Genomic DNA, 84,962 nt, shown 5'->3' with positions numbered 1-84,962 from the left:
GCCAGACCTGCCAAGCACGCCTCATTCCCTCCTCGCGAACACACCCTGGCGCGGGGTGGAGCAGCCCGGTAGCTCGTCAGGCTCATAACCTGAAGGTCACAGGTTCAAATCCTGTCCCCGCAACCACATACATCGAACAACCCCGCGAGGCTTCGAGCCTCGCGGGGTTGTTGGCGTTCGGGGCCTCGCACACCCTGCCTCCCCTGCCTGAGAGCCGATACGAGGCAGTGCCGAGCAGGGCGAGCGGGCAAAGGACCGCGAAGCTCTCGTGATCAAGGCAAGGCGCTGTAAATCCGGCGGTCGTGCAGGGACAGAACGTGCTCTTACCTGGGGAGATCTCGCCTCGCGCCTGAAAGGGCGACGGTGTCGAGCCGGAGCACCGCCCAAAAACCCGCAGCGAGACCCTGGTCAGCCAAGCCCCATAACCGTCCACAGAAACGGGGCAATCCCATTCCGAGACTTCCGCCAGCGCCTCCAGTTGGCCGGAAAACCGACCAAGGCGGCACTCACGGCGACTGCCCGCGAACTGCTTGTCACGCTGAACGCCATGCTCGCCAGCGGTACCGATTACCCTAGCCGCCGCGATCTGATTACAGTTGCCGGGGAACCCGGGGCGGTTCACCCCTCTTCCTGACCCGCCTTTGCCGCCGTTCCGAGCCAGGCCCTGAACGCCTCCAGGGGCGGGTGGCTGGCCCGCTGCGAGGGCCAGGCGAGATAATAGCGTCCCGCGTTCTCGATCCGGGCCGGCAACGCCGCCACAAGGTCGCCGCGCGCCAGTTCGGGCTGGATCAGGAATTCCGGCAGCAGGGCGACCCCGAGCCCCGAGATCGCGACCTGCGCTACGGTCGCGAACTGGTCGAACAGCATCCCCCGGACGCCTTCCGGATTGACGCCCTGAGCGGTGAACCAGCGCTCCCAGGCATCGGGGCGCGAGACGAGGTGGAGCAGGGGGGCCCGCAACAGGTCGCTCGCCTGCGCGAAGGCGTAGCGCTCCGCCAGGTCGCGGCTGCAGGCGGGAACCACGGTTTCGCTCATCAGCGGCTCGAACTCCGCCCCCGGCCAGTCCGGCGATCCGAAATGGATGGCGGCGTCGACCTGCTCGAACCGGAAGTCGAAGGGCGCCAGGCGCGTCGTCAGGTTGACGGTGATGCCGGGATGCTCGGCGAAGAAGGCCGGCAGCCGCGGGGCCAGCCAGCGGGTGCCGAAGGTCGGCAGGATCGCCAGGTTCAGGGTGCCGCCCTTCGGATTGGCGCGAAAGCCCAGGGTCGCCGTGGAGATCCGCCGCAGGGCCTCGCGCACCTCCTGCGCGTAGGTCTCGCCCGCCAGCGTCAGGCGCACGGTCTGCCGGTCGCGCAGGAAGAGGTCCGATCCCAGCATCTCCTCGAGCGCCCGGATCTGCCGGCTGACCGCGCTCTGGGTCAGGCTCAATTCGCGTGCGGCCAGCGTGAAGCTCTGGTGCCGGGAGGCGGCCTCGAAGGCGCAGAGCAATGACATCGAGGGGAGGAAGCGCCGCGTGAAGGCCATGCGAGAGACCGTGTCCGAACCGGATGCTCCGACGAGAGCAAATTCCCGGAAGTCATCACTCTATTCGCGAGCGCGGCACGGGCAACCGCGTCAGGACCGGACACAAGGGCAGCTCTGGAGCGAATTGCCCGGCGCGTCCGGCGGGTACGCCCCTTCGCCGGCGGCAGGTCCATGAAGGTTCGGAATGACCTCAGGAAAGAACCTCGTTCGCCCCTGACAGCCTGTTTGAGGGCCTCTGCTGGCCGTCCCCCCTCTGTCTCGTGTGAGAACAACATGGGCTCCGCCTGGCCGGGCGGGTGGGAGCAGATGTAGGCGGACCGACATCGGACGCGCCACGAGACGCGTCTGACGAATGTCGTTGCCCGGACGGGCTTGGACGAGATGGGCCCGGTTTCAGGTACGGGCGGACCCGCCCCCGCAACCCGAGAGCGACGCCGGCCGGCCGGATTGTCGCGGTGATCGCCTGGCATCTGCGGGTGGGCGGCGCCTGGCGGGTTCTGCCGGATAGCCTTGGGCACTGGCGCACGGCGGTCTACGGCTGGTTCCGGTGCTGGACCAAGAAGGAATGTTCGCGATCGGTTGCGGGCCCTGGCGCGCCGGTAACGGCAGCGTTGCGGTCGCCATCCGCAGCCGCGGTTGGCGATCATCGACACCAAGAGCTTCAAGTGTATCGGGGTGCGCGGACCGCGTGGCTACGACGGTGCCGAGAAACTGGTCGGGCGCAAGCGCGTGGTGATGGTCGACGCCGAAGGGCACATCCCGGTGCTCTCGGCCGTGCCCGGTGACGTGCAGGATTGCGATACGTCGCCGGCGCTGGATGCTGGCAAGGAGGAATGGCCGAGCCTTCGCCTGGCGATCCTCGACGGCGTGTTCCGGGGCAAGCGCTGCGAGGTCGTGAAGAAGGAGCTGGGTCAGAAGGGCTTCGTCGTGCTCAAACGCAGGGTGGTCGAGCGCACCTCGGGCTGGATCAGCCATTGGGGCAGTCTGCGGCGCGAGCGGGCCAGCCGCCTCGACGTGGCAACCGCCCGCCTCTGCGTCATCGCCTGCCTGATGGCCCTCATTGCACTCACCAGCCAGAATGAAGAGTGAGCCCTCAAACAGGCTCTGAGATGCGGGCGATCGGAGACCTCCTTCGAGTTCAGTCGATCTTCGATCGATCAACGCCTCAGAATGAGGCGCAGGATCGGAGTTGCCGCCCAATCTCGAGTTCTTAAGTGAAGAACTCGCGAGTACAAGCTCTAACATCTCAGGATATGGTCGCGACTGGAATTGATTTACTGAATCAATCAGGAATTATATTGATAGTATACTAGATTAAAGCTCGCAGATTTGATACCATCCATGTCATTTTGGGCTCCGCTGCGCGGCCCTGAAATGACATGATGGGTTTTAAACGGTCGATCAGCTCGAGCAGCCTCAGGGTAAACCCCGGGTCGCGGCACGCACGGGCCGAAACGTGCGCGCTGCCCGGTCGGCCCCCGTGCCGGTGACCCGAGGCCTCCGCTACATGAAGCCCTGGTAGGGCCGTCTCCGAACCGCCGACTGGACATGGTCGATCAGGGTGATGAAATCGAAGACCGGCAGGTCGGTCGCGGCCTGGACAGAATGCGCATAGGGAGGCAGGTCGCTGCATTCGAGCAGGATCGATCCGATCTCGGGGTGATCAGATATGAGCCTCTTTGCCACCTCGACGACTTCCGCCTCGATCTTCGCCGAATCGAGCGTTCCCTTCTCTTCCAGGATCGCCTGCCGGAACTCGGTCATTCCCTGCATGCCGGCGAGATGGATCGGGAGGTTTTCGGGGATGCGGCTCGCCTTGAGATGCCGGGGCGTCAAGACATCGGAATTCGCCGTGATGATCCCGATCGGTCGGCCGGTGATGGCGTGCATGAAGGGGACCTGCATCAGGCTCGACAGCAACACCGGGATGTCGACGGCGGCGGCCACGTCCTCCTGGAAGTAGGCCATGAACCCGCACGCGCCGGTGATGGCTTTGACGCCGCGGTCGCGGAGTGAGACGGCCGCCTCGATGAAGGCGTCCCGCAGGCTCGGGTCGCGCTGGTTGAGCAGGCGGTCGATCGATGCGCCGCGCACCTCCTGGTAGCGAACCGGATAGGTGTAAGTCGTCGCGTTGCCGACATTGCCGGGAACGCACGGATAGGCGGCGTCGAGGATCAGGATACCGACCGACTCGCCGTACCAGGATTGCGATCGGCGCGTGATGGAATAGGCGGTCATGATGGCGTGACTCGAGGATTGGTGTCGGGCGAGGGATCACGGATCGGCCGGCGCGCGGCCGATCCCGGGTGACGAGGCGACAGCACAGCCTGCCGCTTCGTCGGGATCGTCACTCGACAAGGCGCGCCTCGCCGACATCGGCGGCCGAAGGGTCCAGCTTGTGCTTGGCGAGGATGGTCTGGATCGTGCCGTCCTTGCCGAGGGTCGCGATGTCGGCGTCGAGCGCGGCGCCGAGGGCCGCGTTCCCCTTCGCGTAGGGGAGGGCGGCCTGGGCGGGCGTCACCGTGGCGCGCACGCGCTTGTCCGGCGCGCTGACCTCGATCTTCAGGCCGGCGAAGCCGCCTTCCGCCTGGGCGGAGGCACCGCTCGCATAGCCGTCGACGCCGACCTCGATCCGTCCCGCGGCGAGATCCGTCGAGAGCGTGGAGGAATTGGGATAGAGCTTGAGATGGGCGCCGAGCAGCTTCTGGAGGTCGGCGACCCACAGATAGCCCTGGACCGTGCCGACCGACTTGCCTTCGATCTCGGCGACGGTCTTGTAGCCGTTCTTCGAGTAGATGCCCATCCGATCGGTGTAGAGAGGCGCCGACAGGCCGACGACCTTGGCGCGCTCGGCGGTGCGGTACCAGTCACCGGTCGAGAGGTCCGCGCGGCCGGCCAGGATGTACTGGATCGCGGCGCTCGGATCGGTGGCGACGGCCTTCACCTTCAGGCATTCGAGCTTGGCGATTGCCGTCACGATGTCGCCGTCGACGCCGCCCGCCGAGCCGTCCTTCTCGATGATCGAGAACGGCGCATAGGTGGTCACGGCGACGGTCAGCACGCCTGGTTCGATCGTCTTGAAGGCGTGTGCCGGCTTGCACTCCTGAGCCTCTGCCGCGCCGGCGACCAGCCAGCCGGCAAGGACGGCCACCGTCACGGACGGGATCCGGTTCATCATCATCGTTCTCTCCCGAGTGATTTCGAAAAAAATCAGGTGCCGGTTCTACGATCGAAGCCGGCGGCAAGACGATCATCCAGGTGGACAAAGCGTTGGATCGCCAACGCAATTCTCATTGGAACTCGGTATGGACAAGACCGGACCGCGCGGGATCTACCGGGTGTGCCGATCGAGGCGGTGTTCGAGGCGGGAGACCAGCAAGGTCGCCGGGATGCAGATCGCCGCGAAGAGGAGCCCGGCGAGGATGAGGATCGGCATGTAGCGGAACGTGTTCGAGCCGACGGAATAGGCCTGGCTCATCAGTTCCGGCAGGGCGATCGCGTAACAGAGCGACGTGCTCTGGAAGATCAGGATCGAGAAGCCGAGGAGCGGCGGGACCGCGATGCGGAGCCCCTGAGGCAGGACGACGTAGCGCAGCTGATCCATCCGGCTGAAGCCGATGGCGATCGCGGCCTCGCTCTGGCCCTGCGGGACGGCCTCGAGGCCGGCGCGGATGATCTCGCTCGTATAGGCCCCGGTGCAGGCGGCGAGAGCCGCGACGGCGGCGGCGTAGGAGGACAGCGTCAGTCCGGTGGAGGCGAGGCCGAAATAGGTGAATTGCAGCAGGACCAGCGCCGGCGTTCCCCGGCCGATCTCGACGGCGATCAGCGCCGCGATGCGCAGGGGCGCCGACTTCGCCTTGACGGCGAGGGCCAGGACCAGGCCGAGGGGGATGCCGAGCGCAAGGCTCGCCGCCGTGACCTTCAGGCTGACGAGCAGACCGTCGAGGAGCGTGGGCAGCCACTCGCCCCAGAATTCCAGGATCTCGCTCATCGTGCCACCTTCGCGCGCAGGCGCAGATCGGTCCAGCGCGCCAGCGCGGCGATGGGCAGACTCAGCGCGATATAGAGAAGCGCGGCGATGACGAAGATTCCCGTGCCGGAGAAGCTTCGCTGGGCCAGCGCGTTGACCTGGAACGCGACGTCCTGGACGCCGATGAGCGACGCGACCGAGGTGTCCTTCAAGAGCCCGATGGCGAAGGTCGCCGCGCTCGGCAGCGCGATGCGGATCATCTGCGGGCCGACGATGTCCTGGAAGCGGTGGCGAGGGGACAGGCCGAGGGCGATGGCCGCCTCCGTCTGTCCGCGATGCACGCCGGACAACGCGCCGCGATAGATCTCCGCCATGTTGGCGGCCGTGATGAGCGCGAGCCCGAGCATGGCGGCCAGGAAGGAGGGAAGCTGGACGTAGCCGAAGCCGATGCCGAAGAAGATGATGAAGAGCCAGACGACGGGCGGCACCGACCGCAGGAGGAGGACGGCGCCGGTCGCGAGTGCGCGCAGGACGCGGCTCGACGACAGGCGCAGGGCGCAGAGGCCGAGGCCGAGGAGCGCGCCCAGGAGGAAGGAGGTGAGCGTCAGCGCGATCGTCCAGGGCACGCCACGCGCGAGTTGCGTCAGGGCCTCCATCGTCAGCGGTCCCTGACGGCGTGGAGGAAGCGCTGGGTCCGCTCGGTCTTCGGGTCACGCATCAGCTCCCGGCTCGGGCCTTCCTCGATGACCCGGCCGTCCGCCATGACGACCACCCGGTCGGACACGTTCTCGGCGAACCGCATCTCGTGCGTGACGACGATCATCGTCATGCCCGACTCCGCGAGCTCGCGCATGACGGCGAGGACCTCCAGCCCCAGTTCGGGGTCCAGCGCCGAGGTCGGCTCGTCGAACAGCATGATCTGCGGATCGAGCGCCAGGGCGCGGGCGATGGCGATGCGCTGCTGCTGGCCACCCGAGCAGCGGGCCGGGTACTGCCCCGCCTTGTCGGCGAGGCCGACGCGAGCGAGAAGGTGCATCGCGCGGTCCTCGGCATCCTTGCGGCTGCGGCCGGCCACCCGCTCCTGCGCGATGCTCACGTTGCGCAGGATCGTCATGTGCGGAAACAGGTTGAACGACTGGAAGACCATCCCGACCGTGCGGCGCAGCGTGTCGAGGGCAGCCCTGGAATGCTCCTTCCCGCCTTCGAACCTCTGGCCGGCGACGGTGATGCACCCGCCATCCGGCTGTTCGAGCTGGTTGACGCAGCGCAGGAGCGTCGACTTGCCCGATCCGCTCGGGCCGATGATGGCGACGACCTCGCCGCTCTTCAGCTCGAACCCGATCTCGTGCAGCGCGACATAGGCGCCGTAGCGCTTCACCAGATTCTCGATGCGCACGACCGGGGCGGAGGGCTGCGGGCGACCGGCGGCGGCGTGATCGGGGTGCGGCCCGTCCTGCCGCGGGCCGGGCTTGAGGATCGGGGTCTGGATCATGACAGCGTGGCGGCGACCGAGTGGGACAGGGATTCGCTCGGCGTCCCGGCGCTGTTGTGGACGTCGAGCGACCAGACGGTGTCCGCGGCGTCCTTCACGGCGGCGGTCACGTCGCGCGGCAGCTTGGCGTCGCCGATGCGGTGGACCGTCGCGCCCGCCGCCTGCAACTCCGCCGCGAGCGGGATGTGGCTGACGGCGCCGAGCAGCGGGACCACGGCGTCGACGCCCTCGATCACCGGGCGGGCTTCGTCGAAGACGCCGCTCAGGACGGCGCGACCGTCCCGGACCGAGACGAGCTTGGAGCGATCGACGATCTCGACGCCGGCGCGGCCGAGTGCGCGCAGCAGCGTGTAGGCGGTCGTGACGCCTTCGCCCTCGCCGGGATGCATGGCGGAGGTAACGAGCGTCACACGCCGCCATCCCGCCGCCAGCCGCTCGGCGGTGAGCATCGCGGAGAGCCGGCCGATCTCGTCCTGGACGAGGACGTGGCCGCCCGACGCGGGGACGTCGTAGGGGCCGAAGACGGGCGTGCCGGCGAGGTCGGCGCTGCCCTGCACGATCGGCGTCGAGCCGGTCGCCAGCATGACGACGGAGGGGCGGTGCCGCATGATCTCGGCGACGTCCGCCGTCGTCTCGAGCGCGACGTCGATGCCGAGCCGCTCGAGCTCGTCCTCCCACCAGCGCACGGCCTTGAGAAATTCCTGCCGCGACGGCGTCTGCGACCAGCGCTCCATCTGCCCGCCGACGCGGTCGCGCGCCTCGATCAGCCTCGTCGAGAAGCCGCGCAGGGCGAGCCGTCGCGCCGCCTCCAGGCCCGCCGGGCCGGCGCCGATCAAGAGGGCCGAGCGCGCGGCGCCGATCGGCCGGTCGATGGTCGAGAGCGGCCGCCCGAGCTCGGGATTGACCATGCAGGTCAGGGTCTTGTGGTCGAGGAGCGCGTTGATGCAGACATTGGCGCCGATGCAGGGGCGCACCGTCTTCGGCGCATCCGCCATGCTCTTGGGCAGCAGGCGCGGATCGGCGATGTTCGCCCGCACCATTCCGACGAGATCGGCATCGCCGGCCGCCAGGATCTCCTCGGCCATCGCCAGGCTCGTGACGCGCCCGACCGTCGCGACGGGTACGTCCACCGCGTCTCGGACCGCGCGCGATAAATGCCGGAAGGCGGCGAAGGGAGCGGGGTCGGGGGCCAATGGTCGACACGGGCGAGCTTGCGCGTGTTGCTGCCGGCCGTCACGCTGACGTAATCGATCAGCCCCGTCGCGACGAGCCGTTTGGCGATGGCGGCGGCCTCGCCGCCGTCGATCCCGTCCTCGATCATCTCGTCGCCCGAGAGGCGCACGCCGATGATCGCCGACTCGCCCATCGCGTCGCGCACCGCCGCGACCACGTTGCGGGGAAAGAGCGTCCGCCCCTCGAGGTCGCCGCCGAACGCGTCGGTCCGGCGGTTCATCGCGGGCGAGAGAAAGCTGGCGAGCAGCATGCCGTGCGCCATCGTGACCTCGATGCCGTCGAGATCGCCCTCGCGGCAGCGCCGTGCCGCCGCGCGGTAAAGCTCCGTGATCGTCGCGAGCTCCTCGGCGGTCGCCTCGCGCGACATCCGCCAGGTCAGCTCGGAGCGTTCCCAGGACGAGGAGATGATCGTGTCGCCCGACGTCTCCATCGCCCCGACATGGGCCAGCTGGGCGAGCATCAGGCCGCCCTCGTCGTGCACGGCGCGCGCGAGCGTCCGGTATCCGGGAATGATGCGGTCGTCGACGTTGACGAGCGTCAGCCCGTCCGCCCAGACCTCCGACCAGACGACCGGCGTGGCGCCGGTGATCTGCATTCCCATGCCGGATCTGGCGCGCTGGCGGTGGTAGTCGACGTAGCGTTCGCCCGGCAGTCCGCCTTCGGCCAGACCCGGCTGATGGGCGGGCAGGTAGATGCGGGACCTGAGATTCTTTCCCCGCAAGGAGATCGGAGATGTTGCGTACGGGAACGACGGAGAAGACGCTTCCGGCATTCGATTTTCTCCCGTGGGGTTGCCCGTTCCGGGCCGAACCGACCTTGGAAGGATCGTGATCGATCTGGTCGAATTGAAAAGAGAAATTACGTCATGAACTCATGATGCGCCGGAATGATCCAGGCTGCGTCAGTGACCTGTGCGCATGACATAAGACAATTTTTATCGTTTCTCAATAAATAATTATAAAATTTCTAATTAGTTCAGTATATAAGAGTTATTTCTGATCAAAATAGGTTGAATATACGTTCTTGAGTGCGTCGCGGAAATCCGATCAAGTTCACCCGATTCGACGAACGCGCCATCCAAACCGACAAAAAGCTTCTCTAAGAGAGACCGTATCCGGCGCCCGAAGCGGGCTGTCGAAGCAGTCGCGATCTCGGTCGCCTTTCGTGGCAGCCTGACCACGAATATCGGCGGGTTGCTGCCGTAAGAGGATTGCGAGTCCCGCGCAGTGCGGTGATGATAATGCGTCCGAAAGCGTGAGGATTGCGCTCAACTAGTGCACTATTCTGCCCAGTCTCCAGCCGTTCGATACCCCTCATCCATGCCATGATCCCGACCGAATGCCCAATGCACGATCCAGCTCGAGTGCCGGGATCCCAAACCCAATGCCTGGGCGCCGAGCCGGATCGTGACTCTGATCGGAGACAAGTTCGCCAAGCGGGCGGGCCCGACTTTAAGTTAATTGAAAGCTCGCACCTTCACCAACGACCTTCTCAACCGCCAACTTGCTTGGATGACGGACAATCAGGCAACCGGGGAAGATGGTGCGAAGCACTTCCTGAGGAACGACGAAGCCGTTTGGATGGCGTGGGTGCCTGCTGATGTGGGCCAGAAGATCAAATCGGCGCTTCACTAGGATCGTCTCCGTCGTCGTGATACCGGTTCTGTACGGCGCCGCGCGTTACCGCGAGACCGGCCGTCATGCTGTAGAAGCGGAATGACTGTCAAAGGTTCTTGGTGTGACGAATATCGAAGTCTGTTGGGCCGATACCGCCGCGCTTTGCTGTTGACTCGAACGTGAGTTGGCTGTGAAGCGCGTCTCTGTTGGCGTGGTGTCTGTACAGCAGAAGGCGGCCATGGCACGACCGGGCCTGACGATCCGCGCCGATCTCGCAAGCGTGCCCGAGTTGCGTCATGTGGCTCGACGCGAGCCCCGCCGACGCACGATGCAGCGCCTCCTGGCTCGCCCTGCACCACGAGGTCGTAGCCCGGCCGCGTGGCCTCCGGTCCGTCCGACGGGGTGCCCGAGATCGAACAGTAGCTCAGCCGCGGATTCTCGACGGCGAGCGTCGCATGGCCGAGGCCGATTCGATCGGCGCCGCCGGTCTTGAAGATCTGGATCACGACATCGCTCCGCCGGGCAAGGCCCCGCACCACGGCGAGACCTTCCGAGTCGGCGAGGTCGATGCCGATCGAGCGCTTGTTGCGGTTCGCGCTGTCGAAGGACGAGGTGTTGGTGGCGCTGGTCCTCACGCCTCAGTCGCGGGTGTCGTCGCCGCGTCCGAGATGCTCGACCTTGATCACGTCCGCGCCGAGATCGCCCAGCACCTTGGACGCAGCGGAGGCCGGCGAGAACATGCGACAAGTCGAGCACGCGGATGCCGGCGAGCGGCAGGTCATCGGGGTCGACCAGCATCACATCTCCTCCGCGATGCGGTGGCGACGAGCCGTGTTCGCTACCGCTGTCAGGCTTGGTCCGGTCGCTCGCCTTACGCCGGGTCGTCTCGATCTGAGGCAGGATTGGGGGGCGCTTGCCGATGTTTCGGGACCGAGGATCGAAATCCGGTGTCCTGCAACAGGCGAAGATCGGCACAAGCACGAACCCCGCCCGGAGGTCCGGGCGGGAACATCATACAAGCGATGTTATCTTGGAATACGGGTTTTGGCTTACTGGGTCTTGGGGTCGAACTGCTTCTCGCGGATGAACAGAGCCGGGATCAGGCCACACACGAAGTAGGCAGCCCCCATGACCAGGAACCCGAGGCCGATCGACGACCGGCTGGCGAAGTAGCCGATGACGATCGGGGCCAGGGCCGCGCCGAGCCGCCCGAGGTTATAGGCGCCGCCCACCGCCGTGCCACGGTACCGGGCTTGGAAGCTCTCGGCCATGTAGGTGGCGTTGACGCCGTAGGGCACGCCGTACAGGAAGCCGAAGACGACCAGCAGCCAGAGGATGTTGCCCGGCGTGTGCCACAGCACGATCACCGGCAGGAAGATCGCGGTGCCGAGCGCGCCGAAGGCGAAGACGGCGCGCCGCCCGAACCTGTCCGCCGCGACACCCGCGATCACCTTGCCCAGGATCATCGCCGTGTAGCTGCCGATGAGGTAGGACGTGACGGAGCCGAACTTCATGCCCATCTCGGTCTCGAGATAGGAGGGAAGCCAGTTGTTGACGCCGTAATAGCCGAATTGCAGCATCCCGGCGGTGGCGGCCCAGAACAGGAACATGCTGCGGGCGCGCGGATCGCCGAAGACCGCCTTGAATGCATTCTCGCGCGGCCGGGACGGCGCAGACGCAGCGGCGGTTCGGTCCTGCCGGGCGATCTCCTGGCGAGCGGCCTTGGCCTTCACCCAGCTCTCGGGCTCCGGGACGAGCCGGCGCATGAAGATCGACAGGACCACCGGGATGATCGCGACGAAGAACAGCCAGCGCCAGCCGTAGGTGGGCAGGAGCCAACCGGCGAGCAGCGCCGCCACGATGTAGCCGACCGACCAGCCGGCTTGCAGGGTGCCGAGCACGGTCGTGCGGTACTTGGTCGGCACGTACTCCGCCATCAGCGTGTTGCAGGCGACGTAGAGCGCTCCTAGCCCCAGGGAGGACACGAAGCGCGCGGCGCCGAATTGCAGGTAGCTGTGCGTGAAGCCGAGCAGGGCGGTGCCGACCGAGAACAGGACGATCGTCCACGTGACGGTCCGGACCCGGCCGAACCGGTCACAGGCCCAGCCGCCGTAGATGCCGCCGATCGCCATGCCGGCGAGCGTGATGCTGCCGAGGCTGCCAGCTTCCACGCTGGTGAGCCCGAACTCGGCCTTGATGCTCGTCAGAGCGTAGGCCAGCAGCAGCAGATCGGCGCCGTCGATCAGCAGGCCGAGAAAACAGAAGATAAAGGCGTAGATCCACGTCTTGCTCTGCGTGGCCGTGCCTTGCACGCCCACGCTCGTGGCGGCTGAACTACTCACCAGGAACCTCCCTCAGGTTTCAAGTCGATGCGGATGGGCCAAACGAGGCGTCCGGCGGGTACGCAGCCGCGTGTCGGCCCCGCATCCGGGTCCGTTGCGGCCGGGTTCGAATCGGAGAATTCAGTGGTTTAGCCGGGCGTCGGACCGAGCCGGCCTGCTCCACGTTCTTGGATTGACTCTGCAATGGACGCGACCGGCCGCTCTGGTCAGACCGCCGAGGCAGGCCGACGGCATGACGACCGGCTCGCCGTCGACGATTGTCACGCGATCAGACGATCGAGCCAGGATGAGAGTGCGGCTCCATCGAGTGCTTTTCTCGTGATGGTCTTCTTACTCTGTGCTCGGCCCGATCATGCCTCGGCAGTGACCGTTTGCTCTACGATGTCATCCGGCGCGGCGGCGACATCGTGCTTGCAGGAGATCGGGACCTCCGTCAGTGACGGACGGAGGCCGTGATCGACCCGATGGTATCGCGGCCCCGGATCGAGCATCTATTCTTTGTTGCTGGTGCGTCATCCCAGCGATGACGGGACCGCGGCGCCGATGTTCCGCACCATCTCGACCAGCCGAGGGCCGATATCCTCCTCGAGCTTCTCGCGCGGGAGGTGAAAACTCGGCCCGCCGCAGTTGAACGCGAGAATGCCATACTGGCCGTGCACCAGGGGCACGCCCACCGTATTCACCTCCTTGTACCACTCCCCGATCGACAGGCAGTAGCCGTAATCCTCGTAGTCGCGCAGGGCCCGCTCCACGCCCTTGCGCACCGACGGCCATGCCGACGGGTCGCGCTGCCGCACATGATCGAGCAGGAATTCCCGCTCGCTCTCGTGCATCGCGGCAAGGCAGGCCCGACCGATCGCGCTCTCGGCCAGGGGCACGCCGCTGCCGATCGGGCGACGCATGGTCATGTTGCCCTGACCCTGAACCACGTCGACATAGACCATCTGCAGCCTGTCGCGCGCGGCCATGGCCACGGCCGCCTTCGCGTGGTCGGCAAGTCCTTCCATCAGCGGGCCTGCGACCGACCGGATCACCATGTTGGACAGCATCGCGTAGCCGAAACCGAGTACGCCGATGTCCAGCTGGTAGCGCCCGGTGCGCGGATCCTGCCTGATATAGCCGAGACGCAGGAGGGTGTAGGTCAGGCGCGAGACCGTCGGCCTCGGAAGCCCGGTCATCGCCGCAATGTCCTGGTTGCCAAGCGAATTCTCTTTCGGCGTGAAGCAGCGCAGGATCTCGAGCCCTCGGCCGAGCGCCGTCACGAACTGTCGATCTTCCTCCCATGGCGCTTCCAATGGACCGAGGACGCCCGGCATTGCATCGGCCATCGCGTCGGGACTGGGGTCGGAGCTCCGGTTGTCCGGGCCACTCTTCTTGCGGCGCATTTGATCGGTTCCCTACGGCATGTCAATATGCGGAAATCAATTTCGCGTAGCGAAATTATGGCAGGTCGCGGATCGACGCAAGCCCAACTTGGCTTACCCCGAGATAAGGTTCCTATTCATCGGTAAGTTTGCTGCGCGAAGGGCATTTACAATCCGGGAAACTCGCGCATATGGTAACGGCGAAACTCAATTTCGCACAGCGAAATTTATCGGAGGAGCCATGACGAGGACCGACCACGCGGACGACGCCGCGCCTCCTGTGGATCGGGCATGGCGCGGGTATGGCCCGGCGCACGCCACCATCGTCGGGCGCTGAGCATGGCAGACTCCATCCACGCCCTGGCGATCATCGGCACCGGCGTCATGGGCACCGGGATCGCCCAAATCGCCGCGCAGGCCGGGCTCGCGGTCCACCTTTTCGACGCGCGGGACGGCGCGGCCGATGCAGCCCGCGCCAACCTCGTCGCGACGCTGCGGATACTGGCGGACAAGGGCAAGATCGGCGCGGACGCGGCAGCGGAGGCCGCCTCGCGCCTACACGTCGCCGGCCGCCTGTCCGATCTCGCGGCCTGCGACCTCGTCGTCGAGGCCATCGTCGAGCGGCTCGAGCCCAAGCGCGCCCTGCTCGCCGCCCTGGAAGACGTCGTCGGCGAGAGCTGCATCCTGGCGACGAACACCTCCTCCTTGTCGGTCACCACCATCGCCCGCGCCGCCCGGCACCCCGGGCGCGTCGCCGGCTTCCATTTCTTCAATCCCGTCCCCCTGATGAAGGTCGTCGAGGTCGTCGACGGCCTGGCGACATCCCCTGCCGTCGGCGACGCTCTGGTGTCGCTCGCCGAGCGGATGGGCCATCGCGCCGTGCGGGCGAAGGACACGCCGGGCTTCGTCGTCAACCATGCCGGGCGCGCCTACGGGACCGAGGCGCTGATGATGCTCGGCGAGTCCATCGCCTCGTCCGGCGACATCGACCGCATCCTGCGCGAGGCGGCGGGGTTCCGGATGGGCCCGTTCGAGCTTCTCGACCTCACCGGGATCGATGTGTCCCACCCGGTCATGGAATCGATCTACGAGCAGTTCTACCAGGAGCCGCGCTACCGGCCGTCGGCGCTCACGCGGCAGATGCTGGAGGGCAGCCGGATCGGCCGGAAGGCCGGGCACGGCTTCTACCGGTACCGGGACGGGAAGCCGGTCGATCCGCCGCCGCCCCAGCCCGTGCCGGCGGTCGACATGCTTCCGCCGGTCTGGATCGGTGCCGAGACCGAGCCGGACCGCGACGCGGTTCGCGCGCTGCTGGTCGGGCTCGGCGCGTCGGTCGAGGACGGGGCGGCCCCGTCGCGTGAGGCGCTCTGCCTGCTCGCGCCCTAAGGCCACGATGTGACGACGGCGTACCTGCTGCACGGCACGGACCCGCGCCGGACGCTCGGCCTCGATCTCCTGCCCGGGCTCGACCGGCACCGCACGCTGATGGTGACGCCGGCCACCGGCGCGCCGTTCCGGGACGCCGCCCACGCCCTGCTGACGCGGGACGGCACCGGGGTGACGGTCGTGTCCGACAGCGTCGGCTTCGTGGTGCAGCGGACCCTGGCGGCCATCGTGAACCTCGCCTGCGATATCGCCCAGCAGGGCATCGCGAGCGTCGAGGACATCGACGACGCCGTGCGGCTCGGTCTCGGCTACCCGCGCGGCCCGCTGGCCTGGGGCGACGCCCTCGGGCCGGAGCGCCTGCACACGATCCTGACCCGCCTGCTCGCGACGACCGGCGACCCCCGCTACCGGCCGAGCCCGTGGCTGCGCCGCCGGGCCCAGCTCGGCCTGTCCCTGCGCGACCCGGGAACATCCCCCGTCTAGAGCACTTAACGATCGCGTTGCAATCGCGAAGTGCTCTAAGTTTTTGTTTTTGCCCCATTTTCTGCGACGAACCGGTATCCACTTCGTCGGAAAATGCTCTGGGGCGGACGGCCGCGTCACAGCAGACCCACTGCGCCCTCGCCGGCTTCCCTGCGCGAAGCCGGCGCCCGCTGCCGCGCGACCCGGCGCGCGTCACGGCCAACAGAACCGGGAGGAGAGACGACCGACGATGAGTGCTTTGACAGGCGTGCGGGTGCTCGACATGAGCCGGGTTCTCGCCGGACCCTGGTGCAGCCAGACCCTGGCCGATCTCGGGGCGGAGGTCATCAAGATCGAGCGCCCGCGGCGCGGCGACGACACCCGCGACTGGGGCCCGCCGTGGATGCCGGACGGCGACGGCCGGCCGACGCGCGAATCCTCCTACTACCAGTCGACCAACCGCGGGAAATATTCCGTCGCGATCGACATCGCCTCCACTGAGGGCCAGGAGCTGATCCGCGCCCTCGCGAAGGACAGCGACGTCCTCATCGAGAACTACAAGGCCGGCTCGCTCGCGAAGTATGGGCTCGACTACGCGACCTTGTCGGCGATCAACCCGCGGCTGGTCTATTGTTCGGTGACCGGGTTCGGGCAGACCGGCCCGCGGGCGGCGGAGCCCGGCTACGACTTCATCGTCCAGGGCCTCGGCGGGCTGATGAGCATCACCGGCGAGCGGGACGACCTGCCGGGCGGAGGCGCCCAGAAGGTGGGCGTCGCCGTCGCCGACCTGATGACCGGGCTCTACGCGGTCGTGGGAATCGAGGCCGCGCTCCTGAACCGGCACCGGACCGGCCGGGGCCAGCACGTCGACATGGCCCTCTTCGACGTCCAGATCGCGACCCTGTGCAACCAGAGCCAGAACTATCTCGCCTCGGGCCGGCCGCCCGGCCGCTACGGCAACGCCCACGCCAACATCGTTCCCTACCAGGTCTTCCGTGCCTCCGACCGTGACTTCGTCATCGCCTGCGGCAACGATTCCCAGTTCGCCTCCCTGTGCCGGGCCATCGGGCTGCCGGACCTGCCGGCCGATCCGCGCTTCACGCGCAATTCCGATCGGGTGGTCCACCGCGCCGAGGTGATCGGCATCCTGGCCGCACATTTTCTCACCGGCACCGCGCAGGAGTGGATCGACCGCATCCATCCCCACGGCGTCCCGGTCGGGCCGATCAACGACATCGCCCAGGCCCTCGACGAGCCGCAGGTCAAGGCGCGCGACATGCTGGTGCGCATCCCGCATCCCGAGAACGGGGACTTCGTGACGGTGGGGAGCCCGATCAAGCTGTCGGACACCCCGGTCACCTATCGCGCACCGCCGCCGACGCTGGGCGAGCATACCGCCTCCGTCCTCCGGCGGCTGGCCGGCCTGGACGAGGCGCGGCTCGAGGCGCTGGAGCGCCAGGGCATCATCGGGCTGCCCGGCCGGCCCTGAGGGCGCGCGCCGTCACCGCCCCCGACCATCCCCGCACCGATCCGAGAGACGAGCCCGGCCCATGACCGACGCCTTCATCTGCGACTACATCCGCACGCCCATCGGTCGCTTCGGCGGCGCGCTCGCATCGGTCCGGGCCGACGATCTCGGGGCGGTCCCGCTCCGGGCCCTCGTCGCGCGCAATCCCGGTCTCGACTGGGAGAGCGTGGACGACGTGATCTTCGGCTGCGCCAACCAGGCGGGCGAGGACAACCGGAACGTCGCCCGGATGTCCCTGCTGCTCGCGGGCCTGCCGGAGACCATCCCGGGCACCACGATCAATCGCCTGTGCGGCTCGGGCCTGGATGCCGTAACGGCGGCGGCCCGGGCCGTCAAATCCGGCGAGGCCGAGCTCGTCGTCGCCGGCGGCGTCGAGAGCATGAGCCGTGCGCCCTTCGTCATGCCCAAGGCCGAGGCCGCTTTCTCGCGCTCGGCCGAGGTCCACGACACGACGATCGGCTGGCGCCTCGTCAACCCGCTGATGAAGGCCCGGTACGGGGTCGATTCGATGCCGGAGACCGCCGACAACGTGGCGGTCGACTACGAGGTCGGCCGCGCCGACCAGGATTTCTTCGCCCTGCGCAGCCAGGAGAAGGCGGCGGCCGCGCAGGCGAACGGACGCCTCGCCCGCGAGATCGTGGCCGTCGAGGTGCCGCAGCGCAAGGGCGAGCCCGTCCGGGTCGCGACCGACGAGCATCCGCGCCCGACGAGCCTCGACACCCTCGCCAAGCTGAAGCCGGTCAACCGGACGGCCGGCGCGACGGTGACGGCGGGCAATGCCTCGGGGGTCAACGACGGCGCCGCGGCCCTGGTCGTCGCCTCCGAGGCGGCAGCGCGCCGGCACGGCCTCACGCCGATCGCCCGGATCGTCGGCGGGGCGTCGGCGGGCGTCGCGCCGCGCGTGATGGGGATCGGCCCCGTCCCGGCGACCCGCCGCCTGCTCGCCCGCCTCGGATGGGAGGTCGGCTCCCTCGATGTCGTGGAGCTGAACGAGGCCTTCGCGTCGCAGGGCCTGGCGGTCCTACGCCGACTCGGCCTTGGCGACGACGATCCGCGGGTCAACCCGAACGGCGGCGCCATCGCGCTCGGGCATCCGCTCGGCATGAGTGGCGCGCGGCTCGCCGGCACTGCCGCGCTGGAACTGTCCCTGTCGTCGCACGCAAGGGCCCTGGCCTGCATGTGCGTCGGCGTCGGCCAGGGTATCGCGCTCGCGCTCGCGCGCGTCTGACAACTGGAGGCGCTGGCGGGAGTCTCGGAATGCGGCACACCGCCGCGAGGCCTGCAGGGCTGCGAGGTAAAGGATCGTTCGGACAATCGGCCGGCCACCGCCGACGCTGCGTGGGCCGACACGCTTGCCGCTGTCACGCGCGATCGGTGCCAAGCCCGCCAGGGCAGCAATGCTGCGGCGATCAAGCTGCCCGAGTTCAGGCAGCTCAGCGATCAATGTCGCGGCAACGATCGGACCTACACCCGGCGCGGTTTGAAGGCGCTGGTTGAGAGGGCGGAGTTCTGGATCGGCTTTGATCAGGTCGCCGATCTGCGCCTCGATCGGGCTGCCGTGGAAGCCGCGCTCGCGCCGCCCTGGAGCACGAGCCCGGTGGAGGGGCAGAGCAACCGCGTGAAGACGCTGAAGCGGACGATGTACGGTCGGGCCAAGCTCGACCTGCTGCGTGCCCGGATGCTGGCGGCATGACCGCTACGCCTGCACCACAAACGCGGGAGAGCCAGTTTCACACCGGCGGCTACACTTCCAGCCTCGCGGGGGTGTTTGCGTTCGGGGCCTTGTGCATCTCCTCCCCGGGACGGGCCCGTCTACGGCGAGCTGGTCCCAGCACGAACAGGCTTGGTGATCCCTGGGAAGCGGCCGTTAACCGGTCGCAACCATGCTCCGGGGATGACCAACGCCGAGATCATCCGCCTCTGGCTCGACGCGCTGGCGGCCGAACGCGGAACCGCCGCGTCGTCGCTGAAGACCTACCGCCGCGATACCGACTGCTATCTCGGCTGGCTGGGGGAACGACGCCTTGCCGACGTGACGCGGCAGGACATGGTGGCCTATCTCGCCCACCTCGATCAGCGAGCCCTGTCCCACTCGACGATCAGCCGCCGCCGCTCGGTCGCCACCGGCATTCATCGCTTCATGGTGGCGGAAGGCCTCGGAGCCACCAATCCGGCCGTCGATCTCCAGCCGATGCAGCGGCCCGAGCGCCTGCCGTTCACGCCGAGCGTCGAGGCCGTCGACCGCCTGATCGAGACGGCCCATGCCATGGCCCGGGATGGGTCCGTCGGTCTCTACCGGCAGGCCGGATACGCGCGGCGTGCCGCCCTTCTCGAAACGCTCTACGCGAGCGGGATGCGCGTCTCCGAGGCGGTGACGCGCCCGGCCGATGCGGTACGGCCCGGAACCCGGATGCTCCATGTCCGGGGCAAGGGCGGCAAGGAGCGGCTGGTTCCGCTCCACGACCGGGCGGTCGAGGCCATCGGCCTGTGGCGTGAACTGGCGGGCCGCTATGGGTCGCGGTCGGATGTCTGGCTGTTCCACCGGGTCTCGCACGGCGAGCAGCACCTGACGATCGATGCGGCGCTCAAGGAGATCAAGGAGACCGCCGCGGCCGCCGGAATCGCGAATGCCTCCCGCTGGTCGCCGCACAAGCTGCGCCACGCCTTCGCGACCCACCTCCTTCAGAACGGCGCGGATCTGCGGGTCATCGGCGAACTCCTGGGCCATGCCGATCTCGGCACGACGGAGGTCTACATCAAGGTGGAGCTCTCGCGGGCGCAGAGGATGGTCAGGGACCTTCACCCGCTGGGAGATCCCTCGTCCTAATGCGTGCCGATCGGGAGGCCCGCCGCCTCGTCACGTCCCCGGATTCCGGGGCGGGAGATGGAGGAGCACGGCCTCGACCTCCGTCGAGGGATGCCGGGGATAGCGGGTCATGACGAGCGGGTCGTGACCGGGGACGACCCGCTCAGGGTCGCCGGCAAGCCGCCCGAGCTCGCGCCAGCTCTCCATCATCGCGGCGATGTCGACGACGATCGGGAATGGATTCTGCTGGGCGAGGTTCGCGTAGAAATGCGCCGCGTCCGAGGCGAGGACGACGGGGCCGCGCGCGGTCTCGACGCGCACGCATTGCAGCCCGCGGGTGTGTCCCGGGACGGCGTGGACCGTGATGCCGGGGGCGATCTCGCCCGATCCGTCCACGAAGGCGACCCGTCCCTCGTAGACGCGGCGCACCATGGTGCAGACGTCCTCGACCGAGAAGGCCCCGCGCAGGCGCGCGTGGCACATGCAACGCCCCGTCGCATAGGCCATCTCGGCATCCTGCAGGTGGAAGGTCGCGTTGGCGAAGGCGGACAGGTTGCCGGCGTGATCGTAGTGGAGATGCGTGATCACCACGTCGCGGACGCCTGCCGGATCGACGTCGAGCGCCCGGAGGCCTTCCAGCGGGTGACGCACCATGGTGCGGCCGTAGGCCTCGCAGGAGGGCCAGTCGAAGCCGGTATCGACGACGACGGTTCGAGCCTCGTTGCGGATCACCCAGACGAAATAGTCGATCGGCATCGGCGCGTCGTGCGGATCCCCGCCGGGCTCCGGCGCATACAGGAGGTTCGCCGAGGCCGGGCGGTCGTGCGTCGCGTAACGCAGCGCGATGATCTCGTAGACCGACACGCCGATCTCCTCACTCCCTGGCCGGCACGGGAAGGTTCGCGAGATACATATCGATCGCGGTGTGGTCCGCCTCCGTCCCGAGTTCCTCCAGCGCCCTCTGCCACAGGGCGGCGATGGTCCGTGACAGAGGCGCCGGGATGCCCTCGTGGAGCGCGAGGTCGTCGGCCGTGCGCAGATCCTTGGCCATCAGCGCCATGGTGAAACCCGACGTGAAGCTCTTCGGGATCACGTAGGGCTTCAGCTTCACGTCCGTCGCGTTGTTCCGGCCCGTCGAGACGTTCAGGATGTCCGTCATCAGCTCGGGATCGAGGCCGAAGCGCTCGCCGATCCGGAGCGCCTCGCAGGCCGCGGTGAGGCCCGCGGCGGAGACGTAGTTGTTCAAGGCCTTCATGGCGTGGCCGGAGCCGATCGGGCCCGTCTCGAAGATCGCGGTGCCGAGGCGCTCCAAGAGCGGGCGCACCGTCGCGGCCGCGATCTTGTCCCCGCCGACCATGATGGCGAGGGTGCCGTCGACGGCGCGTCTCACCCCGCCCGAGACCGGGGCGTCGAGGAGCACGATCCCCGCATCGGCGAGCTCTTGCGCCAGTTCGCGCGTGCCCACCGGCGCCGACGAGCTCATGTCGACCACGATCGCGCCCGGTGCGAGGCGCCCGGCGACGCCCTCCGGCCCCGTGAGGGCGGCGCGCACGGTCTTGCCGTCCGGCAGCATCGTCACGACGAGGGCGGCCTGCTCGGCCGCCTCCCTCGCCGAGGACGCCGCCGCGCCGCCGGTCGCCGCGAAGGCCTCGCGGGCCGCCGGGGAGGGATCGAACCCCGTGACCGTCCAGCCCGCCGCGACGAGCCGGCTCGCCATGGGCAGGCCCATCTTGCCGAGGCCCAGGAACGCGATCCGGGCGGAGGAGAGGTCGAGGCTCATGACACCGTTCCGATCCTGGTCGTCCTTCACCGTGCGCGGGCCGCCCCGCGAGCCGCGTGCCCGCCCGTCACGTCTCGTCGGGCAGGGCTCCTTCGGCCTTGAGCACCTCGTGCGCGGCCTTGAACGCCTCGAGCCCGGCGGGAATGCCGCAATAGACCGTGGCGTGGAGCAGGATTTCCTTGATCTCCTCGACGCTCACGCCGTTGGCGAGCGCACCCTTGACGTGCAGCTTGAGCTCCGCGGGCTTCGACAGGGCCGTCAGCATCGCGAGGTTGAGCATCGAGCGTGTCTTGCGATCGAGCCCGTCCCGCGTCCAGGCATAGCCCCAGCACCATTCCGTGGTGATTCGCTGGAACGCCATCATGAAGTCGTCGGCCTTGGCGAGGCTGCCATCGACGTAGGCCGCGCCGAGTACCGCCCGGCGGACTTCGAGTCCCTTCTCGAACTGTTCGCTTTCCGCCATCGCCATCCCCCCTGAAGAGTTCGTTGCCGGCACGCTAGCAGGCAACAGGACGGAGATCGACCGGCCCCGGCGGCAAAACGGATGCGCGTCGCTCGCCGTCCTCGCTTGCGTGAGCGCAGCTGAGATCGACTGAGCCCAGGATGCTGGCGCATCGACGTCGATCTTCCGGCAGGCCCGAGATCGACGAGGCCGTTGACCGGTCACGGATGTTCGATACCAAGGCCAGACATCCGAGACCTTGGGCTCGGGCGAAGATTCGAGAACGGAATCGAAGGTCGTCGTCTTTCGACCTGCGGCCTTACTGCCAGGGGCCGCATTCGCGCGTGGACCGATAGAAGGCCGGGCGCGACGGCTCCTGGCCTGCGGCGATCGCCGGGATCCGCGACCCGACCAGGCCGGCCCCCGCCTGAAAGCCCGTCGCGACCGAGGCTGCAATGCCCGACAGCACGAATACGATGATCATCACCCGTGGCGCACCGAAATGGCGTATCACGATCGCAGATGTGGCCGCGACAGCCCAATACCCGATGGCAGTGTGCCACATTCGAACTGTTCTCCCGCGGCGTGCACCTACCGCGATCCGTGCGGGTGCGCAGCAGCGAACAGGACACACTCAGGCCCGACGAAGAGGGTGGCCCTGCAATCGGGACGGCATCATCGGCCGGGATTGGGCGACAGACCATGGCACGCAGAAGCAACTGTGAGGCGAACCGCGATGCGTCAACGATACTTTTAGATGCAGACGGATGACGCCAAACAGCCAGTGGCTGGCGCAGATCATCGCAGATAAACATGTCTATTGATGTTTATCGAAATTGATCTCTCGGTCGGCCGACGCTTGGACGAGGGTGAGGATGCGATGGCGAATCCGGCGATCGGCGATACGGCTGAAAGCGCGAACAAGCTCGAGACACTCTTCCTCCGGCGAGAACTCCGACGACGATCCCACCGTCTTCTCGATCAGGTGTAGCCGGTCGGCCAGTGTTCTGCCGATGACGCGGCCGGCTTCTTCATTCTTGTCCATGACGCTCCTCGAGGCGGAACGTGCGGTGCCGACGACGCGGCGGCAATCCGATCGCCAGTCGAAAGGCATTCGGGATCCGGTCATTTTTTAGGTGGCCCGCCCCGCAACCTGGAATAGCGTTTGTTAACAGGGGTTGCGGAACGCTTCGAGCCGAGGCGAATTGACGACGTGCAACCGGCAGACGTGACGCCAGATCATTGGGTTGCATTTTAGGCGCTTTTTCATTGTTGGGGTCCGGCTCAGGGAGATCGTGATGCAGGCCAAGAAAGTTGCGTCCCTTCGTTCCGAAGCGTCAGAAGCCATCACGCTGCTTGATCTGACGGCAGAACCCGAAACCCGTCCGCAACCGTTGGAACACGTCGTCGACCAGTGCCTGTCGATGCGCGATCACATTGCAGAGTTGGAAAAGCCGTTCTTGCTGAGACTGACAGATATGCTGCTCCTCGAGCTGGGACGAGAGCTTGCTGCGCTCAAGCAGATCGAGGACAGGAAAGGGATGTGTTGAGGCCGCGCCCTGCCCTCACTCCGCCTTGCCGCCGTCCAGGACGACCCGGCGATAGGATGCAAGCAGGGCTTCGACCTGGGCGTCGCTCAGGTCCGAAACGATGATCTGACTGCCGATGAATACCATCCAGCGGCCATCGTAGCTTCGCTGTTTGCGAATGTCCGGCACGACAAAGCTCCTTCTCCGATCAGGAGGGAAACGTTCGGATGCGAGCATCGTGCCGGAACCGGCCCCCGTCCAGCGAGGGAACCCATCGGCTCGCGGCCAGCAGGAGAGCGGTGGTGCAGGCCGGGATGGTGGTCGACGAAGCGGATACCTCCCCGTCGCGGACCATGCGGCACGATCAAGGACGGGATCGCGCCCCGCTCCCGCGGCGTCAGCCGATATAGGGCCAAGCCCGCAGCGGACAGCTCCGCGCGTCGGCAGCGACGGCCATCGCCGCGTGGCTCGGCGGATCGATCGGAACGATGTGCGCCGCCGTGACGGGGGCCACGTGGCTCCACGCAGTCAGGATGGCGGTGGCGGCGAAGATCCGGATGATGTTCAGCATCGCGTTATCCCCTGCAGGTCTCGGGTGACCGTCGATGTGGGGCGTGTAAAGCTTCGCCATTGCAGCCGTGTTGCGTGTCATGTTGCGTGAGAGGGCGAAGATCGGTGACGGACCGACTCGCTCTTCCGCTCCGATCGGAGTATCGTGGCGCAGTTGCGTTCGTGCAGCCGCTTCTCAGAGGAGCGCTCCATGCCTGAGATCCGCATCGTCGGGACCGAGGACGGCACCTACACGATCTATTGCGGCAGCGACGTCCTCGCCTCGGGGCTGACCCACGGCCAGGCCGTGGCCTACCTGGCGCATGAGGGCGCACGGCTGGGCTGATCAATACGCTGTTGGATCGGTCCGCGTCGCGACGGCCTTCTTCACCGAGCGAGAGGCCCTCGCGCGCTGCCATGCCGTTTGCGATCCATGGTCCCTGGCGCAGAGCCGGCGTGGCGAGCTGGGGGCACCCGCTCGGGCTCCGCTCTTTGCCTGGAGCAAGACCGCGCAAGCCGTTCCCGTCCCGAGCCGGCGGATGATGCCGTCATTCGCCGCGGAGCCTGGATATCCCTATACGACCTGTCTTCTCTGAATGAGGCTGTAATGCGCGGCCGCGTGCATCGCACCTCCGCTTCGATTTGCTTAAAATACCGTTTTCCTCATTAATGATCCCGAAGGCACGAGCGCGACGCCTTCGTTTCTACTCGAACCAGAAAATCAACCAAGGGTTGTTTCTCCAAACGACACCTTGGAGGCGCCTGTGTCCGCGTATGAATTCAGCCGGGCCGTCGTCATATGGACCGATGTCGAGCATCCCGAGTTCGGTCTCGCGCGTATCGAAACGGTCATACAGGCTTACGACGCCTTGCATAGCGCCCGCCTCCTGGACGTGAGCAGGACGGCCGCCCCGGAACTGTGGGATGCGACCGAGCAGGCGATCGACATCGCCCTCATCAATCCTTCGCCGGCGACGATCAAAGCCGCCGAGGACGCCCTCACGGACTTGGTCAAGCGCACGGCGCCGATTCCCGCGTCGATCAGGCGGCGGCTGGCTCCCGATACCTGTGCGTCGGGCCCACTTTCATTTCGGGCGATCATGCAGGCCGTCTGGCCTGAGCACCTGATCCGAGAGCTGAACAGGATCTGATCGTGCGGCGACGCGGCGGCGCCTCATGGCCCGCCGCGTCGCTGAGGCGTCGCTCCCGCGCGATGCGCCGCCGACCTCAGCCGGCAGCGTCCACGGCGGGGCGGCTCATCAGGGGTGGGGTCTGCTGGTGCTGCACGACCCGCCATTCATCGTGCGCGAGCCGCCGATAGACCGAGGTGCAATGGGCCTCGTAGGCCTCCTCGCCGCGCGAGGCCTTCGCGTGGTAGGCGATGACGATCAGCCCCTCCTGCGGCCGCGACACTTGCTCCTGGGCAATCTCGACCTCGGACCACCGGGGCGTATGGGCCACCGCCTCGATCGCCTGCTTCCCGCTCATCACGAAAGGCGGCTGCGGCAGCACCATCAGGCACTCGTCATCGACGAGTTCCCGATAGTGATCCGCATCGCCGAGCCAGAGGCTCTTCTCGAAGGACCATACGCGATCGTCGTCCATCATGCTCTCCCGAAGACATCTTGCGTCAGAAAAGAGCGGGCGAAAGCGATCGTTCCAGGCGCGGCGTCTCGGCGAGACTCGCCATGGTGTTGACGGGCGATGCACCCGCCTTCCCGATCGTCGCGGTGGCACCCGTCCGGGCAGATATCGCCACGTCGATCGCTCTGGCGAGACATTCCATTTCCCGCCATGTGCGATCGTCCGCTTTGGAAAACTCGTTTTCGCACGAGCCCGCCTGAGGGCAGGCCACTCAATCTATTGAAGAAATGCGCCTGCCTCTTCGATTAGCCAAGCAATCAGAAATAAATATAATCTTTAATTATTGCTGACGCGCAGATCGAAATTTTCAAGTGGACAAAAATACTCGAGGCGTCCCAGCGACAGTCGTTCACCGCCGCGGATTCCTGAGCCCCGGCTCCGGCCGCGATCGGGGACGGACGACCACGGCTGGCATGGCCGGTCCGGGATCGGGAGGCGGGCCCGTGCGGCCGGGCTCAGCTCGTCACCGCCGTGCGAAGCGGGTCGTAGGTGGCACGGTAGCTGCGCGGTCCGATCCGCGGGAGCAGCAAGGTCCTCGCCCAGCCCGCCAGGCGCGCGGTTCGCGACAGGCGGTCGGTCATGGCCTGGACATGCGCCACCCGCGGCCGGCGCAGCCGCTCGTAGTCGGGCCCGACGGAGCGCCAGTCGCGGCCCGCCTCCAGCAGGTCGGCGAGGACCAGCGCGTCCTCCAGCGCGAGCGCGGCCCCTTGAGCCCAGACCGGGGCGGTCGCGTGGGCCGCATCGCCGACGAGGACCGTCCGGTCGCGGCTCCAGGACGGGATGCGGACCTCCTCCAGCGGCGAATGATGGATCGAGGCGGGCTTCGCGAGCGCCGTCTCGAGGGTGTCGCGGACCAGATCGGGGAAGGGGGCGAAGGCGCGCCGCAGCCCGGCCGGGTCGAGACCCGCGACGGGGCCGCCGCTCGTCGAAACCCAGCCATAGGCCTCGCCGCGATCGACGGGGATGAGCAGGAACAGCGCTCCGGCCCCGGCCCACAGCGTCCAGGCCTCGACGCCCGGATTGGGCACCATGAACCGCCAGCTCTGCGTGGCCAGCAGCGCCGCGCCCGGCGCCCGGTCGTCGAACAGGCTGCGCCGGACCCGCGAATGCACGCCGTCCGCACCGACGAGCAGGCCACCGCGCTCGACCGTGCCGTCCTCGAGATCGACCTCCACGCCCTGCGGGGTCTGCCGGCCCGCGACGACACCGGCGCCGAGGCGCAGGTCGCCCGCGGGCAGGTCGAGTTGCAGGAGGCGCATGAGGTCGCCGCGGCGCAAGCAATGCGGGCCGGTCTCGACGCCCCAGAACGCCTCCTCGTCGACGGCGAACAGCAGGCGGCCGCGCTCGGTCCGATACTCGCGCCGGCGCACGCGGGTGCCGACCGCCCGCAGGTCATCGAGCAGGCCGAGCTGGGCGAGGGCGCGCACCGCATTGCCGGGCAGGTTGATGGCCAGGCCGGCCTCCGCCGGGTCCCCGCGCCGCTCCAGCGTGAGGGAGGGTAGGCCGCGCCGGTGCAGGGCCCGCCGGACCGCGAGGCCGGCGATGCCGCCGCCGGCGACGAGGACGCGATCGACATGGTCGGTGGTCATAGAACTGCGCGTTGCTCCCGCCGATGCACGACGCGATCCCCTATGCACGATCCGCGAGGAGTTGCACGTGGCCTCGTCCCCTCCCCCACGCCGCCCGCTCGGGACGGGCGTACCATCGCGCTCGGCGAGTCCCGGCATCAACTCGGCGCGATCACCGAGAGGTCGATCGAGACCACCGCCCGCCACGACCGGCCGTTCGAGCCTGGACGGGCATCGCCGCAGGCCGGCCTCCGCAACCGCCGGGCAGGCAGGGCCCCTATGCGATCGCCCTGGGCACCGGGGAGAGAAAATGTGCTCTACTCCGAAGCGCGGCAATCAACACGGGACACGAACTCCGAACGCCGCAGCATACCGAAAACGCCATCCAGCGGCGTCGGCCGCCAACCATAAAAGTCTCAGGAGGAACGATGTCGAGCGCCCCCCTTTCGCGCCGCGCCGTGGTCGCCGGTACGCTCAGCGCCGGTCTCGTCGGGTCGGCCTTTCCGCTGCGCCATGCCCGGGCGGCCGAGTTCGTCTTCAAGCTCGGCACCGACGTGCCCGATACCCATCCGATCAACATCCACGCCCGCAAGGCCGCGGACGCCATCCGCGCGCAGACCGATGGGCGCGTCGATCTTCAGATCTTCTCCAACAACCAGCTCGGCGGCCAGAGCGACATGCTCTCGCAGCTGCGCTCCGGCGCACTGGAATGCTTCGCCCTCTCGGGCGTCAACGTGCTCTCGACGATCATCCCGACCTCGTCGATCTACGGCCTCGGTTTCGCCTTCCCGGATTACGACGCGGTCTGGCGCGGCATGGACGGGCCCCTCGGCCAGCACCTGCGTGGCCAGATCGAGAAGGCCGGCTTCGTCGTCATGGAGAAGATCTGGGATAACGGCTTCCGGCAGATCACCAACAGCGTGCGGCCGATCAAGGAACCGAAGGACCTCCAGGGTCTCAAGATCCGGGTGCCGGTGAGCGCGCTCTGGACCTCGCTGTTCCGTTCCCTCGGCGCCGCTCCGACCAGCCTCAACTTCGCCGAAGTGTATTCCTCGCTGCAGACCAAGGTGGTCGACGGGCAGGAAAATCCGCCGGTCATCATCAACACGGCCAAGATCTACGAGGTGCAGAAATACTGCTCGGTGACGAACCACATGTGGGACGGCTGGTGGTTCCTGATCAACCGCCGCGCCTGGAACCAGCTGCCAGCCGACCTGAAGGACGTCTTCGCCCGGAACGTCGACGCCGCCTGCCTGGACGAGCGCAAGGACGTGGCGCGGCTCAACGCGTCCCTGCGCGAGGAGCTGGTGGGCAAGGGCCTCGCCTTCAACGACGTCGAGACCGCCCCCTTCAAGGACGAGTTGCGCAAGAGCGGGTTCTACGCGGAATGGCGCAAGAAGTTCGGCGACGAGGCGATGGGCCTGCTCGAGGCCGCGGCCGGCAAGCTCGGCTGAGGCCGGTCCTTCGCGCCATGACCGCATCGGGAGCCGCGGGCGATCGGGCCAGGCGCGCAAGTGCTTCGGTCCGACGCCTTCCTGTCGCCGCGCGTCCCGGTGCGGAACCGGTACGGTCCTGCGGTCGCCCGAGACGGCCCCGTCCCACATGCCGGCCGCGATGAGCGCGGCTCATCGACGCCCGATCGAGGAGAGATGTGATGCTGTTCGACCCCGACGACCTGCCGCTCGCCGGCATCCGCGTCCTCGACCTGTCGCGGGTGCTCGCCGGACCCTGGTGCGCCCAGGTTTTGGGCGATCTCGGCGCCGACGTGATCAAGGTCGAGCATCCCGAGCGCGGTGACGACACCCGCGACTGGGGCCTGAAGACCGGCGCGACCAACACCTCGTACTTCGACAGCGTGAACCGCAACAAGCGCTCGATCGGCATCGACCTCGCCGATCCGCAGGGCCTCGCCCTGGTGCGGAACCTGGCCCGGCAGGCCGATGTCGTGGTGCAGAACTTCAAGACCGGCGGCGCCGACCGGCTCGGCCTCGGCTACGCAGCGCTCTCGGCGGAGAACACGCGGCTGATCTACTGCTCGGTCTCGGGCTACGCCTCGGACGGGCCGGAGGCCACGCGGCCGGGCTACGACCTAGTGGTGCAGGGCGAGGCCGGGCTGATGTCGCTCAACGGCGAGGCCGGGCGCCCTCCCCTCAAGTTCGGCCTCGCGGCGGTCGATCTCTTCACCGGGCAATACGCCGCGCAAGCCGTGCTCGCCGCCCTGTTCCAGCGCGAGCGGACCGGGCGGGGCCGCCTGGTGGAACTCGCCCTGTATGATTGCGGACTGGCCATGACGTCCTATTACGGCCTGGAGACGATGGTGAAGGGCTCCGACTCGGACCGCTACGGCAACGCGCATCCCTCCATCGTGCCCTACGGCGTGTTCGAAACCGGCGATGGGCCGATCGTCCTCACCGTCGGCAACAACGCGCAGTACCGCCGCTTCTGCGAGCAGGTGCTGGAGCGGCCCGACCTCGTCACCGACCCGCTTTTCGCGACGAATCTCGACCGCTCGAAGAACCGGGCCCTGTTCGTGCCGATCATGGAGGCGGAACTGGGCAAGCGCCGCCGGGCCGACCTCCTCGCCCGCCTCACCGCCGCCGGCATTCCCTGCGGCGAGGTGCTGGGGCTGCACGAGGCGCTGACCTCGGAGCGGACGCGGCGGGCCGGCCTTCTCCTGCCCCAGGGCGGCGAGGCGATCGCGCAGGCTCACGTCCTCGCCCCACCCTACCGGCTCGACGGCCGGCGCCTGCCGGTGCGGCGCATGCCGCCCTCCCTCGGCGGCGCAGACCGCGAGATCCGCGAGGACCTGGCGGCCGCGCCGGACGGGCGATGAGGGGAGTGCGGGCCGCTTCCCTCATGGTCCGTGCCGCCTTCCGCGCGAGGGCCCCCGTCTCGCCCCGATAGGAGCCCGGCCGGCCTCTCCCGATCCGGGCAGGCCCCCCGCGCGGCGAGTCTCGGCGACCTGCGCCGGACGTAAGGCCGGCGTGACGCGTCAGGCCGGCTGTCCGGCGAGCTTGTCCTGCGTCCTCGTGTCGAAGTCGCTCGCGTCGTGGCGCTCGTGGAGCTGGTCGGCCGGCTCGCCGGTGAGGCGGTTCACCTTGCGTCCGCGCTGCACCGCCGGTCGCGCGAGGATCTGGTCGGCCCAGCGCACGACGTGGCGGTAATCCTCGACCGCCAGGAACTCGGCGGCCTCGTACAGCCAGCCCTTCACCAGGCCGCCATACCAGGGCCAGATCGCCATGTCGGCGATCGTGTAGGTGTCGCCCGCCACGAATTCATTGTCGGCCAGGCGCCGGTCGAGCACGTCGAGCTGCCGCTTCGCCTCCATGGCGTAGCGGTTGATCGGGTACTCGAACTTCGTCGGCGCATAGGCGTAGAAGTGGCCGAAGCCGCCGCCCACGAACGGCGCCGAGCCCATCTGCCAGAACAGCCAGGACAGCGTCTCGGCGCGCGCGGCCGGCTCGGTCGGCAGGAAGGCGCCGAACTTCTCGGCGAGGTAGGTCAGGATGGCGCCCGACTCGAAGACGCGGATCGGCGCCGGACCGCTGCGGTCCACGAGCGCCGGAATCTTCGAGTTCGGGTTGGCCTCGACGAAGCCCGAGCCGAACTGGTCGCCGTCGCCGATGCGGATGAGCCACGCATCGTACTCGGCACCCGCATGGCCGAGCGCGAGCAGCTCCTCCAGCAGGATCGTGACCTTCTGCCCGTTCGGCGTGCCGAGCGAGTAGAGCTGGAGCGGATGGCGGCCGACGGGCAGCGCCTTCTCGTGCGTCGCCCCCGCGACCGGGCGGTTGATGTTGGCGAAACGGCCGCCGCTCGCCTTGTCCCAGGTCCAGATCTTGGGCGGGACGTAGTCGGCTGGATCGCTCATGAGCGCTCTCCGGGATCGATCGCTGATACGGTTGCGTCGATGGCCATAGGACAGGATTGCCCCGCGATCGGGGCGGGCCGAGTTTGAGCACGGATGCCGGCGCGAGGCGAGGGCATGCCGGACCCGCGATGGCGGCGGGGCTCTTCGTCCCCATCCCGTCGGTGCGCTCCGGCACCGCCCGGTCCGCCTCCCCTCCCCTTCCGTCCACCTCTTCCGTCCGCCCTTGCCAAACGGCCGGAAAGCTCGATGCTGCCGGCCGCTCACGCGCAGGGATCGCACGGGCGGCACGGCGAGGCGGGACGATGGGCTTCGAAGACGGCACCTGGCTCAACGAACCTGCCAGCTGGCGGATGGCTGGCGACCGGCTCCACGTCGTCACGGACGAGGCGACGGATTTCTGGCGCGAAACCCATTACGGCTTCACGCGAGACACGGGCCACTTCTTCGCCGTGCGCGCCGCCGGCGATTTCACCGCACAGGTGCGGGTCCGCGCCCGGTACCGGGACTTGTACGATCAAGCCGGATTGATGGTGCGGGTCTCTTCGAGCGAGTGGGTCAAGGCGGGAATCGAGCTGTCGGACGGTGTCCCGATGATCAGCAGCGTGCTGACACTCGGCCGATCCGACTGGGCGACCGCACCCTACGGTCATGACGCCGGGGATTTCTGGCTGCGGGCGACCGTCGTTTCCGGCGTGCTACGCTTGCAGGTATCCTCCGACGGTACGCATTGGCCGCTGATGCGACTGTGCCCGTTCCCGAGGGCCGCCTCCTACAGCGTCGGTCCGATGTGCTGCACGCCGGAGCGCGCCGGCCTGAGCGTCGATTTCTCCGATTTCTCGGTCGGCGCGCCCGCGGGCAAGGCCCTGCACGATCTCTCGTGAACGCCGCCCGCTGACCGCGCCGGCTCACCCGGCGGCAGCGCGCGGCTGCGCCCGTCCGATCGGGGCGGATGAAGGTGTCCGGGCAGCCCGGCCGCCCGCCGGACTTGCGTCGATTCCCTTGCCACCCCGCCCGCCGGGCCTACCTTGACCTGACGTGCACAGTCCGAGCGGTGCGTCGCTCCGGCCCGAATCGACGTCGTGTTCGACGCGGAGCGAGGGCACCCGGCGACGGTGCGACCTGTCTCCGCCAACCGGTCCGAGCCTTCGGTCTCGATGGCCCCTGACGCGATGCTCCTGTCCTGATGCCGCCTCACCTGCTCCTCGCCCTCGCGGCGATCCTGCCCTTCCTCGGCAGCGTCGTCGCGCTCTGCCTGCCTGGCCATGCGCGCAACGCCGCCGCCGGGGTGGCCGGCCTCGTCACGGTGACGAGCCTCGCCTGCATCGGGGGGCTCTATCCCCTCGCCGCCGGTTCCGCTCCCGTGGTCTGGGCCGTCGACTGGCTGCCCTCCCTGGGCGTGCGCCTCGTCCTGCGCCTCGACGGCCTGGCCTGGATCTTCGCGATCCTGGTCCTCGGCATCGGCGCGCTCGTCGTGCTCTACGCCCGCTACTACATGGCGGCGGCGGATCCGGTCCCGCGCCTGTTCTGCTACCTCCTCGCCTTCGTCGGCGCGATGCTCGGCATCGTGCTCTCCGGCAACCTGATCCAGCTGGTCGTCTTCTGGGAGTTGACCAGCGTCGTGTCGTTCCTGCTGATCGGCTACTGGTCCGACAACGCCTCGGCCCGGGACGGGGCCCGGATGGCGCTGACCATCACGGCGGCCGGCGGCCTCTGCCTCCTCGTCGGCGCGGTCCTGATCGGGCGCATCGCCGGCAGCTACGAGCTCGATGCGGTCCTCGCCTCCGGCCCGGCGATCCGCGAGAGCCCGCTCTACCTGCCGGCCCTGGTCCTGATCCTGGCCGGGGCGCTCACCAAGTCGGCGCAGCTGCCGTTCCACATCTGGCTGCCGCGGGCGATGGCGGCGCCGACGCCGATCAGCGCCTACCTGCACTCGGCCACGATGGTGAAGGCCGGCATCTTCCTGATGATCCGGCTCTGGCCGGTCCTGGCGGGGACCGAGAGCTGGTACTGGATCGTCGGCACGGCCGGCATGGCGACGATGCTGGTCGGGTCCTGGAGCGCGATCTTCCAGCACGACCTGAAGGGCCTGCTCGCCTACTCGACCATCAGCCATCTCGGGCTGATCACCCTTCTGCTCGGCCTGAACTCGCCGCTGGCCGTCGTGGCGGCGATCTTCCACACGGTGAACCACGCGACCTTCAAGGCTTCGCTGTTCATGGCCGCCGGCATCATCGACCATGAGACCGGGACGCGGGACATGCGCCGCCTCAGCGGGTTGTGGCGCGCCATGCCGTATACCGGCACGCTCGCGATGGTCGCCGCCGCGGCGATGGCCGGCGTGCCGCTGCTCAACGGCTTCCTGTCGAAGGAGATGTTCCTGGCGGAGGCCGTGGACAATACCGGCGACCACTGGCTGAACCTCGCCCTGCCGGTGCTGGCGACGCTCGCGAGCGCCTTCACGGTGCTCTACTCCCTGCGCTTCATCCGCCAGACCTTCTTCGGCCCGCCGCCCCACGACCTGCCGCACGCCCCGCACGAGCCCGTGCGCTGGATGCGCATCCCGATCGAGGCTTTGGTGCTGGCTTGCGTGGCGATCGGCCTCGTGCCGAACCTCACGATCGGGCCGGCGCTGGCGGGCGCGGCGCGGGCCGTCCTCGGCGACCGGACGCCGGATTACGACCTCGCGATCTGGCACGGCTTCAACGCACCGCTCGCCATGAGTGTCCTGGCGCTCGCCGGCGGCGTCGCGCTCTACGGGGTGTTCGGGCGGCGCATCGACACCAATCCCCGCGGCGGTCCCTGGCTGATGCACCGGCTCGACGGCGGGTGGCTGTTCGAGCGCGGGATGACCGGCCTCGTGAAGGGGGCCCGGGCACTGGAGGCCCGGCTCGGCACGGAGCGCCTGCAACCGCAATTGCGCATCCTGTTCCTCGCGGCCCTGGTGGCAGCGACGGCGACGGGGGTCGTGCGGGGGCTCGACCTGCTGGCCCCGGGCCGGTCGACGGCGTTCGACCCGGCCTTCGCCCTGATGTGGCTGGTGGGCGCCGCCTGCGCGGTCGGCGCGGCGGAGCGCGCGAAATACCACCGCCTGTCGGCGGTGATCCTCGTCGGCGGGGCGGGCCTCGTCAGCAGCCTCACCTTCCTGTGGCTCTCCGCGCCCGACCTCGCGGTCACGCAGATCCTGGTCGAGATCGTCACCTCGGTGATGCTGCTGCTCGGCCTGCGCTGGCTGCCGAAGCGCGACGCGGCGATCCCGGCTCCCGCCTCCGAGCGGGCCCGGGCGCGGCGGCGGCGCATCGTCGACCTCGTCGTCGCGGTGGTGGCGGGCGCAAGCCTCGCCGGCCTCGCCTACGCGGTGATGACCCGGCCGGCCGTCGACGGGATCGGCCGATGGTTCGTGGAGGAGGCCTATCCCCAGGCCGGCGGGCGCAACGTCGTCAACGTGCTGCTGGTCGATTTCCGCGCCTTCGACACCCTGGGCGAGATCTGCGTGCTCGGCATCGTCGGGCTGACGGTGTTCGCGCTGCTGCGCCGCTTCCGCCCCGCCCCCGACACCCTGGAGCGGCCGGCCCAGCAGCGGCGCCACGATGCCGACGACCGCGGCCGCGAGGGGCGCGAGCCGGGCCATACCGCCGCCGACGCGCTGCTGGTGCCGCGCCTGGTGACGACCTGGCTGTTCCCGTTCATCGTCCTGCTCGCCCTGCATCTGTTCCTGCGCGGGCACGACCTGCCCGGCGGCGGCTTCGCGGCCGGCATCGCCCTCACCGTCGCCTTCATGCTCCAGTACATGGCCTGGGGTGCGGCCTGGGTCGAGGAGCGCCTGCGCATCCAGCCGATCGCCTGGATCGGCCTCGGCCTGCTCGTCGCGGTCCTGGCCGGCGCGGGTTCCTGGCTGGCCGGGCGGCCGTTCCTCACGGCCTATTTCGCCTATTGGCACCCCCCGCTCCTCGGCAAGGTCCCGGTCGCGAGCGCGCTCGTGTTCGATCTCGGCATCATGATCCTGGTGGTGGGCGCGAGCGCCCTGATGCTCGTCGCCCTCGCGCACCAATCCGTGCGCCGGACCCGGGTCGCGGAGGCCGAGGCCGAGCGGGCCGCAGAACGGGATATCGCGTGATGGAACTCGTCTTGTCCGCCGGGATCGGAATCCTCTCCGCCGCGGGCGTGTGGCTGATCCTGCGCCCCCGGACCTTCCAGGTCGTCCTCGGGCTGTCGCTGCTGAGCTACGCCGTCAACCTGTTCATCTTCGCCATGGGCCGCCTGACCGTGGGCGCGCCGCCGGTGCTCGGGGCGGGGGCCGGGACCGCCATCGGCACGGACAACGTCTTCGTCGACGATCCGGTGACCCAGGCCCTCGTCCTGACCGCCGTGGTGATCAGCTTCGCGCTCACCGCCCTGTTCCTGGTGGTCCTGCTCGCCGCCCGCGGCGTCACCGGCAGCGACCACGTCGACGGGCAGGAACCGCACCAGGGTGAGCCACATCCGGGCGAGCCCCATCCTGGCAACCCCCATCCGGGAAAGCTGCATCCATGAGCCCGCCGGTGATGAACGCCTCCGCAGCGAGCGCCTGGTCCGACCACGTCGTCGTGCTGCCCATCGTATTGCCGATCGCGGTCGCCGGGGTGATGTTCCTCCTCGACGAGCGCCGGCGCCGGCTGAAGGAGGCCTTGGGCCTCGCCACGTTGCTGGCGCTCCTCGGGATCGCCCTCGTCCTCGTCGGGCGGGCCGGCGCGGCGCCGGAGGTCTACCGCGTGGGCAACTGGGCGGCGCCCTACGGGATCGTGCTCGTGGCCGACCGTCTCTCGGCGATGATGCTGGCGCTTGCCGGCCTGCTCGGGCTCTGCGCCCTCGTGTTCTCCTTCGCCCGCTGGGGCCGGGCCGGCCCGCGCTTCCACGGCCTGTTCCTGCTCCTCGTCATGGGGGTGAACGGCGCCTTCCTGACCGGCGACCTGTTCAACCTGTTCGTGTTCTTCGAGGTGATGCTGGCGGCCTCCTACGGCCTCGTGCTGCACGGCTCGGGCGAGGTGCGGATCCGTGCCGGCCTCGGCTACATCGCCGTCAACCTCATCGCCTCGCTGTTCTTCCTGATCGGCGTCAGCCTGATCTACGGCACGATGGGCACCCTCAACATGGCCGACCTCGCCCGGCGGCTGGCGGCACCCGCCGCAAGCGAGCTGGCCCTGTTCGAGATCGGCTGCGCGATCCTCGGCCTCGCCTTCCTGATCAAGTGCAGCGCCTGGCCGCTCGGCTTCTGGCTGCCGACGACCTACGCGGCGGCGAGCGCGCCGGCGGCCGCCATCCTGGCGATCCTCTCGAAGGTGGGGGTCTACGTCGTGGTGCGCCTGAGCCTGCTCCTGTTCGGAGCGGGCCTGTCCGAGGGCTTCGGGCAGGCCTGCCTCCTCGGCATCGGGCTCGCGACGATCGCCTACGGCACGGTCGGCATCCTGGCATCGCGCGACCTCGCGCGGGCGGCCGGCTACGCGGTGATGATCTCGTCGGGCACGGTGCTGGCGGTCCTCGGCAGCGGGAGCGACGCGGCGCTCGCCGGCGCTCTCTACTATCTCGTCGGCTCGACCCTCGCCGCCGGCGCGCTGTTCCTGCTGGCCGAGGTGCTCCAGCGCGGCCGCGATCCGGTGGAGCAGGCCCAGCCGGTCTTCGCCGACGAGTACCGCGACCCCTTCGACGATGCGGACGCCACCGAGATCGGCCGCATCCTCCCGGCCGGCGTCGCGCTCTCGGGGGTGGGCCTCCTGCTCTGCACGCTGATGCTCGCGGGCGTCCCGCCCCTGGCGGGCTTCGTCGGCAAGCTCGCGATCTTCTCCGGCCTCACGGGCGGCACCATCACGGCCTCGAGCTGGTGGCTGATCGCCATCCTCACCCTCTCCAGCCTCGGCACGCTGCTGCCGCTGGTGCGGCTCGGCATCCTCACGCTGTGGGTTCCGCACGACGACCCGCCGCCGGCCTTGCGCGCCTCCGAGCTCGCCGCCCTCGCCGGCCTGCTCGCGGCCTGCTTCGGCCTCGCCCTGTGGGGCGGCCCGGCGCTCGCCTATGCCGACGCGACGGTACAGGGACTCGCGCAGCCGCAGGACTACATCCGCGCCGTGCTCGGCGCCCCCGCGGGAGGCGCCCCGTGAGAGCCGCCCTCCCCTACCCGCTGCTGTCGGCCGCGCTCGCCCTGACCTGGCTCCTCCTGAACGCGCCGCCGACTCCGGGCCAGCTCGTGCTCGCCCTGCTGGTCGGGCTCGCCATCCCCCACGTGATGCGGGCGCTTCGCCCGCGCTCGGTCCGGCTGCGCGCGCCCGGCCGGCTCGCGCGGCTGGGCATCATCGTCCTCTACGACATGCTGCGCTCCAACATCGACGTCGCCCGGGTCATCCTCGGCCTGCGCCGTGGGACGCGCCGGACCGGCTTCGTGGCGATCCCCCTCGACCTGCGCGAGCCGTTCGGCATCACGATCCTGGCGATCATCCTCACGGCCACGCCCGGCACGCTGTGGGTGCAGTACGATTCCGATACCGGGCGCCTGCTCATGCATGTGCTCGATCTCACGGACGGCGACGCGTGGGTGCGGCGGGTGAAGGACCGCTACGAGCGACCTCTGATGGAGATCTTCGCATGAACGCCGCATCGGTTCTCGACGGAGGCCTCGGCCTCGCCCAGGGGGCGCTCGTGCTGGCCATGGCACTCGCCGCCTGGCGGATGCTGCGCGGCCCGCGGGCCCAGGACCGGATCCTCGGCCTCGACACGCTCTACCTCAACGGCATGCTGGCGATCGTGGTCCACGGCATGCGGACCGGCAGCGGGCTCTACTTCGAGGCCGCGCTCATCATCGGCATGATCGGCTTCACCGCCACCGTCGCGCTCGCCAAGTTCCTGATGCAGGGCGAGGTCATCCAGTGACGGGCGCCGACCTGCCCCTCTGGGCCGCTTGGCTGGTCAGCGTGCTGGCCGTGACCGGCGCCGCCTTCTCGCTCACCGGCGCCATCGGCCTCGTCCGCCTGAAGACCTTCTACGAGCGCGTCCACGCCCCGACACTCGGTGCGACCCTGGGCATGGCCCTGATCCTGTGCGGCTCGATGCTGCTCCTCTCGATGCTCGAGGGACGCCTCGTCCTGCGCGACGCGCTGATCGGCCTGTTCCTCACCGTGACCACGCCGGTCACGCTGCTCCTCCTCGCCCGCGCCGCCGCCCATCGCGACCGGCACGAGGGCAATCCCGACGCGCCGCCGAAGCCGTAAGTGTCCGCCCCCCTTTCGAGTGCGCCGGTCCGGGTCGTCGCGCTGCGTGCCGTCCCGGTCGCGGTGTCCGGATTTCGGCGTCGGCGGCCATGTGTGAGCCAGGGCCGTTAAGGTAAACGTCCGGTGCCGGCATCCGTCGTCGCGACCCGCGCCGGCAGCGAAGGACCGGGAAGGCGGCAGATCGCGCATCGTCGGCCCCTCCCCTGTCGCGCTCGCCGCCGCTGCGGGCGCGTAGGCTCCAGACGAGCGGAATCGCCGATCGGCCGTGAGGCGGGAGATCGACCGAGCACAGCCGTCTCGCCGGTCGGCGCGGGGCCCGGGGGCGGTCTGGCCGGACGGTGGTCGCAGAAGGCGGAAGGCACCACCGCCATCGGCTCGACGACGCATCCCGAGGGCGGCTGCCAGTCAGCATGGTACACGACAGGCTCCGGGACGTGGATAGGCCAAAATTTTAGATCGAGCCTTCCCAGCCGTGACCTCACCCTGAGGTGCGGGCGATCGGAGGTCGCTGAGCCTCGAAGGAGGGTTCCCTGGATCGCGGAGGCTTCTGGAGCCCTCGTCGAGGTCGGTCCATCCTCGATGGAGCGCGATCGTTGATCGCCAACACCTCAGGATGAGGTGAAGGATGGAGAGCCGATCGCTGCGGGCTTCTCGCCGCTATCGTGTCCTGTGGCGAGTCAGGTTTCGGACGGCAGCATTGTGGGTCCCGCCGGCGACCTGCCGCGGTCGCGCCTCCCCGCCCCGTCCCGGCGTTAGCCGCGGCTAACATCCGAGGCGCTGGCTGGGTTAGCCGCGGCTAACGCCTCCCATGCAGGCCCGGTTAGCCGCGGCTAACCGAGCCTGCGCGCCTTCCGGCCGATTCGTTCGCATCGCGCGCGACATGCCCCTTGATAAACCCTCGGAATCGCCTCAACCCTGTCATCCGCGCAGTTTTACCGATTCTGCCGCGAAAAGCGATTCTGACGACGGACAACGAGATGAGTGCGGAGAAGGCGAAACCCGCGACCCCGGCCGCCGCCGGCCGGCCGTCCGAGCTGAAGGAGCTGGTGCAGCGCCACGGCGCGGAACTCTCGTCCCAGCTTCAGGCGCATCACCGCAACATCTTCCCGCCGGAGGCCGAGAAATCCATCCGGCCGTTCAGCCCGGCCGAGACGGCGCGGCTGCTCGGGATCCACGAATCGTATCTCCGGCAGGTCGTCACCGAGGAGAACGGGGTCGCCCCTGCCGTGAAGAACGGCCGCCGGAGCTATTCCGTCGAGGACATCCACGAGCTGCGCAAGCGCCTCGACCAGGGCACGCGCGGCAACCGCCGCTACGTGCCGCATCGCGGGCCCGGCGAGCACCTGCAGGTCATCACGGTGATGAACTTCAAGGGCGGCTCGGGCAAGACCACGACCGCGGCGCATCTCGCCCAGCACCTCGCGCTGCACGGCTACCGGGTGCTCGCCATCGACCTCGACCCGCAGGCCAGCCTCTCGGCCCTGTTCGGGCACCAGCCCGAGACGCATGTCGGGCCGAACGAGACGCTGTACGGCGCGATCCGCTACGACGACGAGCGCCGCCCGATCGCCGAGATCGTGCGCGGCACCTACATTCCCGGCCTGCACATCATCCCGGGCAATCTCGAGCTGATGGAGTTCGAGCACGACACCCCGAAGGCGCTGCTCCAGCGCCGGACGGGCGACACCCTGTTCTTCGCCCGGATCGGGCAGGCGATCGGCCAGGCGCAGAACCTCTACGACGTCGTCGTCATCGATTGCCCGCCGCAGCTCGGCTACCTGACGCTCTCGGCGCTGACCGCCGCGACCGCCGTCCTCATCACCATCCATCCGCAGATGCTGGACGTGATGTCGATGAGCCAGTTCCTGCAGATGACCGGCGACCTGCTCGACGAGGTCTCGCGGCACGGCGCATCGACCTCCTACGACTGGATGAAGTACCTGATCACCCGGTTCGAGCCGAGCGACGGCCCGCAGAACCAGATGGTGGCGTTCCTGCGCTCCATCTTCGGCGAGCACGTCCTGATCCATCCGATGCTGAAGAGCACCGCGATCTCGGATGCCGGGCTGACCAACCAGACCATCTTCGAGGTCGAGCGCCAGCAATTCACGCGCTCGACCTACGACCGAGCCGTGGAAGCGGTGACCAACGTGAACACCGAGATCGAAGCCCAGATCAAGAAGGCCTGGGGGAGGGCAGTTTGAGCCGCAAGTCGCTGTTCAGCACCATCGGGAAGCGCGACCCGCAAGTCCCGGAGACGCCGGCACCTTTGGTCAATCGGGTGCGGGCGCGGCCGATCCTCGGCTCGCCCGACCTCATTGCCGACAGCACGGCGACGCCGGTGGGGGCCATCGGCCAGTCGCTCGGCGAGGTGAGCGAGCGCGCCAAGCGCGCCGAGGAAATCGAGAAGAAGCTGACCGAGGGCCAGGTCATCATCGAGCTCGATACCGGGCTGGTCGACCCGTCCTTCGTCGCCGACCGCATGCCGGTCTCGGATCAGGCGCTGGCCGGCCTGACGGAGAAGATCCGGGACCACGGCCAGCTCAACCCGATCCTGGTCCGTCCGCACCCGGACGCCGCCGGGCGCTACCAGGTCGCCTTCGGCCATCGGCGGCTGCGCGCCGTCAAGGCCCTGGGCCTGCCGGTCCGGGCCGTCGTTCGCGCCCTGTCGGACGAGCAACTGGTCGTCGCGCAGGGCCAGGAGAACCACGAGCGCGAGGACCTTTCCTATATCGAGAAGGCGCTGTTCGCGCGCCGCCTGGAGCAGCGGGGATTCAGCCGCGCGACGATCATGGCGGCGATGTCGATCTACAAGAGCGACCTCTCGAACATGCTCTCGGTCGCGACCAAGATCCCCGAGGAGGTCATCGACGCCATCGGTCCGGCGCCCGGGATCGGCCGGCGCGCCTGGCTCGAGCTGGTGAGCCTGATCGCCGAGGAGGGGAGGGCGGCCGCCATCCAGCAGGCCATCGCCGATCCCGGCTTTTCCGCACTGGAGAGCGAGGCCCGCTTCAAGCAGGTCATCGCCGCGACGAAGCCGCAGCCGGTGAAGGCTAAGGCGGAGAGCTGGTCCACGACGGATGGCCGGATGCTGGCGAAGGTCACCCAGGACGAGGACCGCGTCTCGCTGACGATCGACCGGCGCAAGTCACCCGAATTCGCCGAGTTCGTGCTGACCCGCCTGCGCGACCTGTATGCGGAGTTCAAGGCCGGCGCGTAGCGCGCGTGGTCGCGGCGCTCCCGATCGTGGGCGTCGCGGTCGGCGGCGGCGCAAGGGTGGCGTGAAGGGCACGCTGCGGTCTCGCATCCCTGCTCCCGCCACCGCGCGCTGCCGTTCGACGGAGCGCTTCTCCGCCACCGACGCTTCCATCCTGAGGTCGTCGGCGGGATGGGGCGGATGGCGGCCCTCGGAGAAGGTCGAATAAAGAAGGTCTTAAGGTTAAGGCCGAGGCGCGTCCCACGGGACACGACACAGCGGGCTGTGCGGGTGCCGGAGCGATGGCCACCGCACAGCCTCCCGTGTCGTGTATTGGGGGCACGTCCGCTCCCAAGCCTCTACCGATCTCATCGGACGAGGACGTCCCCGGGTCGCGGCGTCGCCGATCGCCGCACCGCACCCGTCTACCCCGTCGCCCCCTGCGGCGGCGCGTCGGACGGCGGCAGGGCCCGCTCCAGCAGGCCGGCCCCGAAGATCTCGCGAAAGCCCAGATGCGGCATGTGGGCGTAGCCGATATGGCAGCGGCACTGTGCGAGCGGGCAGGGCCGGGGCGTGAGGGCGGCGTCGAAATCCGGGTCGTAGAGGTTGCCGATCCGCGCCTTGACGGTGTGGCAGCGGCGGACCTCGCCGTCGCCGTCGACGCTGATCACGCTCTCGCCGGTGGCGCAGGCCAAGCCGCGGCTGCGGATGCCGGTCCGGTTGACGTCGAACAGCGGATCGATCGACCGGATGAGCGCGAGGTCGTCGGCCCGGTAGTGATGCGGTCCCTCGTCCCGGTAGGCGTTCACCCACAGATACACGTCCGGGCGCAGGCGCCGCCGCAGCTCGGCCAGGACCGGCAGGTGCTCGCGCTTGCCGACGATGCCGACGCTGTAGCCGATTCCGCGCGCGTCGAGCTCGGCGCAGCGGCCGAGGAAGCGGTCGAGCGGCGTCTCGCCGGGGTGGAAGGTGCACCAGAAGGCGATGCGCTCCGGCGCGCACTCGTCGAGCCAGCCGGTCGGCCAGGACAGGTTGGTCTGCGCGGCGACCCGGCGGACCTGCGGCAGCCGGCTGAGGCGCGCCATCGCGGCCCGGTAGGCGGGGCGGATCAGCGCCTCGCCCCAGGGCGTGAACAGGATGCCGAGGCTGCGCGCCGTCTGCCCCTCGATCCAGGCGACGAAGCGGGCGAGCTGCGCGGCGTCCCGGGCCAGGGTCTCGCGGCTGTCGCGCCGCTTGGCGAAGGGGCAGTACGGGCAGGCATAGTTGCAGCTCGAGAGCGGCCCCCGGTACAGGATGTCGAGATGGGCCGGCGCCATGGTCAGCGCAACGCGAAGGTGCGCATCCGCTCGCGCACGACCGTTCCCTGGAGCCAGGGGCCGATCGCGTCCGAGCGTTCGAGGCCGGCTTCCGTCAGGGTGAGGATCCCGGAGTCGAGCACCGCGAGGCCCGCCTCGACGAGGCCGGCGAGATCCGGCAGGTCGTGCAGGAGCGGCGTGCCGAAGCGCTCGGCATAGGCCCGCAGGGGCAGGCCGGCGGCCTGGAGCAGATGCATCAGCACGAAGCGGCGCCGGCGGTCCTCCTCGTCGAGCCAGGCACCGTAATCGGCCCGCCCGTGCCGCGCGGCGTCGCGGGCGACGTAATCGGCGACGATCGCCGCGACGCCCGGTTGCCCGACCGCGTAGGCGGTCGAGTAGTGCAGGCCGGCGGTGTAGGACCGCGCCCCGGCGCCGAGGCCCACCATGCCGTCGCGGGCGCAATCGTAAGCCGGGCCGTCCTCCGCTCCGGGGCCCCGCCGGAACATCCGCATCGAGACCTGGACGTAGCCGGCGGCACGGAGCCGGTCGCGGGCGGCGCGGTAGATCGCGAGGCGGCGCGCGTCCCAGGCACGGTCGTTCTCCGCCGGGGCGCCGCGCCGGCCGAGCCCGGTCAGCGGCCGGACATAGAGCGGATAGAGGAAGATCTCCTCCGGCTCCCAGGCCAGGGCCGCCTCGACGGAATCGAGGACGCTCTCGGGCGTCTGTCCGGCGGCGCCGTAGATCAGGTCGATGTTGAGCACCGGGAACCCGGCGTCGCGGATCGCGCCCAGGGCCGCCTCGACGAGCCCGCGCGCCTGCGGCCGTCCCATCGCCCGGGCCTCGTCGTCGCGAAACGATTCGACGCCGATGCTGAGGCGCGCCACCCCGTGCGCCCGCAGGACGGCGAGGCGCTCCGGCGTGGTGGTGCCGGGCGCGGTCTCGACCGAGGTCGGCACCTCGGCGGGGGCCGCCCCGAACGTCTCGCGCAGGTCGCACAGGAGCCGGTCGAGGTCGGCGGGCGCCAGATAGGTCGGCGTGCCGCCGCCGAGCGCCATGCGGGCGATCCGGACGCGCCCGAGGCTCGCCGCCACGGTCTCGGCCTGGAGCCGCAGGGCATCGAGATAGGGGCCGACCTGCCCCTCGCCCCGGGTCAGGGTGAACAGGTTGCAGAAGCCGCAGCGCATCGCGCAGAACGGGATGTGGGCGTAGAGGAAGAGCGCGTCCTTCGGCTCCTCCGCCCAGGCCTCGGCGAGCGGCACCGGCCGGGCCAGCGGCCGGTAGGCGGTCTTGTGCGGGTAGGCGTATTGGTAGCCGCCATAGACAGGGCCGGCGAGGATCGCGGCGGCGCTCATGCGCTCCTCCATGGGGTCTCCTGCGCAGCCTCGAGGATGAACTCGGCGTAAGGCACGTCCCACACGGTCGGATGGGCGAGGCGGTGGCCCTGATAGCCGTCCTCGCCGAAGGCGCTGCCGTGATCGGCGCAGAGGATGCAGAAGGCCGGCCCGCGCCGGGCGAGGGCCGGGAAGAGCGGCGCCAGGGCGCCGTCCGCATAGGCGAGGGCCGCCCCTTGGGTCTCCGCGCTCTCCCGGGTCGCGCCCGGCAGGTAGTGGCGGGTCGGATGGTGGGTCGCCGAGACGTTGAGGAACAGGAACAGCCGCCGGTCCGGGTCGAGCTCCGCGAGCCGCGCGACGGCGAGGCCGACCTGCGCGGCGGTCGAGGTCCGCGCCTGCACCCCGAAGCCGGGACGCCAGTGGCTCTCGGCGAACAGGCCCGGCAGGACGCAGCCGAGGGGCGTGCGCTTGTTGAAGAACCCGACGCCGCCGATGCAGAGCGTGTGGTAGCCGCAGGCGGCGAGGCCCGAGACGATGTCGGGCCCGTCGAGCAGGGCGGTGTCCGGCCCGGTGGTGCGGCTGCCCTCGAAGCGCAGGACGAAGTGGCGGGGATGGGGCCCGGGCGCCGCCGGCGTCGGCAGGAAGCCGGCGAAGAAGGCCTGGTGCGCGGCGTAGGTGAAGCTGCCCGGTGCGTGGCGCCGCTCCCAGCCGCCCGTCGGCAGCAGGCGCGCGAGATGCGGCGTGCGGCCCGCGGCGAGCGCCGCGGCGGCGACGTCGTAGCGCAGCGAATCGAGCGTCACGAGCAGGATGTCGTGCGAGCCGAGGAGCGAGGCGGCCCGGATCATGCGGCGAGCCCCGCCGGCTTGCGGGCGGCGACCCAGCCCGGCAGGCGCGCGACCTGCCACTCATAGGGGTCGAGGCCCCGGTGGCGGACGCGCCGGATCAGGTCGCCGAAGGCGTTCGCCTCGAAGAAGACGTGGCGGCGCAGGCCGATCGTCAGCGCCACGTCGAAGGCGACGTGGAAGGTGTCCGGGTGGCAAGCCGCGAAACGCCGGCAATCCTCCCGCATCGCCTCCCAGGCGCCGGGGGCGGCCAGCGCCCGCAGGGAATCGGCTTCGGCCCGGCGCCCGCCGAGATCGAGGTTGGTGATCGGGCCGGCGGCGCTGCGCAGGACCGTGTGGGCGACCTCGCCGTCCACGACCAGCACCCGCAGGTCGCAAGGGCGCCCGTCGAGAGCCGCCTTCGGCACCCATTGCTCGACATGCGCGTCCAGGGCCAGGATCGCGTCGACGAGGGCCACGGCCTCGGCCCCGCGGGTGCGCCGCAACCGGTGCGAATGGTGCAGCACGCCGCCCGGGCCCAGCTCCGCCGAGGACACGGCCTCGATCCCGCCCCGGGCGACCGCGAGGGCGGCGATGCCGGCCGCCCCGGAGCCGAAGCGCGGCTTGACGAAGACGCGGGAGAGCCCGGCCGCGCGCAAGGCTTCCGCCAGGGCGGCGAAGGAGCCGGCCGGCGGCAGCGCCCGGGGCACCGGCAGCCCGGCCGCCCGCATCGCCGCGTGGCAGGCCCGCTTGTCGTAGAGCAGGGCGACCGTCCCGGGCGCGTGGGTCGCGACGACGCCCGGCGGCAGGAGCCGGCGGCACAGGGCGAGCGCCGCGGAGAGCCCGCTCTGGACGGCGTGGTCGGGGCGCAGGCGGGTCGCGTCGTCCCCGGCCTCGTCGAGATCCGCCCCGCCGAGGTGAGCGAGCGCCCGGCGGATGCGCGGCTCGGCCCCGGGCGAGTCGACGCGCAGGAGGCCGTGCCCCTCCGGGAACAGGGCGGCGATCCGCTCCGGCGCCTCGGCGAAGTCGGCATAGTCGAGCAGAGGCGCCGGCGGCAGGCCGGCCCGGGCCAGGGCGGCATTGAACCCGCCGGCGCGCTCGTCCCCGGCGACGCCGAGGATCGCGCATGGAGGGAAGCGAGAGGGGAGGGGGGAGCCCCGCATCATTCCGAGACGGCGACGTTCCGGTAGATCTCGCCGCCATACTCCTCCTCGTCCTGCTGCTCGGAGACGTCGACCACCGGGCCGAGCCGCTCCAGGCGGGCCATCATGTCGTCGCTGAGGTAGTGGTGGTGCAGGTCGAGCCGCGACAGCTTGGCGATGGCCGGCGAGGCCAGCAGCGCCTCGGCACCCGCATCGGTGAGGGTGCCGAGCGACAGGTCGAGGGTCGTGATGCGCTCGAGGATCGGGGCCGTCGCGATCGCCGCCGCCAGATCGTCGACATAGTCGCAGTCGCGCAAGGCCAGGGTATCGAGCTTCGGGAAGAGCCGGCCGGCGAACAGGGCGGTGAAGTCGTCCGGCGTGCTGTCGCCGCCGTAACCGTCGGTGCCGAGCCACAATTCGAGGTGGCGCAGTTCCGGCGCCCCCGCCGCCAGCGCCTCCTGCACCACCCGGCGCGGCAGGCCGCCCGATTCGACGATCAGCGTCGTCAGGCGCGGCGCCTCGAACCGGCCCAGCGACAGGTCGGTGGCGCCGCGCACCTGCATGTGTTCCAGGAGCGGGAAGGCCGGCCACAGGGCCGACAGGTCGCTCTGGTTGATCCAGGAAATCTCGTTCTCCTCGGAGACGATGTCGCCGAGGAAGAGCGCGCGCAGGTTGGGCAGGCGCTCGGCATAGGTCACCAGGGCCTCGACGACATCCTGCGACGAGTCCTGTGTGTCGCCGTGCCAGGCGCCGATGACGAGGGCCTCCGTGGCTTCGACCCCGGGCAGGGACGCGTAGGCGGCGAGCAGCATCGGGACGGTGTCCGGCGACTCGTAATCGATGCGCAGGCGCGCCACGGTGCGGGCGAAGTCCCACGTCTCGGTCCCGTTCTGGAAGTCCTCGACCGGCTTGCCGAAGAAGGTGGTCAGGTTGTTGTCGGGCACGGGTCCGGTTCCTCGTCGCGGCGGGGCAGGGTCGGATGCGGCTCTTCTCGGAGGCGAAGGTCAGGTCTCGGCCAGGGGCGCGTAATCGGCCGGGTCGTCGAAGCCCGCCGTCCAGGCCACGGCTTGGCGGCAGGTCGTGACGTCGGGCGGCACGCGCAGGAAGTAGCGCCGCCCGGTCGAGGGACAGGCGACCGAGACGCAGACGAGGGGCTCGTCGTTCTCGAGGGGGACGCGCAGCAGGCGCCGCTCGCCGCCGGGATCGCGGTCGGCATCGAGCTCCTCGGCCGCGGCCGCCGCCATGAAGGCCTCGAAGCCGAAGCGCTCCAGCATCACCCGGCGCCGCTCGGCATTGCGCTCGCCCAGGATCTCGCCGATTCCGAGTTCGTGCGGCCTGAAGGCGATGCGCGCATCGACCGGCACGCCGCGCCAGCGCAGGCCGATGCCCGCCAGATGCGCCGGCACCGCCGTGAGGCCGGACCCGGCGACGTCGATCCAGGAGGTCACGCGAAACCCCTCCGGCACCGCGTCGATCCGGCCGCAGCCGGCGATGTCGAGCTGGGCGACCATCCCCCGCGGCGGCAGCGCGTCGATCAGGGCGCAGTCGCGCAGGTTGAGCCGGCCGCCGCGCAGGATCAGGTCGTCGGGCAGCCGCGCCAGGGCGGTGCAGCCCTCGAGGTCGAGGAAGGCGGACGACAGGCCGGGCGGCAGGGATTCGAGCGCGAGGCAGTCGCTCAGATCGACGGTGCCGGCGCGCAGGGAGGCCGGCAGGGCCGTCAGCCGGTGGCAGGCGCGGGCGGAGAGCCGGTAATCGACCCGTACGCCGTCGCCGATCCGGGCGATGGATGATCCGTCGAGCACCAGTTCGCGGCAGCGGAGCGCGTCGAGCTGCTCCAGCCGGCTCTCCGGCGCCAGGATCCGGTGGCAGACGAGGCCCGCCGGCAGGGTGCGGGCGGCCTCGTTGCGCGGCATGTCGAGCCGGTCGAGCACCGGGCCGGCCTGGTGATCGAGGAGGCGGTCCTGCGGGCGCAGGACGACCCGGGCGGGCGGGCGCGCCGCGGCGGCCATCGGCATCCCGCTCAATCCTGCACCGTCACGATGCGCGCGGGCGTGTATTCGCGCTGCCGCCAGACCCGGTAGGTGCCGCGATCGAGGGTGATCGTGCCGTGCTCGTCGTGGACGACGCGGGCCGTTTCGGCGAGCACGTCGAGGTAGAAGCAGCCCTCGCCGGCGAACAGGGCGGCGGGATCGACGACCCGGTGGCTGTGGCCGGTCAGCTCGCCATGGGCAAGCACGGTATGCGGCAGCGGCCGCGCGGCCGCCTCCTGCGGCAGAGCCGGGACCCCTTGTATGAAGATATCACCCTGTCGCCACATCTCGGGCTCCTTTTTCGCGGTCGGGACCAGCAAAACGGACGCGATGTCGACCGATAGTCTTTATGCGGCTCATGATCATCGGCCCGCCCGGAGAGGATACACCCTGGGGCATTCAGTCTCGAGCCGCGGACCGTGAGGCCATATCTATTAGTGCGGAAACCTATCGGACGTTCGACTTACGGTCAACCAGCCTCAAGGTGACCGCCGCCGATCCGGGTGACGACCTTCCTCCGTGACGGCAGCGTCCTCCCGGCACGCCGGCCGTGCGACGGGCGGATCGCTCTCGCGAGGGCGATCCGCCTACAGGTGCTTGAGGCCGTAGCTCGCGAGGAGCGGCAGAAGCTCGTCGCGGGCGCGGAGGCGGTGCCGGCGCGCGGCGTCGAGCGCCGGACCCGGATCGCCCGCACGGATGGCCTGCGCGATCGTCCTGTGCTCGGCGACCGAGGCTTCCAGGTTGCGGCGCAGGTTGAGCGTCAGCATCCGCGCCCGGTGCGACTGATCGTTGACGGTCTGCACGATCCGGCTCATCCGCCTGTTGCGCGCATGCGCGATCATCGCCGCGTGGAAGGCGCCGTCCGCCTCGCCCCAGGCCGGGAGGTCGTCGCGGCCCTGCGCCTCCTCCATCGCCGTCGTGAGCGCGTCGAGATCCTGCGCCGCCGCGAGGCGCTCGGCCTCGGGCAGGGCCGCCACCAGCTCGGCCGCCCGGCCCTCGATGGCGATGATCACGTCGTAGATCTCGCGCATGTCGTCGGGCGCGAGCGCCAGGATCAGGATGCCCTTGCGCGGCAGGACGCGGACGAGGCCGTCCTCCTGCAGCCGGATCGCCGCCTCGTGGACCGGGGTCCGGCTCATCCCGAGCCGCAGGGCGATCTCCTGCTCGGAGGCCTGGTAGCCCGGCGCGAAGGTCGCGTCGCGGATATTGGCCCGCATCGCCGCGTAGGCGTCGTCCACCAGCGAGGTGCGCTTCTCCACCCACTCGCCGGACGGCGACTCGTCCTGCGGAGCCTTGTGCGCCGGTCCGACCGGCTCCGTTCCTGTCGGCCGAGCCCGCACCATCCCGACGCCTCCCTCGATGTGCTTCACGCATATCACCTTCCATGCCAGCTGCGGAACAAGGGTTGACACCGCGATCGCGATCCCTCAACCGTATTCCAGCTTGCATGGAAGATGGCGCTCAAGCAGAAACGGCAGTGCCACGGCAGCGGGAGGGAACGATGGACGCCTCGCTCGAGACAGCGACCATGCGCCGGGTCTCATGGCGCCTGGTCCCCTTCATCTGTCTTCTCTACTTCATCGCCTTCATCGACCGCGTGAATATCGGCTTCGCGGCCCTGACGATGAACAAGGATCTCGGCTTTTCCCCGGCCGTCTTCGGCTTCGGGGCCGGCGTGTTCTTCTTCGGCTATTTCCTGTTCGAAGTGCCCTCGAACATCATCCTCGACAAGGTCGGGGCACGCCTGTGGATCGCCCGGGTGATGATCACCTGGGGCCTCGTCTCGGGTGCCTTCGCCTTCGTGGAGGGCGAGACCAGCTTCTATGCCCTGCGCTTCCTGCTCGGAGCGGCGGAAGCCGGCTTCTTTCCCGGCATCATCCTCTACCTGAGCTACTGGTTCCCGGCCCGCTACCGGGCCGGCGTGGTCTCGCTGTTCATGGCGGCGGCCCCGATCTCGGTGGTGCTGGGCTCGCCGCTCTCGAGCGCGCTGCTCGGCATGGAGGGCATCCTCGGCCTGCACGGCTGGCAATGGATGTTCCTCATCGAGGCGGCCCCGGCCGTCATCCTCGGGGTCGTCGTGCTGTTCTACATGACCGACCGGCCCGAGAAGGCGCAATGGCTCCGGGAGGACCAGCGCGCCTGGCTCGTCGCGGAGATGAACGCGGAGCGTTCGGCCCGGCAGACGGCCGCCAGGCACGGCATCCTGGCGGGCCTTGCCGATCTCCGCGTCCTGGCCCTGGCCCTGGTCTATTTCGGCACCTCGGCCGGCCTCTACACGCTCGGCATCTGGGCGCCGCAGATCATCAAGGGCTTCGGCCTCTCCACCATGGCGGTCGGCTTCCTCAACGGCGTGCCGCCGACCCTGGCGGTCGTGGCGATGATCCTGTGGGCGCGGCATTCCGACAGGACCGGCGAGCGCACCTGGCACGTCGTGATCGCCTGCCTCGTCGCCTCCCTGGGCCTGCTCCTGGCCGGCGGCGCGGCCTCGGCCGTGGCGGTGGTCGCCGCGCTCAGCCTGGTCAATGTCGGCATCAGCGCGGCCAAGCCCCCGCTCTGGGCGATGCCGACGATGTTCCTGTCCGGCCCGGCCGCGGCGGTGGGCATCGCCACGATCAACTCGATCGGCAATCTCGGCGGATTCGTCGGTCCCTGGGCGATCGGCTGGATCAAGGACCGGACCGGCAGCTTCGCCGGCGGGCTGATCTTCGTCGCCGGGCTGCTCGCCCTCTCGGCCGTCGTCACCCTGATCGTCGCCCGCGCCGGTCGGCGGAGCCCGGCCGCCGACGCCGTCGCGCACTGATCCCGTCCCCCCATTCCCCGCGGAGACCCGTCATGACCAAGACCTACAGAATCGCCGCGATCCCGGCCGACGGCATCGGCATCGAGGTCATCGCCGCCGGCATCGAGGTGCTGAACGCGCTCGCCGGGAAGACCGGCACGTTCCGGTTCCGGTTCGACCACTTCGACTGGGGCTCGGACTACTACAAGACGCACGGCGCGATGATGCCGGCGGACGGCCGCGAGCAGATCCGGCACCACGACGCGATCTTCTTCGGCGCGGTCGGGGCGCCGGACGTGCCCGACCACATCTCCCTGTGGGGCCTGCGCCTCGCCATCTGCCAGCCCTTCGACCAATACGCCAACGTGCGCCCGACCCGGATCCTGCCCGGGATCACGAGCCCGCTGCGCCACGTCTCCGGCCCTGAGCTCGACTGGGTGATCGTGCGCGAGAACTCGGAGGGCGAGTATGCGGGGGTCGGCGGGCGCGTCCACCAGGGCCACCCGGAGGAGGTCGCCACCGACGTGTCGATGATGACGCGCACCGGCGTCACCCGCATCATCCGCTACGCGTTCAAGCTGGCGCAGTCGCGCCCGCGCAAGCTCCTCACCGTGGTGACGAAGTCGAACGCCCAGCGCCACGCCATGGTGATGTGGGACGAGATCGCCGCCGAGGTCGCGCAGGACTTCCCGGACGTGACCTGGGACAAGATGCTGGTCGACGCCATGACGATGCGCATGGTGATCAAGCCGGAGACCCTCGACACCATCGTGGCGACGAACCTGCACGCCGACATCCTGTCGGACCTCGCCGCGGCGCTGGCCGGCTCGCTCGGCATCGCGCCGACCGCGAACATCAACCCGGAGCGCAAGTTCCCGTCGATGTTCGAGCCGATCCACGGCTCGGCCTTCGACATCGCCGGCAAGGGCATCGCGAACCCGATCGCCACCTTCTGGACCGCCTGCCAGATGCTGGAGCATCTCGGCGAGGCGCCGGCGGCCGACCGGCTGATGCGCGCGGTCGAGCGGGTGACCGCCGATCCGAGCCTGCACACCCCCGACCTCGGCGGCCGCGCGACGACCCGCCAGGTCACCGATGCCGTCATCGCGGCGATCCAGGGCGACAACGAGTAAGACCGCAGCGCCTTCGAACAGATCCGTTCGAAGGCGCTGGCTAAGCCCGAACGGGCGCCGGCGCCGATGCATCGGCGCGCTGGTGGGGGAACGCCGCGATCCGGCTCCCTGACCCGTCGGGGAGCCGGAAGCGCGCCGTTCAATCCTCGTCGGGCGCCGCCATCGCCGCGTCCAGCAGGAACTGGCCGATATAGAGGTCCTGGAGCGCGATCCCGGAACTGTCGAAGACGGTGATCTCGTCCGGAGCAGTGCGGCCGGGACAGCGCCCGTCGAGCACCGCGCCGATCGGGTTCAGGACCAGCGCACCGGCCTCGATCCGCTCGCGGACGTGCTGGAACTCGCCGATCTCGATCGATTGCGAGGGCAGGTCGCAGAACAGGCGCGCCCGCTCGTAGAGCGCGGTCGGCAGCTCGTGCTTGCCGCGGGCGTCCGAGCCCATCCCGGCGACATGCGTGCCGGGGCGCACCCACGCCGCCTCGAACAGGGGTGCGCGGGCCGGGGTCGCGGTGACGATCACGTCGGCGGCGCGGCACGCCTCCTCCGGCGTCGAGACCCGCACGTCGAGGGTGACGCCCTGCTGGCCGAGCCGGGCGGCGAAGCTCTCGGCCTTCTCCCGCTCGCGCGCCACGACGTGGAGGCGCGTGAGGGGGAGGATGCGGGCCAGCGCGCCGACCTCGTAGAGCGCCTGGTTGCCGGCGCCGAAGATCGCCAGCGTCCCGCTGTCGGGCCGGGCCAGGGCCTTGGCCGCCACGGCGTCGGCGGCGGCCGTCCGGTAGGCGTTGGCGGCGGCGGCCTCGACCACCGCGCCGATCCGCCCGCAATCCTGGTCGATCAGCAGGATCGTCGAGTTGTGCCGCGGCAGGCCCCGGGCGGGATTCTCGTGCCAGAACGCCCCGACCTTGAGGCCCGCCAGCTCCGCGGTGGCGCCCGACTTGATCGAGAAGGTGTTGCGCGGGTCCGAGGCCCGGGCGATCACCGCCGGGAACACGGTGGCCCCCTCGGAGGCCGCCGCGACCAGCGCCCGGCGCACGGGCTCGAACGCCGCCTCGTGGGAGATCAGGCGCGAGGACCGGGATTCGGGAATGAAGGTGGCCATGGCTCAGTCCTGCTGCCGGTAGAAGCCGAGGATGGCCTTGGTCTCGAGATATTCCTCCAGGCCCTCGCGGCCGTATTCCCGGCCGTTGCCCGAGCGCTTGTAGCCGCCGAACGGCGCCTGCGGGTCCCAATCGGGAGCGTTGAGGTGGACCTGGCCGGCCCGGATCCGCCCGGCCACCGCCCGGACCTGCTCCATGTCGGTGCCGTGGACGTGGGCGCCCAGCCCGTAGATCGTGTCGTTGGCGATCTCGACCGCCTCCTCCACGCCGTCATAGGGCAGGATGGCCAGGACCGGCCCGAAGATCTCCTCCTGGGCGATCGCCATGTCGCGGCGCACCTCGGAGAAGACGGTCGGCCGGGCGAAGAGGCCGGTCGTGAGGCCCTCGGGCCGCCCCGGTCCGCCGGTGACGAGCTTCGCGCCCTCCTCGATGCCGATCCGGATCATCTGCTGGATGCGGTCATACTGGGCCCGGTTGGCGATCGCCCCGTGGGTCGTCTCCTCGCGCAGCGGATCACCGACCAGGAACCCGGCGGCGGTCTTGCGCGCCAGGGCCTCGACCTCGGCGAGACGGCTGCGCGGCACCAGCATCCGCGTCGGCGCGCTGCAGGACTGGCCGAGGTTGCGCATCGCCGCGGCGACGCCGAGCGGGATGCAGCGCGCGAGATCCGCATCCGGCAGCACGAGGTTCGGCGACTTGCCGCCGAGCTCCTGGGCCACGCGCTTGACCGTGGGGGCCGCCGCCTGCGCCACCAGCACGCCCGCCCGCGTCGATCCGGTGATCGAGATCATGTCGACCTCCGGATGGGTGGAGAGGGCTTCGCCGACCACCGGCCCGGTGCCGTTGACGAGGTTGAACACGCCTGCCGGGCAGCCGGCCTCGTGCATCACCTCGGCGAAGAGGAACGCGCTCAGGGGCGACAGCTCGCTCGGCTTGAGCACCACCGTGCAGCCCGCCGCGAGCGCCGGGCCGACCTTGGCGGTGATCTGGTAGAGCGGCCAGTTCCAGGGCGTGATCAGCCCGCAGACGCCGATCGCCTCGCGGGCGATGGCGGTGGTGCCGCGCTGCGACAGGAACGGGAAGGTCGCGAGCAGGTCGCGGGCGACCCGCAGATGCGCGGCGGCGAGCGGCACCTGCGCCTGGCGCGCATACGTGATCGGGGCGCCCATCTCGGCGGTCAGCGCCTGGGCGAACAGCTCCAGCCGCTCCATCACCAGGCCGTGGACGCGGTCGAGCAGGGCGGCGCGCTCGGCCGGCGCCGTGCGCGACCAGGCCGGGAAGGCGCGCCGGGCGGCGGCGACCGCGTGCTCGACCTCTGGCCCGCCGCACAGGGCGATCTCGGCGACCACCGTCTCGGTCGCCGGGTTGACGACGCCGACGCGCTCCGAGCCCGCCGGATCGCGCCACGCCCCGTCGCTGTAGAAGCGGCCGAGGCGGCCGACCTCGGTCAGGTGCCGAAGGGGGTCGGTCATTGGAAGCGGTCCTTGATCCGGTAATAGGTGCCGACCAGCGGCAGGAACCAGGGCGGGCCGAAATGGCCGGGAATGGCGGGCCAGGCGAACTGGCTCCAGGGGTTCAGCTCGGCGCGGCCATCCATGACCTCGGCCATGATCGTGCCCATCAGGGTCGACATCTGGGTGCCGTGGCCGCTGTAGCCCATCGAGTAGTAGATGCCGTCGCGCTCGCCGGCGCGGGGGAGGCGGTCGCGGGTCATGTCGACCATGCCGCCCCAGCAGTAATCGATGCGGATGTCGGTCAGCTCGGGGAAGACGTCGTGCAGGGCGGTGCGCAGGATCGCGCCGCTCTTCTCGTCCGAGGCCGGGTTCGAGACGGCGAAGCGGGCGCGGCCGCCGAAGAGCAGCCGGTTGTCGGGCGTGGTGCGGAAGTAGTTGACGAGGTTCTTGGTATCGACCGCGTTGCGGCGGCGCGGGGTCAGCCGGTCGAGCATCTCCACCGGCAGCGGCTCGGTGACGATCAGGAAGGCGCCGACGGGCACGACGCGCCGGCGCACCCAGCCGAGCGGGCCGGCCTGCGAGATGCCGCTGGCGAGCAGGACCTGCTTGGCCCGGACGGTGCCGTTGGGCGTGCCGACGAGGTGGCCGCCGCCCGGGGCGGCCTTCAGACTCGTCATCGGGCTGCGCTCGTGGACCGCGACGCCGCGCCGTGCGGCGGCCTCGGCCAGGCCCCGCACGAAGCGCCCGACATGCAGGGCAGCGCTCTTGCGGTAGATCAGGCCGCCGTAATAGCGCTGCGACCCGATCTCGTTGCCCAGGTCGGCGCGGCTCACCATCGCGGTGTCGGGATCGACGGTTGAGGCGAGCAGCTCCTGGCTGCGCGCCAGCTTGTCGTAATGCTCGGGCTTGGCCGCGAGCTTGATCTTGCCGACGCGGGCGAAGCTGCAATCGATCGATTCTTCCCGCACCAGACGCTCGACCGTGTCGACGCCGGCATCGAAGGCACGGTAGAGCCGGTCGGCGACCTCGCGGCCGAGCTTGCCCGAGAGCGTGCCGTAATCCTGGGCGAAGCCGTTGTTGCACATGCCGCCGTTGCGGCCGGAGGCGGCGTTGCCGATCGTCTCGGCCTCCAGGAGGACGACCCGGGCGCCCTTCTTGGCCAGCGCCAGGGCGGCGGAGGCCCCGGTCAGGCCGCCGCCGATCACCGCGACGTCGTAAGAGCCCTCGACCGGCCCCTTGGCGCCGCCCGAGAACGGCGTCGACGTGTCCAGCCAATAGGATGTGAGCTTCATAGCGGCCCCGGAATCTTCGAGTGCGGGAGAGGCGGCGTCGGCCGACGTCGCGGCTGTCCTAGTGGAACGACTGGTTGGCGAGGGCGAAGAGCCGCGCCGGCCCGGTCGGCGGCACGGCGCCGCGGACCATGGTGAGGGCATCGCCGACCTGGGGAAGGCCGATCTCCGTCAGCCACGGCGAGAGCTGCGCGGCGTCCGGCGCGTCGATCCGCACGAAACGGCCGTCGAGGGGGGCGAGCGCCGCCTCGATCAGGCGGCGCGCCTCGTCCGGGCTCCCGGCCACGACCGGGCCGATGACGTGCCCCCGGCCGAAGAGGCGGGAGACCGCATAGCCGGCGGGGACGCCGCCCCGCATGAGGAGAGATCCCTCGCCGGCCGCGATCAGACGGTCCAGCATCGCGCGCCGCTCGAACCCGGTCGCCTCCCGGTCGAGCCGCGCGACGGCCTCGATATCCGCCGGCTCCATCGCCCGGACATCCGCGTCCGGCACGGACGCGCGGTGACGCCGGTACGGGCCCTGATGCTGCCGGACGGTGCCGACCGGCCTGAAGCCGTAACGCGCGTAGAGCGCGCGCGCCTCGGCGGTCGCGTTGAGCAGGACGGTCCGCGGTCCGGCCGCCGCGAGCAGCGCTTCCACCAGCCGCGTCCCGTAGCCCCGTCCCTGCGCCGCGCCCGACACGATGATCATGCCGACGGTCGCGTGGTCCTCGCCATCGGGAAACCACGCCGCCGTCCCGATCACCGCACCGTCGCGCTCCAGGGCGAAGCCCCGGCCGACCTGAAGCGCGAAGTCCCAGTCCTCGAGCCGGTAGGGCCAGGACAGCTCCTGCGAGAGCGCCAAGGCACCGGGCAGATGCGCCGCCGCGAAGGGCACCAGGGCGACCGGATCGGTCTCGGTCCGGCTTTCCGGGAGGAGGGTGGCGGTGTCCATGGTCGGAGGGTGTCTCGCGCGGGTTGCAGGATGGGGCGGGCGAGGCCCGCCCATCGGTCGCGAACGGCGTCCGCCGGAGACCGACGGCTTTCGCGCATCGTCCAGTCGGGCACAGGCGGTCCGAGCGGAGCCGCAAGGTGCAGCCCCGGCTGGATTGATCGTTCTGCGTCGTCGTCTTCGCCGGGCCGGCGAACGATCCGACGATCGCTGCCGTGCGCCGTCCGAAAAAGGTCAGATCATCATCGTCTCTTGCTGCGGCGACGGCAGGTCGGCGGGATCGTCGTGAACGAGGCTCAGCTCAAGGCATGGGCTGCCAGGCCGTAGATCCCCGGACGCCCGGGCTCGACCGGGGGGAGCGGCGCGCCACGGGTCAGGGTCTTCGTCGTGTCGAACAGGCGCAAACCCGCCGCTTCCAGGAAGGTGCGGAGCACGCCGGAGGGCTGCCGCGTGTCGAGGCGGACGAACTGCCCATCGAGACCGACGAGCAGGGCGGCGACGAGCTTCACGGCATCCTCCTCGCTCTCCGCCACGACCGGGCCGATGACGCAGCCCCGCCCGAACGCGCGGCGCATGCCGTAGCCGACGAGGCGCCCGTCGCGGCGGAGGCCGCGGATCTCGGCCGTCTCGGCGAGATGCGCCATCAACCGGGGCCGGGCGGCTCCGAACGCCGCCGCGTCCAGGGCCTCGACCTCGCCGATCCCGGCCGGCGCGATCGCCTCGACATCCTCCGCGAGGCCCGGGACCGAGGCGGCCCAGGGCGTGGCGTAGCCCTGGCACTGATAGACCGTCGCCTGCAGCTCGAAGCCGAGCGAGACGTAGAGGCGATAGGCGGCGCGCGTCGAGTTCAGGATCAGCCGGCGGTCGCCGCATTCCTCGAGGAGGCGGTCCATCATCCAGCGCCCGCCGCCATGGGCCTGAACCCGCGGCGTCGTGATGACCATGCCGATGGTCGCGCAATCCTCGCCATGGGGAAACCACATCGCCGAGCCGAAGACGCGGCCGATCGCGTCCAGGGCGACGATGCCGTGTCCAAGGGACCGGAGCGCGTCCCAGTCGCTCGGGCGATGCGGCCACTCGACGCCGAGAGACAAGGCGTGGAGCGCGTCCACGTCGACGGAGGCGATGTCCTGCGGGGCAAGCTCGAAGGACTTCAGCCGCATCGTGTTGAGGGACGTCGTCACCACATCAACTCCTTTCGGCCGGCACCTCGGGGCGCGACCCGGACCCGAGGCCCGTGCCGCCTCTCCATGACGCCACCGTTCGCCGTAAGATGCGCCGGATCGCGCCGACATTTCCGCTGGAGATTGGGCGGTTTTCGGAATTTTCGCCCGAAGCCTCCCGATTTACGGCAGGAGCCCCCGGCTTTCGTCGATAGGGTCGAGGTGGTTCGAGGAGAGGCGGGCGATGCGCCGCGCGCTGTCCGCCCTCTCCAGCCCTCCACGCCGCCATGATAGCGACCCGCCGCGTCGCAGCCGGCCAGCCGATGGCCGGCCGGGCTCGCCGCAGGGCTCTCACGCCGAGGAAACAGGCATGTCCCTTCTCGTCACCATCGACACCGACCCGCAATTCGAGCCGAAGCCCGGCCTGCCGCTGCCCGAGCGCCTGATCGCCGGCTCGCCCGAGTTCAAGACCTGGGCGCAGGACGAGTCCCGCGACGGGATGATCAAGAGCGGCATCTGGGAGGCCACCCCGGGCGAGACCCACTCGATCAAGGGCACCACCTTCGAGTTCTGCCACATCCTCTCCGGCCTGGTCGAGATCGAGGAGACGGGCGGCGAGACCAAGACCTATCGGGCCGGCGACAGCTTCGTGATGAAGCCCGGCTTCGTCGGCATCTGGCGGACGATCGAGACGGTGCGCAAGATCTACGTCTGCGTCTACGAGTGAGCGTGGCCCGGCATCGGGCCCTCTTCGCGAATGTGAGAAGGCGGCCGCGAGGCCGCCTTTTTTCGGCTGCCGCAGGGCCGGCGCGCGATCCTTTCTCCCTTGCAGCGGCGGGACGATCCGCGCCCCATCATGTCCCGACCTTCTCGCGGACGAGCCCTGCACCGGCAGGGGGACGGAAGTCACCGGAAGTCCGTTCCGCGGGGCCGGAGCAGGGGAGGGGACATGCCAGACGGCGCCCCGATGCCGCGCGAAGCCCGGATCGGAGCCCGACGACGCCGGGACGGCAGAATGTTGCGTGTCGTGCCGGGCTCGCGGCAGGGCCGGGGGGCCGGCGACCCGCCCGATGCCGGCGAGGCGGCAGCCTGCATGTCCCATCCCCGCCCTTCCGTACTATCGCCGGCCAATCCCCGCAGGGGATCATGGTCACGCCGAGGGCTTTCCTCCAGGCACGGCATCTGCGCCACTCCTCCGGCGATGTCGGACCCCCGCTATTCTGCATATCGGCGGGCATAGACCCGACCTCGACTGCGCGCGGCGGCCCACCGGGCGGGCCACGACCGGCCTCGCTCCCGGGGCTACCGCTGCAGCACGCGCGATGCGTGCGCGACGGGGTGCCGCATAAATTTTGCCGGGACCGCATATTCGCAATTTTGTGCCGTCCCTCTCCGTCGTTTCGGTGCAATTCACGAGGCGGCTCCGCCACACTGCTTGCATCGAGAACCGGGCCGGGCATCGATCCTCCAAGGATTGCGGAGGGCGAGGGCACCGGACAGACTCGGATGGCGCCGGCCTTCGCCATCCGCGGAGCATCACCTGCCGCCGCCCGGATCCACGGCGGCGTCGGAAAGGCCCTCCCGCCCCGGGCGTGGAGCGGCACGGTACCTTTTGGGCAAGTCCCGCGAGATCGGATGTCGCCCGTTCCCCGGGCTCCGACGACCGATCCGCCTGCATCCTCGTGTTGGCCACCGACGCGGAAGAGCGGCCCGCGGCGACCCGTCCTCCCCTTCCCGCCGAGCCGCCGGCCGACCATCGTCGAACCAGGAGAAATGCAATGAGCGACCCGATTGCCAACTGGACTCCGGGTGACGACACGATGGTCGAGAATGCCATCCGGCGCGGCGCCGACCGGCGCGAATTGCTGCGGATGCTGCTGGGCGGCGGCGTCGCCCTCTCGGCCGGCGGCGCGATCCTCGGCCGGGCCGGCGCGGCGCTGGCGGCCGAGCCGGTGAAGGGCGGCCACCTCAAGATCGCCGGCTTCGCGGCCTCGACCGCCGACACGCTCGATCCGGCCAAGGCCTCGAACGCCACCGACTACACCCGCTGCTGCGCCCTCTACAACCGCCTGACCTTCATCGACGGCGCCGGCCTGGTGCGGATGGAACTGGCCGAGAGCGTCGAGAGCACCGACGCCAAGACCTGGACCGTCAAGTTGCGCAAGGGCGTGACCTTCCACGACGGCAAGAGCCTGACGGGCAAGGACGTCGTCTTCACGTTGAAGCGCCACCTCGATCCTGCCACCGGCTCGAAGGTCGCCACCCTCGCCAAGCAGATCACCGAGGTCACGGCCGACGACCTGACGGTCACGATCACGCTGGCCGCGCCCAATGCCGACCTGCCGACGATCCTCGGCCTGCACCATTTCATGATCGTGGCCGACGGCACCACCGACTTCTCCAAGGGCAACGGCACCGGCGCCTTCATCCTCAAGGAATTCAAGCCGGGCGTGCGCTCGGTCATGGCCCGCAACGCGAACTACTTCAAGAAGGGTCCGTACTTCGACAGCTTCGAGTATTTCGCGATCGCCGACGAGCCGGCGCGCCTCAACGCGGTCCTCTCCGGCGACGTCCATGTCGGCGCCAACCTCAACCCGCGCTCGCTGCGCGTCATCGAGGGCAACGCGTCGATCGCTCCCTTCGTCAGCAAGCTCGCCACCTACACCAACCTCAACCTGCGGCTCGACCTCGCGCCCGGCGACAAGGCCGGCGTCGCCGAGGGCTTCAAGTACCTGATCAACCGTCCGGTGATCCAGAAGTCGGTGCTGCGCGGCCTCGCCGAGATCGCCAACGACCAGCCGATCCCAGCGTGGAGCCCCTACTACAACGCCGAGTTGAAGCAGCGCGAGTTCGATCCGGAGCGCGCCAAGTCGCTGTTCCAGAAGGCCGGCCTCCTCGGCCCGGAGGTTCGCATCGTGGTCTCCGACGCCGCCAGCAGCTCGGCCGACTACGCTGCCGTGCTCCAGCAGGCCGGCGGCAAGATCGGCCTGAACCTGGTGATCGACCGCGTGCCTGCGGACGGCTACTGGTCGAACTACTGGCTCAAGGAGCCGTTCTCCGCCGGAAACATCAATGCTCGGCCGACGCCGGACATCATGTTCTCGCTGTTCTACCAGTCGAGCGCGCCGTGGAACGAGAGCCGCTACAAGTCGGAGAAGTTCGACGCAATGCTGCTCGAGGCCCGCGGCCTCCTCGATCTGCCTAAGCGCAAGCAGATCTACGGCGACATGCAGGCGATGGTGGCCAACGGGGCCGGCACCGTGATCCCGGCCTTCCAGTCGAACCTCGACGGCGTGACGCCGAAGCTCAAGGGGTTGGTCGCCAACCCGCTCGGCGGCATGATGGGCTACACCCTGCCGGAATACACCTGGTTCGGGGCCTGACCGCCATCCTCAGCGGGCCCTGGCGGGTGATCCGTCACCCGCCAGGGCCCTCGTGCCAGAAGCAGCGCATGGGTCGTCCATGAACTCTCTCATCCTCCGCATGATCGCGGGACGCATCGTGGTCACCCTGATGACGCTGCTGATCGTCGCCATCGTCATCTTCTGCGCGACCACTCTCCTGCCGGGGGACGTGGTCCAGATCCTGCTGGGCCAGTCGGCGACCCCCGAGGCCGTGGCGGGCCTGCGCCAGGCGATGCATCTCGACCAGCCGGCCGCCCTGCGCTTCCTGCTCTGGCTGAAGAACCTCGCGACCGGCGATCTCGGCGTTTCCTACGTCAACGGCATCCCGGTCGCCGAGCTGATCGGCAACCGGCTGGCGAACTCGCTGAAGCTCGCGGGCGTGACCGCCGCGCTCTCGGTGCCGGTCGCCCTGACGCTCGGCATCACCGCGGCGATCCTGCGCGGCACCCTCGTCGACCGCCTCGTCGCGGTCGTCACCATCGCGGTGATCTCGGTCCCCGAATTCATGGTCGCGACGCTCGCGGTGATCGTCTTCGCGGTCACTCTCGGCTGGCTTCCGGCCCTGTCGATGACCGGCGACGTGACCACGCTCGCGGGGCTGATCAAGGCGTTCGCCATGCCGGTGATCACGCTCAGCTTCGTCATCTCGGCGCAGATGATCCGCATGACGCGGGCCGCGGTGATCGAGACGTTGAGCGCTCCTTACGTCGAGATGGCCTTGCTGAAGGGGGCCTCGCGCCGCCGCATGGTGCTGCACCACGCCCTGCCCAACGCGCTCGGGCCGATCGTCAACGCGGTGGCCTTGTCCCTGTCCTACCTCCTCGGCGGCGTCATCATCGTCGAGACGATCTTCAACTATCCGGGCATCGCCAAGCTGATGCTCGACGCGGTGGCGACCCGCGACCTGCCGCTGATCCAGGGCTGCGCGATGATCTTCTGCTTCGCCTACCTCCTGCTGATCACCATCGCCGACATCGTCACCATCGTCTCCAACCCGAGGCTGCGCCACGCATGAGCGTCTCCCTGTCCAGCACGCGACCGGTGCGCCGCTGGCGCCTCGGCTACCGGATCAGCCCGGTCGGGGCGGTCGCCTTCCTGGTGATCCTGGCCTGGGCGGTCGTCGCGGTGACCGCGCCCCTGATCGCGCCCCATCCGGTCGGCGAGATCGTCGATTTCGACTTCTTCCAGCCGATGTCGGCCGCCTACCCGATGGGGACCGACTATCTCGGGCGCGACGTGCTCTCGCGCATCCTGTTCGGCGCCCGTTACACGGTGGGGATCTCGCTCGCCTCGGTCGCGCTCGCCTGCTTGACCGGCGTCACCCTCGGCATGGCGGCGGCGGTGATCGGCGGTGCCTTCGAGGCGGCGCTCAGCCGCTTCCTCGACGCGCTGATCTCGATCCCGAGCAAGATCATGGCGCTGGTGCTGGTGGCGGCGATCGGCTCCTCGATGCCGGTCCTGATCCTGACGCTGGCGGTGATCTACACCCCGGGCTCGTACCGCTTCGCCCGGGCGCTCGCCGTCAACGTCAACGCCATGGACTACGTCACCGTGGCGCGGGTGCGCGGCGAGCGGCTCGGCTACCTCATCCGCGCCGAGATCCTGCCGGGCATCGTCGGCCCGGTCCTGGCCGATCTGGGCCTGCGCTTCGTCTTCATCGTGCTGCTCCTCTCCAGCATGTCCTTCCTGGGCTTGGGGGTGCAGCCGCCGAACGCCGATTGGGGCGCCCTGGTGAAGGAGAATATCGGCGGTCTGTCCCTCGCCGCCCCGGCGGTGATCTTTCCCTCGCTCGCCATCGCGAGCCTGACGATCAGCGTCAACCTGCTGATCGACAACCTGCCCCAGAAGATCCGCGACCGGAGCGCAGACGCATGAGCCGCCTCGTCGAAGTCCGCGATCTGAGAATCCAGGCGCGCACCGATGCCGGCCGCATCGTCGAGATCATCCGCGGCGTCTCGTTCGACATCGACGAGGGCGAGATCGTCGCCCTGATCGGCGAGAGCGGCTCGGGCAAGACCACCATCGCCCTCGACCTGATGGGCTATACCCGCCCCGGCTGCCGGGTCACCGGCGGCACCGTCACCCTCGACGGCGTCGAGATGGGGGCGCTCTCCGAGGGCGAGCGGGCGCGGATGCGCGGCTCCCTCGTCTCCTACGTGCCCCAGAGCGCGGCCGCCGCCTTCAACCCCGCCCACACGATCATGGACCAGGTGGTCGAGGTGGTGCGCATCCACGGTTCGATGCCGGTGGCGGAGGCCCGCACCAAGGCGGTCGGGCTGTTCCGGGCGCTGGCCTTGCCCAACCCCGAAACGATCGGCGAGCGCTATCCGCACCAGGTCTCCGGCGGCCAGCTCCAGCGCCTGTCGGCCGCCATGGCGCTGATCGGCGACCCCAAGCTCGTGATCTTCGACGAGCCGACCACCGCCCTCGACGTCACCACCCAGGTCGAGGTGCTGCGCGCCTTCAAGGCGGTGATGCGCAAAGGCGGCATCGCGGGCGTCTACGTCTCGCACGACCTCGCCGTCGTGGCGCAGATCGCCGACCGGATCATCGTGCTGCGCCACGGCGAGATCCAGGAGGCGGGACGCACGGCGGACATCCTGGAGCGGCCGCAGCACCCCTATACGCGCCAGCTCCTGGCGGCCTTCCGGCCGGGCGCGGCGCCGCGCCCGGCCCGCCTCGATCAGGACGAGGCGCCGCTCCTCGTGGTGCGCGACGTGGTGGCCGGCTACGGCAAGAGGGACGCGAACGGCCTTCCGGCCCTGCGCATCCTCAAGGGCGTCAGCCTCGAACTGGCCCGCGGGCGCAACCTCGGCATCGTCGGCGAATCGGGCTGCGGCAAGTCCACGCTGGCCCGGGTCATCGCCGGAATCCTGCCGGCGGCGAAGGGCGAGATCCTGCTCGAGGGCCGGCCGCTCGCACCGGATTTCCGCCAGCGCCGCCCCGAGGACCTGCGCGACCTCCAGATCGTCTTCCAGTCCGCCGACACCGCGCTCAATCCCCACCAGTCGATCGGCGAGATCTTAGGCCGGCCGCTCGCCTTCTACCACGGCCTGGGCGGGCGGACGCGCGAGGCGCGGATCGACCAGCTGCTCGACATGGTGCGGCTGCCCCGGCCCTTACGCCATCGTCGTCCCGGCGAACTCTCGGGCGGCCAGAAGCAGCGCATCAACCTCGCCCGCGCCCTCGCGGCCGACGCCAAGCTGATCCTGTGCGACGAGATCACCTCCGCGCTCGACACCGTGGTGGCTGCGGCGATCATCGACCTCCTGAAGGAACTGCAGCGCGAGCTGTCGCTGTCCTACCTGTTCATCAGCCACGACATCGAGACCGTGCGGGCGATCTGCGACGAGGTGGTGGTGATGTACAAGGGCGAGAAGGTCGAGCAGCTCCGCCCCGACGTGAATGACGGCCGGCCGACGCAGCCCTATTCGCGTCTCCTGTTCTCCTCCGTGCCGCAGCTGCGCACGGGCTGGCTCGACGGCCTGGCGCAGGATCCCGAGCTGACCCGGGCCTTCGCGCAGCGCTGACGCTCCGGCCGACGAGGCGGATACGCCTCGTCATAGAAAATCATGCAAAGTCGATGACATATGGCAGCGCGCGCGTGCGCCGCGTCCGGCCGCCGCTCTGGCGCGGCCTGCACGCCGAGGGCCGGCCCGCCTGTCAGAGCCGGAACATCGTGTCGAGGGGCAGGTACGTCCTGACGATCGGCGATTTCAGAACGACGAAGCTGAAATACTGCTCGATGCCGACATCGAGGTCGATCAATCTCTCCATCGTCGTCTGATACTCGACGACGTCGATGGTGATGAACTTGAGCAGGTAATCGTACCCGCCGGAAATCAGATGGCATTCCATGACCGAATCGATCTTCTCGACGGCGGCCAGGAACCGGGCGAAATCGGCCTGCCTGTGGTTCTTGAGCGTGATTTCCGTAAAGACGGTCAGGGCCTGACCCAGTTTCGACAAATTGATCTGTGCGGAATAGTTCGCGATATAACCTTCGTTCTGAAGCTTCTTCACCCGCATCAGGCACGGGCTCGGCGACAGATTGACGCGCTCCGCGAGCTCGACGTTCGTAATGCGGGCATTCTTCTGGAGTTCGGAGAGAATCTTCAGATCGATCCTGTCGAGTTTCATGGGAATCTGTCTGGTTCGTCAGTCGTGCTGAGGAGTTTTGCCGCTTTCGCGCCGCCCCGCAACGAGCCGCCGCTACGACCACCGGCATGATCGCCTTCTCTCTTCCTCCGAACGGCAGGAAATGCCAAGGCCAGAAGATGCCAGGTCGAACGATTGCATCGCGAAGTCGCCACCCGGTGGCGCGGAAGGAATCATCGGCGTGGCGTGGGTGAGCGTCGGATCCTGTCTGTCCGGTGCCGTGATGGCGCATCGCAGCCTTGATGAGAGGTGCAGCCGCTAGGACTTCATCGCGGGTCCCGCCGCGCTCCCCACCCCGGGGAAGCGGCCGAGGGCGAAGGGCCGGGTGTCGATCCGGCTGCGCCCCTCGGTCACGAGCTCGGCCGCGACGGCGCCGATGCCGGCCGAATGCTTGAAGCCGTGGCCGGAGCAGGCCGACACCACCAGGACCCGGCTCAGGCGCGGGTGCCGGTCGATGATGAAGCCCCTGTCGGGGGTGACGGTGTAGAGGCAGGCGGCGGCCCGGGCGACGCGCGGCGTCGCCCCGGCGAGGCGCCCCGCGATGTGGCGCCGGTACATCGCCGCCGATTCCTCCGGATGGACCGCGCGGTCGGCGCCATCGGCGGTCGTCTCGGCGGCGTATTGCTCGGTCGCGACCTTGACGCTGGTCTCGCCGGCTTGCGGCGGGAAGCCGTAGAAGTAGTCGATGTCGGTCGTGCCGTGCATCCAGATATAGACGGGCGAGCCAGGACCGTAGGCGCCGGCATCGTCGAGCTCGAACCAGTGCAGGAGCTGGCGCTTGACGCTCAGGAGCCCGTCGAAGGGCGCACCGAGGATCGGCGCCGTCCAGGCCCCCGCCGACACCACGACCTCGCCGGCGCTGAAGCGGCCGGCCGTGGTCTCGACCCGGACGCCGTCGCCCTCCTGGGCGATCGACAGGACCTCGACGCCGGTGCGGATCGCGGCCCCGAGCGCGGCCGCGCGGGTGAGCTGCGCGGCGATGCAGCGTTCGGGGCGGACATAGCCGCCGCCGGGCTCGTAATAGGCGGTCTCGCTGCCGTCGAGGTTCAGGAATTGCGGGAAGCGGCGGGCCACCTCGTGCCCGTCGAGCACCTCGTGCGCGATGTCGAAGTCTCGGGCGGCGGCGATGGAATTCCGGACGAAGTCCGGCTTGCCGTGATGCGAGGTCGCGCCGGTCCCCGGCGCCATGACCAGCGCGCCGCAGGCCTGGAGCAGGCTCTCGCCGGTCTCCGCCTCCAGCTCGCGCCAGATCCGGTGCGAGGCGAGGACGAGCGGGACGTAATCGCGCCCCTCGCCGATCGCCTGCCGGGTGATGCGGGTCTCGCCGTGGCTCGACCCCATCGTGTGGGGCGGGGCGAACCGGTCGAGGCCGATCACCGACGCGCCCCTCTTGGCCAGCTGATAGAGCGCCGCGCTGCCCATGGCCCCGAGGCCGACCACCAGGAAGTCCGCCCGCTCACCCATCGATGCCTCTGCCTCGCTTCGTTTATCCGACGCTGCCCGAAAGACCGGCCACCCGGCAAGGCGGGAGTTGCGCCGGGACCGGCAGGGCAGGGGGCGTGCCACCGGTCCGATGCACGGCAGCGCAGGATCGGCGGCGTCAGGCCCCGAGCGGTCCGGTATAGCGCTCGAGCGCGCCCCAGGCCTCCGCGCCGAACCTGGCCTTCCACTCGGCATAGTAGCCCGCCCGCTCGAGGGCCGCCCGGAAAGGCGCGCGGTCCGGCGTGGTGATGACGAGGCCCTTGGCGCGCAGCCGCGCCTCGCCCGCGGAGTTCATCTGCACGAAGGCATGGCGCTGGCGCTCGACCGCATTGTCGAAATGGCGCGCGATCAGGTCGCGCGCATCGCCCGGCAGGGCGTCCCAGGTCCGGCCATGGGCGAGGATCCACAGCCCGTCCCAGGAATGGCTGGTGCGGGAGAGGTACTTCTGCACCTCGTAGACCCGCGTCGCCTCGATCTGCGGCAGCGAGTTCTCCATCCCGTCGGCCACCCGGGTCTGCAGGGCGGCGTAGGTCTCGGCGAGGTTGATGGTGGTGGGCGAGGCGCCGAGGGCCTTGAACAGCGAGGTCAGGAGCGGGCTCGGCGGCACCCGGATCTTGAGGCCCTGCAGGTCGGACACGGTCTCGACCCGCCGCGTGCCGGTGATCACGTCGCGAAAGCCGTTGTCGACGACCCGGAAGGCCTTGAGCCCGAACGCCTTGAGGGCATCGCGGATGCGCTCGCTCAGCGGCCCGCCGTCGAGGGCGGCCCAGAGCGGCACGTAGCCGGAAAAGGCGTAGGCGACGCCCGGGATGCCGGCGAGCGGGGCCAGGGTCTGCAGCGAACTCGCCGAGGTGAGGGTGAAGGCGATGGCGCCGGAGCGCAGCTGCGACTGCATGCTCAGCTCGCTGCCGAGCTGGCTGTCGGGGTACAGCGTGATGTCGATCCGGCCCTGGCTCTCGGCCCGGATCGCGTCCAGGGCCTCGACCAGGCAGGTCGTGGCCGGATGAGCCTGCGGCATCGGCGAGCCCATGCTCAGCCGCACGCCGTCCGGCGCCGCCCGGGCGCGCCGGGAGGCGAGGGGGCCGAGAAGCAGGCCTGCCCCGGCCCCCTGAACGATCGTTCTGCGCGTCGGCATCCTGTCCCCTCCCTTCGACCGGCCGGTGTCGCCCCGGCCTCGGCGCCAGGCTAAGCATCATTCGCCGAAGTGGTCACCGGTTCGGCGGTGAGAATGATGCGAAAACAAGAATCCAAGCAGCGTTGCGCCATGCCACGCTGCTCGGAGCGCCGGGCGGCCGGGTGAAGGAGCCCGGGATGTCCCAACCCTTGTTCGGCGACCTGCCGGCCACGCGCGGTCGGGGGTCGAGACGATACAATCCCGCGCATCGTATCAAGAGGAGGCGCCGTGCGCCTTCCCGTGGAAAGGAGTGATCCCGTGACGGCGCCAAGGGATGTGTCGGGCCTTCCCGAAGGTTCGGTGAGCGAATGGGGACAGTACCGGATCAGCCTGACCGGGCCACACAGCCACGTGCTGACCATCAATCCGGGACAAGGCCGGCTCGTCATCGGCGGAGCCGGCATGGGGAAGAAGGCTGACCTGCACGTCGCCGCGGACGAGGCCATCAACTGGTCGGCCTTCGATCCCTTCATCACGCCGGCCGGTTCGCCCTGGCCGCGCCACATCGACTATCATGGCAATGACACGGCGTTCTTCGGCTGGTCGCAGGGCCGGCGGATCGAACACTTCTGCTGGAGCCCGGCTTTCGCGGAGTCGCGCAGCGTCAAGGCGGATGCGGCCAACATCCATAGCCTGTTCCTGCGGCTCGACACGCTGCCGGGACGGCTCCACCTCACCCTGCCGGCCTTGTACAATCTCGGCCTTTCGGGCGACGTGTCCCGGCTCGCAGCCGCGGGCGAGGTGCCGGCGATGCTGGCCTTGACGCCGCGGCTCGGGCGCGCGGGCGAGGCGCCTTACGCCCTGCCGGACCTCGGCCAGTTGCATCGGGCGAGTTCGGTGACGTTGGGCGGCAAGCCGATGGGGCGGCCCATATCGCTCAAGGGACTCCAGGCATTCACCGGACTGGAAAGCCTGTCGCTCTGGGGAAGCTTTGCCGATTGGGAGTCCCTCGCCGGGCTGCGCGCGCTCAGAAACCTCGAAATCCGCTTCGTCCCGGATCTGGCCGATCTTCCGCCGCTGGATACCTGGCCGCATCTCGACAGGCTCATTGCCTTCAATATCGATGAGGCGGCGGGCAAACGCCTCAGGGCACAGATGAAGATGCGCGAAAAGCTGCGAGCGTGGGACGACCATGCCTCGGTCAGCAAGCTGCGCAAGCCCGAGTGGTGGCAAGGCGAATACGGGCGCCCGTTTTCGGCCTGGAACACTCGCATGGCCAAAGCCGCGAACGCGGCCTATGACGCAGCCGTCACCGCCATCGCCACGGCCGAGAACGCCACGGACATCAAGGCCGCGATCGTCGCTTTCGCCGACCGCTTCAACGCCATGAAGGGAATCGAGACGACCGAGCGGGAGGATCTGGGGGAGGCGGTGGTGCAGTTCTGCGCGCTGCCCAGGGCGGTCGCGCTGGGGATCGACGAGGATGCGGCTTTGGGCTGGTTCGACGAGGTCCGGGATTATTGAGGCGGGAAGGGCCGCAGCGGCAACAGTTTTATCATCCGAGAACCTGTTTGACTGAGATGACCGGTGCCTCGGAGGAGTTCTTTTCCCATACACGACCTCATTCACCTCAAACGGGCGCCGAGACAAGTCGGACCGTCCTGCCCTCCACCTCGTCATGACCTGAGATCGCGCCGCCCGGCCCTGCGGGAGGCGCCGATTCCGCGCGGGCCGGGTCGCCGACCTGCGCGGTCGAACGCTCCTCTGAAGATCCGGCGAAGGCGCCTCGCTCTCCCGCATGGGAGAACGGTGATCCTGCGCCATGTCTTGTCCCGGAGAGCCCTGCGCGCGACGAGAGAGGCCGGCATGAAGGTATTCCTGACCCATACCCCGCGCAGTCGCGCGCAATATTACGGCCCGCGCGCGCTCGCCGCGCTCCAATCCCTCGCCGAGGTGGTGCTTCACGACCGGGACGAGCCCCTCGACGCGCCCGCCCTCGTCGCGGCTGCCGCCGGGAGCGATCTCGTCGTCGCCGACCGGCTCGCCGCCGGCCCGGCCGAGGTTTTCGCCGGCCTGCCGCAACTCCGGGCGTTCCTGCGCTGCGCGGTCGACATCCGGAACATCGACCTGGAGGCGGCGAGCCGGGCCGGCGTGCTGGTGACCCAGGCCGCCCCGGGCTTCGTCGCCTCGGTCACCGAACTGGCGCTCGGCTTCATGGTCGACCTGTCGCGCGGCATCTCGCGGGCGACGGGCGACTATCAGGCGGGCCGCGCGCCGGAGGCGCGGATGGGGCGGCAATTGTCCGGCAGCCGCCTCGGGATCATCGGCTACGGGGCGATCGGCCGGAACCTCGCCGCCATCGCCGCCGCCCTCGGGATGGAGGTGCTGATCTCCGATCCCCACGTCGCCGTCCCGCCCGGGCGGGGCCGGCAAGTGGGGTTCGAGACGCTGCTGGCGGAAGCCGACATCGTCGTCTGCCTGGCTGTCGCCACCGAGGCGACCGAGAACCTGATCGACGACGCGGCGCTCCGGCGTATGCGGCGCGACGCGGTCTTCATCAACCTGTCCCGCGGCAACCTCGTCGACGAGGCAGCCCTCGCGGCGGCGCTGACCGAGGGCCGGATCGCCGGCGCCGCCCTGGATGTCGGACGCGCCACGGACCAGATGCCCTCGCCCGACCTCGCAGGCCTGCCCGGAATCATCGCCACGCCGCATATCGGCGGCCTCACGCCGCCGGCCATCGAGGCGCAGGCCTTCGACACCGTGGCGCAGGTGCGCGCCATCCTGGCGGGGGAGGTGCCGCGGGGCGCCGTCAACGCGGAGAGCTGGTCGCGGCGGCCGGCGTGAGCGGTGATGCGGGGGGAGACCCTTGCGCTCGCCCCGCCCGCGACCCGATCGTGTGGCGACCGGCCATCGACGATCGCGGCGCGCTACGGTCCCGAAAGAAAAATACGATGGGACCAGAGACATTCGGCGGCTGCCGGCAAAGCTTCCTTCGACTCCACTGAGGATGATACCGCAAGCAGACCAAATATTGACCAAATTTATCCTGTGATGTTTTGCGGCTCATCGGGCATGAAATGGCGATGATGATTGATGGCGTTGCCGCTCCGTGATTCCCAGCGCACCTTTCTGGCAGGCGCGCGAGCTTCATTGACAACGACCCCTCCGGCCGTAGAACCGGAGAAAAGGCCGCCGGGAGGAGCACGCGATGGGCAAGGGGCTGCGCAAGGGACTGACCAGCTACGGGGATGCGGGCTTCTCGCTGTTCCTGCGCAAGGCGTTCATCAAGGCGGCGGGCTATTCCGACGACGCCCTCGACCGGCCGATCGTCGGCATCACCAACACCGCCTCCGACTACAATCCCTGCCACGGCAATGCCGCGCAGCTGATCGAGGCGGCCAAGCGCGGGGTGATGCTGGCCGGCGCGATGCCGATGGTGTTTCCGACGATCTCGATCCACGAGAGCTTCGCCCACCCGACCTCGATGTACCTGCGCAACCTGATGGCGATGGACACCGAGGAGATGATCCGCGCCCAGCCGATGGATGCGGTGATCGTCATCGGCGGCTGCGACAAGACCCTGCCGGCGCAGGTGATGGCGGCGGCCTCGGTGGACCTGCCGACGGTGGTGATCCCGGTCGGCCCGATGGTGGTCGGCCACCATCGCGGCGAGGTTCTGGGCGCCTGCACCGATTGCCGCCGCCTCTGGGGGGCGCACCGCGCCGGCGAGATCGACGAGCAGGAGATCGAGACCGTCAACGGGCGCCTCGCGCCGTCCGTCGGCACCTGCATGGTGATGGGCACCGCCTCGACCATGGCGTGCATGATCGAGGCGATGGGGCTCGCCCTGCCGATGGCCGGGACCATCCCGGCGCCCCACGCCGAGCGGATCCGCCTCGCCGAGGCGAGCGGCGCCTGCGCCGCCGCGATGGCGAAGACCGGAGGCCCGCGCCCGAGCGAGATCCTGACGCCGGCGGCGTTCCGCAACGCACAGGTCGTCATGCAGGCGATCGGCGGCTCGACCAACGGGGTGATCCACCTCACCGCCATGGCGAACCGGGCGGGCGTCGACCTCGACCTCGACAGCCTCGACCGGATCGGCCGCGAGGTGCCGGTGCTCGTCGACCTGAAGCCTTCGGGCGACCACTACATGGAGCATTTCCACCATGCCGGCGGCGTGCCGAAGCTCCTGGCCGAACTCGGCGAGCTGATCGACCTCGACGCCCCGACCATCACGGGCGCGACCCTGCGCGACGTGGTGGCGGGTGCCGAGGACGTGCCGGGCCAGACCGTGATCCGCTCGCCGGACCGGCCGATCAAGCCGATCGGCGCGATGGCGGTGCTCACCGGCAACCTCGCGCCGCGCGGCGCGCTCATCAAGCACTCGGCGGCGAGCCCGCGGCTCCTCCAGCATGAGGGGAGAGCGGTCGTGTTCGACTCGATCCCCGACATGGCGGCACGGATCGACGACCCCGACCTCGACGTCACGGCCGACGACGTCCTGGTCTTGCGCAATGCCGGGCCGAAGGGGGCGCCGGGCATGCCGGAGGCCGGCTACCTGCCGATTCCGAAGAAGCTCGCGCGGGCAGGCGTCAAGGACATGGTGCGGATCTCGGATGCCCGGATGAGCGGCACCGCCTTCGGCACCATCGTGCTCCACGTCACGCCGGAATCGGCGGTCGGCGGGCCGCTGGCGCTGGTGCGGACCGGCGACCGCATCAAGCTCGACGTGGCCGGCCGGCGCATCGACCTCCTCGTCGACGAGGCGGAGCTCGCCGCCCGGGCCGCCGCCCTCGCGCCCCCGGCCCGGCCCGACTGGGCGGCCCGCGGCTATGCCCGCCTGTTCCACGACACCGTCACCCAGGCCGACGAGGGCTGCGACTTCGATTTCATGCGACGGGAGGGGTGAAAGGCGCGCCTCCTGCATACCCAATTCCCGGCGGCCGTCCGGCCGTGGCCGATCCGAACCCCGAGGCGGTGAGTTGCGCAGCGCGATCGTTCTCGGCGCCGGCATGGCCGGCGTCGGTACCGCCCTCCACCTGCAGCAGCGTGGCTGGTCGGTCGTCCTCGTCGATAGGGGCGAGCCGGGTCGGGAGACGAGCTACGGCAATGCCGGGATCATCCAGAGCGAGGCGGTCGAGCCCTACGCCATGCCGCGGGACCGGGCGTCGTTGTGGGCGATCGCGACCGGGCGCAGCAACGACGTCCATTACGAGGTTCGCTCCCTCCACCGCCATCTCGGGCCGCTCTTGCGCTACTGGTGGCACTCGGCGCCCCGGCGCCACGCGGCGGCCTCGCGCGCCTGTGCGGGCCTCATCGCGCATGCCGCCCCCGAACATGCGGCGCTGATCGAGGCGGCGGGCGCCGCCGACCTCGTCCGCCGGGGCGGCTTTCGCGTCCTCCACCGCGAGGGGCGGGCGATGCAGGACGCCGTGGCGGAGGCCGAGCGGCTGCGGGCGCGCTACGGGGTCCGCTCGCGGGTCCTGTCGCCGGACGCGCTCGCCGCGGCGGAGCCGGCGCTGAAGCGGACGGGCGCGGGCGCGATCCACTGGGAGGATCCGTGGTCGGTCCGGGATCCGGGCGCGCTCGTTTCGGCCTACGCCGCCCTGTTCGTCCGGCGCGGCGGGACGCTGCTGCGGGGCGAAGCCGAGAGCCTCGGGCCAGGCGGGCGGGGCTGGCGCGTCCGGACCGCGGACGGGACGGTGGAGGCCGAGGCCGCGGTGGTGGCCCTCGGGCCGTGGTCGCCCGCTCTCCTGCGCCGGTTCGGCTACCGGATCGCGATGGTGCGCAAGCGCGGCTATCACCGGCACTGGCGCAGCACCCGCCTGCTGGACCTCCCGCTGCTCGACGCGCAGAACGGCACCGTCCTGGCCCCGATGGCGGCCGGCCTGCGCATCACCACCGGCGCCGAGCTGGCGGGGCCCGAGGCGGCGACCGGCCCGGCCCAGCTCGCCCGCGCCGAGGCGGCCGCGCGGGACCTCCTCGACCTCGGCGGTCCGCACGAGAACGCGCCCTGGTCCGGCATCCGCCCCTGCATGCCCGACCTGCTGCCGGTCGTCGGGCCGGCGCCGCGCCATCCGGGCCTGTGGCTCCAGTTCGGGCACGGCCACCAGGGCTTCACCCTCGGCCCCGCGACCGGCCGCCTCCTGGCCGAGGCGATGTCGGGCGAGACCCCGCTCGTCCCGGCCGCGCCGTTCAGCCCGGGCCGGCGCTGAGACCGGCCGCCCCCTCGCCGCCGTCGAGGACCGGCAGGATCGGCTCGACGCCGAACGGCCGGCTGACGATTGCCAGCACCTCTCCGGCCGCGAAGATGCGGTTGCGGGCGTAGCCGGTCCGCTCCGTCAGGATGCCGGCCGCGACGAGCTGGCCGACGGCCTGGCCGGCCTGCGGGGTCGTGACATCGAGGAGGGAGGCCAGCCGCCTCACCGTCAGGACCGGGTAATGCGGCAGGAGATCGAGCGTCCGCAGCGCGGCCGATCCTCTCCGGAAGCGCCGTCGCACCTCCCAGGCCGCGCGCAGCCGGGCAAAGGCCTGGCGCGTGACCATCAGCTCGTCCGTGGTCGCGACGACCGCGTCCGCGACGAAGCCGATGACGGCCTCCCAGTCGAGCCGCTGCTGCGCGCCCTTCAGCGCCGCGTAATAGGCGCCCTTATGGGCGTCGATATAGGGCGAGAGATACAGCGGGACCTGACCCTCCGCCGCCATCATGAGCGGCAGCAGCAGCCGGCCGACGCGGCCGTTGCCGTCCCGGAACGGATGCACCGCCTCGAAATGCGCGTGCGACACGGCCATTCGCACCACGAGGTTCCGTGTCATCGACTGCATCCCCTCGTTCCTGAGATACTCCACCGTCTCGGTGAGGCAGCCGGCGATCCGGTCCGGCGGGGGCGGATTCCAGGTCGAGTAGGCGATGTTGCCCGTGCCCCCGATCCACACGACCCTGCGGCGCCATTCACCCGGGACGTCCGCGAAGTCGGGATCGGACCGCATGACCTCGGCGTGGAGATGACGGATCAGGTCGATGTCGAAGATGGCGGTACCCCGCGCCCGGGCCTGCGGCAGGAGTCGGTCGAGGGACAGGGCGTATTCGCGAACCTGTCGCACCTGTCCGGACGGCACCGCGGCGGGGTCGCCGGCGTCGTCGATTTCCAGCAGCTCGTCCAGCGTGCTGTTAGTGCCTTCGATGGACGAGGAACTGACGGCCTCCCGGCGCGTGAGGATGCGGCTGATGAGGTAGGGATCGGCCATGTCCCGCGCGATCGTCTGAATCCGCGCGAGGGCCGCACTCGCCGCCACGAGCCGGTCCAGGGCACCGGGAAAGGGCAGGCCGTCCTCCGGCGGCGGCGGGACGACGCCGTAATGATTGTCATAGGGCGCGGGGAGGCGGACCAGACGCTCGCGGACGGCGTGGGCGAGATGCTGACGGTTCATCGGAAAAGCCACGGACAGCGCCGGTTTGCCACCCATAATAAGGGTTTTGGCCAAAAAGCCTATCAAGGCGACGTGATCGGGAACTTGTGCAGGGTTTCCCGGCGAGCGTGACGAGCCCAGCGCCCGTACCACGCCACGACGCCGACCGCCTCATGGTGGCCATTCAGCCGAAGCAGATACCACGTTCGATTACCCGCATCGGGACGATGTCGGGGCCTGCCCATCGCTGAACGTCCAATTGGAAACTCGCCGGCAGTCAGGACGAAGGCGCAGAAGGTCCGTCATCCAGCCATCATGACAGGATCCGGGCGCAAAATAGGTTGCTGGAACCGCGATCGCAGTCGCAACGCATCTGACTATATTTGCGCATTCAGAAAATGCAACTTGCAGTCGATGGAAATTCGACCGATGATCCGTTTCGCGCCGGTGCGGGGGCCGTCGGGGGTGGTCGATGCTGTTTCCATGGTCTCACAACAGCTGGCTATTCCATCGGCAAAGCCAGGGACCGGCACCGGATCCGCAGTATTCGAACATGCGGCGTGGCCTGTTTGCGATGGCGCTGCTGCTCGGCGGCGGCGCGGCGGCGCAGGAACCCGAACGGGGACCCGCCCATCAGGTGCCGCCCCGGCGGATCGTCCACGCCGACGTCGTCGCCCTCGACCAGCTCCTCGTCTACAACCGGTTCGGCTCGTTCAATCCCTACGGGATGGTCTTCGCCCTCCGCCGGGACGTCTCGGCACTCGGGGCCGGCGAGGCGACGGAAGCCGATACGTGCGGGACGCTGGACGGCACCGAGGCCGGTAAGGGGCGGCTGGAGCAGGGATCCGTCCGCCTGAAGGACTGCAAGCGCGCCCGGCCGCTCACCCTGCGGGCCAATGTCGGCGACATCCTCGAGATCACGCTGACCAACCTGCTCAAGGCTTCGCAGCCCGGCCTCTCGGAGACGTGGTGCAGCCAGCCCCAGAGCGGTTCCGGCACGCGGCCGACCCGCGCGGACGAGCGCGAGGCGTTCGCGCAGCAATGCAACGAGGCACGGGAGACAGGAGGGGAGGTGGCGGGGAAACGGGCTCAGGCCGCGCCTCCCGCCGAGACGCCGAACGGCGACTGGCCGAGGACCCGCGGCCTGTCATTCACGATCCCGGGCCTGGAACCGCTCCCGATCGACGGCAAGGTGGATCCGGCCTGCCTCGGCCTCGACGCCAAGCGCCCGGGCGGATCCTTCACCTGCCGCTTCCGGCTGGAGCGCGAGGGCACGCACCTCTTCTCCAGCCTGGCGGCGCCGGCCGGCGGCGAGGGCGATGCCGGCTCGGCCACGCACGGCCTGTTCGGTGCGCTGATCGTCGAGGCGCCGGGCGCGACGGCCCTGCGCAGCCAGGTCTCGCGCGCCGCCTTCAAGGCGGCCTGGCCCGAGAGGGCGGCCGGGGCGGTCCGGCACGCCCGGTCGGGGCTGCCGGACTACGCGGCCGTCTCCACGGCTTCGCGCTCCCGCGACGAGCGGCCGGGCGCCCATCGCTGCGGCAGCGCCCCCGTCCCGGTGCTGGCGATGGTCCGGCCCTGCGAGGGCAGCGAGACGGTCGAGGGCGTCACCTACGCGCGCGCCGAGATCGTCCATGGCGACCTCAACGCGATCATCGTGCCGGATCCCAGCCGGGCCCTGCCGCCGATCGACCAAGCCTTGGGCGGCGAGGACCGGCGCACCGCGCTCCGGCTCGACCAGGAGGCCCGCGCGCCGTTCCGCGAGTTCACGGTGGTGTTCCACGACGAGCTGAAGACCTATTACGCCGATCCGCAGCGCGCCCTGTCGCAGTTCGGCCAGCTCTCCGCCGCCCGCGACGGCTTCGCCATCAATTACGGCTCCTCGGGCGCGGGGGCGATGGTGCTCGCCAACCGCAAGGGCATCGGCCCCACCGCCGGCTGCCCGGAATGCCTCTACGAGGAGTTCTTCCTGGAGAGCTGGGCCAACGGCGACCCGGCGCTGCTGGAGCATTATCCGGACGATCCCTCGAACGTCCACCACAGCTACCTCAACGACAAGGTCGTCTTCCGGAACTTCCACGTCGGCAAGGAGACGCACGTCTTCCACCTGCACAGCCACCAGTGGTTCGCCGGCAACGACGAGAACCGCGGCGCCTATCTCGACAGCCAGACCATCGCGCCGCAGCAGGGCTTCACCTACCGCATCTATCACGGCGGCCTCGACCGCCACCACGGCGACCTCGCGCCCGCTGGCGCCCGGGGCTGGTGGGAGGCCGCCAAGGGATCGGGCAACCGCAACCGGACAGTCGGCGACGCCATCTTCCACTGCCACCTCTACCCGCACTTCGCGCAAGGCATGTGGGCGCTCTGGCGCGTCCACGACGTCCTGGAGGATGGCAGCCGCGTCCTGCCCGACGGGCAGAAGGAGCCCGGCCTCTCGGTCGAGGTCAACAAGACACCGGGCGAGCGGCGGGAAGGGTCGGTCGACCGGCAATCCGGCAAGTGGCAGGGCGACGGCCAGACGAACGGCACGCCCATCCCCGGGCTGGTGCCCATTCCCGGCGAGGCGGCGCCGCTCCTGCCCGTCTATGCCGGATCCGACTCCGACGGCGTGCCCGGCTATCCCTTCTTCATCGCCGGCGAGCCCGGGCACCGCGCGCCGCAGCCGCCCCTCGACATGGCCCGGAACCTCGACCCCGCGTCGAAGCCGGGAGCGGATGCGGCGCAGCCCGAGCCGCGGCGCCCCTTCCTCGATGGCGGCCTGCCCCGACACGTGGTCACCGGCGGCCTGTCCCTGCCGGCGGTGATGACCGCCGCCGAGAAGGACAAGGTCCGGCAGGAGCCCAAGGCCATGGAGACGCTCGCCCCGGCCCTGGTGCCGCGGATGCTGGCGCTCGGGGACGCGACCTCGGATTACGAGTGGCTCGCCCTCAGGCTCCTGCCGCATGCCGGCACGCGGCTCGAGCAGAACGCGATGGGCTTCCACCACGACGGCAAGCGGCCGGGCGGGGATGCGCTGAGCCTGCGCAACGCGCTCGGCGAGCGGATCGGGGCACAGGCCCTCGGCAGCTACCCGTCCCTGCGCCTGCCGCCCCTCGCCGGCGCCCCGCGGCTCGACCCGGCCGGGTTTCCGGTGAACGGTGCGCCGCCCGCCCCGGGCGCGCCCTATGCCGATCCCTGCGGGGCCGCCACCACCCTGGCGGGCAGCCCGTTCCGCCGCTTCGTCGGGTTCCGGGCCGACGGCGCGGAGCGCGACCTGTTCGAGGGCGCGGTGCTGACGCCGAAGCCCGACCCGGCCATCGCCGGGGATGCGGTGCTGCAAGCCCTGCGCGGCAGCCTCGACTTCGTGCCCGATCCGGGCCTCCTCGGCTTTCGCCGTTACGCCGTCTCGGCGATCCAGTTCGACATGACGGTCAACCGCGCCGGCTGGCACGATCCCCAGGCCCGCATCGCCGTCCTCACCGACGAGGCCGATGCCTGGAAGGAGTCGCGCAGCGCCCGGGCCGAGCCGTTCTTCTTCCGCGGCTTCTCCGGCGAGTGCATCGAGCTGCGCCACACCAACGAGCTGCCCAAGGACCTCGAGCTCGACGACTTCCAGCTCCGCGTGCCGACCGACACGATCGGCCAGCACATCCACCTGGTGAAGTTCGACGTCACCTCCGCCGACGGTTCCGGCAACGGCTTCAACTACGAGGACGGGACCTTCGCGCCCGACGAGATCCTGGCCCGGATCTGCGCCGCCCGGACGGGCAAGGCGGATCGGATCGATCCCGGGGAGACGGACCAGACGGTGCCCGCGCGCAGGCAGGAATGCACGGACCTCGCCGCCGCCAAGGCCGCCCTGGAGGATGCGGCGACGCGCAACGACCGCACCGCGATGGTCGCGGCGCGCAAGCAGCTGCGGGAGGCGCAGCTCTGGTGGCGCAAGGGGCCCGGCAACCGCCAAGCCTATTTCCAGACCACGGTCCAGCGCTGGTTCGCCGATCCGGTCCTGTCCAATACCGGCGACGGCAAGGCGGCCGACCGGACGCTGCGGACCGTGTTCACGCACGACCATTTCGGGCCGAGCAACATCCAGCAGCACGGCTACTACGCCGCCCTCCTCATCGAGCCCAACACCCACGGCGTCGAGCGCCATGCCGGCCCCGAGGAGGCCGGCGCCACGATGCCCGAGCGGGTGACGCCGCCGCCATGGCCGGCGGCCGGCGCGCCGGTGACGCCGACACTGGCCGAGGAGCTGGCCAAGGGGCACCGCGGGCTCGTCGGCGCCCGCGCCGTCGTCGAGGCGATGCCCGCCGGGACGGCCGGCGGTACCGACCCGATCCATCCCAACACCCGCGAATTCGCCCTCGCCATCGCGGATTTCGCGCTGCTCTACGACGGCGCCCGGCAGCGGCCGGACGCGTTCGCGAAGGACATCGATCGCACGCAGCCGACCCTGAAGGGGATGGCGCGGCTCGTCGTCGAGGCGCGCTGCCAGGTGAAGGACCTCACCGAGGCCGCCAAGCGCGATCCCGACATCGAGAAGGACGAGCGCATTCCGGCCCGGTCGGCCGGGCTCTGCGTGACCGCCGACGGCCGGATCCCGGACGACCGGCCGGGGCGTCCCCCGGAGGAGGCTGGATCCCGGGCGGACCACAAGGGCCAGGTGGAGATGCTGGCGCTGCACGCCGAGACCTGGCGCGAGGCGCATGGCCGCCCGGTGGCGCCCCCGCCGCGCCCGGAGGCGTTCAGCCAGAAGCACCACGATCCCTACCTGGTGAACTACCGCAACGAGCCGGTGCCGCTCCGGGTCGGAACGACCGACGAGGGCGGCCGGCCTCTCGCCTTCGCGGTCAACCCCTGCGCCGTCGCCGACGAGGCGGACCGACCGAACCGGCAGAACCACCGCGACATCCGCCACCAGCTCCGGACCGAGAAGGGCGACCTCGCCAACGCCTTCCGGAGCGTGTGGGAGCGCGAGGCCCCCCCGAAGAACGGGGCCGCCGCGAAGGGCGGGTCCCCATCCAGGAACGAGGACGCCACCACGATCGAGATCCACGGCGACCCGTGCACGCCGGTCATCGAGGCCTATTCCCGCGAACGGGTGCTGCTGCGCATGGTCCAGGGCGCGCAGGAGGTGCAGCACACCTTCCACATCGAGGGCATCGCCTTCCGGCGCAACGCCGACCAGGCCTTCCCGACGGCGCGCACGCACCTCGCCCGCCTGGCGACCGCCCTGCGTCCGCGCAACGAGCGCTGCCACGAGGCGCGCGACGCCCGCGACGGGCGCCCGCGCGACCTCGCCGGCCTCGTCGGCAAGACCGGGCCGGCCGCGGGCTTCTGGGCGACGCACGAGCGCCTGATCGCCGGCTGCGACAACCTCGCCGGCATCACCCCGGCCCAGGAGATCGGGCTCTCGGAGCATTTCGAGATCGGCGCACGCCTCAGCGCGACCGCCCCCGGCAACGGCAGCCTGCTGGGTGACGCCGCCATCGCCTCCTACGCGGCCAGTTCCGGGCGGCTGCGCGCGCCGCGCCGGGCCCTGCCCGCCCGCGCGCCCGAGCGGCCCTGGACGAGCGATATCCTGCGCAACCTCTCGGGGACCGGCCCCGGCCTGAACCGCGACACCGCCCGCAAGCAGATCACGATCGGAGACGGCGGTAACGACGACAAGAAAGAGGCCGACCTGCGCCAGGCGCTCGACTACATGTACAGCTTCGGCTCCGCCGACGCGATCTGGAACGGGGCCTGGGGCCTCGTTCGCATCTACGACCGTCCGCGCTCCGCCGACCTCGCGCAATGCCTGCTCGACCCGCAGGCGAAGGACTGCCTCACCCGGCTGGAGCCTCGCGCGCGGCAGCGGTTCAGGCCCGTGCGCACCGACGCGGTCGCCGCGCGAACGGACGAGCGCGCCGCCGCGCAAGCCGCCGCGGCGGCAGCGGACGACGAAGCCCTGCCCCGGACGGCGACCGCCGAGCCGCTCGTCTGCCCGGCGGGAGCGCAGGCGGTCGAGACGATCATGGTGGCGGTGCGGGCCGACGAGATCCTCGGCATGCCGCACCGCCTCCCGACGCCCGGCCTGCCCCGGATTCCCGGCCTGCCCTATGACGAGCGGGCCGGCCTCTACGATCCGGACGGGCTGATGATCGCGTCGCTCCCCTTCGAGGAGTTGCGCAAGACCGTGCCGCCCGGCATCGACCCGGAGACGAAGCGCCCGCGCGAGATCCTGACCTTCTACGACATCGCGACGGCGGGGGCGCTGCCGGATCGCGCGGCGATCGTGACACTGCTCAAGGACCGCTACGCCGGCGTCACGCAGCCCGAGCCGTACGTGCTGCGGGTCAATGCCGGCGACTGCGTGAGCGTGGTGATGATCAACGCGCTGCAGCCCGACCAGAACGGCGGGTTGCGCGACGTGCCGGGCGACGCGCTGATGCCCAGGATCGTGCCGCTCAATACCGATCCGCCCCAGAATCACGAGAGCGGCCGGGGCGTCTCGCCGTCGAGCCGGATCACCTTCACCCTGCCGGCCGCCCTGACCACGCCGCGCAACGGCGTGCCGTTCCCGTTCGGGATCAACCAGATGCCGCCGCTCTTCACCGAGGCGGAGGCGCGCGGGCTCGACCCGTCCGATCCTCCCGGATGCCGCCTCGGCGACCGCAAGTGCCTGCCCGATCGCTCCTGGAGGACGCTGACCTTCTATGCCGGCTCGCTCAGCGTCGATGCCCGCGCCCTGTCGGCCTTCTTCCCCTGGCAGCTGCCCCCCGACAGCCGGCTCCCCTCCGTCTGGATCGAGAACCGCCCTTCGGGCGGTTGCCGGTCCGGCCTCGTCGAGTTCGCCTTCCTGACGATCCTGCTCTGCGCCGACGGCGCCGGAGCGGAGCTCAACTTCAGCGCGAGGGCCGGAGGCGAGGCCGCCGCCAACGCGGACGAGGTCGCCGACCGCCTCGCCGCCTACTTGGCCGACCACCAGGCCGCATTCCTGTCGGCGATTCCCTACGCGGCCGGCGCGCTGCCGATCCGGGTGGCGGGCGACCTGATCGGCCACGCCGCCCACGGCCTGACCGGCATGCTGGTGGTGGAGCCCGAGGGCGCCGTGCATCCCGGCCGTCCCGGCCCCGATCCCGAGCATCCTGGGCGGAAACCCCTGCTCCACGTCGTCTCCCCGGTCCAGAGCAGGGGCGGCGTGGCGGTCGAGGTCGCGGCGGTGAGGCTCTGCCCGCCCGACACCGCCGGCGCGAACGGGGCGGCCTGCCCGGTCCGGATCCCGGGGGCGACGATCCGCGAGCACGCCCTGATCGTGCAGGACGGGCTGAACCTGTGGAGCCGCCTCTGGGCGGGGAACGGGCCGACGCCCGTGCCCGCCAAGTATGAGGGCCTGCCCGGCCACCCGCTGCCGAACTGCCCCGTCTGCGACGATTCCTACGATCTCGGCGAGAAGGGCGTGAGCTACCGCACCGCGCCCTTCACCCGGCGGCTCGGCGGCGCCCTCGGGCTCAGGGACTACCCGGACGACGACACCAACCTCAACAGGGAGGTGTTCGATCCCCGCTTCTTCTCGACCGCCTACGCCCCGGTGCCGACCCCGACCCTCGACGCGCGGGCCGGCGAGGAGATGATGATCCGCCTCGCCCACCCGGCCGGCCGGGCCCGGCACCGTGCCTTCGTCACACTCGGCGCATCCTACGACGACCTGCTGCCGGGATTCGGCACCGGGCATTCCGGTCACCTCGCGCCGGGCAAGGCCTTCACCGCCGCGTTCTGCGCCCCCCGGCAGCCCGGCACCTATCTCTATCGCGACGGGCCGCAGGCGATCTTCGCGGCCGGCGCGTGGGGGCACGTCGCGGTGAAGGGAGCCGCCGCGGCCGCGGCGGCGTGCCGGCCGTGAGCCGCCGGCCGCTCCGGGCCGTCCCGCTCGGCCTCGCCGCCGCGATCGGATGGGGCGGGACGGGCGCCGCGGAGGCGCCGGCCACGGCCTTCGGCAGTGCCGGCCTCGCGGTGACGGCGCAACTCGCCGGTCTCGACGGGGGCGACCTCGCCGAGGCGCCGGTCGGCGTCCCGTTCCGGATCCGCCTCGACTTCCGCGACCCGGGCGGGCCGGCCCGCGCGGTGACCGGCCCGGTCGCCTGGCTGCGTCCCCTCGGCCCCACTGCCTCGACCTGCCAGGACAGCGCCCGGGCCGCGCGGGTGACCGGGCGCCTCTCGGGCGACGACGTGCCCCTGGCGGGCCTCTCCCTCGTCACGCTGGACGCGCAGAACCGCGTCGCGATCGTCGATCCGCATCGTCCGGCCTCGGCGCGGATCGTGGCGGGGATCGTACCGATGGAAGGCCGGCCCGGGGGCTTCGCGGTCCATCCGGAGCGCGGCGAGCTGGTCTATGGCCGGCCCGACCGGGGCGACGTGGTCACGGTGCCGCTGCCCTTCGGCCGCCCCGCGATCCTCGCCGCCGGGCTCGCCGGCCCGCGGGCGCTCCTGCCCGCGCCGGCGGGCCGGCTCTGGCTGGCCGAGGACGACCATGTCCGGCTGCTCGACCGGGGCGGCGCGACGCTCCTGGCGCTGCCGCTCGCGGGTCCCGACCTGCATGGAGCGGGACCCGGCCGCCTCCTCGCGGCGGGCCGCGACGGCGCGGGCCTGATGCTCGATCGCGGCACCGGCGCGGTGGTGACGCGGTTCGCCCCGGGAAGCCTCGCCGGGATCGCCGCGGCGACGCCCGATTCCGTGCTGACGATCCGGGACGGAGGCCTCGTGCGCCTCTACGCCGACAGCCCCGGGCGGCCGGACGCCCTCGACGTTCCCGGGATGCCGCTGGCGATCCGCGCCGACGAGGCGGGCCGCTGGGCCGTCGTGCTGTCACGCCGCGAGGTGGAGGCACGCGCCCGGGACGGCGAGGCGGGTGCGTTCGAGCTGAGCGTCCTCGATCTCGGCCTCGGCCGGCGCATCCACGGCTTCGCGGCGCCCGAGCCCATCGACGAAGCGGTCATCCTCGGAAATACGGTCTTCCTCACCTGGCCGACCCGTCCGGTCGTGACGGTGATCGACCTCGCGGCGCTGAGGAGCGGCGACGCCGCCTCGCGCGACGTGCGCCTCGGCGGTCCGGAGGGCCCGGGCCTGCCGCGCCGCGGCCCGATGATGGCGCCGCTCGCCCCGCTCCCGGCCGTGGCGGTGATGCGGCCCGGCGGGCGCCTGCTGCACGTCGTGCTGGCCGGCGGCGGCCTGTCCTCCGCGCCCGCCCAGGTGATCGACCTCAAGGGCGATCCGCCGGTGGCGCTCGCCGCCTTTCCGCGCTCGCTCGTCCCGCGCGGGGAGGGGGCCTTCGAGGCGACGGCGCAGCTGCCGCGGGGCGGGGCGTGGGAGCTCGTCACCACGACGGGAATCGGCGGGCCGGACGGCCTGCCGTGCCGATCCCCGTCGAG

General features: G+C 70.1%; 68 protein-coding genes, 1 tRNA gene and 4 pseudogenes. 34 read left to right on the top strand and 39 right to left on the bottom strand.

Annotation, left to right across the window (positions count from 1 at the left end):
* The first annotated feature begins 49 nt into the window (after positions 1–49).
* Positions 50–126 (top strand) — tRNA-Met (locus VQ03_RS02405).
* A 492-nt stretch (positions 127–618) separates the two neighbouring features.
* Here the strand turns inward: VQ03_RS02405 and VQ03_RS02400 are convergent.
* Positions 619–1,524, bottom strand: a complete 906-nt coding sequence (locus VQ03_RS02400; protein WP_048449253.1) for a LysR family transcriptional regulator — start codon at positions 1,522–1,524, stop codon at positions 619–621.
* Between the two features lie 636 nt (positions 1,525–2,160).
* Here VQ03_RS02400 and VQ03_RS02395 point away from each other — a divergent pair.
* Positions 2,161–2,613, top strand: a complete 453-nt coding sequence (locus VQ03_RS02395) for a hypothetical protein (protein WP_048449252.1) — start codon at positions 2,161–2,163, stop codon at positions 2,611–2,613.
* 414 nt (positions 2,614–3,027) lie between these two features.
* Here the strand turns inward: VQ03_RS02395 and VQ03_RS02390 are convergent, their stop codons facing one another.
* From VQ03_RS02390 to VQ03_RS02340, 10 genes and pseudogenes are all read right to left on the bottom strand, one after another.
* Positions 3,028–3,762, bottom strand: a complete 735-nt coding sequence (locus tag VQ03_RS02390; protein ID WP_048449251.1) for an aspartate/glutamate racemase family protein — start codon at positions 3,760–3,762, stop codon at positions 3,028–3,030.
* Positions 3,763–3,871: 109 nt separating this feature from the next.
* Entirely contained in the window at positions 3,872–4,705 is an 834-nt protein-coding gene (locus VQ03_RS02385) for a substrate-binding periplasmic protein (protein ID WP_208605468.1), read from the bottom strand.
* Between the two features lie 150 nt (positions 4,706–4,855).
* Positions 4,856–5,515, bottom strand: a complete 660-nt coding sequence (locus VQ03_RS02380) for an amino acid ABC transporter permease (RefSeq protein WP_048449250.1) — start codon at positions 5,513–5,515, stop codon at positions 4,856–4,858.
* Complete coding sequence (locus VQ03_RS02375) at positions 5,512–6,150, bottom strand: amino acid ABC transporter permease (RefSeq protein ID WP_048449249.1); 639 nt, start codon at positions 6,148–6,150, stop codon at positions 5,512–5,514. The genes VQ03_RS02380 and VQ03_RS02375 overlap by 4 nt, the downstream gene beginning before the upstream one ends.
* Before the next feature lie 2 nt (positions 6,151–6,152).
* Positions 6,153–6,986 (bottom strand): amino acid ABC transporter ATP-binding protein, encoded by an 834-nt coding sequence (locus VQ03_RS02370; RefSeq protein WP_083467724.1) that lies wholly within the window; start codon positions 6,984–6,986, stop codon positions 6,153–6,155.
* Entirely contained in the window at positions 6,983–8,116 is a 1,134-nt protein-coding gene (locus VQ03_RS02365; protein WP_167376049.1) for an NAD(P)-binding protein, read from the bottom strand. Before VQ03_RS02365 ends, VQ03_RS02370 begins: the two co-directional genes overlap by 4 nt.
* Before the next feature lie 152 nt (positions 8,117–8,268).
* Positions 8,269–8,991, bottom strand: a pseudogene (locus VQ03_RS34435) (oxidoreductase); the annotation flags it as partial.
* An 858-nt stretch (positions 8,992–9,849) separates the two neighbouring features.
* A pseudogene (locus VQ03_RS31435) lies at positions 9,850–10,575 on the bottom strand (CoA transferase).
* A 309-nt stretch (positions 10,576–10,884) separates the two neighbouring features.
* Positions 10,885–12,147: an MFS transporter gene (locus VQ03_RS02345; protein ID WP_342586439.1), complete on the bottom strand. Its 1,263-nt coding sequence runs from the start codon at positions 12,145–12,147 to the stop codon at positions 10,885–10,887.
* Positions 12,148–12,689: 542 nt separating this feature from the next.
* The gene (locus VQ03_RS02340; protein ID WP_048449244.1) at positions 12,690–13,562 is read right to left on the bottom strand and encodes an IclR family transcriptional regulator; all 873 of its coding nucleotides are present in this window, start codon (positions 13,560–13,562) and stop codon (positions 12,690–12,692) included.
* 318 nt (positions 13,563–13,880) lie between these two features.
* Here VQ03_RS02340 and VQ03_RS02335 point away from each other — a divergent pair.
* The 3 genes and pseudogenes from VQ03_RS02335 (at position 13,881) to pcaF (ending at position 18,145) form a co-directional block, all read left to right on the top strand.
* Positions 13,881–15,410: pseudogene (locus tag VQ03_RS02335) on the top strand (3-hydroxyacyl-CoA dehydrogenase).
* Positions 15,411–15,639: 229 nt separating this feature from the next.
* Entirely contained in the window at positions 15,640–16,878 is a 1,239-nt protein-coding gene (locus VQ03_RS02330; protein WP_048449243.1) for a CaiB/BaiF CoA transferase family protein, read from the top strand.
* A gap of 61 nt (positions 16,879–16,939) precedes the next feature.
* Positions 16,940–18,145, top strand: a complete 1,206-nt coding sequence (gene pcaF, locus VQ03_RS02325; RefSeq protein WP_048449242.1) for a 3-oxoadipyl-CoA thiolase — start codon at positions 16,940–16,942, stop codon at positions 18,143–18,145.
* Between the two features lie 87 nt (positions 18,146–18,232).
* On the opposite strand, the pseudogene VQ03_RS34430 reads toward pcaF, so the two are convergent.
* Positions 18,233–18,361: pseudogene (locus VQ03_RS34430) on the bottom strand (transposase); the annotation flags it as partial.
* Between the two features lie 36 nt (positions 18,362–18,397).
* Here VQ03_RS34430 and VQ03_RS34425 point away from each other — a divergent pair.
* On the top strand, positions 18,398–18,610 hold the full coding sequence (locus tag VQ03_RS34425; protein WP_048449241.1) for an ISL3 family transposase: 213 nt from the start codon (positions 18,398–18,400) through the stop codon (positions 18,608–18,610).
* 201 nt (positions 18,611–18,811) lie between these two features.
* The gene (locus VQ03_RS02315) at positions 18,812–19,744 is read left to right on the top strand and encodes a tyrosine-type recombinase/integrase (protein ID WP_048449240.1); all 933 of its coding nucleotides are present in this window, start codon (positions 18,812–18,814) and stop codon (positions 19,742–19,744) included.
* Positions 19,745–19,774: 30 nt separating this feature from the next.
* Here VQ03_RS02315 and VQ03_RS02310 read toward each other — a convergent pair whose 3' ends face one another.
* The 5 genes from VQ03_RS02310 to VQ03_RS02290 form a co-directional block, all read right to left on the bottom strand.
* Positions 19,775–20,587, bottom strand: a complete 813-nt coding sequence (locus VQ03_RS02310; protein ID WP_245291933.1) for an N-acyl homoserine lactonase family protein — start codon at positions 20,585–20,587, stop codon at positions 19,775–19,777.
* Between the two features lie 10 nt (positions 20,588–20,597).
* Positions 20,598–21,533, bottom strand: coding sequence for an NAD(P)-dependent oxidoreductase (locus VQ03_RS02305; protein WP_280948425.1), 936 nt, complete (start codon positions 21,531–21,533; stop codon positions 20,598–20,600).
* Between the two features lie 37 nt (positions 21,534–21,570).
* Entirely contained in the window at positions 21,571–21,966 is a 396-nt protein-coding gene (locus tag VQ03_RS02300) for a carboxymuconolactone decarboxylase family protein (RefSeq protein ID WP_048449261.1), read from the bottom strand.
* Positions 21,967–22,264: 298 nt separating this feature from the next.
* Positions 22,265–22,510 carry a hypothetical protein gene (locus VQ03_RS02295; RefSeq protein ID WP_048449237.1) on the bottom strand — a complete coding sequence of 82 codons (246 nt, stop codon included), beginning with the start codon at positions 22,508–22,510 and terminating at the stop codon, positions 22,265–22,267.
* Between the two features lie 252 nt (positions 22,511–22,762).
* On the bottom strand, positions 22,763–22,990 hold the full coding sequence (locus VQ03_RS02290; protein WP_048449236.1) for a hypothetical protein: 228 nt from the start codon (positions 22,988–22,990) through the stop codon (positions 22,763–22,765).
* 253 nt (positions 22,991–23,243) lie between these two features.
* On the opposite strand from VQ03_RS02290, the gene VQ03_RS02285 reads away from it, so the two are divergent.
* The gene (locus VQ03_RS02285; RefSeq protein ID WP_157063921.1) at positions 23,244–23,495 is read left to right on the top strand and encodes a hypothetical protein; all 252 of its coding nucleotides are present in this window, start codon (positions 23,244–23,246) and stop codon (positions 23,493–23,495) included.
* 15 nt (positions 23,496–23,510) lie between these two features.
* On the opposite strand, the gene VQ03_RS32615 is transcribed toward VQ03_RS02285, so the two are convergent.
* Both VQ03_RS32615 and VQ03_RS32610 read right to left on the bottom strand, forming a co-directional pair.
* Positions 23,511–23,663 carry a hypothetical protein gene (locus VQ03_RS32615; RefSeq protein WP_157063920.1) on the bottom strand — a complete coding sequence of 51 codons (153 nt, stop codon included), beginning with the start codon at positions 23,661–23,663 and terminating at the stop codon, positions 23,511–23,513.
* A gap of 208 nt (positions 23,664–23,871) precedes the next feature.
* Positions 23,872–24,045, bottom strand: a complete 174-nt coding sequence (locus tag VQ03_RS32610) for a hypothetical protein (RefSeq protein WP_157063919.1) — start codon at positions 24,043–24,045, stop codon at positions 23,872–23,874.
* A 189-nt stretch (positions 24,046–24,234) separates the two neighbouring features.
* On the opposite strand from VQ03_RS32610, the gene VQ03_RS34930 reads away from it, so the two are divergent.
* Both VQ03_RS34930 and VQ03_RS02280 read left to right on the top strand, forming a co-directional pair.
* Positions 24,235–24,369, top strand: a complete 135-nt coding sequence (locus VQ03_RS34930) for a hypothetical protein (protein ID WP_280948424.1) — start codon at positions 24,235–24,237, stop codon at positions 24,367–24,369.
* A 418-nt stretch (positions 24,370–24,787) separates the two neighbouring features.
* A complete protein-coding gene (locus VQ03_RS02280; protein WP_048449234.1) occupies positions 24,788–25,174 on the top strand; it encodes a hypothetical protein in 387 nt (128 codons plus the stop codon).
* A 76-nt stretch (positions 25,175–25,250) separates the two neighbouring features.
* Here VQ03_RS02280 and VQ03_RS02275 read toward each other — a convergent pair whose 3' ends face one another.
* The gene (locus VQ03_RS02275) at positions 25,251–25,628 is read right to left on the bottom strand and encodes a DUF4440 domain-containing protein (RefSeq protein WP_048449233.1); all 378 of its coding nucleotides are present in this window, start codon (positions 25,626–25,628) and stop codon (positions 25,251–25,253) included.
* A gap of 494 nt (positions 25,629–26,122) precedes the next feature.
* Positions 26,123–27,256, bottom strand: a complete 1,134-nt coding sequence (locus VQ03_RS02270) for an FAD-dependent monooxygenase (protein ID WP_048449232.1) — start codon at positions 27,254–27,256, stop codon at positions 26,123–26,125.
* A gap of 407 nt (positions 27,257–27,663) precedes the next feature.
* On the opposite strand from VQ03_RS02270, the gene VQ03_RS02265 reads away from it, so the two are divergent.
* Together VQ03_RS02265 and VQ03_RS02260 are read left to right on the top strand one after the other, a co-directional pair.
* Positions 27,664–28,689 carry a TRAP transporter substrate-binding protein gene (locus tag VQ03_RS02265; protein WP_048449231.1) on the top strand — a complete coding sequence of 342 codons (1,026 nt, stop codon included), beginning with the start codon at positions 27,664–27,666 and terminating at the stop codon, positions 28,687–28,689.
* Between the two features lie 200 nt (positions 28,690–28,889).
* Complete coding sequence (locus tag VQ03_RS02260) at positions 28,890–30,068, top strand: CaiB/BaiF CoA transferase family protein (RefSeq protein ID WP_048449230.1); 1,179 nt, start codon at positions 28,890–28,892, stop codon at positions 30,066–30,068.
* A gap of 159 nt (positions 30,069–30,227) precedes the next feature.
* Here VQ03_RS02260 and yghU read toward each other — a convergent pair whose 3' ends face one another.
* Positions 30,228–31,106, bottom strand: a complete 879-nt coding sequence (yghU, locus tag VQ03_RS02255) for a glutathione-dependent disulfide-bond oxidoreductase (RefSeq protein WP_048449229.1) — start codon at positions 31,104–31,106, stop codon at positions 30,228–30,230.
* A 302-nt stretch (positions 31,107–31,408) separates the two neighbouring features.
* Here yghU and VQ03_RS02250 point away from each other — a divergent pair, with 302 nt between their 5' ends.
* The 9 genes from VQ03_RS02250 (at position 31,409) to repB (ending at position 41,561) form a co-directional block, all read left to right on the top strand.
* Positions 31,409–31,987, top strand: a complete 579-nt coding sequence (locus tag VQ03_RS02250) for a DUF1349 domain-containing protein (RefSeq protein ID WP_048449228.1) — start codon at positions 31,409–31,411, stop codon at positions 31,985–31,987.
* A 302-nt stretch (positions 31,988–32,289) separates the two neighbouring features.
* A complete protein-coding gene (locus VQ03_RS02245; protein ID WP_048449227.1) occupies positions 32,290–35,220 on the top strand; it encodes a monovalent cation/H+ antiporter subunit A in 2,931 nt (976 codons plus the stop codon).
* Positions 35,220–35,636, top strand: a complete 417-nt coding sequence (locus VQ03_RS02240) for a Na+/H+ antiporter subunit C (protein ID WP_048449226.1) — start codon at positions 35,220–35,222, stop codon at positions 35,634–35,636. The genes VQ03_RS02245 and VQ03_RS02240 overlap by 1 nt, the downstream gene beginning before the upstream one ends.
* Entirely contained in the window at positions 35,633–37,237 is a 1,605-nt protein-coding gene (locus tag VQ03_RS02235) for a monovalent cation/H+ antiporter subunit D (RefSeq protein ID WP_048449225.1), read from the top strand. Before VQ03_RS02240 ends, VQ03_RS02235 begins: the two co-directional genes overlap by 4 nt.
* Positions 37,234–37,722 (top strand): Na+/H+ antiporter subunit E, encoded by a 489-nt coding sequence (locus tag VQ03_RS02230; protein WP_048449224.1) that lies wholly within the window; start codon positions 37,234–37,236, stop codon positions 37,720–37,722. The genes VQ03_RS02235 and VQ03_RS02230 overlap by 4 nt, the downstream gene beginning before the upstream one ends.
* Complete coding sequence (locus VQ03_RS02225; protein ID WP_048449223.1) at positions 37,719–38,003, top strand: K+/H+ antiporter subunit F; 285 nt, start codon at positions 37,719–37,721, stop codon at positions 38,001–38,003. Before VQ03_RS02230 ends, VQ03_RS02225 begins: the two co-directional genes overlap by 4 nt.
* Positions 38,000–38,341 carry a monovalent cation/H(+) antiporter subunit G gene (gene mnhG, locus VQ03_RS02220; protein WP_048449222.1) on the top strand — a complete coding sequence of 114 codons (342 nt, stop codon included), beginning with the start codon at positions 38,000–38,002 and terminating at the stop codon, positions 38,339–38,341. The genes VQ03_RS02225 and mnhG overlap by 4 nt, the downstream gene beginning before the upstream one ends.
* Before the next feature lie 977 nt (positions 38,342–39,318).
* Positions 39,319–40,545 (top strand): plasmid partitioning protein RepA, encoded by a 1,227-nt coding sequence (repA, locus tag VQ03_RS02215; RefSeq protein ID WP_083467719.1) that lies wholly within the window; start codon positions 39,319–39,321, stop codon positions 40,543–40,545.
* A complete protein-coding gene (repB, locus tag VQ03_RS02210; RefSeq protein ID WP_048449221.1) occupies positions 40,542–41,561 on the top strand; it encodes a plasmid partitioning protein RepB in 1,020 nt (339 codons plus the stop codon). The genes repA and repB overlap by 4 nt, the downstream gene beginning before the upstream one ends.
* Positions 41,562–41,962: 401 nt before the next feature.
* On the opposite strand, the gene VQ03_RS02205 is transcribed toward repB, so the two are convergent.
* The 8 genes from VQ03_RS02205 to VQ03_RS02170 form a co-directional block, all read right to left on the bottom strand.
* Complete coding sequence (locus VQ03_RS02205; protein WP_048449220.1) at positions 41,963–42,853, bottom strand: STM4011 family radical SAM protein; 891 nt, start codon at positions 42,851–42,853, stop codon at positions 41,963–41,965.
* A 2-nt stretch (positions 42,854–42,855) separates the two neighbouring features.
* Complete coding sequence (locus VQ03_RS02200; protein WP_245291932.1) at positions 42,856–44,196, bottom strand: STM4012 family radical SAM protein; 1,341 nt, start codon at positions 44,194–44,196, stop codon at positions 42,856–42,858.
* Positions 44,181–45,008, bottom strand: a complete 828-nt coding sequence (locus VQ03_RS02195; protein WP_048449219.1) for an STM4013/SEN3800 family hydrolase — start codon at positions 45,006–45,008, stop codon at positions 44,181–44,183. Before VQ03_RS02195 ends, VQ03_RS02200 begins: the two co-directional genes overlap by 16 nt.
* Complete coding sequence (locus VQ03_RS02190) at positions 45,005–46,150, bottom strand: STM4014 family protein (RefSeq protein ID WP_053078359.1); 1,146 nt, start codon at positions 46,148–46,150, stop codon at positions 45,005–45,007. The genes VQ03_RS02195 and VQ03_RS02190 overlap by 4 nt, the downstream gene beginning before the upstream one ends.
* Positions 46,147–47,070 carry an STM4015 family protein gene (locus VQ03_RS02185; RefSeq protein ID WP_048449218.1) on the bottom strand — a complete coding sequence of 308 codons (924 nt, stop codon included), beginning with the start codon at positions 47,068–47,070 and terminating at the stop codon, positions 46,147–46,149. The genes VQ03_RS02190 and VQ03_RS02185 overlap by 4 nt, the downstream gene beginning before the upstream one ends.
* Before the next feature lie 60 nt (positions 47,071–47,130).
* Positions 47,131–48,141, bottom strand: coding sequence for a DUF6745 domain-containing protein (locus tag VQ03_RS30810; protein WP_053078358.1), 1,011 nt, complete (start codon positions 48,139–48,141; stop codon positions 47,131–47,133).
* Between the two features lie 5 nt (positions 48,142–48,146).
* The gene (locus VQ03_RS02175) at positions 48,147–48,443 is read right to left on the bottom strand and encodes a hypothetical protein (RefSeq protein WP_048449217.1); all 297 of its coding nucleotides are present in this window, start codon (positions 48,441–48,443) and stop codon (positions 48,147–48,149) included.
* Positions 48,444–48,743: 300 nt separating this feature from the next.
* Positions 48,744–49,499, bottom strand: coding sequence for a GntR family transcriptional regulator (locus tag VQ03_RS02170; protein WP_083467718.1), 756 nt, complete (start codon positions 49,497–49,499; stop codon positions 48,744–48,746).
* A gap of 158 nt (positions 49,500–49,657) precedes the next feature.
* Between VQ03_RS02170 and VQ03_RS02165 the strand changes: the two genes are divergently transcribed.
* Positions 49,658–50,956 (top strand): MFS transporter, encoded by a 1,299-nt coding sequence (locus tag VQ03_RS02165; RefSeq protein WP_048449216.1) that lies wholly within the window; start codon positions 49,658–49,660, stop codon positions 50,954–50,956.
* Between the two features lie 32 nt (positions 50,957–50,988).
* Positions 50,989–52,068: a tartrate dehydrogenase gene (locus tag VQ03_RS02160; RefSeq protein ID WP_048449215.1), complete on the top strand. Its 1,080-nt coding sequence runs from the start codon at positions 50,989–50,991 to the stop codon at positions 52,066–52,068.
* Positions 52,069–52,207: 139 nt separating this feature from the next.
* Here the strand turns inward: VQ03_RS02160 and VQ03_RS02155 are convergent, their stop codons facing one another.
* The 5 genes from VQ03_RS02155 to VQ03_RS02135 form a co-directional block, all read right to left on the bottom strand.
* Positions 52,208–53,164: an ornithine cyclodeaminase family protein gene (locus VQ03_RS02155; RefSeq protein ID WP_048449214.1), complete on the bottom strand. Its 957-nt coding sequence runs from the start codon at positions 53,162–53,164 to the stop codon at positions 52,208–52,210.
* Between the two features lie 3 nt (positions 53,165–53,167).
* Complete coding sequence (locus tag VQ03_RS02150) at positions 53,168–54,634, bottom strand: aldehyde dehydrogenase family protein (RefSeq protein ID WP_048449213.1); 1,467 nt, start codon at positions 54,632–54,634, stop codon at positions 53,168–53,170.
* Positions 54,631–55,908, bottom strand: coding sequence for an NAD(P)/FAD-dependent oxidoreductase (locus VQ03_RS02145; protein WP_048449212.1), 1,278 nt, complete (start codon positions 55,906–55,908; stop codon positions 54,631–54,633). Before VQ03_RS02145 ends, VQ03_RS02150 begins: the two co-directional genes overlap by 4 nt.
* A 58-nt stretch (positions 55,909–55,966) precedes the next feature.
* Positions 55,967–56,839, bottom strand: coding sequence for a GNAT family N-acetyltransferase (locus tag VQ03_RS02140; RefSeq protein WP_048449211.1), 873 nt, complete (start codon positions 56,837–56,839; stop codon positions 55,967–55,969).
* Between the two features lie 293 nt (positions 56,840–57,132).
* A complete protein-coding gene (locus VQ03_RS02135) occupies positions 57,133–57,999 on the bottom strand; it encodes a GNAT family N-acetyltransferase (RefSeq protein WP_048449255.1) in 867 nt (288 codons plus the stop codon).
* Positions 58,000–58,369: 370 nt separating this feature from the next.
* Between VQ03_RS02135 and VQ03_RS02130 the strand changes: the two genes are divergently transcribed.
* From VQ03_RS02130 to VQ03_RS02110, 5 genes are all read left to right on the top strand, one after another.
* Complete coding sequence (locus VQ03_RS02130; RefSeq protein WP_048449210.1) at positions 58,370–58,726, top strand: cupin domain-containing protein; 357 nt, start codon at positions 58,370–58,372, stop codon at positions 58,724–58,726.
* 1,051 nt (positions 58,727–59,777) lie between these two features.
* The gene (locus VQ03_RS02125) at positions 59,778–61,382 is read left to right on the top strand and encodes an ABC transporter substrate-binding protein (RefSeq protein ID WP_048449209.1); all 1,605 of its coding nucleotides are present in this window, start codon (positions 59,778–59,780) and stop codon (positions 61,380–61,382) included.
* Between the two features lie 79 nt (positions 61,383–61,461).
* Positions 61,462–62,418, top strand: coding sequence for an ABC transporter permease (locus VQ03_RS02120; RefSeq protein ID WP_048449208.1), 957 nt, complete (start codon positions 61,462–61,464; stop codon positions 62,416–62,418).
* A complete protein-coding gene (locus tag VQ03_RS02115; protein WP_048449207.1) occupies positions 62,415–63,278 on the top strand; it encodes an ABC transporter permease in 864 nt (287 codons plus the stop codon). Before VQ03_RS02120 ends, VQ03_RS02115 begins: the two co-directional genes overlap by 4 nt.
* Positions 63,275–64,933, top strand: coding sequence for an ABC transporter ATP-binding protein (locus tag VQ03_RS02110; protein WP_048449206.1), 1,659 nt, complete (start codon positions 63,275–63,277; stop codon positions 64,931–64,933). Before VQ03_RS02115 ends, VQ03_RS02110 begins: the two co-directional genes overlap by 4 nt.
* Positions 64,934–65,066: 133 nt before the next feature.
* On the opposite strand, the gene VQ03_RS02105 is transcribed toward VQ03_RS02110, so the two are convergent.
* The 3 genes from VQ03_RS02105 to VQ03_RS02095 form a co-directional block, all read right to left on the bottom strand.
* A complete protein-coding gene (locus tag VQ03_RS02105) occupies positions 65,067–65,543 on the bottom strand; it encodes an Lrp/AsnC family transcriptional regulator (RefSeq protein ID WP_048449205.1) in 477 nt (158 codons plus the stop codon).
* A gap of 276 nt (positions 65,544–65,819) precedes the next feature.
* Positions 65,820–67,025 (bottom strand): N-methyl-L-tryptophan oxidase, encoded by a 1,206-nt coding sequence (gene solA, locus VQ03_RS02100; protein WP_048449204.1) that lies wholly within the window; start codon positions 67,023–67,025, stop codon positions 65,820–65,822.
* Positions 67,026–67,161: 136 nt separating this feature from the next.
* Positions 67,162–68,178, bottom strand: coding sequence for a TRAP transporter substrate-binding protein (locus tag VQ03_RS02095; RefSeq protein ID WP_048449203.1), 1,017 nt, complete (start codon positions 68,176–68,178; stop codon positions 67,162–67,164).
* Between the two features lie 267 nt (positions 68,179–68,445).
* On the opposite strand from VQ03_RS02095, the gene VQ03_RS02090 reads away from it, so the two are divergent.
* The 4 genes from VQ03_RS02090 to VQ03_RS02075 all read left to right on the top strand — a co-directional run bounded on the left by VQ03_RS02090 (position 68,446) and on the right by VQ03_RS02075 (position 74,375).
* Entirely contained in the window at positions 68,446–69,681 is a 1,236-nt protein-coding gene (locus VQ03_RS02090; protein ID WP_208605467.1) for a hypothetical protein, read from the top strand.
* Positions 69,682–70,023: 342 nt separating this feature from the next.
* Complete coding sequence (locus VQ03_RS02085; protein ID WP_048449201.1) at positions 70,024–71,004, top strand: NAD(P)-dependent oxidoreductase; 981 nt, start codon at positions 70,024–70,026, stop codon at positions 71,002–71,004.
* Positions 71,005–71,368: 364 nt separating this feature from the next.
* Positions 71,369–73,069: an IlvD/Edd family dehydratase gene (locus tag VQ03_RS02080; protein WP_048449200.1), complete on the top strand. Its 1,701-nt coding sequence runs from the start codon at positions 71,369–71,371 to the stop codon at positions 73,067–73,069.
* A gap of 73 nt (positions 73,070–73,142) precedes the next feature.
* Positions 73,143–74,375 (top strand): NAD(P)/FAD-dependent oxidoreductase, encoded by a 1,233-nt coding sequence (locus VQ03_RS02075; RefSeq protein WP_048449199.1) that lies wholly within the window; start codon positions 73,143–73,145, stop codon positions 74,373–74,375.
* Here the strand turns inward: VQ03_RS02075 and VQ03_RS02070 are convergent.
* On the bottom strand, positions 74,356–75,723 hold the full coding sequence (locus VQ03_RS02070; protein ID WP_245291931.1) for a Fic family protein: 1,368 nt from the start codon (positions 75,721–75,723) through the stop codon (positions 74,356–74,358). The two genes, VQ03_RS02075 and VQ03_RS02070, sit on opposite strands and share 20 nt — an antisense overlap.
* Before the next feature lie 421 nt (positions 75,724–76,144).
* Between VQ03_RS02070 and VQ03_RS02065 the strand changes: the two genes are divergently transcribed.
* Positions 76,145–83,437: a cupredoxin domain-containing protein gene (locus VQ03_RS02065; protein ID WP_167376048.1), complete on the top strand. Its 7,293-nt coding sequence runs from the start codon at positions 76,145–76,147 to the stop codon at positions 83,435–83,437.
* On the top strand, positions 83,434–84,962 hold a 1,529-nt coding region (locus VQ03_RS02060; RefSeq protein ID WP_208605466.1), incomplete at its 3' end, for a hypothetical protein. The genes VQ03_RS02065 and VQ03_RS02060, both read left to right, overlap by 4 nt.

The sequence above is a fragment of the Methylobacterium tarhaniae genome (genome assembly GCF_001043955.1).
Taxonomy (GTDB): domain Bacteria; phylum Pseudomonadota; class Alphaproteobacteria; order Rhizobiales; family Beijerinckiaceae; genus Methylobacterium; species Methylobacterium tarhaniae.
This window is presented reverse-complemented; position numbering and strand designations above follow the sequence as displayed.

What these genes read in the sequence shown, in the direction of transcription:
- VQ03_RS30810 (WP_053078358.1), bottom strand. Translation starts at nt 48,141, where the DNA reads ATGCCGATGGCCGCCGCGGCGCGCCCGCCCGCCCGGGTCGTCCTGCGC.
- VQ03_RS02120 (WP_048449208.1), top strand. Translation starts at nt 61,462, where the DNA reads ATGAACTCTCTCATCCTCCGCATGATCGCGGGACGCATCGTGGTCACC.
- VQ03_RS02385 (WP_208605468.1), bottom strand. Translation starts at nt 4,705, where the DNA reads ATGATGATGAACCGGATCCCGTCCGTGACGGTGGCCGTCCTTGCCGGC.
- VQ03_RS02300 (WP_048449261.1), bottom strand. Translation starts at nt 21,966, where the DNA reads ATGGCGGAAAGCGAACAGTTCGAGAAGGGACTCGAAGTCCGCCGGGCG.
- VQ03_RS02105 (WP_048449205.1), bottom strand. Translation starts at nt 65,543, where the DNA reads ATGAAACTCGACAGGATCGATCTGAAGATTCTCTCCGAACTCCAGAAG.
- VQ03_RS02170 (WP_083467718.1), bottom strand. Translation starts at nt 49,499, where the DNA reads ATGGTGCGGGCTCGGCCGACAGGAACGGAGCCGGTCGGACCGGCGCAC.
- VQ03_RS02260 (WP_048449230.1), top strand. Translation starts at nt 28,890, where the DNA reads ATGCTGTTCGACCCCGACGACCTGCCGCTCGCCGGCATCCGCGTCCTC.
- VQ03_RS02375 (WP_048449249.1), bottom strand. Translation starts at nt 6,150, where the DNA reads ATGGAGGCCCTGACGCAACTCGCGCGTGGCGTGCCCTGGACGATCGCG.
- VQ03_RS02225 (WP_048449223.1), top strand. Translation starts at nt 37,719, where the DNA reads ATGAACGCCGCATCGGTTCTCGACGGAGGCCTCGGCCTCGCCCAGGGG.
- VQ03_RS02135 (WP_048449255.1), bottom strand. Translation starts at nt 57,999, where the DNA reads ATGCGGCTGAAGTCCTTCGAGCTTGCCCCGCAGGACATCGCCTCCGTC.
- VQ03_RS02155 (WP_048449214.1), bottom strand. Translation starts at nt 53,164, where the DNA reads ATGGCCACCTTCATTCCCGAATCCCGGTCCTCGCGCCTGATCTCCCAC.
- VQ03_RS32610 (WP_157063919.1), bottom strand. Translation starts at nt 24,045, where the DNA reads ATGCTGAACATCATCCGGATCTTCGCCGCCACCGCCATCCTGACTGCG.
- solA (WP_048449204.1), bottom strand. Translation starts at nt 67,025, where the DNA reads ATGGGTGAGCGGGCGGACTTCCTGGTGGTCGGCCTCGGGGCCATGGGC.
- VQ03_RS02340 (WP_048449244.1), bottom strand. Translation starts at nt 13,562, where the DNA reads ATGCGCCGCAAGAAGAGTGGCCCGGACAACCGGAGCTCCGACCCCAGT.
- VQ03_RS02400 (WP_048449253.1), bottom strand. Translation starts at nt 1,524, where the DNA reads ATGGCCTTCACGCGGCGCTTCCTCCCCTCGATGTCATTGCTCTGCGCC.
- VQ03_RS02095 (WP_048449203.1), bottom strand. Translation starts at nt 68,178, where the DNA reads ATGCCGACGCGCAGAACGATCGTTCAGGGGGCCGGGGCAGGCCTGCTT.
- VQ03_RS02115 (WP_048449207.1), top strand. Translation starts at nt 62,415, where the DNA reads ATGAGCGTCTCCCTGTCCAGCACGCGACCGGTGCGCCGCTGGCGCCTC.
- VQ03_RS02250 (WP_048449228.1), top strand. Translation starts at nt 31,409, where the DNA reads ATGGGCTTCGAAGACGGCACCTGGCTCAACGAACCTGCCAGCTGGCGG.
- VQ03_RS02200 (WP_245291932.1), bottom strand. Translation starts at nt 44,196, where the DNA reads ATGGAGGAGCGCATGAGCGCCGCCGCGATCCTCGCCGGCCCTGTCTAT.
- VQ03_RS02330 (WP_048449243.1), top strand. Translation starts at nt 15,640, where the DNA reads ATGAGTGCTTTGACAGGCGTGCGGGTGCTCGACATGAGCCGGGTTCTC.
- VQ03_RS34930 (WP_280948424.1), top strand. Translation starts at nt 24,235, where the DNA reads ATGCCTGAGATCCGCATCGTCGGGACCGAGGACGGCACCTACACGATC.
- VQ03_RS02290 (WP_048449236.1), bottom strand. Translation starts at nt 22,990, where the DNA reads ATGGACAAGAATGAAGAAGCCGGCCGCGTCATCGGCAGAACACTGGCC.
- VQ03_RS02235 (WP_048449225.1), top strand. Translation starts at nt 35,633, where the DNA reads ATGAGCCCGCCGGTGATGAACGCCTCCGCAGCGAGCGCCTGGTCCGAC.
- yghU (WP_048449229.1), bottom strand. Translation starts at nt 31,106, where the DNA reads ATGAGCGATCCAGCCGACTACGTCCCGCCCAAGATCTGGACCTGGGAC.
- VQ03_RS02175 (WP_048449217.1), bottom strand. Translation starts at nt 48,443, where the DNA reads ATGTGGCGACAGGGTGATATCTTCATACAAGGGGTCCCGGCTCTGCCG.
- VQ03_RS02370 (WP_083467724.1), bottom strand. Translation starts at nt 6,986, where the DNA reads ATGATCCAGACCCCGATCCTCAAGCCCGGCCCGCGGCAGGACGGGCCG.
- VQ03_RS02065 (WP_167376048.1), top strand. Translation starts at nt 76,145, where the DNA reads ATGGCGCTGCTGCTCGGCGGCGGCGCGGCGGCGCAGGAACCCGAACGG.
- VQ03_RS02390 (WP_048449251.1), bottom strand. Translation starts at nt 3,762, where the DNA reads ATGACCGCCTATTCCATCACGCGCCGATCGCAATCCTGGTACGGCGAG.
- VQ03_RS02140 (WP_048449211.1), bottom strand. Translation starts at nt 56,839, where the DNA reads ATGGACACCGCCACCCTCCTCCCGGAAAGCCGGACCGAGACCGATCCG.
- VQ03_RS02275 (WP_048449233.1), bottom strand. Translation starts at nt 25,628, where the DNA reads ATGGACGACGATCGCGTATGGTCCTTCGAGAAGAGCCTCTGGCTCGGC.
- VQ03_RS02110 (WP_048449206.1), top strand. Translation starts at nt 63,275, where the DNA reads ATGAGCCGCCTCGTCGAAGTCCGCGATCTGAGAATCCAGGCGCGCACC.
- VQ03_RS02205 (WP_048449220.1), bottom strand. Translation starts at nt 42,853, where the DNA reads ATGGCGCCGGCCCATCTCGACATCCTGTACCGGGGGCCGCTCTCGAGC.
- VQ03_RS02380 (WP_048449250.1), bottom strand. Translation starts at nt 5,515, where the DNA reads ATGAGCGAGATCCTGGAATTCTGGGGCGAGTGGCTGCCCACGCTCCTC.
- VQ03_RS02190 (WP_053078359.1), bottom strand. Translation starts at nt 46,150, where the DNA reads ATGATGCGGGGCTCCCCCCTCCCCTCTCGCTTCCCTCCATGCGCGATC.
- VQ03_RS02245 (WP_048449227.1), top strand. Translation starts at nt 32,290, where the DNA reads ATGCCGCCTCACCTGCTCCTCGCCCTCGCGGCGATCCTGCCCTTCCTC.
- pcaF (WP_048449242.1), top strand. Translation starts at nt 16,940, where the DNA reads ATGACCGACGCCTTCATCTGCGACTACATCCGCACGCCCATCGGTCGC.
- VQ03_RS02080 (WP_048449200.1), top strand. Translation starts at nt 71,369, where the DNA reads ATGGGCAAGGGGCTGCGCAAGGGACTGACCAGCTACGGGGATGCGGGC.
- VQ03_RS02315 (WP_048449240.1), top strand. Translation starts at nt 18,812, where the DNA reads ATGACCAACGCCGAGATCATCCGCCTCTGGCTCGACGCGCTGGCGGCC.
- VQ03_RS02130 (WP_048449210.1), top strand. Translation starts at nt 58,370, where the DNA reads ATGTCCCTTCTCGTCACCATCGACACCGACCCGCAATTCGAGCCGAAG.
- VQ03_RS02295 (WP_048449237.1), bottom strand. Translation starts at nt 22,510, where the DNA reads ATGTGGCACACTGCCATCGGGTATTGGGCTGTCGCGGCCACATCTGCG.
- VQ03_RS02125 (WP_048449209.1), top strand. Translation starts at nt 59,778, where the DNA reads ATGAGCGACCCGATTGCCAACTGGACTCCGGGTGACGACACGATGGTC.
- VQ03_RS02165 (WP_048449216.1), top strand. Translation starts at nt 49,658, where the DNA reads ATGGACGCCTCGCTCGAGACAGCGACCATGCGCCGGGTCTCATGGCGC.
- VQ03_RS02240 (WP_048449226.1), top strand. Translation starts at nt 35,220, where the DNA reads ATGGAACTCGTCTTGTCCGCCGGGATCGGAATCCTCTCCGCCGCGGGC.
- VQ03_RS02270 (WP_048449232.1), bottom strand. Translation starts at nt 27,256, where the DNA reads ATGACCACCGACCATGTCGATCGCGTCCTCGTCGCCGGCGGCGGCATC.
- repA (WP_083467719.1), top strand. Translation starts at nt 39,319, where the DNA reads ATGAGTGCGGAGAAGGCGAAACCCGCGACCCCGGCCGCCGCCGGCCGG.
- VQ03_RS02085 (WP_048449201.1), top strand. Translation starts at nt 70,024, where the DNA reads ATGAAGGTATTCCTGACCCATACCCCGCGCAGTCGCGCGCAATATTAC.
- VQ03_RS02160 (WP_048449215.1), top strand. Translation starts at nt 50,989, where the DNA reads ATGACCAAGACCTACAGAATCGCCGCGATCCCGGCCGACGGCATCGGC.
- VQ03_RS02265 (WP_048449231.1), top strand. Translation starts at nt 27,664, where the DNA reads ATGTCGAGCGCCCCCCTTTCGCGCCGCGCCGTGGTCGCCGGTACGCTC.
- VQ03_RS02145 (WP_048449212.1), bottom strand. Translation starts at nt 55,908, where the DNA reads ATGAAGCTCACATCCTATTGGCTGGACACGTCGACGCCGTTCTCGGGC.
- VQ03_RS02285 (WP_157063921.1), top strand. Translation starts at nt 23,244, where the DNA reads ATGCAGGCCAAGAAAGTTGCGTCCCTTCGTTCCGAAGCGTCAGAAGCC.
- VQ03_RS02195 (WP_048449219.1), bottom strand. Translation starts at nt 45,008, where the DNA reads ATGATCCGGGCCGCCTCGCTCCTCGGCTCGCACGACATCCTGCTCGTG.
- VQ03_RS02150 (WP_048449213.1), bottom strand. Translation starts at nt 54,634, where the DNA reads ATGACCGACCCCCTTCGGCACCTGACCGAGGTCGGCCGCCTCGGCCGC.